At 63.4% G+C, this 114,416-nt stretch carries 108 protein-coding genes, 1 tRNA gene, 1 other RNA gene, 1 pseudogene and 1 riboswitch (1 of these 112 running past the window's edge); of the genes and pseudogenes, 56 read left to right on the top strand and 55 right to left on the bottom strand.

The annotated features are described in order from the left end of the window. The 3 genes from ABW22_RS10210 to argJ form a co-directional block, all read left to right on the top strand. A protein-coding gene (locus ABW22_RS10210) for a hypothetical protein (RefSeq protein ID WP_059755854.1) crosses the window boundary here: on the top strand, positions 1-246 show its 3' portion. Its footprint begins 93 nt before the window's first position; only the last 246 of its 339 coding nucleotides appear in the window; its start codon lies beyond the left edge, outside the window; its stop codon occupies positions 244-246. Between the two features lie 137 nt (positions 247-383). Then, a complete protein-coding gene (locus tag ABW22_RS10205; RefSeq protein ID WP_059755850.1) occupies positions 384-623 on the top strand; it encodes a hypothetical protein in 240 nt (79 codons plus the stop codon). A 65-nt stretch (positions 624-688) separates the two neighbouring features. Then, on the top strand, positions 689-1,930 hold the full coding sequence (gene argJ / locus ABW22_RS10200; protein ID WP_059755847.1) for a bifunctional glutamate N-acetyltransferase/amino-acid acetyltransferase ArgJ: 1,242 nt from the start codon (positions 689-691) through the stop codon (positions 1,928-1,930). Between the two features lies 1 nt (position 1,931). Here the strand turns inward: argJ and ABW22_RS10195 are convergent, their stop codons facing one another. Further along, positions 1,932-2,243, bottom strand: coding sequence for a hypothetical protein (locus ABW22_RS10195; RefSeq protein ID WP_237763302.1), 312 nt, complete (start codon positions 2,241-2,243; stop codon positions 1,932-1,934). Positions 2,244-2,389: 146 nt separating this feature from the next. Here ABW22_RS10195 and ABW22_RS10190 point away from each other — a divergent pair, with 146 nt between their 5' ends. The 4 genes from ABW22_RS10190 to phoU all read left to right on the top strand — a co-directional run bounded on the left by ABW22_RS10190 (position 2,390) and on the right by phoU (position 5,361). Further along, complete coding sequence (locus tag ABW22_RS10190; RefSeq protein ID WP_059755845.1) at positions 2,390-3,226, top strand: ATP-binding protein; 837 nt, start codon at positions 2,390-2,392, stop codon at positions 3,224-3,226. After that, positions 3,223-4,179, top strand: coding sequence for a Nudix family hydrolase (locus ABW22_RS10185; RefSeq protein ID WP_059755842.1), 957 nt, complete (start codon positions 3,223-3,225; stop codon positions 4,177-4,179). The genes ABW22_RS10190 and ABW22_RS10185 overlap by 4 nt, the downstream gene beginning before the upstream one ends. Beyond that, positions 4,176-4,589, top strand: coding sequence for a hypothetical protein (locus tag ABW22_RS10180; RefSeq protein ID WP_059755839.1), 414 nt, complete (start codon positions 4,176-4,178; stop codon positions 4,587-4,589). Before ABW22_RS10185 ends, ABW22_RS10180 begins: the two co-directional genes overlap by 4 nt. A 70-nt stretch (positions 4,590-4,659) precedes the next feature. Then, the gene (phoU, locus tag ABW22_RS10175; protein WP_059755836.1) at positions 4,660-5,361 is read left to right on the top strand and encodes a phosphate signaling complex protein PhoU; all 702 of its coding nucleotides are present in this window, start codon (positions 4,660-4,662) and stop codon (positions 5,359-5,361) included. A gap of 125 nt (positions 5,362-5,486) precedes the next feature. Here the strand turns inward: phoU and ABW22_RS10170 are convergent, their stop codons facing one another. From ABW22_RS10170 to def, 10 genes are all read right to left on the bottom strand, one after another. Continuing rightward, the gene (locus ABW22_RS10170; protein ID WP_059756144.1) at positions 5,487-5,762 is read right to left on the bottom strand and encodes an oxidative damage protection protein; all 276 of its coding nucleotides are present in this window, start codon (positions 5,760-5,762) and stop codon (positions 5,487-5,489) included. Positions 5,763-5,779: 17 nt separating this feature from the next. After that, complete coding sequence (locus ABW22_RS10165; RefSeq protein WP_237763301.1) at positions 5,780-6,133, bottom strand: tetratricopeptide repeat protein; 354 nt, start codon at positions 6,131-6,133, stop codon at positions 5,780-5,782. Further along, the gene (locus ABW22_RS10160) at positions 6,126-7,583 is read right to left on the bottom strand and encodes a TrkH family potassium uptake protein (RefSeq protein WP_059755831.1); all 1,458 of its coding nucleotides are present in this window, start codon (positions 7,581-7,583) and stop codon (positions 6,126-6,128) included. Before ABW22_RS10160 ends, ABW22_RS10165 begins: the two co-directional genes overlap by 8 nt. Next, a complete protein-coding gene (gene trkA / locus ABW22_RS10155; RefSeq protein ID WP_059755828.1) occupies positions 7,583-8,956 on the bottom strand; it encodes a Trk system potassium transporter TrkA in 1,374 nt (457 codons plus the stop codon). Before trkA ends, ABW22_RS10160 begins: the two co-directional genes overlap by 1 nt. A 15-nt stretch (positions 8,957-8,971) precedes the next feature. Further along, positions 8,972-10,246: a sigma-54-dependent transcriptional regulator gene (locus tag ABW22_RS10150; RefSeq protein ID WP_059755825.1), complete on the bottom strand. Its 1,275-nt coding sequence runs from the start codon at positions 10,244-10,246 to the stop codon at positions 8,972-8,974. Beyond that, the gene (locus tag ABW22_RS10145) at positions 10,243-12,375 is read right to left on the bottom strand and encodes a sensor histidine kinase (protein ID WP_059755821.1); all 2,133 of its coding nucleotides are present in this window, start codon (positions 12,373-12,375) and stop codon (positions 10,243-10,245) included. The genes ABW22_RS10150 and ABW22_RS10145 overlap by 4 nt, the downstream gene beginning before the upstream one ends. Further along, the gene (locus ABW22_RS10140) at positions 12,375-12,944 is read right to left on the bottom strand and encodes a DUF4390 domain-containing protein (protein ID WP_237763300.1); all 570 of its coding nucleotides are present in this window, start codon (positions 12,942-12,944) and stop codon (positions 12,375-12,377) included. Before ABW22_RS10140 ends, ABW22_RS10145 begins: the two co-directional genes overlap by 1 nt. 16 nt (positions 12,945-12,960) lie before the next feature. Beyond that, positions 12,961-14,217, bottom strand: a complete 1,257-nt coding sequence (rsmB, locus tag ABW22_RS10135; protein ID WP_059755801.1) for a 16S rRNA (cytosine(967)-C(5))-methyltransferase RsmB — start codon at positions 14,215-14,217, stop codon at positions 12,961-12,963. A gap of 118 nt (positions 14,218-14,335) precedes the next feature. Further along, positions 14,336-15,307, bottom strand: coding sequence for a methionyl-tRNA formyltransferase (gene fmt / locus ABW22_RS10130; RefSeq protein WP_059755799.1), 972 nt, complete (start codon positions 15,305-15,307; stop codon positions 14,336-14,338). A gap of 8 nt (positions 15,308-15,315) precedes the next feature. Then, positions 15,316-15,849 (bottom strand): peptide deformylase, encoded by a 534-nt coding sequence (gene def, locus ABW22_RS10125; RefSeq protein WP_059755796.1) that lies wholly within the window; start codon positions 15,847-15,849, stop codon positions 15,316-15,318. Between the two features lie 162 nt (positions 15,850-16,011). Here def and ABW22_RS10120 point away from each other — a divergent pair, with 162 nt between their 5' ends. Genes ABW22_RS10120 through ABW22_RS10100 form a run of 5 tightly spaced genes read left to right on the top strand, consistent with a single transcriptional unit; the run spans position 16,012 to position 21,821 of the window. Beyond that, positions 16,012-17,205: a LysM peptidoglycan-binding domain-containing protein gene (locus ABW22_RS10120; RefSeq protein ID WP_059756143.1), complete on the top strand. Its 1,194-nt coding sequence runs from the start codon at positions 16,012-16,014 to the stop codon at positions 17,203-17,205. Positions 17,206-17,235: 30 nt separating this feature from the next. Beyond that, positions 17,236-18,369: a DNA-processing protein DprA gene (gene dprA / locus ABW22_RS10115; RefSeq protein WP_059755794.1), complete on the top strand. Its 1,134-nt coding sequence runs from the start codon at positions 17,236-17,238 to the stop codon at positions 18,367-18,369. Between the two features lie 4 nt (positions 18,370-18,373). Continuing rightward, positions 18,374-18,820 (top strand): DUF494 family protein, encoded by a 447-nt coding sequence (locus ABW22_RS10110; RefSeq protein WP_059755790.1) that lies wholly within the window; start codon positions 18,374-18,376, stop codon positions 18,818-18,820. 20 nt (positions 18,821-18,840) lie between these two features. After that, positions 18,841-21,423: a type I DNA topoisomerase gene (topA, locus tag ABW22_RS10105; protein WP_059755786.1), complete on the top strand. Its 2,583-nt coding sequence runs from the start codon at positions 18,841-18,843 to the stop codon at positions 21,421-21,423. Then, positions 21,420-21,821 (top strand): hypothetical protein, encoded by a 402-nt coding sequence (locus ABW22_RS10100; protein ID WP_059755783.1) that lies wholly within the window; start codon positions 21,420-21,422, stop codon positions 21,819-21,821. Before topA ends, ABW22_RS10100 begins: the two co-directional genes overlap by 4 nt. A gap of 73 nt (positions 21,822-21,894) precedes the next feature. On the opposite strand, the gene gyrB is transcribed toward ABW22_RS10100, so the two are convergent. From gyrB to dnaA, 3 genes are all read right to left on the bottom strand, one after another. Continuing rightward, positions 21,895-24,354, bottom strand: a complete 2,460-nt coding sequence (gene gyrB / locus ABW22_RS10095) for a DNA topoisomerase (ATP-hydrolyzing) subunit B (protein ID WP_059755781.1) — start codon at positions 24,352-24,354, stop codon at positions 21,895-21,897. Between the two features lie 59 nt (positions 24,355-24,413). Then, a complete protein-coding gene (dnaN, locus tag ABW22_RS10090) occupies positions 24,414-25,520 on the bottom strand; it encodes a DNA polymerase III subunit beta (protein ID WP_059755778.1) in 1,107 nt (368 codons plus the stop codon). Positions 25,521-25,698: 178 nt separating this feature from the next. After that, positions 25,699-27,042, bottom strand: coding sequence for a chromosomal replication initiator protein DnaA (gene dnaA, locus ABW22_RS10085; RefSeq protein WP_059755776.1), 1,344 nt, complete (start codon positions 27,040-27,042; stop codon positions 25,699-25,701). Between the two features lie 226 nt (positions 27,043-27,268). Between dnaA and rpmH the strand changes: the two genes are divergently transcribed. The 6 genes from rpmH (at position 27,269) to ABW22_RS10055 (ending at position 34,626) form a co-directional block, all read left to right on the top strand. Then, complete coding sequence (gene rpmH / locus ABW22_RS10080; RefSeq protein WP_059755773.1) at positions 27,269-27,403, top strand: 50S ribosomal protein L34; 135 nt, start codon at positions 27,269-27,271, stop codon at positions 27,401-27,403. 29 nt (positions 27,404-27,432) lie between these two features. Then, a complete protein-coding gene (gene rnpA, locus ABW22_RS10075; RefSeq protein WP_059755770.1) occupies positions 27,433-27,819 on the top strand; it encodes a ribonuclease P protein component in 387 nt (128 codons plus the stop codon). 13 nt (positions 27,820-27,832) lie between these two features. Then, positions 27,833-29,473, top strand: a complete 1,641-nt coding sequence (gene yidC, locus ABW22_RS10070; RefSeq protein WP_059755768.1) for a membrane protein insertase YidC — start codon at positions 27,833-27,835, stop codon at positions 29,471-29,473. After that, a complete protein-coding gene (gene mnmE, locus ABW22_RS10065; protein ID WP_082708726.1) occupies positions 29,445-30,785 on the top strand; it encodes a tRNA uridine-5-carboxymethylaminomethyl(34) synthesis GTPase MnmE in 1,341 nt (446 codons plus the stop codon). Before yidC ends, mnmE begins: the two co-directional genes overlap by 29 nt. Positions 30,786-30,861: 76 nt before the next feature. Continuing rightward, entirely contained in the window at positions 30,862-32,628 is a 1,767-nt protein-coding gene (locus ABW22_RS10060; protein WP_059755765.1) for an ABC transporter ATP-binding protein, read from the top strand. 342 nt (positions 32,629-32,970) lie between these two features. Then, complete coding sequence (locus ABW22_RS10055; protein ID WP_059755763.1) at positions 32,971-34,626, top strand: DEAD/DEAH box helicase; 1,656 nt, start codon at positions 32,971-32,973, stop codon at positions 34,624-34,626. 131 nt (positions 34,627-34,757) lie between these two features. Here the strand turns inward: ABW22_RS10055 and ABW22_RS10050 are convergent, their stop codons facing one another. Further along, positions 34,758-35,687: a GGDEF domain-containing protein gene (locus tag ABW22_RS10050; RefSeq protein ID WP_237763299.1), complete on the bottom strand. Its 930-nt coding sequence runs from the start codon at positions 35,685-35,687 to the stop codon at positions 34,758-34,760. Between the two features lie 341 nt (positions 35,688-36,028). Between ABW22_RS10050 and ABW22_RS10045 the strand changes: the two genes are divergently transcribed. From ABW22_RS10045 to glmS, 19 genes are all read left to right on the top strand, one after another. Further along, positions 36,029-36,919: an IS1595-like element ISThde1 family transposase gene (locus ABW22_RS10045; protein WP_059755760.1), complete on the top strand. Its 891-nt coding sequence runs from the start codon at positions 36,029-36,031 to the stop codon at positions 36,917-36,919. Between the two features lie 84 nt (positions 36,920-37,003). Then, the gene (locus tag ABW22_RS10040; protein ID WP_059755757.1) at positions 37,004-38,899 is read left to right on the top strand and encodes an ATP-binding cassette domain-containing protein; all 1,896 of its coding nucleotides are present in this window, start codon (positions 37,004-37,006) and stop codon (positions 38,897-38,899) included. A 49-nt stretch (positions 38,900-38,948) separates the two neighbouring features. Continuing rightward, positions 38,949-40,874 carry a tRNA uridine-5-carboxymethylaminomethyl(34) synthesis enzyme MnmG gene (mnmG, locus tag ABW22_RS10035; protein WP_059755755.1) on the top strand — a complete coding sequence of 642 codons (1,926 nt, stop codon included), beginning with the start codon at positions 38,949-38,951 and terminating at the stop codon, positions 40,872-40,874. Continuing rightward, complete coding sequence (gene rsmG, locus ABW22_RS10030) at positions 40,871-41,494, top strand: 16S rRNA (guanine(527)-N(7))-methyltransferase RsmG (RefSeq protein WP_059755752.1); 624 nt, start codon at positions 40,871-40,873, stop codon at positions 41,492-41,494. Before mnmG ends, rsmG begins: the two co-directional genes overlap by 4 nt. Continuing rightward, positions 41,494-42,279 carry a ParA family protein gene (locus ABW22_RS10025; RefSeq protein ID WP_059755749.1) on the top strand — a complete coding sequence of 262 codons (786 nt, stop codon included), beginning with the start codon at positions 41,494-41,496 and terminating at the stop codon, positions 42,277-42,279. The genes rsmG and ABW22_RS10025 overlap by 1 nt, the downstream gene beginning before the upstream one ends. Continuing rightward, positions 42,279-43,130: a ParB/RepB/Spo0J family partition protein gene (locus ABW22_RS10020; protein WP_059755747.1), complete on the top strand. Its 852-nt coding sequence runs from the start codon at positions 42,279-42,281 to the stop codon at positions 43,128-43,130. The genes ABW22_RS10025 and ABW22_RS10020 overlap by 1 nt, the downstream gene beginning before the upstream one ends. Before the next feature lie 255 nt (positions 43,131-43,385). Continuing rightward, complete coding sequence (locus tag ABW22_RS10015) at positions 43,386-43,763, top strand: ATP synthase subunit I (protein ID WP_059755744.1); 378 nt, start codon at positions 43,386-43,388, stop codon at positions 43,761-43,763. A 95-nt stretch (positions 43,764-43,858) separates the two neighbouring features. Continuing rightward, the gene (gene atpB / locus ABW22_RS10010; RefSeq protein ID WP_059755742.1) at positions 43,859-44,701 is read left to right on the top strand and encodes a F0F1 ATP synthase subunit A; all 843 of its coding nucleotides are present in this window, start codon (positions 43,859-43,861) and stop codon (positions 44,699-44,701) included. Between the two features lie 60 nt (positions 44,702-44,761). After that, complete coding sequence (gene atpE / locus ABW22_RS10005) at positions 44,762-45,001, top strand: F0F1 ATP synthase subunit C (RefSeq protein ID WP_018509318.1); 240 nt, start codon at positions 44,762-44,764, stop codon at positions 44,999-45,001. Between the two features lie 56 nt (positions 45,002-45,057). Next, complete coding sequence (locus tag ABW22_RS10000; protein ID WP_059755739.1) at positions 45,058-45,528, top strand: F0F1 ATP synthase subunit B; 471 nt, start codon at positions 45,058-45,060, stop codon at positions 45,526-45,528. A gap of 3 nt (positions 45,529-45,531) precedes the next feature. Beyond that, entirely contained in the window at positions 45,532-46,068 is a 537-nt protein-coding gene (locus ABW22_RS09995; protein WP_059755735.1) for a F0F1 ATP synthase subunit delta, read from the top strand. A gap of 58 nt (positions 46,069-46,126) precedes the next feature. Next, on the top strand, positions 46,127-47,668 hold the full coding sequence (atpA, locus tag ABW22_RS09990) for a F0F1 ATP synthase subunit alpha (RefSeq protein WP_059755732.1): 1,542 nt from the start codon (positions 46,127-46,129) through the stop codon (positions 47,666-47,668). Positions 47,669-47,709: 41 nt separating this feature from the next. After that, positions 47,710-48,582 (top strand): F0F1 ATP synthase subunit gamma, encoded by an 873-nt coding sequence (gene atpG, locus ABW22_RS09985; protein WP_059755728.1) that lies wholly within the window; start codon positions 47,710-47,712, stop codon positions 48,580-48,582. Positions 48,583-48,640: 58 nt separating this feature from the next. Then, entirely contained in the window at positions 48,641-50,020 is a 1,380-nt protein-coding gene (atpD, locus tag ABW22_RS09980; protein ID WP_059755725.1) for a F0F1 ATP synthase subunit beta, read from the top strand. Between the two features lie 87 nt (positions 50,021-50,107). Next, positions 50,108-50,530, top strand: coding sequence for a F0F1 ATP synthase subunit epsilon (locus tag ABW22_RS09975; RefSeq protein ID WP_059755722.1), 423 nt, complete (start codon positions 50,108-50,110; stop codon positions 50,528-50,530). Positions 50,531-50,916: 386 nt separating this feature from the next. Next, complete coding sequence (locus ABW22_RS09970) at positions 50,917-51,582, top strand: OmpA family protein (RefSeq protein WP_059755719.1); 666 nt, start codon at positions 50,917-50,919, stop codon at positions 51,580-51,582. 299 nt (positions 51,583-51,881) lie between these two features. Continuing rightward, positions 51,882-52,538: an OmpA family protein gene (locus tag ABW22_RS09965; protein ID WP_059755716.1), complete on the top strand. Its 657-nt coding sequence runs from the start codon at positions 51,882-51,884 to the stop codon at positions 52,536-52,538. Between the two features lie 170 nt (positions 52,539-52,708). Then, positions 52,709-54,085 carry a bifunctional UDP-N-acetylglucosamine diphosphorylase/glucosamine-1-phosphate N-acetyltransferase GlmU gene (gene glmU, locus ABW22_RS09960; RefSeq protein WP_059755712.1) on the top strand — a complete coding sequence of 459 codons (1,377 nt, stop codon included), beginning with the start codon at positions 52,709-52,711 and terminating at the stop codon, positions 54,083-54,085. Positions 54,086-54,087: 2 nt separating this feature from the next. After that, positions 54,088-55,917 (top strand): glutamine--fructose-6-phosphate transaminase (isomerizing), encoded by a 1,830-nt coding sequence (glmS, locus tag ABW22_RS09955; RefSeq protein WP_059755709.1) that lies wholly within the window; start codon positions 54,088-54,090, stop codon positions 55,915-55,917. Positions 55,918-56,147: 230 nt separating this feature from the next. Here the strand turns inward: glmS and ABW22_RS09950 are convergent, their stop codons facing one another. From ABW22_RS09950 to ABW22_RS09910, 9 genes are all read right to left on the bottom strand, one after another. Continuing rightward, positions 56,148-56,780 carry a LuxR C-terminal-related transcriptional regulator gene (locus ABW22_RS09950; RefSeq protein ID WP_059755707.1) on the bottom strand — a complete coding sequence of 211 codons (633 nt, stop codon included), beginning with the start codon at positions 56,778-56,780 and terminating at the stop codon, positions 56,148-56,150. Between the two features lie 30 nt (positions 56,781-56,810). Next, positions 56,811-57,599, bottom strand: a complete 789-nt coding sequence (locus ABW22_RS09945) for an SDR family oxidoreductase (RefSeq protein ID WP_237763298.1) — start codon at positions 57,597-57,599, stop codon at positions 56,811-56,813. Between the two features lie 5 nt (positions 57,600-57,604). Further along, entirely contained in the window at positions 57,605-58,255 is a 651-nt protein-coding gene (locus ABW22_RS09940; RefSeq protein WP_059755704.1) for a thiol:disulfide interchange protein DsbA/DsbL, read from the bottom strand. Further along, the gene (locus tag ABW22_RS09935; protein WP_059755700.1) at positions 58,255-58,785 is read right to left on the bottom strand and encodes an SPOR domain-containing protein; all 531 of its coding nucleotides are present in this window, start codon (positions 58,783-58,785) and stop codon (positions 58,255-58,257) included. Before ABW22_RS09935 ends, ABW22_RS09940 begins: the two co-directional genes overlap by 1 nt. A gap of 2 nt (positions 58,786-58,787) precedes the next feature. Further along, the gene (argS, locus tag ABW22_RS09930) at positions 58,788-60,461 is read right to left on the bottom strand and encodes an arginine--tRNA ligase (RefSeq protein ID WP_059755698.1); all 1,674 of its coding nucleotides are present in this window, start codon (positions 60,459-60,461) and stop codon (positions 58,788-58,790) included. Positions 60,462-60,545: 84 nt separating this feature from the next. Continuing rightward, a complete protein-coding gene (locus tag ABW22_RS09925; RefSeq protein ID WP_059755695.1) occupies positions 60,546-62,705 on the bottom strand; it encodes a primosomal protein N' in 2,160 nt (719 codons plus the stop codon). Between the two features lie 336 nt (positions 62,706-63,041). After that, complete coding sequence (locus ABW22_RS09920) at positions 63,042-63,875, bottom strand: Tim44 domain-containing protein (protein ID WP_059755692.1); 834 nt, start codon at positions 63,873-63,875, stop codon at positions 63,042-63,044. A gap of 55 nt (positions 63,876-63,930) precedes the next feature. Beyond that, complete coding sequence (gene hemE, locus ABW22_RS09915; protein ID WP_059755689.1) at positions 63,931-64,998, bottom strand: uroporphyrinogen decarboxylase; 1,068 nt, start codon at positions 64,996-64,998, stop codon at positions 63,931-63,933. 69 nt (positions 64,999-65,067) lie between these two features. After that, positions 65,068-65,475, bottom strand: a complete 408-nt coding sequence (locus ABW22_RS09910) for a glycine zipper 2TM domain-containing protein (protein ID WP_237763297.1) — start codon at positions 65,473-65,475, stop codon at positions 65,068-65,070. A 266-nt stretch (positions 65,476-65,741) separates the two neighbouring features. Here ABW22_RS09910 and ABW22_RS18045 point away from each other — a divergent pair, with 266 nt between their 5' ends. Beyond that, the gene (locus tag ABW22_RS18045) at positions 65,742-66,020 is read left to right on the top strand and encodes a hypothetical protein (RefSeq protein ID WP_059755686.1); all 279 of its coding nucleotides are present in this window, start codon (positions 65,742-65,744) and stop codon (positions 66,018-66,020) included. A gap of 654 nt (positions 66,021-66,674) precedes the next feature. After that, positions 66,675-67,829 carry an OmpP1/FadL family transporter gene (locus ABW22_RS09900; RefSeq protein WP_059755683.1) on the top strand — a complete coding sequence of 385 codons (1,155 nt, stop codon included), beginning with the start codon at positions 66,675-66,677 and terminating at the stop codon, positions 67,827-67,829. A gap of 69 nt (positions 67,830-67,898) precedes the next feature. Here ABW22_RS09900 and ABW22_RS09895 read toward each other — a convergent pair whose 3' ends face one another. The 12 genes from ABW22_RS09895 to gltB form a co-directional block, all read right to left on the bottom strand. Then, on the bottom strand, positions 67,899-68,258 hold the full coding sequence (locus ABW22_RS09895) for a hypothetical protein (protein WP_059755680.1): 360 nt from the start codon (positions 68,256-68,258) through the stop codon (positions 67,899-67,901). A 72-nt stretch (positions 68,259-68,330) separates the two neighbouring features. Then, entirely contained in the window at positions 68,331-68,813 is a 483-nt protein-coding gene (locus ABW22_RS09890) for a BON domain-containing protein (protein ID WP_059756134.1), read from the bottom strand. Positions 68,814-68,864: 51 nt separating this feature from the next. Next, positions 68,865-69,161, bottom strand: a complete 297-nt coding sequence (locus ABW22_RS09885; protein WP_059755678.1) for a hypothetical protein — start codon at positions 69,159-69,161, stop codon at positions 68,865-68,867. Positions 69,162-69,214: 53 nt separating this feature from the next. Beyond that, positions 69,215-69,511: a hypothetical protein gene (locus ABW22_RS09880; RefSeq protein ID WP_059755675.1), complete on the bottom strand. Its 297-nt coding sequence runs from the start codon at positions 69,509-69,511 to the stop codon at positions 69,215-69,217. Between the two features lie 301 nt (positions 69,512-69,812). Then, positions 69,813-69,980, bottom strand: a complete 168-nt coding sequence (locus ABW22_RS16780) for a DUF1328 domain-containing protein (RefSeq protein ID WP_082708687.1) — start codon at positions 69,978-69,980, stop codon at positions 69,813-69,815. Positions 69,981-70,141: 161 nt separating this feature from the next. After that, a complete protein-coding gene (locus ABW22_RS09875) occupies positions 70,142-71,497 on the bottom strand; it encodes a sigma-54-dependent transcriptional regulator (protein WP_059755672.1) in 1,356 nt (451 codons plus the stop codon). After that, entirely contained in the window at positions 71,494-71,964 is a 471-nt protein-coding gene (locus ABW22_RS09870; RefSeq protein ID WP_059755668.1) for a hypothetical protein, read from the bottom strand. The genes ABW22_RS09875 and ABW22_RS09870 overlap by 4 nt, the downstream gene beginning before the upstream one ends. Then, entirely contained in the window at positions 71,961-73,400 is a 1,440-nt protein-coding gene (locus ABW22_RS09865; RefSeq protein ID WP_059755665.1) for a HAMP domain-containing sensor histidine kinase, read from the bottom strand. The genes ABW22_RS09870 and ABW22_RS09865 overlap by 4 nt, the downstream gene beginning before the upstream one ends. Before the next feature lie 78 nt (positions 73,401-73,478). Then, entirely contained in the window at positions 73,479-74,927 is a 1,449-nt protein-coding gene (locus ABW22_RS09860) for an FAD-dependent oxidoreductase (protein WP_059755661.1), read from the bottom strand. A gap of 109 nt (positions 74,928-75,036) precedes the next feature. Then, positions 75,037-75,237 carry a hypothetical protein gene (locus tag ABW22_RS09855; RefSeq protein ID WP_059755658.1) on the bottom strand — a complete coding sequence of 67 codons (201 nt, stop codon included), beginning with the start codon at positions 75,235-75,237 and terminating at the stop codon, positions 75,037-75,039. After that, a complete protein-coding gene (locus ABW22_RS09850) occupies positions 75,234-75,455 on the bottom strand; it encodes an addiction module protein (RefSeq protein WP_059755654.1) in 222 nt (73 codons plus the stop codon). The genes ABW22_RS09855 and ABW22_RS09850 overlap by 4 nt, the downstream gene beginning before the upstream one ends. Before the next feature lie 11 nt (positions 75,456-75,466). Continuing rightward, positions 75,467-79,951: a glutamate synthase large subunit gene (gene gltB / locus ABW22_RS09845; RefSeq protein WP_059755651.1), complete on the bottom strand. Its 4,485-nt coding sequence runs from the start codon at positions 79,949-79,951 to the stop codon at positions 75,467-75,469. A gap of 254 nt (positions 79,952-80,205) precedes the next feature. Between gltB and ABW22_RS09840 the strand changes: the two genes are divergently transcribed. Further along, positions 80,206-81,054, top strand: coding sequence for an endonuclease/exonuclease/phosphatase family protein (locus ABW22_RS09840; protein ID WP_059755649.1), 849 nt, complete (start codon positions 80,206-80,208; stop codon positions 81,052-81,054). Positions 81,055-81,196: 142 nt separating this feature from the next. On the opposite strand, the gene ABW22_RS09835 is transcribed toward ABW22_RS09840, so the two are convergent. From ABW22_RS09835 to lgt, 14 genes and pseudogenes are all read right to left on the bottom strand, one after another. Continuing rightward, complete coding sequence (locus tag ABW22_RS09835) at positions 81,197-83,557, bottom strand: TOTE conflict system archaeo-eukaryotic primase domain-containing protein (RefSeq protein ID WP_059755646.1); 2,361 nt, start codon at positions 83,555-83,557, stop codon at positions 81,197-81,199. Beyond that, on the bottom strand, positions 83,550-84,095 hold the full coding sequence (locus tag ABW22_RS09830; protein ID WP_059755642.1) for a hypothetical protein: 546 nt from the start codon (positions 84,093-84,095) through the stop codon (positions 83,550-83,552). Before ABW22_RS09830 ends, ABW22_RS09835 begins: the two co-directional genes overlap by 8 nt. Positions 84,096-84,103: 8 nt before the next feature. Beyond that, positions 84,104-85,024, bottom strand: a pseudogene (locus ABW22_RS09825) (virulence RhuM family protein). Between the two features lie 125 nt (positions 85,025-85,149). Continuing rightward, entirely contained in the window at positions 85,150-87,873 is a 2,724-nt protein-coding gene (locus tag ABW22_RS09820) for a DEAD/DEAH box helicase (protein ID WP_059755639.1), read from the bottom strand. After that, positions 87,870-88,166, bottom strand: a complete 297-nt coding sequence (locus ABW22_RS09815) for a type II toxin-antitoxin system RelE/ParE family toxin (protein ID WP_059755635.1) — start codon at positions 88,164-88,166, stop codon at positions 87,870-87,872. Before ABW22_RS09815 ends, ABW22_RS09820 begins: the two co-directional genes overlap by 4 nt. Then, a complete protein-coding gene (locus tag ABW22_RS09810) occupies positions 88,166-88,372 on the bottom strand; it encodes an addiction module protein (RefSeq protein WP_059755633.1) in 207 nt (68 codons plus the stop codon). Before ABW22_RS09810 ends, ABW22_RS09815 begins: the two co-directional genes overlap by 1 nt. 40 nt (positions 88,373-88,412) lie before the next feature. After that, the gene (locus tag ABW22_RS16775; RefSeq protein WP_269083911.1) at positions 88,413-89,198 is read right to left on the bottom strand and encodes a DNA methyltransferase; all 786 of its coding nucleotides are present in this window, start codon (positions 89,196-89,198) and stop codon (positions 88,413-88,415) included. 96 nt (positions 89,199-89,294) lie between these two features. Further along, positions 89,295-89,453, bottom strand: coding sequence for a hypothetical protein (locus ABW22_RS17295; RefSeq protein WP_157648596.1), 159 nt, complete (start codon positions 89,451-89,453; stop codon positions 89,295-89,297). After that, a complete protein-coding gene (locus ABW22_RS09800) occupies positions 89,440-90,681 on the bottom strand; it encodes an IS4 family transposase (RefSeq protein WP_082708681.1) in 1,242 nt (413 codons plus the stop codon). The genes ABW22_RS17295 and ABW22_RS09800 overlap by 14 nt, the downstream gene beginning before the upstream one ends. Before the next feature lie 262 nt (positions 90,682-90,943). After that, positions 90,944-91,474 carry a DNA methyltransferase gene (locus ABW22_RS09795; RefSeq protein WP_059755624.1) on the bottom strand — a complete coding sequence of 177 codons (531 nt, stop codon included), beginning with the start codon at positions 91,472-91,474 and terminating at the stop codon, positions 90,944-90,946. Between the two features lie 175 nt (positions 91,475-91,649). Next, complete coding sequence (locus tag ABW22_RS09790; protein WP_059755621.1) at positions 91,650-93,287, bottom strand: ATP-binding protein; 1,638 nt, start codon at positions 93,285-93,287, stop codon at positions 91,650-91,652. Positions 93,288-93,354: 67 nt separating this feature from the next. Further along, positions 93,355-93,430: transfer RNA gene (locus ABW22_RS09785), tRNA-Ala, on the bottom strand. 19 nt (positions 93,431-93,449) lie between these two features. After that, a complete protein-coding gene (locus ABW22_RS09780) occupies positions 93,450-93,854 on the bottom strand; it encodes a VanZ family protein (protein ID WP_059755618.1) in 405 nt (134 codons plus the stop codon). Then, positions 93,851-94,633 (bottom strand): prolipoprotein diacylglyceryl transferase, encoded by a 783-nt coding sequence (gene lgt, locus ABW22_RS09775; protein ID WP_059755615.1) that lies wholly within the window; start codon positions 94,631-94,633, stop codon positions 93,851-93,853. Before lgt ends, ABW22_RS09780 begins: the two co-directional genes overlap by 4 nt. 72 nt (positions 94,634-94,705) lie before the next feature. Here lgt and ilvD point away from each other — a divergent pair, with 72 nt between their 5' ends. After that, positions 94,706-97,483 carry a dihydroxy-acid dehydratase gene (gene ilvD, locus ABW22_RS09770; RefSeq protein ID WP_059756131.1) on the top strand — a complete coding sequence of 926 codons (2,778 nt, stop codon included), beginning with the start codon at positions 94,706-94,708 and terminating at the stop codon, positions 97,481-97,483. An 18-nt stretch (positions 97,484-97,501) separates the two neighbouring features. Then, positions 97,502-98,107 (top strand): ParA family protein, encoded by a 606-nt coding sequence (locus ABW22_RS09765; protein ID WP_059755612.1) that lies wholly within the window; start codon positions 97,502-97,504, stop codon positions 98,105-98,107. Between the two features lie 116 nt (positions 98,108-98,223). Here the strand turns inward: ABW22_RS09765 and ABW22_RS09760 are convergent, their stop codons facing one another. Then, positions 98,224-98,802 carry an ankyrin repeat domain-containing protein gene (locus ABW22_RS09760; protein ID WP_059755609.1) on the bottom strand — a complete coding sequence of 193 codons (579 nt, stop codon included), beginning with the start codon at positions 98,800-98,802 and terminating at the stop codon, positions 98,224-98,226. Positions 98,803-98,890: 88 nt separating this feature from the next. Here ABW22_RS09760 and ABW22_RS09755 point away from each other — a divergent pair, with 88 nt between their 5' ends. The 8 genes from ABW22_RS09755 (at position 98,891) to ABW22_RS09720 (ending at position 107,406) form a co-directional block, all read left to right on the top strand. Next, on the top strand, positions 98,891-100,906 hold the full coding sequence (locus ABW22_RS09755) for a thioredoxin domain-containing protein (protein WP_059755606.1): 2,016 nt from the start codon (positions 98,891-98,893) through the stop codon (positions 100,904-100,906). A 130-nt stretch (positions 100,907-101,036) separates the two neighbouring features. Continuing rightward, positions 101,037-101,786: a DUF2189 domain-containing protein gene (locus ABW22_RS09750; RefSeq protein WP_237763296.1), complete on the top strand. Its 750-nt coding sequence runs from the start codon at positions 101,037-101,039 to the stop codon at positions 101,784-101,786. A 135-nt stretch (positions 101,787-101,921) separates the two neighbouring features. Beyond that, a complete protein-coding gene (locus ABW22_RS09745; RefSeq protein ID WP_082708722.1) occupies positions 101,922-102,230 on the top strand; it encodes a c-type cytochrome in 309 nt (102 codons plus the stop codon). Positions 102,231-102,360: 130 nt separating this feature from the next. Then, positions 102,361-103,512: a branched-chain amino acid ABC transporter substrate-binding protein gene (locus ABW22_RS09740; protein WP_059755578.1), complete on the top strand. Its 1,152-nt coding sequence runs from the start codon at positions 102,361-102,363 to the stop codon at positions 103,510-103,512. A gap of 233 nt (positions 103,513-103,745) precedes the next feature. Further along, the gene (locus tag ABW22_RS09735; RefSeq protein ID WP_059755576.1) at positions 103,746-104,675 is read left to right on the top strand and encodes a branched-chain amino acid ABC transporter permease; all 930 of its coding nucleotides are present in this window, start codon (positions 103,746-103,748) and stop codon (positions 104,673-104,675) included. Continuing rightward, positions 104,659-105,717 carry an ABC transporter permease subunit gene (locus ABW22_RS09730; protein ID WP_059755574.1) on the top strand — a complete coding sequence of 353 codons (1,059 nt, stop codon included), beginning with the start codon at positions 104,659-104,661 and terminating at the stop codon, positions 105,715-105,717. The genes ABW22_RS09735 and ABW22_RS09730 overlap by 17 nt, the downstream gene beginning before the upstream one ends. Then, positions 105,714-106,532, top strand: coding sequence for an ABC transporter ATP-binding protein (locus ABW22_RS09725; protein ID WP_059755571.1), 819 nt, complete (start codon positions 105,714-105,716; stop codon positions 106,530-106,532). The genes ABW22_RS09730 and ABW22_RS09725 overlap by 4 nt, the downstream gene beginning before the upstream one ends. A gap of 160 nt (positions 106,533-106,692) precedes the next feature. Further along, positions 106,693-107,406, top strand: a complete 714-nt coding sequence (locus ABW22_RS09720; protein WP_059755567.1) for an ABC transporter ATP-binding protein — start codon at positions 106,693-106,695, stop codon at positions 107,404-107,406. On the opposite strand, the gene ABW22_RS09715 is transcribed toward ABW22_RS09720, so the two are convergent. The 4 genes from ABW22_RS09715 to ABW22_RS09700 all read right to left on the bottom strand — a co-directional run bounded on the left by ABW22_RS09715 (position 107,391) and on the right by ABW22_RS09700 (position 108,773). Beyond that, positions 107,391-107,999 carry a 5-formyltetrahydrofolate cyclo-ligase gene (locus tag ABW22_RS09715; protein WP_059755564.1) on the bottom strand — a complete coding sequence of 203 codons (609 nt, stop codon included), beginning with the start codon at positions 107,997-107,999 and terminating at the stop codon, positions 107,391-107,393. The genes ABW22_RS09720 and ABW22_RS09715 overlap by 16 nt on opposite strands. A 9-nt stretch (positions 108,000-108,008) precedes the next feature. Further along, positions 108,009-108,193: non-coding RNA, 6S RNA (gene ssrS / locus ABW22_RS09710), on the bottom strand. 8 nt (positions 108,194-108,201) lie between these two features. Continuing rightward, the gene (locus ABW22_RS09705) at positions 108,202-108,504 is read right to left on the bottom strand and encodes a cell division protein ZapA (RefSeq protein WP_059755562.1); all 303 of its coding nucleotides are present in this window, start codon (positions 108,502-108,504) and stop codon (positions 108,202-108,204) included. Further along, a complete protein-coding gene (locus ABW22_RS09700; protein ID WP_237763295.1) occupies positions 108,504-108,773 on the bottom strand; it encodes a hypothetical protein in 270 nt (89 codons plus the stop codon). The genes ABW22_RS09705 and ABW22_RS09700 overlap by 1 nt, the downstream gene beginning before the upstream one ends. A 2-nt stretch (positions 108,774-108,775) precedes the next feature. After that, positions 108,776-108,982: riboswitch (cobalamin riboswitch) on the top strand. A gap of 62 nt (positions 108,983-109,044) precedes the next feature. Between ABW22_RS09700 and btuB the strand changes: the two genes are divergently transcribed. The 6 genes from btuB to cobD form a co-directional block, all read left to right on the top strand. Then, the gene (gene btuB / locus ABW22_RS09695) at positions 109,045-110,862 is read left to right on the top strand and encodes a TonB-dependent vitamin B12 receptor (protein ID WP_059755558.1); all 1,818 of its coding nucleotides are present in this window, start codon (positions 109,045-109,047) and stop codon (positions 110,860-110,862) included. 40 nt (positions 110,863-110,902) lie between these two features. Beyond that, entirely contained in the window at positions 110,903-111,499 is a 597-nt protein-coding gene (locus ABW22_RS09690) for a hypothetical protein (RefSeq protein ID WP_059755555.1), read from the top strand. Beyond that, positions 111,489-112,097 carry a cob(I)yrinic acid a,c-diamide adenosyltransferase gene (gene cobO, locus ABW22_RS09685; protein WP_082708679.1) on the top strand — a complete coding sequence of 203 codons (609 nt, stop codon included), beginning with the start codon at positions 111,489-111,491 and terminating at the stop codon, positions 112,095-112,097. The genes ABW22_RS09690 and cobO overlap by 11 nt, the downstream gene beginning before the upstream one ends. A gap of 13 nt (positions 112,098-112,110) precedes the next feature. Beyond that, entirely contained in the window at positions 112,111-112,758 is a 648-nt protein-coding gene (bluB, locus tag ABW22_RS09680) for a 5,6-dimethylbenzimidazole synthase (protein WP_059755552.1), read from the top strand. Beyond that, positions 112,743-113,675 carry an adenosylcobinamide-phosphate synthase CbiB gene (gene cbiB, locus ABW22_RS09675; protein WP_202813935.1) on the top strand — a complete coding sequence of 311 codons (933 nt, stop codon included), beginning with the start codon at positions 112,743-112,745 and terminating at the stop codon, positions 113,673-113,675. The genes bluB and cbiB overlap by 16 nt, the downstream gene beginning before the upstream one ends. Then, the coding region (cobD, locus tag ABW22_RS09670; protein WP_059756122.1) for a threonine-phosphate decarboxylase CobD at positions 113,668-114,416 on the top strand (749 nt) is incomplete at its 3' end. The genes cbiB and cobD, both read left to right, overlap by 8 nt.

Raw genomic sequence — 114,416 nt, 5'->3', positions numbered from 1 at the left:
GCTGCTCGCGTTGAAGCGCTGAACGTGATGTACCCCGGCCGCAGCGCTTCCCAGCTGATGGCCGACCTGGTCCGTGCCGCCCTCGACGAACTGGAGGTGGCCATGCCCTATATCCCCGGCAATCGCGTCATTGCCGAAGACGACTACGGCGATCCCATCTACGAGGATCTCGGTCCCACGCCGCAGTTTTATTCGCTGTCGCACGAGATCCTGCGCAAGCTCGCTGCCGCGCCGGAAGGCAAATAGCTGTCGAATTACTTTACAGTGAGCGCGCGCAGCCGCCCAAGTGTCGGGCATAGCGCCTTGAATTCGCACCCGTTTATTGATCTGGCACAAGGCTTGCGTTGACCCAGGCTCAAACAACCTGAGTGTAGGGAAACGCCATGTACCTCGGCCCGGCTTTTCTTTTTGCGGCCTTTGCCAGCCTGTTTTACATTCCCGGCTTTCTCGACACGCCCTTAGGCATACTCACGCCGCGCCAACTCGTCTCGCAACTGCTGTTTTTTGTTTTCGCGCTGATTTCGCTGGCCTCGCTCGCGCGCTCCATCGAGCTTGATCCGGTGTGGCCGTGGCGACCCGAATTCCGCCGCGTGATGAACTGGTTATTGGGGCGCACGCAATAAGTCCGCGCCCGCTATTTACCGTCAAGCCGGCATAAAATGATGGTTTCCCGTTCTGCGAAACCGCCATGCCCGTCAAGCTCACCGCCCCCGACCCCGCGTCCCTGCTGCCCATTGCCGGCGTGCGCCTGGGCATCACTTCGGCCGGCATCAAGAAACCCGGGCGCCGCGATATCACGCTGATCGAGCTCGCAGCCGGGAGCCGCGTGGCCGGCGTGTTCACGCAAAACCGCTTCTGCGCCGCGCCGGTGACGGTCTGCAAACAGCATCTCGACCAGATGGTTCAGCGTGGCGGCGATATTCGCGCGCTGGTAATCAACACCGGCAACGCCAACGCCGGCACCGGCGAAGAAGGTTTGCGCCGCGCGCGCCAGACCTGCGAGGCGGTGGCGAGGCTGATGGGATGTGCGACCGAGGCCGTGCTACCGTTCTCCACCGGCGTGATACTGGAGCCGTTGCCGGTCGACAAAATCCTGCCTGTATTACCTGCAGCGCAGGCCGATCTCGCGCCCGATCACTGGTCGGACGCCGCGCACGCGATCATGACCACCGACATCGTCGCCAAGGGCGCCAGCCGCCAGGCGCAGGTGGGCGGCAGGACGGTGACGGTGACCGGCATCGCCAAAGGCTCCGGCATGATCCACCCCAACATGGCGACCATGCTGGGCTATGTGGCGACCGACGCGGCGATTGCGCCCGGCCTGATGCAGCAGCTGGTGAAGGACGTGGCCGACGTCTCGTTCAACTGCGTCACCGTCGACGGCGACACCTCCACCAATGACAGCTTCATCCTCGTCGCCACCGGCCAGGCCGGCAATAATGAAATCGACGACGACGCCAGCGCAGACTACGCCGCGCTGAAAGCCGCATTGAGCGAGGTGGCCATCGAGCTGGCGCAGGCGATGGCGCGCGACGGCGAGGGCGCGACCAAGTTCATCACCGTGGCGGTCGAAGGCGGCCGCGACCACGCCGAGTGCAAGCAGATCGCCTACGCCATCGCGCGTTCGCCGCTGGTCAAGACCGCATTTTTCGCCAGCGACCCCAACCTCGGCCGCATCCTCGCGGCGATCGGCTATGCGGGGGTGATGGACCTCGACGTCGACACCCTGCAGGTGTACCTGGGCGACGTGCTGGTGGCGGAAAAGGGCGGCCGCGCGGCGAGCTACAGCGAGGCGCAGGGTGCAGCGGTGATGCATGAAGCCGAGATCACCGTGCGCGTGGTGCTCAACCGCGGCCCAGTCAACGCCACGGTGTGGACCTGCGATTTCTCCTACGACTACGTCAAGATCAACGCCGAATACCGCACCTGAGCTACTGGCCCGGTGGCAGGTTTTTCGGCGTGAAGTCGAAATACGGCGTCGCCACCTTCTCGCCCGGCGGCACGTAGGCCAGCCAGGTTTTCTCGTCGATTTGCTGAAACAGCAGGCGCAGGTTGGCGGCGTAGGTCGTGCCCCACGGCCCCTGCCAGCCGATCGCGTCGCCGGTCAGCCACTCGGCTTCGGGCACCTGGCCGTCATTCTGCATGTGGCCCGCGGTATGGCAGTCATTGCAGCCGGCAATCTGGATCAGGTAGCGGCCGTGGCGGATATCCGTTCCGGCGAGCAGTGCGCCCACGAATTTCATGATTGCGTTCATATGCCCTCCTTGGTTTGTCGCCAGATGCCCCATGCGCCTGAATGACAAAAGAATAGGCAAATTTCGGGGCGCGTTGCCAAGCCCTGCCTGGCAGAAACCTGAATTTCTCTCAAGCCAGCGGCTAGAATCCGCACATGACCGATCTCGACTCCCTCCTGCCCCGCATCGAGCGCCTGCTTGACCGCCTCGAAGCGCCGCCCCCCGCCGTGCCGGACTGGAAGGCCGTGCGCGCGGCGCGCTGGTCGGCGCAGGCAGGCGGGCTGAAACCCATCCTGCATCCGCAGCGGGTGGCCTTGCGCGACCTGCTCGCCATCGACGAGCAAAAGCTGCGGGTGGACGCCAACACGCGCCAGTTCGTCGCCGGTCGCCCCGCCAACAACGTGCTGCTCACCGGCGCACGCGGCTGCGGCAAATCCTCGCTGGTGAAGGCGGTGCACGCGAAATACGCTGCGCGCGGGCTGCGCCTGATCGAGGTCGACAAGGCCGGATTGCCAAGTCTGCCGGACCTGTTTGACCTGCTGGCGGACGCCGACTACCGCTTCATCGTCTTCATCGACGACCTCAGCTTCGCCGAGCACGAAGCCGGCTACGCCAGCCTGAAAGCCGCGCTCGACGGCTCGCTGGCGGGGCCGGGCGACAACGTGCTGATCTACGCCACCAGCAACCGCCGCCACCTGATGCCGGAATACATGGCGGAAAACCTGGAGACGAAATACCTCGGCGGCGAGGTGCAACCGGGCGAGGCGGCCGAGGAAAAGGTCTCACTGTCCGACCGCTTCGGGCTGTGGGTGTCGTTCCATGGCATGGACCAGGACACCTATCTCGCCATCGCCCGGCACTGGGCCACGGCGCTGGACGCCCCCGCCGACGAGACCTTCGAGCGCGCCGCGCTGCAATGGTCGATGGGGCGCGGCGCGCGCAACGGCCGGGTAGCATGGCAGTTCGCGCGTGACTGGGCGGGCAAAAAATGAATCCGACACCCATCACCGAAGTCGCCGTCGCGGTGCTCACCCAACCCGATGGCCGCGTGCTGCTGGCACAGCGCCCGCCGGGCAAGGTCTACGCCGGCTACTGGGAATTTCCCGGCGGCAAGGTGGAGCCGGGCGAGGCGCTGGAAGCCGCGCTGGCGCGCGAACTGCACGAAGAGCTGGGCATCGTCGTCAGCCGCGTCTGCCGCTGGATCACGCGGGTATTCGAATACCCGCACGCCACGGTGCGGCTGAATTTCTTCCGCGTGTTCGAATGGCAGGGCGAGCCGCACCCGCATGAGGGCCAGGTGTTTTCCTGGCAGCTGCCCGACGCAGTGGAAGTGGCGCCGCTGCTGCCGGCCAATTTCCCCATTCTGAAGGCGCTGTCGCTGCCGCCGCTGCTGGGGATTTCGCACGCCGAGTCGCTCGGCGTGGACAGCTTCCTGGCGCGGCTGGATATAGCCCTGCACAACGGTCTGCGGCTGATCCAGCTGCGCGACAAGACGCTACCCGACGAGGCGCGCCTGCCGCTCGCACGCGAAACCGTGCGCCGCGCCCGCCCGCATGGCGCGCGCGTGCTGGTCAACGGCAGCGTGGAACTGGCGCGCGCGGCCGGTGCCGACGGCGTGCACCTGGACTCGGCCGCCGCCGCGCGGCTGACCCGCCGCCCTGATTGCGCCGAGCCCGATTCTTTTCTGGTTGGGGTGTCGTGCCACGACGACGCTGAACTGGCGCATGCCGCCGCCATCGGGGCCGACTTCGCGCTGCTGTCGCCGGTGTTGCCCACACTCACCCATCCAGGTGCCGCCACCCTGGGCTGGGACCGCTTTGCCGAACTCGCCGCGGCCAGCCCGATTCCGGTCTACGGCCTCGGCGGGCTGGGACGCGACGACGTGGCGCTGGCGCAGTCGCACGGCGCGCACGGGGTGGCGCTGTTGCGCGGGGCGTGGACATGAGGCGAATACTGGTACCGCTGTTGCTGGCGGTCGCGCTGGTGGCGATCGCGGTGGCCGGCTACTGGCTGAAGCGCCCGGCCGACGCGATGGCGGTGAATTGCGCCGACCCGCTGGCCGGCTGCACGTTCAGCCATCGCGGTGCGGCGGCAAGCGTGCGCTTTTCAGTGCGGCCGACGGCGCTGGAGGCGTTCGAACTGAACGTTCTCGCAGCAGGCGCGAACCGCATCAGCGCGAAATTCCAGATGGTCGGCATGGACATGGGCTTCAACCGCTACGACCTGCGGCCGACCGCGGACGGCGCATGGGCCGCGAAGGTGACCCTGCCGGTTTGCGTCAGCGGACGACGTGACTGGATCCTCTATCTCGAACTGGACGGGTCACGCTACGCGATTCCCTTCAGTACGCGGTGAAATGTGCCGTTCATGGAAACGTCACAATACGGGGCCTATAATTCGGAGCGAAATATTGAAAGGTTAAGAAATGCCTACTGAACACACCTATAAGCAATTTGACGCCGAACTGGAAGCTGTGCGCGCCAGCGTGCTGAAAATGGGTGGCCTGGTCGAGGAGCAGATTACCAACGCCCTCGAATCGCTCATCTCGGGCAACATGGAGCTGGCCGACCAGGTGGACGCCAACGACCACAGCGTCAATGCGCTGGAAGTGGCGATCGACGAGGACTGCACCCGCATCATCGCGCGCCGTCAGCCGACCGCGTCCGACCTGCGCATGGTGATGATGGTGGTGAAGACCATCACCGACCTCGAGCGCATCGGCGACGAAGCGGCCAAGATCGCGCGCATGGCCAAGCTGATTCACCAGTCCGAGCGCATCAGCATGCCGCGCTTCTCCGAAGTCAAATACATGGCGGACATGGTGCTCGACATGCTGCGCAAGGCGCTCGACGCCTTTGCCCGACTGGACGCCACCAAGGCAGTTGAAATCGCGCGCCAGGATCAGGATGTGGACGAAGAGTTCCGCCTCAACCTGCGCCACCTCATCACCTTCATGATGGAAGATCCGCGCACCATTTCGGTGTTCATCGACATCCTGTTCGTCACCAAGGCGATCGAGCGCATGGGCGACCACGCCAAGAACATGTCGGAATACGTGGTCTACATGGTGAAGGGCAAGGACGTGCGGCATACCTCGCTGGAAGAGATCGAAAGAGAAGTAATGTAAGGTTTAGCCTTACGCAGACAAAACGGGCTCCCGCGGGAGCCCGTTTTGTCTGCAGCACGCCGCCGGATTTACCCGCAAGGGGTAGGCCGTGGTTGTAAAGCCGCTGAAGCGTCAACAACCACGCACTACTTGGCGGGTGGCACGTAACCCGCTGCCGCATCGACATCGCCGCCGCCAAAGAAGTAGCGCTCCATCTGTTCCAGCAAGTAGCTGCGTGCCTGCGGGTCGGCCAGATTGAGGCGGTTTTCGTTGATCAACATGGTCTGGTGGCGCTGCCAGCCCGACCAGGCTTCCTTCGACACGCCCTCGAAAATTTTCTTGCCCAACTCGCCCGGCACCGGCTGGAAGGCCAGGCCTTCGGCCTCGCGTCCGAGCTTCACACAATTCACCATCCGCGTCATTTGCTGCTCCTGAAAATTCAATCGTCTGATTTTAACCCAAGCGGCTTATTGATTAGCGCGGCCTCGATCCGCCGCGCGAACACGCCCATTTCCTTGGCCGCCTGCTTGTCGCCGCGCGCCTCGGCCACCGCGATACCCTGCTGGTAGGCGGCCAGTGCTTCGCCCCAGGCTTCGCTGTCGGTGAGCGCGCGGCCCAGCAGTTTCCAGGCGGCGGAATATTTCGGGTCGTGCTCGACCGCACGGCGCAGGTGCTCGGCGGCTTTCGCGGCGTCGCCCTGCTTGAGGTATTCGTTGCCGAGCGAGAAGCGCAGCAAGGCGTTGTCGCGGCCGCTGGCGAGCATGGCAAGAAAGTTTTCCAGTGGCTCAGGCACGCCAGAAGGCCCGGGTAAAGACCACAAGAACGGTAAGCAACTCCAGCCGCCCCAGCAGCATGGCAATGGTGCAGATCCAGGTCTGAAAATCGCTGAGGCTCGCGTAGGTTGTAGCGGGCCCAACCTGATTCAGCCCGGGCCCGGTGTTGTTGATGGAGGCAACCACTGCGGAAAACGCCGTGATGAATTCCAGCCCGCTGGCAGTCATGACCAGGGTCATGACGATGATGGCGAACACATACAGAAAGGCAAAGGCCAGCACGGCATAGATGACATTGTTGGGCACCACCTGCCCGCCCAGTTTGACCGGCAGCCGCGCGGCCGGATGAATGAGGCGGGTCAATTCACGCCGTCCCTGTCTGAACAGAAGCTGGGCGCGCACCATTTTCATGCCGCCGCCGGTACTGCCCGAGCAGGAAGCAAAGCAGGACAGAAACAGCATCCACAGCGGCGCAAAGATCGGCCACTGGTTGTAATCGGTGTTGGCAAACCCGGTCGTCGTGGCGATCGAGACCGTGTTGAAAACCGCGAAGCGCAGCGCCTGAAAAAAATCGGGGTAGACCTGCATGGCGGTCAGATAAATCGCGATCATGAGGGCGCTGCCCAAGGTGACGGCCAGAAACCAGCGCACTTCCGGATCCAGCCGGTAGGCGGTCGCCGTGCGTTGCCGCCACGCCAGAAAATGCGTGGAGAAATTGATCCCGGCCACCAGCATGAACACCACCGTGACGGCTTCGATAACGGGCGAGTTCCAGTAACCGAAGCTCGCATCATGCGAGGAAAATCCGCCCAATCCCATCGTGGAGAAGGTATGCATGACGGCATCGAACGGCGTCATTCCGGCCAGCCAGTATGAGAGGCCGCACGCGATCGAGATACCGACATAGACCAGATACAGGCCCTTGGCGGTTTCGGTAATGCGCGGCGTGAGCTTGGTGTCTTTCATCGGCCCCGGGGTTTCAGCCTTGTAGATCTGCATCCCCCCGACGCCCAGCAGCGGCAGAATGGCGACCGCCAGCACGATCAGCCCCATGCCGCCCAGCCAAACCAGCAGACCGCGCCACAGATTGATGGGCATGGGCAGCGTGTCCAGACCGGACAGGATCGTCGACCCCGTCGTGGTAATGCCCGAAACCGTTTCGAAATACGCATCGGTAAACGAGAGATCCGGCATGTAGATCAGCAGGGGCAGAGTGGCAAAGGCCGGCAGGCTGGTCCACACCAGCAGCACCAGCAGGAATCCATCGCGGGTTTGCAATTCGCGCTGCGCTTTGCGGGTGAACAGCCAGGTGAGCGCGCCCCCTACAAACGTGATGACGATGGCTTCGCCAAAGGCGCGCTGCGTCCCGTCGTCGAGCACCCATGAAAGGGCCAGCGGCGGCAGAAAGGTGGCCGAGAACAGCATGACTACCTTGGACAACACATTAAGAACGGGGGCAATGCGGGACATCAGAAGAAAGCAAAACCGACCTGGAACAGCTTTTCGACCTTGGGAATGATGCGCTTGTTCAGCGCGAACAGGATGAGGTGGTCTTCTGCTTCAATCAGCGTGTCGTGGTGCGCGATCAGCACCTCTTCGCCGCGGATGATGGCAGCAATCGACGAACCTTCCGGCAGGGCCACATCGCCGATGCGCCGACCCACTACCTTGGAGGTCTTGAAATCGCCATGGACGACGATTTCCAGCACCTCGGCGGCACCGCGCCGCAGGCTGTGCACCGCCGCCATGTCGCCGCGGCGGATCTTCGACAGCAGCGGCCCCACCGTGGCCTGCGCCGGCGAGATGGCGATATCGATCTCGCCGCCCTGCACCAGATTGACGTAGGCCGCACGGTTGATCAGGGCAATCACCCGCTTCGCGCCCATGCGCTTGGCCAAGAGGGCGGACATGATGTTGTCCTCGTCGTCGTTGGTGAGCGCGCAGAACACATCCATCGACTCGACGTTTTCCTGTTCCAGCAGGTCCTCGTCGGTGGCGTCGCCGCACAGCACCAAAGTGCGATGCAGCTTTTCGGCCAACAGCGTGCAGGTGACCTTGTTGTGGTCGATCAGCTTGACTTCGTAATCGCGCTCCAGCCGCGCCGCCAGCCGCCGTCCGATGTTGCCGCCGCCGGCGATCATGACCCGCTTGACCGGGCGTTCCATGTGGCGCAGCTCGCGCATGACGGCGGCGATGTCCTGCTTGCGGGCGAGAAAAAACACCTCGTCGCCCGGCTCGATAACGGTGATTCCCGTTGGCACGATGCCGCGATCGCGCCGGTAGATCGCCGCCACCCGGGCATCGATATGCGGCATGTGGCGCTTGATGTCCTGCAGTTCGTGGCCGACCAGCGGCCCGCCGTGATAAGCGCGCACCGCCACCAGCCGCACACGGCCATCGGCGAAATCCAGCACCTGCAGGGCTTCGGGATGCTCGATCAGGCGGCGCAGGGTTTCGGTGACCTCCTGCTCGGGGCTGATGATGTGGTCGACGCCGAAATGCTCGGAAAGGAAGCCGCCTTCGGCCTCCAGAAAATCGGCCGAACGGATCCGCGCGATGCGGGTGGGAATGTTGAACAGGGTCGATGCAATACGGCAAGCCACCAGATTGGTTTCGTCGCTCTGGGTCACCGCCACCAGCATGTCGGCGTCTTCCGCCCCGGCCCTTTTCAGGATCGAGGGATGGGCGGCGTGGCCGCGCACTGTGCGCAGGTCGAAGCGATCCTGCAGCAGCGACAGCCGCTCGAGTTCCAGGTCGACCACGGTGATGTCGTTGTTTTCGGCAACCAGGCTTGCGGCAAGGTTGGCGCCGACCTGACCGGCGCCGAGGATGATGATTTTCATGTCAAGGCTTTGCGCTTACAGATCTTCGTCGAGGCGCCGCCCATGCCGGATATTCAGCTGTTTGAGCTTACGGTAGAGGTGGGTGCGTTCCAGCCCAGACTTGTCGGCGACCCGGGTCATGCTGCCGCCCTCCTGCTGGATCAGGTGTTCGAAATAGGTGCGCTCGAAAGCGTCGCGCGCCTCGCGCAGCGGAATGTCGAGGGGGATGCCGTGGGCCACGGCAGGCGTCGACTGCTTCATCGGGGCAAGCACGCGGTTGACGTCGGCGGCGTCGATTTCGCTCGCGAGCGCGGTGACCGCCAGCGTGCGCACCACGTTATGGAGCTGCGGCAGGTTGCCCGGCCAGTCAAAGTTGCGCAGCGGGTTCAAGGCCGGCGTGGTCAGGCGCCGCACCGGGCAAACGCCTTCCTCCACCAGCTGCGCCAGCATTAAATTGGCGATTTCGGGCACGTCCTCGCGATGCTCGCGCAACGACGGCACCTGGATGGACAGGCTGGACAGGCGGTAGTAAAGGCGGTTATCGAATTCGCCCGCTGCAACCATGGCGTCGAGACTGCGGCTGGCGGCGCACACCAGGCGCGCGCCGCCGCCCTCGATGCGGTCGAGCAGCAGTCCCAGGCCTTTCTGCTCCAGGCGCGCAAGTTCACAGGCATCGGGCAGAAAAAGCGTGCCGTTGCCGAGCGCTTCGACAAAGCTCAGCGGGTCGGACACCAGACGCGCGCGGTCCTTGATTTCGACCCACGGGCTGGCGGGCTGGTGCAGGAAACGGGCACAGATTTCAAAGCCGCTGCCGGTCCCGCCCTGCAACAGGACGGGCGCGGTATTGCCGGCGATCTGGGTGAGACGTTTTTTCAGCTCAAGGATCAGCGGGCTACGGCCAAGCGCAGACAAGTCCATGCTGGGCAAGCGCCGGGGCAGGGCCACGCCGCGCTTGATCGCCTTGCTGACGGTGTCGATCAGCTTGGCCAGCGAAACCGGCTTTTCCAGGAAGTCGGCGGCGCCGAGCCGGGTGGCTTCGACTGCAGTGTCGATGGTGCCGTGGCCGGACATCATCACCACCGGCATGGTGAGCTGGCCGCCGGCTGCCCATTCCTTGAGCAGCGTTACGCCATCGGTGTCGGGCATCCAGATGTCGAGCAGGACCAGGTCCGGGCGCCGCAGCGCACGAAAGGCGCGCGCCGCTTCGGCGTTTTCCGCCAAGTGCACGTCGTAGCCCTCGTCGGTGAGAATTTCCGACAACAACTCACGAATGCCCACTTCGTCATCGACGACGAGAATATGTCCGCTCACGGTTGCTCCCCGGTTGCGGCAAAAACAGGCAGCTCTATGCGGATAGCGGCACCGCCCGACTTGAGGTTTTCAATCTGGATTTTGCCGTGATGCTCTTCCACGATCTTTTTGACGATGGCCAAGCCCAGCCCCGTCCCCTTGGCCTTGGTGGTTGCGTAAGGCTCGAACAGCCGCGTCATCAGGTGCTCCGGAAACCCGGCTCCATTGTCGGTTACGGTCAAATAAACTGCATGGTTGTTGAGGTGTGTTCCGACCTCGACCTTCGGCTCGGGATGCCCGGCCAGCGCGTCCTGCGCATTTTGCAACAGATTATGAATCACCTGACGCAATAATGTGGAGTCGCCCGCGATGCGCGGCAGGTCGGCGTCAAGATGCAGCTGCAGGCCAAGCGCCCTGGTGTCGTACAGCGACAGCACTTCGCGCACCAGCGCATTCAGATCGATCGCCTCGAGCCGGGCGCGCGGCATCCGCGCATAGTTGGCGAAGGCGTCGACCATGCTGTTCATCGCGGCGACCTGGTTGACAATGGTTTGCGTGGCGCGCGCCAGGAATTCGGCGTCCGCTGCTTCCAGCCGGCCATCCAGCTTCTTCGCGATGCGCTCGGCCGACAGCTGGATCGGGGTCAGCGGATTCTTGATCTCGTGCGCCAGCCGGCGCGCCACCTCGCTCCAGGCGGCGTTGCGCTCGGCGTCGATCAGCTTGGTCACGTCGTCGAATACCAGCACATAGCCGCGCTCGACGCCCGGCGGCAGGCGGGTGCCGCGCAGCAGCAGCGACTGGTTGCCACCATGGCCCGCATAGTCGATCTGTTCCTGCCATTCGCCTTCGTGCTCGGCAAAGCGCGCGGCAACCGTGGTCCCGAACGCATGCAATGCCTCGCCCGGCTGACCCAGTTCGGCCAGCGGGTGCGCGTCGAGCGCGGCGGCAGCCACCCCGAGAATCTGCGCGGCCGCGCTGTTCATGGTGCGCACCTGCAGCGCATCGTCGAGCACCACCACGCCGGACGACAGGTTGGCCAGCACGCGCTCGAGAAAAGCCTTGGCCTGTTCGGTCTGCTGATGGTTCTGCGCCACCTGTTCGCGCGCGTCGGACAGCTGGCGGGTCATGCGGTTGAACGACTGGATCAGCACGCCCAGTTCGTCGCGGCTCTTTACCGACGGCATCTGCGAAAAATCGCCCTTGGCTACGGCACGGGTGCCGCGCGCCAGCGAGCGCAGCGGCGCGCCGAGGCGCTCCGACAGCAGGTAGGCGATGACCAGCGTCATCAGCAGCGCCAGCATCAGGGTCAGCGTGAGCGCCACGCCGTAGATGCGCTTCAATCCCTGCCGCGACACCGCGATCTGCTGGTATTCCTGGTATGCCAGCTGCACCGCCTGCGCGTCGCGCGCCAGGCTGGCGGGCACCGGCTGAACCAGCTGCAGCACGCGCGTTTCGCCGGCCAGCGCGCTGGTATACACCGGCACGATGACGCGCATGATGAGCCCGCGCTCGGCCACTTCCTCGATCCGGCTGTAGGGCTGCTGCTGGCGGGCCTGCCACAGCACGCTGCGCTCGGGCAGCACCGGCAGCAGGGTGCCGTGCTCGCCGCTGACGTGGGCAATGACGCCGCCGCGTTCGTCGAACAGGGTCATTTCCTGCACCGCGCTTTGCTCGCGCAGGGTCGAAAGGCTGGTGATGATGGAACCCAGGCCCTCGTCCGACAGGGACAGCGCCATGCGCTGCGCTTTTTTATCGAGCTCGCGCAGCAGGTCGTCGAGCGCGGCATGGCCGAGGTTGACGCCGGAGGTCAGCGCATTGTCGACCCGCACGTCGAACCAGGTTTCGATCGAACGGTTGAGAAAGAACACCGAGGCGCCATACACCACCAGGCCGGGCAACAGGGCGACGACGCCGAACATCAGCAGCAATTTGAGCGTGAGCTTGGCACCGAACACGCCACGGCGGATACGTTTTTGCAGCCACCACAGGCGCCAGCCCAGCAACACCAGCAGCGCCACGCCGAGCACGCCGCCGCCAACGAACAGGGTGGGCAGGCTGTCGGAGAAGGCGCTGCTGCCGCTACTGGCATTAAACAGCAGGAACAACAGCACGATGCCCATGATCAGGGCGGCGGCAATCAGACTGCGCATCAGGGCAAGGGCGGTGACGCGGGTAAAGCGGGCGCCTCAAACGACCAGCCGTACCAGGGGGTGACGAGCTCCCATTTGTCGCTGGTGACCGCGCCGATGGAGAGCGGCTTGGGCAATTGCGCGGTGTCGAGACGCAGGCGCAGGCGGGCGTCGTAGCGCTGCCCGGTTTTGAGCGCGCCGCGCTCCAGCACCTGCCAGTTCTCCACCCGTCCCAGCAAGGCCAGCGCCTCGTCGAGGGTAGCGGCGGTCTGCGTGGTGTAGCCCGATTCGACGACATAGCGGCGCAGCAGCAGGTGGTAATAAATCCGCATCTTGCGAACGGGCTCGGCGATGCCTTCGTCAAACCACCAGTTGCGCGGCCGGGTCAGCTCCAGTTTCAGCAGGAAGTGCAGGTTGATGCCGCGGATCAGCGCGTCTTCCAGGGTGGGGTTGAGCACGAGATCGACGTCCGCATCCAGCACATAGCCTTGCGGCGTGGGCTTGATGAGGGCCTGTTTGATCGTGCTCCTGTCGCTGGCCAGCGCGCTGCCCGCCACGACCAGCCAGCAGCCGAGCAACAGCGCGGCCAACCAGCGAATCGGCGGGTCAAATCTTGCGCAGCAGGGCGTAAAAAAAACCATCATGCTCGGCATCAGGCAGCAGCGACCCGTCGGACAAAGGTTCAGGAAGTGGACAGCGTTCGGCGTCACCCGCGTGGCGCGCCAGGAACGCACGCACCTGTCCGTCGTTTTCTTCATTGAAGAGGGAGCAGGTGGCGTAAAGCAATGTACCACCCGGGGCCAGCAGTCGCCAGAGCGCCTCCAGCATAACGGCCTGTTGCGCGGCAAATTGAGGGATATCGTCGGGGCGGCGCAGCCATTTGATGTCGGGGTTGCGGCGCACCACGCCGGAGGCGCTGCACGGCACATCGGCCAGGATGCGGTCGAACGGCTGGCCGTCCCACCAGGTCTCGGGTTGCGCGGCGTCGCCTTCGACCAGCGCAGCATTCAGCTGCAGCCGGTTGAGGTTTTCCTCCACCCGCGCCAGCCGCGCCACATCCACGTCGACCGCTGTCAAAATCACGTCAACACGCTCCAGGATATGGCCGGTCTTGCCGCCGGGCGCGGCACAGGCATCCAGCACCCGCTCGCCCGGCTGCGCGTCCAGCAGGCGTGCCGCCCATTGCGCGCCGGCGTCCTGCACCGACACGTCGCCCGCATCGAAGCCGGGAAGCGTGTGCACTGGCACCGCCTTGTCAAGGGTGACGGCATCCGGGCCGGTTTGCCGCGCTGGCAGCCCGGCCTCGGTCAGCCGCTGCAGGTAGCCCGCCACATCGCCGTGACGACAGTTGACGCGCAGGGTGAACGGCGGGTGCTGCTGGCTGGCCTCGAGAATGTCCTGCCAGTGTGCCGGGTGCTCGGCTTGCAGTTTGGCGATCCACCAGTCAGGGTGTGACCAGCGCGCGCGCGGCTGCTCATCTGCCAGCGTTTCCAGCTCGGCGCGGCGACGCTGAAAATTGCGCAGCACCGCGTTGGCCAGCCCGCGCCGCCAGCCCTCGCCCGCCGCGGTGACGGCGTTGTGCACCACCGCATGCGCCGGTGCCCGGGTGTAGGCCAGCTGATACAGCGCCACGCGCAGCAGCCAGCCGAGTTCGGGGTCGGTCAGCGGACGCTCCAGCAGCGCCGCCAGCCAGGCATCCAGACGGCCCAGCTGGCGCAGGCTGCCATACACGATGTCCTGCAGGGCGCCGCGTTCACCCGGCGTTTCCAGTTGCTGCAGGCGCCGCGGCAACACCTGGTGCAGCGCCGCGCCGGCGAGCACTTCTTCGAGCGCGCCGGCAGCCAGTTTTTGCAAATTACGCATAGTGGGACCTGCCCCGGTTAGTCGGTTGATTCATGGGATTCCAGCCGCAGCGATGAGCGGCGGATGATAACAGGGGCGACCGTCGACGCGCATCGGATGCGCGCGGCCCGACCCGGTCTCAAGCGCCGAAAGGGGTTCCGGCCGGCAACGGCCGGCCGGCGAGAAACGCCGCGGCGCTCATCCGTTTGCCGCCCGCCGGCTGGACCTCCTGCAAGGACAACGCGCCGTTGCCGCAGGCGACCACCAGCCGGTCTGCCTCCGCAAGTAAGACGGTGCCTGGTTCATACGATCTTTCACGGGCTGAAGCCCGTAGAAAGTCGGCGTCCTTTAGGGCACCCGCGCCTGCGACGGCTTGCGTCGACCAGATTTTCAGCGGCACGCCGTCCAGCAGCGTCCACGCGCCGGGTGCCGGATTGTAGGCGCGCACCGCGCGCGCCAAGGTGGCGGCGGGCTGGCGCCAGTCCAGCCTCGCCTCTTCCTTGCTGAGTTTGGCGGCATAGGTCGCCTCGCGGTCGTCCTGCGCCTGCGGCACCAGTGCGGGGTAATTCGCCAGCGCCACCACGATGGCCCTGGCGCCGGCTGCGGCGAGGGTGTCGTGCAGGCTGGCCGCGGTGTCGGTTTCGCGGATCGGCACCGCCGTTTGGGAGAGCATCGCCCCGGTGTCGAGCCCGGCGTCCATCTGCATGATGGTGATGCCGGTCTCCGTGTCGCCCGCCAGGATCGCGCGCTGGATTGGCGCCGCGCCGCGCCAGCGCGGCAGCAGCGAGGCGTGGATGTTGAGGCAGCCGAAGCGCGGCAGGTCCAGTACCGCCTGCGGCAGAATCAGGCCATAGGCCGCGACCACCATCACATCGGCATCCATCGCGCGCAGTTCTGCCGGGGCCTCGGGAGTTCTCAGGCTGGCAGGCTGATACAGCGGTAGCCCGCGCGCCTGCGCCGCCTGCTTGACCGCGCTGGGGGTGAGCTTCATGCCGCGCCCGGCGGGACGGTCGGGCTGGGTCAGCACGAGGACGATGTCGTGCCCGGCCTCCGCCAGGGCATCGAGGGCGGCGGCCGCGAACGGCGGCGTGCCGGCAAAGAGGATGCGCACAGGCCGGTTCAGAGCGACGCGCGCACCGGCGCGGCGTCAGGCCGGTGCTCGCGCGCCTGCTTGGCCAGTTTGGCCTTGATGCGGGTGCGCTTGAGGTTGGACAGATAGTCGACGAACACCTTGCCCATCAAATGATCCATTTCGTGCTGGATGCACACCGCCAGCACGCCCTCGGCCTCCAGTTCGAAGGGTTTGCCGTCGCGGTCGAGCGCACGCACGGTGACACGCTCGGCGCGCGTCACCCTGTCGAAAACGCCGGGCACCGACAGGCAGCCTTCCTCGCTTTCCTCGCGACCCGACTGGGCGACGATCTCGGGATTGATGAACACCCGCAGCGCATCGTGGGTTTCGGAAATGTCGATGACGATGACGCGCTCGTGGACGTTGACCTGGGTGGCCGCCAGGCCGATGCCGGGGGCGGCGTACATGGTTTCGGCCATGTTGTCGACCAGTTTGCGGATGCGCGCATCGACCGCGACGATTGGCTTGGCGACGGTGTGCAGGCGGGCATCCGGATAATGCAGAATATCGAGTCTGGCCATAAAAACACTTGAAGAATGAAGGGGCTGGGTGCACACTTTGATGCAAAATCTGCATCCTGATGCGCATCACCCTAAATATACGGCGACGGATAGCCGTTAGCTAAGCGCACAGTATATTTTCAATGCAAAAAATTAGACAAGTTCTAAGTGGAGGGTTCCCCCGTGCGTCAATTCGTTATTACTCTTGCCCTGTTGCTGTCGATGCCTGCGCTGGCCGACACGCTTAAACTGCAGGACAACGCCCCCGACAAATACGTCGTGGTCAAGGGCGACACCCTGTGGGACATCTCCGGGCGTTTTCTCAAGGATCCGTGGCGCTGGCCGCAAATCTGGAACCTGAACCGCGAGGAAATCAAGAATCCGCACTGGATCTACCCGGGTGATCTGATCGTGCTCGACCGCAGCGGCAAGGAACCGCGGCTGTCGCTGGTCAGGGGCGGCACAAACGGGATGCAGACGGTCAGGCTGTCGCCCGGCGTACGCGCAACCGACATCAGTGGTGATGCCATTCAGTCGATTCCGATCCGCGTGATCCATCCTTTCCTGTCACAGCCGCGCGTGGTTCCCCAGGGGGCGTTCGATGACGCGCCGTTCATTCTGGGCAGCAACACCGAGCGCGTGGTGCTGGCGGCGGGCGACGACGCCTTCGCCACCGGCGGCAAGGATGGGGTGACACGCTGGAATGTGCTGCGTCCCGGCAAGCCGCTCAAGGACCCGGAAACCGGCGAAGTGCTGGGCTACGAGGTCGAATACCTGGGCGATGCACGCACCCTGGTAGCCGGCGCACCGCAAAAAATCCGCATCACCCAGTCGGCGCAGGAAATCCTGCCCCGCGACAAGCTGGTGGAAGCCGATGACAGCACCACCTTCGAATACATTCCGCACGCACCCGAAGCCCAAATCAGCGGCCGCATCATCTCAGCTTACGGCGGCCTGTCGGACAGCGGCCGTTACCAGACCGTGGTGATCAACCGCGGCAGCCGCGACGGCCTGGAGCCCGGCCATGTGTTGACAGTGTTCCGCGAAGGCCTGGCGGTCACGCTCACCCGCGATGAAAAAGATCGCATGACCTGGGTCAACGAAAAAACCGCAGGCGTTCCAAACGGTGGCGCCTGGCTTTACAACGACGTGCGCTGCCTGAAGGAAAACAGCAAGGTCACCTACAACCAGACCGCCGATGTCCGCAGCGCCTTCCGCAGCACCTGTCTTGGCAACAGCAGCGACCGCGCCATCAAGCTGCCCGACGCCCGTAGCGGCCTGGTGATGGTCTACCGCGTATTCGACCGCGTGTCCTACGCGCTCATCATGCAGTCCAACGGGCCGGTCTACCTGCTCGACACGGTGAAAACCCCCTGAGCATGCACGCTCCTGAAAGACGCATCGAGCGTGCCTGACGCCTGGCTGCGCCTCGCCCTCGCCCCCGGGGTCGGCAACACCAGCCTGATCCGCCTGCTGACGGCCTTCGGTTCCCCGGAGGCCGTTTTGGCATCCGGCCGCAGCGCGCTGACGGCGCATCTTTCCCGCGCACAATGCGACGCGCTGCTGGCCGAATCCGACGCTGTGCAGCTAGACGCCGCCCACGCCTGGCTTGCCCAGCCCGGCAACAGCCTGATGACGCTGGCGGACGAGGACTACCCGAAAACCCTGCTGGAGATCGCCGATCCCCCTGCCATCCTGTATTGCAAGGGACGGCGCAGCCTGCTGAACCAGCCCTGCCTCGGCATCGTCGGCAGCCGCAATGCCACCCCGCAGGGCGTGCGCGATGCCGAGGCGTTTGCCCACGCGCTGTCCGACGCCGGACTCACCATCGTCAGCGGGCTTGCGCTCGGCATCGACGCGGCGGCGCATCGCGGCGGGCTGGCAGGCGCCGGCTCGAGCGTCGCCATCATCGGCACCGGGCTCGACCGCATTTATCCCGCGCGCAACAAGGCGCTGGCGCACCGGCTGGCCGAAAACGGCTTGATCGTGTCTGAATTCGCGCTCGGCACGCCGCCCCTGCCCGGGCACTTTCCGCGCCGCAACCGGTTGATCAGCGGCTTGAGCCGAGGCGTGCTGGTGGTGGAGGCCGCGCCCAACAGCGGCTCGCTGATCACCGCCCGGGTGGCGACCGAACAAGGGCGCGAGGTATTCGCCATTCCCGGCTCGATCCATTCGCCGCTGGCGCGCGGCTGTCATGCCCTGATCAAGCAGGGCGCCAAGCTGGTCGAATCCGCCGCCGACATTCTCGACGAACTGGCCTGGCAACAGCGGCTGGCGCCGCCGGTACTGCGCGAAGACCGCCCGCAGGGCGAGCACCCTGAAGGGCATGAATGTCTGGCGGCGGCGTACCCCTCGCGGGCACTGCCGGAAACCCTGTCCGACCCGGTATTGGACGCACTGGACGGTGCGCCGACCACGCCCGATACCTTGGCACAAAGAACCGGGTTGACGCTGGATGCGCTTTCAGCGAAGCTGTTGACGCTTGAACTGGATGGGCGAATTGCTTCCTTGCCCGGCGGGCGTTACCAAAAAATTCACTGACACTATGCTCGATATCCTGGTTTACCTCTACGAAAGCTTCCGCATGGTCGAGCTGGCGCCCGATCGCGACGCGCTCGAAAAGCGCCTGTTTGCCGCCGGCTTTGAAGAAGCCGACATCAATGCAGCGCTCGACTGGTACGCCAACCTCTCCGGCAGCGCCACCCACGAACGGCTGGCGCAGGCCTTCGACCGCCATTACGCGCCCGAAGAGCTGGAGCGCCTGAACGACGCCTGCCGCAACGAGCTGACCTATCTGGTCTGCGCGCAGGTGCTCGACCCCGAATCGCGCGAATGGGTGATTTCCGGCCTGATGGCGCTCGGCGGCGAGGACATCGAACCGGATCACGTACGCTGGATGACCCTGATCGTGCTATGGAGCCGCGGGCTGATCGAACATTTCACCCACCTCGAAGACATGCTGCTCAGCCATGAGCCAGGGCGTCTGCATTAAGGCGACACACTAAATTAACCATGTCCAAACTCGTCATTGTCGAATCGCCGTCAAAATCCAAAACGCTGAAAAAATACCTCGGCGACGATTACGACATCCTCGCCAGCTACGGCCACGTGCGCGACCTGGAGCCGAAAACCGGCGCGATCGATACCGAAAATTTCAGCATGAAATACCAGGTCATCGAGCGCAACGCCAAGCACGTCGAGGCCATCGTCAAGGCCGCCAAAAAGGCCGATGAAGTGTTGCTGGCAACCGACCCGGACCGCGAAGGCGAGGCGATTTCCTGGCATATCAGCGAAATCCTCAAGGAGCGCAAGGTCAAAACGCCGATGAAGCGGGTGGCCTTCTACGAGATCACCGAGTCGGCCGTCCAGGATGCGGTGCGCAACCCGCGCGAGATCGCGATCGACCTGGTCAACGCGCAACAGGCGCGGCGCGCGCTGGATTACCTGGTGGGCTTCAATCTGTCGCCGCTGTTGTGGCGCAAGATCAGCCCCGGCCTAAGCGCGGGCCGCGTGCAGTCGCCCGCGTTGCGGATGATCGTCGAGCGCGAGCTGGAAATCGAGGCCTTCGATCCGCGCGAATACTGGACGCTGCACCTCGACAGCCACAAGGGCGCGCAGCCGTTCACCGCCAAGCTCACCCACTTCAAGGGCGAAAAGCTCGACCAGTTCTCGGTCGAGCACGAAGCGCGCAGCAAGGAATGGCTGGCGATGCTGGAAGGCCGCGATGCGCGGGTCATGCGCATCGAGAAGAAGCGCCGCGCCCGCCATCCCGGCGCGCCGTTCACCACCTCGACCCTGCAGCAAGCCGGCGTGCGTCAGCTCGGCATGACCACTGACCGCGTCATGCGCACCGCGCAACAGCTGTACGAAGGCATCGATCTCGGCGAAGGCCCTGTCGGCCTCATCACCTACATGCGAACCGACTCGGTCAACCTGGCACAGGAAGCAATCACCGACATCCGCAAGTATGTGGGTGCCAACTTCGACAAGGATTTCCTACCGCCTGCCGCAATTGCCTACAAAGCCAAGACCAAGAACGCGCAGGAAGCGCACGAAGCCGTGCGGCCGACTGCGGTGGTCCGCACCCCCGAAGCGGTGAAACCGTTTCTGTCGCACGACCAGGCACGGCTGTATGAGCTGATCTGGAAGCGCACCGTTGCCTGCCAAATGACAGCAGCGCAGTTCGACACCGTCGCGGCCGACATCACGGTGGGCGAGGGCACCTTTCGCGCCACCGGGCAGACACTGGCTTTTGCCGGCTTTCTGGCGGTATACCAGGACGACGAGGACGAGGAAGGCGAGTCCAAATTGCCCGCGCTCGTCGAAGGTGAAACCCTGCCGGTCGACAAGCTCTACGGCGAGCAGCACTTCACCCAGCCGCCGCCGCGCTACACCGAAGCCAGTCTGGTGAAGGCGCTGGAGGAATACGGCATCGGCCGTCCGTCCACTTACGCCAGCATCATTTCCACCCTGCAGGACCGCGAGTACGTGGTGCTGGAGAAAAAGCGCTTCCTGCCGACCGACATCGGCCGCCTGGTCAACTGCTTCCTCACCCGGCATTTCGGCCACTACGTCGATTACGACTTCACCGCCAAGCTGGAGGACAAGCTCGACGACGTCTCCAACGGCAAGCGGGTATGGACGCGCCTGCTGGGCGAGTTCTGGAGCGCATTCGACGGCGACCTGAAAGCCAAACAGGACGTCGAGCGCGGTTGCCCGATTGCGGAAGCCTGCCCCAAGTGCAACAAGCCGCTGTTCATGCAGGCAAGCAAACGTGGCCTGTTCATCGGCTGCTCCGGTTATCCGGAATGCGATTACACGCGGCCGCTGCACGCGGCCACTGCCGAGGGCGACAACATCCTCGGCCAGGACCCGGCGACCGGCCTTGACGTCAAACTGCTGTCCGGGCGCTTCGGACCCTACGTGCAGATCGGCGAGATGCCGGAGGACAAGAAGGCGCCGAAGCCACGTCGTGCCTCGTGGCCGAAGGACATTCCGCTGGAAAACGCGACGCTCGAACTGGCGCTGAAGTTTTTGTCATTGCCGCGCGAAGTCGGTCACCACCCAACTACCGGGTTGCCGATCGTTGCCAACAATGGCCGCTTCGGCCCCTATCTGCTGCACGACGGCAAGTTCAAGTCGATCCCCAAGACCGACAGCGTGTACGAAATCGACCTGCCGCGCGCACTTGAAGTGCTGGCGATGGAACGCGAGCCGCGCGGCGGCGACTCGGCGGCATCGGTGCTGAAAAGCCTCGGTCCGCACCCCGACGATGGCAAGGACATCACCGTGCGCAGCGGCCGCTACGGCCCCTACGTGAAGCACGGCAGCACCAACGCCACCCTGCCCAAGGACATCACGCCAGAAGAGATCACGCTGGACGAGGCGCTCTCATTGATCGCCGCGCGCGCTGCCAAGGGCCCCGCCAAAAAGCCGGTGAAGAAGGCCGCAGCCAAACCCGCTGCGGCGAAGAAAGCAAAAGCCGGCGACGCTGCCGAAGCGAAAAAACCCACTGTTAAAAAGGCGGCGACCAAAAAGGCCACCGCCAAGCCCGCCACGACCAAAAAGCCAGCCAGCAAAAAAGCCGCTGCATGAGTTCGCTCCCCAGCTTGCTCGTGGTCAACGCCTTTATCGGCACGGCTGGCTACAAAAAACTGTATCAGGAACTGGGCTACGCGGTGGTCACCGAATGGTCAGAGCGCCGCGCCATCAGCCTGGTGCGGAAAAACCCGCCCGCGGTCATCGTCGCGGATTTTTACCATCAGTCCGATTTCCGTGACCGCCTGTCCAATCTCGAGTCGCTGCTGGCCGCGGTGCAAAGCGCACCAAATACCCGTATTCTGGTTTTTTATGAGACGGCTCATCAGGCGGTTCTGGACAAGGTCAGCGCCCGTCTGCGCGTCGACGCCGCCTTCACCCTGCCGGTTCAGGAAGACCGTTTACGCGCCACGCTGCAGACCTGGCTCAACAATCCATCGACTTCAATGTCATGACGAACGTGTGTTGCACCATGCAAAAAGCCCGGCATTGCCGGGCTTTTTGCATGGTGCAACACACTACTCAGATTTAAACATCCAGGTTGCGAACCCCGAGTGCATTGGTTTCAATGAAATTGCGGCGCGGTTCAACCTCATCCCCCATCAGGGTGGTGAAAATCTGGTCGGCTGAAATCACGTCATCGATCTGCACTTTCATCAGCCGGCGCACCTTGGGATCCATAGTGGTTTCCCACAACTGCGCGGGGTTCATCTCGCCCAGGCCCTTGTAGCGCTGGATGCTCATGCCGCGTTTGACTTCGGCCAGGAACCAGTCCATTGCCTCGCGGAAACTTTGCACCGGGGTTTCCTTTTCGCCGCGCTTGGCGCGTGCACCCAGGCCGATCAGTTCGCGCAGCAAATCGCCGACCTTGACGAGCTGGTTGTAATCGCCGGATTCGAGCATATCCGCTTCGAGGAAGTTGACATAGGTGTTGCCGTGGGAATGGCGGATGATGCGCAGGCGGTGACTGTCGGTTTCACTGATGAATTCGGCAGCGATCTCGTATTTCTGCGCGTCCAGCGCCGCGCCCAGGCTCGCCTCGCTCAGCATGGCGGCGCCACTATCGGCCAGGCTCATGCGCGGAATGCGCATCAGCGCCTGCAGCACGTCGTCTGGCAGCAAGCGTGCCAGGCGTTCGCATACGGCTTCGGCGAGGAAGTACTCACGCGCCAGCGTCTCCAACGCTTCCCCCATGATCGGCATGGCGCCGTCCATCGGGGTCAATTCGGCGTCCTTCATCGCCTCGGCCATCAGGTGTTCCTTGAATGCGTGTTCATCCTTGATGTAACGCTCGGCCCGCCCATGCTTGACCTTGTACAGCGGTGGCTGCGCGATGTAGATGTGGCCGCGCTCGACCAGCTCGGGCATCTGGCGGTAAAAGAAGGTCAGTAGCAGGGTGCGGATGTGTGCGCCGTCGACGTCGGCGTCGGTCATGATGATGATGCGGTGGTAGCGCAGTTTGTCAGGATTGTAATCGTCCTTGCCGATGCTGGTGCCCAGCGCGGTGATCAGGGTGGCGATCTCCTGGCTGCCAATGACCTTGTCGAACCGCGCGCGTTCGACGTTGAGGATCTTGCCCTTGAGTGGCAGGATCGCCTGAAACTTGCGGTCGCGTCCCTGTTTGGCAGAGCCACCGGCGGAATCGCCCTCGACCAGATAGATTTCGCACAGCGAGGGGTCTTTTTCCTGGCAGTCGGCCAGCTTGCCGGGCAGACCCAGACCATCCATGACCCCCTTGCGACGGGTGATTTCACGCGCCTTGCGCGCTGCATCGCGCGCACGCGCTGCATCGATGATCTTGCTGCACAGAAGCTTGGCATCACTGGGGTTTTCCAGCAGGAATTCGGCGAGCTTTTGGCCGACGATTTCCTGCACCACCGGCTGCACTTCGCTGGACACCAGCTTGTCCTTGGTCTGCGACGAGAATTTCGGGTCGGGAACCTTGACCGACAGCACGCAACTCAGGCCTTCGCGCATGTCATCGCCGGTGGTTTCGACCTTGGCTTTTTTCGCCAGTTCGTTTTCCTCGATGTATTTGTTCAGCACCCGCGTCATTGCCATGCGCAGGCCGGTCAGGTGGCTGCCGCCGTCACGCTGCGGAATGTTGTTGGTGAAGCACTGCACCGTTTCGGAATAGCTGTCGTTCCACTGCATGGCGACTTCGACGGTCATGCCGTCCTTTTCGCCAATCGCGCTGAAAATCTTGGGGTGCAACACCGATTTAACCCGGTTGATGTATTCGACGAAGCCCTTGACGCCGCCCGAATGCGCGAAGTTTTCGCTCTTGCCGTCGCGATGATCGATCAGCTCGATCTTCACCCCATTGTTAAGAAAGGACAATTCGCGGATGCGCTTGGCAAGGATGTCGTAGTGGAATTCGACGTTGTTGCCGAAGATTTCCTCGTCAGCCGAAAAGTGCACTTCGGTGCCACGATTCTGGGTGTCTCCGACGACCTTCATCGGAGAGACCTCAACCCCTTTCTGGATGTCGATTTCACGGTCAACGACCTTGCCGCGATTAAATTCCATGATGTATTTCTTGCCGTCACGGCGCACGACCAGCTTCAGCCATTTCGACAGGCCGTTGACACACGACACGCCGACGCCATGCAGGCCACCCGACACCTTGTAGCTGTTCTGGTTGAACTTGCCGCCCGCGTGCAGTACGGTCATGACGATTTCAGCTGCGCTGCGCTTCGGCTCGTGTTTGTCGTCGAACTTGATACCGACCGGGATGCCGCGCCCGTTGTCGGAAACCGAGATGGAGTTGTCGGGGTGGATGATGACCTTGATGTCGTCGCAATAGCCGGCCAGCGCCTCGTCGATGGCGTTGTCCATCACTTCGAACACCATGTGGTGCAGGCCGGTGCCGTCGGAGGTATCACCGATGTACATGCCGGGGCGCTTGCGCACCGCTTCCAGGCCTTCCAGCTGCTGGATGCTGTCTTCATCGTAACCGTCGTTGACGTTTTCGGGCTTGTCGCTCATGGTGTTCCTATCGGTTGTTGCTAAGGGTGAGGGGGGCGTCGGGCCTGGATGCGCCGCGCTTAAATTCTCATCGGCATCACGACGTACTTGAAGCCGGCTTCGCCTTCGCTGGTCAGCAGCATGCTGCTGTTGGCATCGCCCAGCGACAGGGTGATTTCCTCGCTATTGAGCGCACCCAGGCCATCGAGCAGATAGGTCACGTTGAAGCCGACGTCCAGCGGGTCCCCGTTGTAGCTGACTTCGATTTCATCGGCGGCCTCTTCCTGTTCGTTGTTGTTGCAGACAATGCCCAGCGTGTTCTCGCTCATCACCAGGCGCACGCCGCGAAACTTCTCGTTCGATAGAATCGCCGCACGCTGCAAGGCCTGTATCACGCTCTGACGGTTCGCCTTGAGGTGGCGCGGATGGCTGGCCGGGATGACGCGATGGTAATCGGGAAATTTGCCGTCCACCACCTTGGTGACCAGTTCGGTACCGGACAGGGTGATGGTGACCTGATTGGCGCCGATGCGCAGTTCGACCGGATCCTCCACATCGCTCAAAAGCTTGGAGAGTTCGACCACGGTCTTGCGCGGAATGATGACTTCGCGCGCCTCGGCTCCGGTTTCGAGCTGGGTTTCTGCATAGCTCAGACGGTGCCCATCGGTGGCCACCACGCGCAACTGCGTGCCATCCAGCACCAGCAACATACCGTTGAGATAATACCGGATGTCCTGGCTGGCCATGGCGAACTGCACCAGCTGCAGCAGGCGCTTCAGTGTTTTTTGCGGCAGGCGGATCGTCTCGCCCAGCCCCGCACCGGTTTCAACCCGCGGAAAATCAGCGGCCGGCAGGGTTTGCAGGGTGAAGCGCGATTTGCCCGCGCTCACCACCACCTGGCTGTCCTTGGTGTCGAGCTTGATCTTGGCGGTGTCCGGCAGCGCACGAACGATGTCGAACAGCTTGCGTGCCGCGATGGTGATGGCAAAGTCTTCGCCTGCTTCCGCACTGTCCAGCTGCGTGCTGACCTGCAACTCGAGGTCGGTCGCCAGCACTGTAAGCGTGCCGTTTTTTTTCTCCAACAGCAGGTTGGACAGGATAGGCAGGGTGTGACGTCGTTCGACCACCCCGACCACAGCCGAGAGGGAAGTCAGAAGTGCGTTGCGTTCGCTTTGTACTAATAGCATTTATATATACCTGAGAGTCATAATAAAGGCGGCTTAAAACTGGGGATAAGCTTTTTTACCTAATTAAAATAACCGCTTATGTTAATTTTTTGGTGTGGGTAACACCTTGGCTAAGTGGGAGAGGTGGGGATAGTTTTTCTCCATTCGCCGCACGGCCCGACTTATCCACATTTCATCCTCAGCCTGTCAGGCTTTGTAACAACACCAGATAATCACGTCCGATGTCGGCTTGCGTCTCGCGCAATTCGGCAACTTTGCGGCAGGCGTGAATGACCGTGGTGTGGTCGCGCCCGCCGAACGATTCGCCGATCTCGGGGAGGCTCTGGTTGGTCAGTTCCTTCGCCAGGGCCATCGCGATCTGACGGGGACGCGCCAGATTGCGCGTGCGCTTTTTGGAAAACATGTCGGCGACCTTGATCTTGTAAAAGTCGGCGACGGTTTTCTGGATGTTCTCGATCGACACGATACGCGAGGTCGATGCAATCAGATCGCGTAGCGCTTCCTTCACCAGTTCCAGGGTGATCGGTTTTTCATGGAAACGTGAAAATGCGATGACCCGTTTCAAGGCGCCTTCCAGCTCACGCACGTTGGAACGAACCTGTTTGGCGATGAAGAAGGCGACGTTCTCGTCGAGCTTGACGTTTTCGGCCTGTGCCTTGGCCAACAGGATGGCCACCCGCATTTCCAGTTCCGGCGGCTCGACAGCGACTGTCAGGCCCCAGGCAAAGCGCGATTTCAGCCGGTCGTCGAGCCCGCTGATTTCCTTGGGGAAAGTGTCGCAGGTGATGACGATCTGTTTCTTGTTTTCGATCAACGAGTTGAAAACGTAGAAAAATTCTTCCTGTGTGCGGTCTTTCTTGGCCAGGAACTGGATGTCGTCGATCAGCAACAGGTCCAGTGACATGTAGCGCCGCTTCAGGTCATCGAACTGCTTGTTCAGATAGGCCTTGACCACATCGTCCACATAATCGTTGGCGTGGATATAGCTGATGCGTGCGTTCGGGTTGGCCTGGCGCACCGTGTTGCCGATCGCCTGCAGCAGGTGGGTCTTGCCCAGGCCCACCCCGCCGTAGACGAACAGCGGGTTGTAGGCCACCCCGGGGTTGTTGGCGATCTGCAGGGCGGCAGCGCGCGCCAGCTGGTTGGCGCGGCCGGAGACGAAGTTGTCGAAATTAAACCCCGGATTGATGCGCAGGCCAATCTGGGCCGGTGCCATGGCAGCGGCCGGCGCAGGCGCTGCATATTGCACAGAGGCAGGGGCCGTGGGCGCGCGCGGGGTGCTGCTTTTTTTGCCCAACGCATAGGTGATGGCGACCGGATGTGCGTAAAACTCCTGCGCCCACCCCTCGATATGCTCGGCAAATTTTTCGCGCACCCAGTCCATCACGAAATGGTTGGGCGCCAGAATTCGCACGTCACCCCCCGCATCGTCAAAGACCAGGGGTTTGATCCATGTGCTAAATTGCTGCTGGGTCAGGTTGGCGCGGAAGCGCTCTTGGCAAAGGTCCCAGAAGGAATCCATAGTCGAGGGGTGGGGGGCGGTAAGCTGCATGGGATTCAAATACGAATCTTACTCTCCTTTGACCAGGTTATCCACAGGCCAGATGGACCGGGAACAGCAGGGCCTTCCTATATCAACTTGACATCCTCCCAGCCGGAAGGGTTTAATACGCGGTTTTTCAACAAATTTTTTTGTGTTCGGCCAACCTCCCGCAGGATCCGGTCGGCACCCGCCAGAAAGGATAGTCATGAAACGCACTTATCAACCCTCCACCGTCCGTCGCAAGCGCACCCACGGTTTCCGCGCCCGCATGAAAACCAAGGCAGGCCGCGCCATCATCAACGCACGCCGCGCCAAGGGCCGCGAGCGTCTGGCAGTCTGACCGACACGCACCCCGACACGCTTCGCGACGTGCGCCTGCGCGACGCGCGGCTAGTTGCCAAGGCTGATTTCGATCGGGTGTTTGCCGACAACCAGCGCGCCAGGACCGACTATGTGGTGGTAATGGCGCGGCCCAACCTGGTGGGTTATCCGCGCCTGGGAATGGTGATTGCCAAACGCCTGCTTGCGCGGGCGGTCGACCGCAACCGCGTCAAGCGCTGCGTGCGGGAAAGCTTCCGGCAGGTACTGCCGGAGCTCCCTGCATGTGATTTCGTCGTTCGCCTGATCGCCAAGCCGGTTCGCGGCGACGAGGCACGCGATTTGTCACGCACCTTTAAACGTGCCGGCAACCGTGCCATGGCAAAATGGCCAATGGCTCCGGTGAGCGAAATCGCGCCGGAATTCTCTTCCAACTAACGCGTCCCGTCTCATGGATAACCAGCGGCTGATCCTTTTTATCGTCTTTTCTTTTTCGCTGCTTTTGCTATGGGAAGCCTGGCAGGACAAAAGCGCGCCGGTGCCGACCGCGCCTTCTGTGATGGACGCGCCTGTTACGGGCGTACCGACGCCCAGCGAGGCCCTGAAAGCGACCGCGCCACCCGCAACCCCATCGAGCGGTTTTGGCAGGGGCCCGCGTGCCGTGGTGGAAACCGACGTGTTGCGCGCCACCATCGATGGCAACGGCGGCGACCTGCGCGAACTGCAATTGCTGTCGTATCGCGAAACGGAAGACAGGAATCAGGTTTTCACCTTGTTCGAGGACAGTCAGACGCAGCCTTATCTGGCGCAAAGCGGCCTGGTTGGGGAAGGCCTGCCGACGCACCGCAGCGTGTTTCAGCTCAACCCCGGCACCTATCGCCTGACCCGTGGTGCAGCGCAGCTGGAAGTGCCGCTGGTGTGGGTCGACCCTGCCACCGGCGTGCGCGTCGAAAAAACCTATATTTTCAAGCGCGGCAGCTATCAGATCACCGTCAGAACCCGCGTCATCAACGGTGGCACCGAGCCCATCGATCTGACCCCGTACTACCAGTTCACCCGCCACGGCGAAGCGCCGCGCGGTGAATCCTTCTTCCTCTACACTTTCACGGGCCCGGCGTTTTACACTGACGCCAAGAAATTCCAGAAGGTCAAGTTCAAGGACATTCAGGCTGGCAAGGCCGACTTCGAGAAAACCGCCGATAACGGCTGGGTCGGGATGGTGCAGCACCACTTCGTGTCGGCCTGGTTGCCCAAGGGCAGCGTCAAGCGCGAGTATTACACCCGCGCATTAGGCGACGGCCTGTATTCCGCCGGGATGATTGTGGCCGAAGGCACGCTCGAACCCGGCCAGCAAAAGACGTTCACGGTCCCGCTGTATGCCGGGCCGCAGACCCAGACCATGCTGGAAAAAACCGCGCCGGGGCTCGACCTGGTGCGCGACTACGGCTGGCTCACGCCGCTGGCTTATCCGATTTACTGGTCGCTGGAAAAAATCGAGCGCCTGGTCGGCAACTGGGGCTGGGCCATCATCATTTTGACCTTCCTCCTCAAGCTGGCGCTGTACCCGCTGTCGGCGGCGGGCTACAAGTCGATGGCTAAGATGAAGAAGCTGACCCCGCGCCTGCAGAAGCTGAAGGAAACTTACGGCGACGACCGTGCCAAACTGCACCAGTCGATGGCGGAGATGTACAAGACCGAGAAAATCAATCCGCTCGGCGGCTGCCTGCCCATCCTGATCCAGATTCCGGTGTTCATCGCGCTGTACTGGGTGTTGCTCGCGGCGGTCGAAATGCGCGGCGCGCCCTGGCTGGGCTGGATCACCGACCTGACCGCGCCTGATCCGTGGTACATCCTGCCAGTCGTCATGGGCATCACCTCGATCCTGCAGGTCAAGCTGAACCCGCAGCCGATGGATCCGATGCAAGCCAAGATCATGATGATCATGCCGGTGGCGTTTACCGTGATGTTCATTTTTTTCCCGGCTGGCCTGGTGTTGTACTGGGTCGTCAACAACATCCTGTCCATCGCGCAGCAGTGGATGATCAACAGGCAGGTTGTGGGCGGTGACAAACCTGCCTCCGCCAAGACCTGAGCTGATTGCCGCCATCGCCACCGCCCCCGGGCGCGGTGGGGTGGGGGTGGTTCGGGTGTCGGGCGCGGAAATCGCCCCGCTTGCCGCAGCGATTCTCGGACGCGTACCTGAGCCGCGCCGTGCCACATTTACCCGTTTTCTCGATGGCGATGGCGAGGTGCTCGACGAGGGCATCGCGCTCTACTTTGCCGCGCCGCATTCATTCACCGGCGAAAATGTGCTGGAGCTGCAGGGGCACGGCGGGCCGGTGGTGCTCAATCTGATCCTGCAGCGCTGTATCGAGCTTGGTGCACGGCTGGCCGAGCCGGGCGAGTTTTCCCGGCGCGCGTTTCTCAACGGCAAGCTCGATCTGGCGCAGGCCGAGGCGGTGGCCGATCTGATCGATGCGGCGTCCACCGAGGCCGCTCGCTCGGCGGTGCGCTCGCTCTCGGGTGCGTTCTCGGCGCGGATTGCCGAGCTGGTCGAGGCGGTGACCCGCTTGCGCATGCTGGTCGAAGCCACGCTGGATTTTCCCGAAGAAGAAATCGATTTTTTGCGCGACGCCGCCGCCTTTGGCCGGCTCGATGTCATCGATGCCCGCCTGCGGGCGGTGCGCTCCCAGGCCAGGCAGGGCGCGTTGCTGCGTGAAGGTCTGACGGTGGTGCTGATCGGCCAGCCGAACGTCGGTAAGTCGAGCCTGATGAACCAGCTGGCCGGATTCGAGGCGGCGATCGTCACCGAGATCGCCGGCACCACGCGCGACACCGTGCGCGAGGCGATCCAGATCGAGGGCGTGCCGCTGCACCTCATCGACACCGCCGGCCTGCGCGACACCGACGACCTGGTGGAACAGCTTGGCATCGCCCGCACCTGGGCGGCGGTGGAAAAGGCCGATGTGGCGTTGCTGCTGGTCGACGCTGCGCACGGCGTCGGCGAACGCGAGGCAGCGATCCTGCAACGCTTGTCTGGTGTGGCGCGGCTGACCCTCCACAACAAGATCGACGTCACCTTTGATGCGCCGCGCGCGATGGGCGACGAAATCTGGCTGTCCGCCAAGACTGGTGCCGGGGTCGAACTGCTGCGCGAAAAACTGCTTGAAGCGGCTGGCTGGCAGGCCGTCGGCGAGGGCGCCTTTATGGCGCGCGCGCGTCACCTCGACGCGCTCGAACGTGCCGCCCGCCACCTTGCCGTAGCGCGCGTATCGGCCGCGCAACTCGAGTTGCTTGCCGAGGAACTGCGGCTGGCGCAGGCGGCCCTGTCGGAAATCACCGGCGAATTCACCGCCGATGATCTGCTGGGCGAAATCTTCAGCAAGTTTTGCATCGGCAAGTAATCGACCGTCCAGACTTTTTCCCGAGCGCGTCAGCGCTTATGCTTGAAACGTGTTCCCTCCCTCAGGACTGTCAGTCATGCTGACCTGGCGTTGCATCGCCGACGAACTCAAGACCCATCGCGCGCGTCTGCTGCAGGCCAACCTGATTGCGTTGCTGGCCGTCACCGCTTCGGTGCCGGTGCCGCTCTTGCTGCCGCTGATGGTCGACGAGGTGCTGCTGCAGCATCCGGGAAAAATGGTCGCCGCCATTGGTGCGTGGTTTCCGGTCGCGTGGCACGGCCCGGTGCTGTTCATCGGCGCTGCGCTGCTGCTGACGGTGGTGCTGCGGCTGACGGCCATTTTGCTCAACGTGTGGCAGGGGCGGACGTTTTCGCTGCTGGCCAAGGAAGTGGTGTATCGGATCCGGGTGCGCATGCTGAACCGCCTGTCGCGCATCGCGCTGTCGCAGTTCGAGACGGTGGGTGCAGGGCGGGTGACTTCGCATTTCGTGACCGACCTCAATGCCATCGACAGCTTCCTCGGCGCCTCGGTTTCGGGCCTGGTGGTGTCGATGCTGACCTTGGTCGGCGTCGCCGCGGTGCTGTTCTGGATGCACTGGCAGCTGGCGCTTTTCATCCTGCTGCTGAACCCCATCGTGATCCTGTTTTCGACCAAGCTCGGTAAGCGGGTGAAGGACCTGAAAAAGTTCGAGAACCGCGCGTTCGAGGTGTTTCAGGACGCGCTCTCTGAAACGCTCGATGCCTTGACCCAGATCCGTGCGATGAACCGCGAGAAGCATTATCTGGCGCGGGTGACCGGGAAGGCCGCCGACATCCGCCAGCATGCGGCGGCGTTCGCCTGGAAGTCGGACGCGATGAGCCGGTTTTCCTTCTTCGTGTTTCTTGCGGGCTTTGACGCCTTCCGTGCCGGCGCGATGCTGATGGTGGTGTTTTCCGATCTCTCCATCGGCCAGATGCTGGCGGTATTCGGCTACCTCTGGTTCATGATGACGCCGGTGCAGGATCTGGTGAACATGCAGTATGCCTGGTACGCCGCCAACACCGCGCTGGGGCGCATCAACGCGTTGCTCGGCCTCGCCAGCGAGCCGCAGCATCCGGTGCTGCGCGACCCCTTTTCCGGCCAGACCACCGTCGGCATTGCGCTTGACCACGTGAGCTTTGCCTACGACGAGGGCGAGACGGTGCTCGACGACGTCAGCCTGACGGTGGCGACGGGCGAGAAGGTGGCGCTGGTGGGCGCCTCCGGTGGCGGCAAATCGACCCTGGTGCAGGCCTTGCTGGGGCTGTATCCGGTGAAGTCCGGGCAGATTTTCTATGGCGACGCGCCGGTGACCGAGATCGGCTGGGAAACGGTGCGCGAACACGTCGGCGTGGTGCTGCAGCACCCGGTGCTGTTCAACGACAGCGTGCGCGCCAACCTCACGCTGGGGCGCGAGGCCGACGATGCCGTGCTGTGGCAGGCGCTGGCAATCGCCCAGCTGAAGGATTTCATCGCCGCGCTGCCGCACGGGCTGGATACGGCAGTGGGGCGCCAGGGCGTGCGCATGTCGGGCGGCCAGCGGCAACGCCTGGCGATCGCGCGCATGATTGTCGCCAACCCCAAGATCGTCATCCTCGACGAGGCCACCTCGGCGCTCGACAGCGACACCGAACGGCGCCTGCATCAGGCGCTAAGCGGGTTTCTGGCCGGGCGCACCACGCTCATCATTGCTCACCGCCTGTCGGCGGTGAAACAGGCCGACCGCATTCTGGTGTTCGAGAACGGCCGGGTGGTGGAAGTGGGCGGTCACGATGAACTGATCAACCGCGGTGGCCTGTATCACAAGCTGTATCACCCCGCCTGAGATCATTTCAAACCAGGCCGCCCTAATTACAGCGTTTTCTGATATACTTTTTTGAGTTGTGCATACAGCAGTGGGCAGGTCAGGCTTTTGCCGCCGTGCCTCGGGACTGTTCTCACAGCCCCATCGTCTTCGACCTCTCTTTTGTGCTCCGGTTATTTTTGACAGCCGGCAGTGGCAAGTCTTGTGGTTGGCGCCGATGTGATCGACGCGACCCGTTGGGCGGTCAGGAATTAATACATTCCAAACGCCGCTTATATTCCGGTTCGTATTTTATGACCTGTTCGGTATTGAACCGGGCGCAGGTCTGCTTTGCGCGTTTGAGCGCACTAAAAAGGTATTGTCATGAGCTTTTCCGAACTTGGGCTTGATCCCCTTCTCCTTAAATCCGTGTTGGCTTCGGGCTACGAAAACGCCACGCCGGTGCAGCAGCAGGCGATCCCCGCTGCGCTGACCGGCCGCGATCTGCTGGTGTCGTCGCACACCGGCAGCGGCAAGACCGCAGCATTCATGCTGCCGTCGATCCAGCGTCTGCTGGTCGAGTCGACCAGCAAAAGCATGGGCCCGCGCGTACTGGTGCTGACGCCGACGCGCGAACTCGCGCAGCAGGTCGAAAAAGCGGCCATCACCTATGGCAGCGAAGTGCGCCGTTTCCGCACCGCCTGCCTGGTCGGCGGCTCGCCGTATGGCCTGCAGCTGAAGCGCCTGTCCCAGCCGGTGGACGTGGTGGTGGCGACCCCGGGTCGCCTGATCGACCATCTGGAGCGTGGCAAGATCGACTTCTCGCGCCTGGAAGTGCTGGTGCTCGACGAAGCCGACCGCATGCTCGACATGGGTTTTGTCGACGACATCAAGGCCATCGCCGCGCGTTGCCCGAAAGAGCGCCAGACGCTGCTGTTCTCGGCTACGCTCGATGGCGTGGTGGGCAACCTGGCGCGCGAACTGACCCGCGATGCACAGCGCATCGAGATCGCGGCAGAAGCCAAGCAGGAAGCCAAGATCGAGCAGCGGCTGTTGTTTGCCGACAACATGGACCATAAAAACCGCCTGCTCGACGCGCTGCTGCGCGGCGTGGAGATGACGCAGGCCATCGTGTTCGCCTCGACCAAGCGCAGCACCGAGGAAATTTCCGACCTGCTGGCCGAGAGTGGCTTTGCCTCCGACGCGTTGCATGGCGACATGCAGCAGGGTCAGCGCAACCGTGCACTGCAGCGCCTGCGAGAAGGCCGGACCCGCGTGCTGGTGGCCACCGACGTTGCCGCGCGAGGCCTTGACATAGCGGGCATTAGCCACGTCATCAACTTCGATCTGCCGCGGCAGGCCGAGGATTATGTTCACCGCATTGGCCGCACCGGCCGTGCCGGCCGCACCGGCATCGCAGTGAGCTTCGCCGGCATGCGCGAAGTCGGCCTGGTACGCAATATCGAGCGCTACACCGGCAGCCGTATCGAGGTCCACACCATGCCTGGGCTGGAACCCAGCCAGAAGCCGACTGCCGGTCGCCCTGCAGCAGCGGGACGTCCGCGCAGCAACGCGAGCCCGCGCGGCGGATTTGGCGACAAGCGCAGCGAACCACGCAGCTACGGCGACCGTCCGCCGCGCGGCGACAGCCGTGACAACCGCGACCGGGGCTACCGTGCCGATGCGCGCCCCAGCGGCGACCGCCCGGCCCGCAGCGATGCGCCGCCGCGCGGCAATCGTGCCGATGGCGCCCCGCACGGCCCGTTCGGCGGCGCCCCACGCGCCGCGTATGGCGACCGTCAGCCGCGCAACGAGGGGTATCGGGGTGCTGATGCACAGGCTGCGCCCAAAGCCGAAGTCAACGGCAACAGCGTCGAATACTGGGAAAAGCGCGAGCGCGAGGCCAAGGCCAAAGCGGCCGCCCCCCGCAGCTACGGTGACCGCGGCAACAGTGCGCGTCCCGGCCAGCCGCGCAGCGGCGGCAATGAAAACCGGGGCGGCGGCAATCGCGTCGGCGTGCGGGGACGTTTCAAGGACTGATCGCTCAAGCGGTTAGCGGCAGTAGAAAGGGGGTTTCACGTGAAACCCCCTTTTTTATTGCCCGTGTTCCTGCCGATGCTGGTTAGATCCCTGCGGCATCTCCGCAGCCAACCCTGAAGGCTGGCCGCCGGTTATTGGAAGGAGTCGGCTTGTGCCAGGCTGTTGACGTGGCAGACCTGGTTTCTGCCGTTGGCCTTGGCGGCATAGAGCGTGCGATCCGCCTGGGCGAGCAGTGTCTCCAGGATCAGGGACGTGTCGCGCTTATGCACTTGAGGTGTGCAGGTGGTGACGCCGATGCTGGCTGTGATGGTGCTTTTCGTGTTCTTGATGGCCGCAGTGGCCAGCCGCAGCCGCTCGGCCGCCGCGATGCTTTCGGCGTCGCTCGCGCCAAGGACGGCAACGACAAATTCCTCGTCGCCATAGCGCGCCACGATGTCGTTCCCCCGCGCGGTGGCCTTGAGGGCGGCAGCGACCATTTTCAGCACATGATCGCCTTCGGCGTGGCCGAAGCGGTCGTTCACCTCCTTGAAGTGATCCAGGTCGATCATCAACAGGGCGGCGCTTTCCTTTCTGCGGCGCGCGGTTCTGAGCATCTGCGCGGCGTGCTCGTGAAATGCGCGCCGGTTGAGCAGGCCGGTCAGACTGTCCCGGTTGGCAAGTTCCTTCAGTTCCGCGTGCAATTTCTGGAGTTCCGCGGTCTGTTGCCTGAGCTTGTCGGCCGCTGCCTTGCGTTCGGTGATGTCGCGCGCGACGCAGAGGGTAAAGTGGCGGCCGGCAATGAGCATCGGGCTCAGCATGATGTCGACCGGCAACTCGCTGCCGTCCTTGCGCCGGGCAAATAACTCGACGGCGGCGCCCATCGGCCGGCTGTGCGACTCGGCCATGAACCCGGCACGGTGGCCGACATGGCGTGCGGCGAAGCGGGACGGGACCAGCATTTCGACAGGCTGGTCGATCAACTCGCTGCGGTCGTAGCCAAACAGGGTCTCGGCCTGGGCGTTCGCCAGGGTGATGCGCCCCGCCTGATCGACCAGGAGCTGGGCGATCAGGCGGGGATTCAAAAATGCGTTGATAGACTTTCATCAGGAGCCGTACGCAAAAAATGCGTTTTAGTTTGAGTGATCGGCACTGCGTCGCGCTTCGTCAGGCGTAGGGAAGCCGCTTATGACGCGACACGACCACCACTACGGGGCGTCCCATTTTTGAGACAATGCCGGATTGACGGTACGCATGGCAGCAAGAATAGGTGGTGTCATTACGCGTGCAGCCACCCGCATCATTGCACCGGTCATTCGCTGCATCATGTCAAAATCCTGGAAGGAGCTTTAGCCTATATGCCTCTGGACCGTTTTCAGTTTTTCCTGCCTAACTCTTTATGATCAACGAGAGAAGGAGTTGAATCATGAAAGCGACGGAAACCAACCTGCTGGACTGGCAGAAACGGTACGGAACGGAAGAAGCCTGCGCGCAGGCACTGGCGCGGCAACGCTGGCCTGAAGGGTTCCGTTGCCCGCGCTGCGGGCATGATCATGGCTATGTCATCAGCACGCGCCATTCCTGCGAATGCTCCCAGTGCCATTACCAAGCCTCGCGCACGGCGGGGACGCTGTTTCACTCCACCAACCTGCCCCTGAGCAAGTGGTTCTGGGCGATCTACCTGGCGGCCTCGGACAAGGGCGGCATTTCTGCCGCGCGTCTTTCCAAACAGATTGGGGTTTCCTGGATCACGGCCAGCCGGATGCTGCGCAAGATCCGCATTGCCATGGGACACCGGGACAGCATTTATCGGCTGCACGATCTGATCGAGATTGACGATGCCTTGGTGGGCGGTCGTCGCAGCGGAAAGCGAGGCCGCGGCGCCGAGGGCAAACCCCCGGTACTGGTGGCGATTGAAAATCGGGACAAACGTGCCGGGTTTATCGCCATGCAGCAGGTCGCTGCCGTCACCCGTGAAACGGTAGCGCAGTTTGTTCAACGTCATCTCCCACCCGGTCAGCTAGTGCGTAGCGATGCGCTGTCTGCCCTGGTGGAAATCGGCAAGACTCAGCACCATGCCGCACGGGTGACGCCGCCCGACAAGGCGGGCGAATGGCTGCCTTGGGTGCATATTGCCATCGGCAACCTCAAGGCGTTTTTGCTGGGCACCTATCACGGCGTATCGTCCAAATATCTGCAAGAGTATCTCAATGAGTTCTGCTACCGGTTCAACCGGCGCGAGTGGGAAGCCGAATTGCCATTACGCCTGCTCAACGCCTGCCTGACGCACACTCAGGTCAAACTGAAAATGGTATAGAGGCATATAAAATATTGCCCGGGCCTCCCACGCTGCCCTCAATCGCGGATAATTCCGCCCCCTACCTTTAGATCCCCCTGATCCATGCCGCTGCTTACCTTTGACCGACTTGAACTCGCCTATGGCCACTGGCCGCTGCTCGACGGCGCTTCGCTGGTGGTCGATGCGGGCGAGCGCATCGGCCTGATCGGCCGCAACGGCACCGGCAAGTCCAGCCTGCTGAAAATCATCGCCGGAATCAACCCGCCGGATGCCGGGGATGTCTGGCGCAAACCGGCCTTGAAGCTTGCGTACGTGCCGCAGGAGCCGCAGTTTCAGCCCGGCCATACCGTATTCGAAGCTGTGGCCGAAGGCGTCGGCGAGGCGCAACGCCTGCTCGCCGATTACCACGCCGCCGCCCACCGTGTGGCCGAGGGGGATATGGACGCGTTTGAAGACCTTGAGCGGCTGTCGCATGAGCTCGAAATCCACGATGCCTGGCGGCTCAACAGCCGGGTGGAGGAAACCCTGCAGCGACTGGGGTTGGACGCCGAGCAAGCGGTCGATACCTTGTCCGGCGGCCTTAAAAAACGCGTTGCGCTGGCGCGTGCACTGGTGACCGACCCCGAATTGCTGTTGCTGGACGAGCCCACCAACCATCTCGATTTTTCAGCAATCGAGTGGCTGGAGGGCCTGCTCAAGGACTTCAAGGGTGCGCTGCTGTTCATTACCCACGACCGGCGCTTTCTGGACAACGTCGCCAACCGCATCGTCGAACTCGATCGCGGCCAGTTGCGTGAATACCAGGGCAACTTCACGGCCTATCAGGCCAAAAAAGCCGAACAGCTGGAAATCGAGGCGGTGCATAACCGCAAGTTCGACAAATTCTGGAAGCAGGAGGAGGTCTGGATCCGCAAGGGCGTGCAGGCCAGGCGCTGCCGCGACGAAGGCCGGGTGCGGCGACTCGAAGCTTTGCGCCTCACGCGCGAGGCACGCATGGGCCGCGCCGGGCAGGTCGGCTTCCAGATTGACGCGGGCGACCGTTCCGGCAAGGTGGTGGCCGAGCTCGAGCATGTCACCTACGGCTACGATGACCGGATATTGATCCGTGACTTTTCCGGTACGGTGCTGCGCGGCGACAAGCTGGGCCTGCTCGGCCCCAACGGCGCAGGCAAAACCACCCTGATTCGCCTGATTCTGGGCGACCTGAAGCCGCAGTCCGGCACGATCAAGCAAGGGACCAAGCTCGAAGTGGCCTACTTCGACCAGTTTCGCAACCAGTTGAACGATGACGCGACGCTGATCGACACGATTGCGCCCGGCTCCGATTTTGTCGAAATCGGCGGGCAGAAAAAGCACGTCATCAGCTATCTGGAAGACTTTCTGTTCCCCGCCGAGCGGGCGCGCGCCAAGGTGTCGGCGCTGTCCGGCGGCGAGCGCAACCGGCTGCTGCTGGCGCGCCTGTTCGCCCGCCCCGCCAACCTGCTGGTGCTGGACGAGCCGACCAACGACCTCGACATCGACACCCTGGAGTTGCTGGAGCAGTTGCTGCAGGAGTACAGCGGCACCGTGCTCATCGTCTCGCACGACCGCACCTTCCTCGACAACGTCGTCACCCAGTCCATCGTATTCGAGGGCGACGGCAAGCTGACCGAAATCGTCGGCGGCTATGCCGACTGGCAGGCGTGGAAAGCGCAGCAAACCAAGGCCGCCCAGCAATCCGCCGGCACCAGGACTTCACCGACAACCGCATCGGCCAAGCCTGCAGCCAAATCCAGTTTTAGCTACAAGGAGGCGCGCGAGTTGGAGGCTTTGCCCGTGCAGATTCAGGCGCTGGAAACCGAGCAGGGGGTGCTTGCGGCCAAGCTGGCCGACCCCGTGCTGTATCAAGACCAGCCGCAGGAAGCGACAGCGCTGCATGCCCGCTCCGAGGCCATCGAGGCCGAATTGCTCGACGCGCTGGCACGCTGGGAGGCGCTGGAGGCGAAACAGGCCGGCTAGCGAGGATGTTTCACGTGAAACGAAAGCCGGCAGCGGGTAAAATGCGCCCATGAATTTCCCTGAATCTTTTGATGTCATCGTCGTCGGCGGTGGCCACGCCGGCACCGAGGCCGCGCTGGCGGCCGCGCGCATGGGCGTGAAGACGTTGCTGCTGACGCACAACATCGAAACCCTGGGCGCGATGTCGTGCAACCCGTCGATCGGCGGCATCGGCAAGGGGCACCTGGTCAAGGAAGTCGACGCGCTGGGCGGCGCGATGGCGCTGGCTACCGACGAGTCGGGGATACAGTTCCGTACGCTCAACTCGTCCAAGGGTCCGGCGGTGCGCGCCACCCGGGCGCAGGCTGACAGGCTGCTGTACAAGGCGGCGATCCGGCAGCGGCTGGAAAACCAGCCCAATCTCACGCTGTTCCAGCAGGCGGTGGACGATCTGCTGCTCGACGGCGACCGCGTCGTCGGCGTGAAAACCCAGCTCGGCATCGTGTTCGGCGGCCGCACGGTGGTACTGACCGCCGGCACCTTCCTTGGCGGCCTGGTGCACGTCGGGCTGGAAAACTTCCAGGCCGGGCGTATGGGTGACCCGCCCTCGGTGTCGCTGGCCGCGCGCCTGCGCGAACTGAACCTGCCGGTCGGCCGCCTGAAAACCGGCACCCCGCCGCGTATCGACGGCCGCACCATCGATTTCAGCCAGACCCAGGCGCAGCCGGGCGACGACCCGGCGCCGGCGTTTTCCTTCATGGGCGACGCGGCGAGGCATCCCGCGCAGCGCCCATGCTGGATCACCCACACCACGGCGGAAACGCACGAAATCATCCGCGGCGGCCTTGACCGTTCGCCGATGTACACCGGCGTGATCGAAGGGGTGGGGCCGCGCTATTGCCCGTCGATCGAGGACAAGATCACCCGCTTCGCCGACAAGACCAGCCACCAGATATTCCTCGAACCCGAGGGACTGACCACCCACGAGATCTATCCCAACGGCATTTCGACCTCGCTGCCGTTCGACGTCCAGCTGGCGATCGTGCGTTCGATTCCCGGGCTGGAGCGGGCGCACATCCTGCGGCCTGGCTACGCCATCGAATACGACTATTACGACCCGCGCAACCTCAAGGCCTCGCTCGAGACCAAGTCGATCGCCGGCCTGTTTTTCGCCGGACAGATCAACGGCACCACCGGCTATGAAGAGGCCGCGGCGCAGGGCCTGCTGGCGGGCATCAATGCCGCTTTGCAGGCGCAGGAAAAAGACGCGTGGCGTCCCGGGCGGCATGAAGCCTATCTCGGGGTGCTGGTCGACGACCTCATCACGCGTGGGGTCTCCGAGCCCTACCGCATGTTCACCAGCCGTGCTGAATACCGCCTGCAGTTGCGCGAGGACAATGCCGACATGCGGCTGACCGAAATCGGGCGTGATCTCGGTCTGGTCGACAACGCACGCTGGGATGCCTTCAGCCGCAAGCGTGACGCGGTCGCGCGCGAGACCGAGCACCTCAAGGCAACCTGGGTCAACCCCGCCATCCTGCCGGCCGAGGACGCCACCCGGCTCATCGGCCAGCCGATCGACCATGAATACAGCCTGTTCGAGTTGCTGCGCCGGCCCGATCTGAGCTATGCGCAGGTGCTCGCGCTGCCCGGCGGCGGGGCTGGGGAGGCCGATCAGCGCGTGGCCGAGCAGGTCGAGATCGCCGCCAAATACCAGGGCTACATCGATCGCCAGAACGACGAGGTCGAAAAACAGCGCGGGCAGGAAGCCCTGCGGCTGCCGCCCGACCTCGACTACAGCCTGTTCACCGGCCTGTCGATGGAGGTGCGCCAGCGTCTGCAGAAGGCGCGTCCCGAAACGCTGGGGCAGGCTGCGCGGCTGCAAGGGATGACGCCGGCGGCAATTTCGGTGCTGCTGGTGTACGCCAAGCGCGGTTTCGCGCCAGATAAAACCCAGCGCGGCTTCAAGCCGGACGAACACAAGCAAAGCGCATGACGGTCGAACAACAGTTAACGGCGGGCATCGCCGCCTTGGGTCTCACCTTGCCCGAAGGCGCCAAGGCAAAGCTGCTGGCCTATCTGGCACTGCTGGGGAAGTGGAACCGCGTCCACAACCTGACCGCGGTGCGCGACGCTGAGCGCATGGTCAGCCACCATCTGCTGGACTCGTTGGCGGCGGTTCCCTTCTTTCAGGGTGAAACCGTGCTTGACGTCGGTAGTGGCGGCGGGTTGCCGGGTATCCCGCTGGCGATCGCGCGGCCCGACTTGCAGGTGACGCTGATCGACAGCGTCGCCAAGAAGACCGCTTTCTTGCTGCAGGCCAAGGCCGAACTGGTTCTGAGCAATCTGAATGTGATCACGGGCCGGGTGGAGGATTACCAGCCTAATGCACGTTTTGATGTCATCATCTCGCGCGCGTTTTCCGACCTCAAGGAATTCGTCACGCTGACCCGTCATCTCCTCAAACCCACTGGCCGCTGGCTGGCGATGAAAGGGTTGATGCCGCACGAAGAGATCGCATTATTGCCGGACTGGGTGAAAGTGAGCGCTAACCACGCGCTCGTGGTCCCCGGCCTGGAGGTGAGCCGCCACTTGATCGTTCTGGAGCCTGTTTAATGAGCCGAATCCTGGCAATTGCGAATCAGAAGGGTGGCGTCGGCAAGACGACGACGGCGGTCAACCTGGCCGCGAGCCTGGCCGAACTCGGCCAGCGCGTGCTGCTGGCCGACCTCGACCCGCAGGGCAACGCGACCATGGGCGCGGGCATCGAAAAGCGCAGCGCGCTGCCGACGGTGTACCAGATCCTGCTCAACCAGGTGAGCGTGCGCGACGCGCGGATGCGCTCCGAACCGGGACATTTCGACGTCATCCCGGCCAACCGCGAACTCGCCGGCGCGGAAATCGATCTGGTGAACCTGGAGCAGCGCGACCTGCGACTGAAGGCGGCGCTGGCGCAGGTCGCCGACGACTACGATTTCATCCTGATGGATTGCCCGCCGACGCTGAATCTGCTGACCGTCAACGCGTTTGCGGCGGCCGAGGCGGTGCTGATCCCGATGCAGTGCGAGTACTACGCGCTGGAAGGGCTGACCGATCTGGTCAACACGATCAAAAAGGTCAAGCAGCGGCTTAATCCCGGCATCCGCATCGAGGGCCTGCTGCGCGTGATGTTCGACCCGCGCAGCACGCTGGCGCAGCAGGTGTCGGATCAGATCAAGCAGCATTTCGGTGACAAGGTGTACGACACCGTGATCCCGCGCAACGTGCGGCTGGCCGAGGCGCCCAGCCACGGGCTGCCGGTGCTGGCCTACGACCGCCAGTGCAAGGGCGCGAAGGCGTATATGGAACTGGCCGAGGAAACGCTCAGGCGTGCCGGCATCACAGCAGGGGAAACAGCATAATGGCCAAACTCAAGGGACTCGGGCGCGGGCTCGACGCGCTGCTGGGCGGCGAAGACAGCGCGCCGCCGCCGCAGGGCGACCTGCGCATGATGCATGTGACGCAACTGGTGCCCGGCAAATACCAGCCGCGCACGCAGATGGACAGCGAATCGCTGCAGGAGCTGGCTGATTCGATCCGCGCACAGGGGCTGATGCAGCCGATTCTGGCGCGTGAAGTCGCGACCGGCTATGAAATCATCGCCGGCGAGCGGCGCTGGCGCGCGGCGCAACTGGCCGGCCTCGCCGAAATCCCCGTGCTGGTGCGCGAGGTTGCCGACGACGCGGTGGCGGCGATGACGCTGATCGAAAACATCCAGCGCGAGGATCTCAACGCCATTGACGAGGCGCACGGCATGCAGCGCCTGATACACGAATTCGGCATGACGCACGACGCGGTGGCGCAGGCGGTCGGCAAGTCGCGCGCGACGGTGTCCAACCTGCTGCGTTTGCTCAATCTGTCGCATCCGGTGCAGGACATGGTCACCGCAGGCCTCATCGAAATGGGCCACGCGCGCGCGCTGTTGCCTTTGCACGCAACCGCTCAGCGTGAGCTGGCGCACGAAATCGAAACCCGCGGCCTGTCGGTGCGCGAGGTCGAGCGCAGGGTGGCGCGGCTGAAAGACGCCGTTGCTGCACCGGCCAAACAGGCCGTCTCGCGTGATGTGATCCGTCTGGAAGAGGCGCTGTCCGATGCGCTGGGGATGACCGCCCACGTGCATGCCAACAGCAAGGGCAGCGGCAGGCTGACGCTGCAATTTGCCAGTGCGGACGAGCTGCAGGGCTTGCTGCAAAGGCTGGGAATCCAGCTGTAATGTGGTGCCGTTGTGGGCCGCCAATTGTTGGCTATAGAACATCATTAGGGCACTTCTATCAATTGTCATCGCGAGGAGCGTAGCGACGCGGCGATCCAGAAATGCCCGCTTAATCAATGCGCTGGATTGCCGCGCTTCGCTCGCAATGACAAAACGGGCATTTATAGAAGTCCCCATTACATTACATAGCGAAATTCATCATCAAGCTGTTTGATGATTGCATAGACCTCACTGATTCAGTATCATGCCCGGCTAATGTTCACCGGCATTCATACCGGCACCCGGCGGGTGGCGCTGGCGCAAGCGGGCCTCGCGCCGATCGCTGCCCTGATAGGGGGGGTGTTTGCCGGAATCGAGGCGGGATTCGCCATGTTGTATGGCGCACTGGTGGCGCTGGCGGTCAGCGTAGTGCTGGTCTGGCGCGAGCGGCAGTCGATGCGGCACCCTGAATGGGACCAGCACCGCTTGTTCAAGTTGTTCATCCGTGCCGGGGTTGAGCGGCTGGTGCTGCTGGTGGGTTTGTTGGTTGTGGGCCTCGGGGTGCTGAATCTGGCGCCCTTGCCATTGTTGCTGGGGCTGCTGCTGGCCCAGCTTGGCTGGCTGGCCGCAGCGACAAGCCGCAACAGTAAGTAAAAAGAATTGTTTGCCCACCGGGTTTTGTCAAGGTTGGTTTTGAATGGGGGCGCGCCGCGTGTCCATCCAAAACCCACTTATTGAATTTGATCACTATGGCTTCGGAATACCATTCCTCTGGCGAGTACATCAAGCACCACCTGCAAAACCTGACCTATGGCCAGCATGCCGATGGCACCTGGGGCATCGCTTCCGGCGCCGAAGAGGCCGCGGCCATGGGCTTCTGGGCAATCAACGTCGACAGCATGCTGTTCTCGATCGGTCTCGGCGTCCTGTTCCTGTTTTTCTTCCGCATGGCGGCCAAAAAGGCCACCGTCGGGGTGCCGACCGGCTTGCAGAATTTTGTCGAGTGGGTCATCGAGTTCATCAACAGCACGGTGCGCGGCTCCTTCTCGCACCAGAATGCGCTGGTCGCGCCGCTGGCGCTGACCGTGTTCCTGTGGGTGTTCCTGATGAACATGATGGACCTCATTCCGGTTGACTGGCTGCCCTATGCCGCGTCGATGGCGGGGGTGCCGTTCCTGAAAGTAGTGCCGACGACCGACCCCAACGTGACGTTCGGAATGTCGCTGTCGATCTTCTTCCTGGTGCTGTACTACAGCGTCAAGATGAAAGGCGCGGGCGGCTTCTTCTCCGAGCTGGCGTTCCAGCCTTTCCCAAAATTCCTGTTCCCGGTCAACCTGCTGCTCGAGGGCGTGGGCCTGATCGCCAAACCGATTTCGCTGGCACTGCGTCTGTTCGGCAACATGTACGCCGGCGAAATGATCTTCATCCTGATTGCGCTGATGTATGGCGGCGGGTGGATTCTGGCTGCGTTCGGCGGGGTGCTGCAGTGGGCGTGGGCGGTGTTCCACATCCTCATCATCACCCTGCAGGCCTTCATCTTCATGACCCTGACCATCGTTTATCTGGACATGGCTCACGCAGAGCATCATTGATTTCGGTTGTACTTAACCAGTTTCTGTTTCAACTTTAATTTTTACTTTTAGGAGCAACAAATGGAAATGACTCAAGCAGTGCTGTATATCGCTGGCGCCCTGATGATGGGTTTGGGTGCGCTCGGCGCGGCCGTGGGCATCGGCATCCTTGGTGGCCGCTTCCTTGAAGGCGCTGCCCGTCAGCCCGAACTGATCCCGATGCTGCGTACCCAGTTCTTCATCGTCATGGGTCTGGTTGACGCCGTGCCAATGATCGCCGTCGGTCTGGCCATGTACGTTCTGTTTGCCGTTGCCGGTTAATTCGCGGGTTGATACGGAACTTGTTTAACCCCCGTCTCATTAATTAAGGTGCGGATATGAATTTCAACGCAACTTTGATCGGCCAGTCCATCACGTTCATCCTCTTCGTGTGGTTCTGCATGAAGTTCGTGTGGCCGCCGATCATGAACGCGCTCGAAACGCGCAAGAAACAGATCGCCGACGGCCTGGCCGCGGGCGACCGCGGCAAGCACGAACTGGAGCTGGCTGCCAAAAAAGCCGCTGACAAGCTGCGCGACGCCAAGGCGCAAGCTGGCGAAGTGATTGCGCAGGCGGACAAGCGCGCGGCTCAGATCATCGAGGAAGCGAAAATCGCGGCCAAGGAAGAAGGCGAGCGTCAGCTTGCCGCAGCCCAGGCCAATATCGCACAGGAAACCAACCGTGCACGCGAAAGTCTGCGTGATCAGGTGGCTGCACTGGCCGTGGCCGGTGCGGAAAAAATCCTGCGCCGCGAAGTCAACGCGCAAACCCACGCTGACCTGCTGGGCCAGCTGAAAGCCGAGCTGTAAATCATGAGCGAACTGTCTACCCTGGCACGTCCCTACGCCGAAGCGGTATTCCGCCTGGCACAGGGCGAAAAAGACCTGGCGGGTTGGTCGTCACGCCTGCAATCGCTGGCGCTGATCGTGTCGGATGCCCAGGTGGCGCGTCTGATCGCCGACCCTGCGGTGTCGACCGGTCGTGTGGCCGGCCTGATCATCGAGGTGGCCGGTAGCGATCTCGGCGAACGCGGGGGCAACTTTGCCAAGGTGTTGGCCGAAAACGACCGCCTGTCGCTGCTGCCGGAAATCGGCGCGCAGTTCGAGACCCTGAAGGCAAACGCCGAAGGCACCCTCGAGGCCACCATCACCAGCGCGCAGGAATTGACGCAGGCGCAGCTCGACGATCTGGTGGCCGGCCTCAAGACCAAGTTCAACCGCGCAGTGAACGTGCAGGTGGCGGTCGATCCTGAACTGATCGGCGGCGCGGTGATTGCCATCGGCGACCAGGTGATAGACGGCTCGGTGAAGGGGCGGCTGCAGCGCATGTCCTTCGCTCTTCAGGCTTAAGGCGCGGCCAGGCTCATCCAACTCATCTTTATCGGAACCTCACGGTTCGGAGAACAAAATGCAATTGAATCCAAGCGAAATCAGCGAACTGATTAAAGCCAAGATCGAAAACTTCGGTGCCTCAAGCGAACTGCGCACCCAAGGCACGATCGTCTCCGTCACCGACGGCATCGTCCGCATTCATGGTTTGTCCGACGTGATGTCGGGTGAAATGATCGAAATGCCGGGCAACACCTTCGGCGTGGCGCTCAACCTCGAGCGCGACTCGGTCGGCGCGGTGATCCTGGGTGACTACGAACACATCACCGAAGGCGACGTCGCCAAGTGCACCGGGCGCATTCTCGAAGTGCCGGTCGGTCGCGGCCTGCTCGGCCGCGTGGTGAACTCGCTGGGTCAGCCGATCGACGGCAAGGGCCCCATCGCCGCCGACAAAACCATGCCGATCGAGCGCATCGCCCCCGGCGTGATCGAACGTAAATCGGTCGACCAGCCGGTGCAGACCGGCTTGAAGTCGATCGACGCCATGGTGCCGGTCGGCCGCGGCCAGCGCGAACTCATCATTGGCGACCGCCAGACCGGCAAGACTGCTGTCGCGATCGACGCCATCATCAACCAGAAGGGCACCGGCGTGACGTGTATCTACGTCGCCATCGGCCAGAAGGCGTCTTCGGTGGCCAACGTAGTGCGCAAGCTGGAAGAGCACGGCGCGATGGATCACACCATTGTCGTCGCCGCGACCGCAGCCGACGCGGCCGCCATGCAGTACATCGCGCCGTATGCCGGCTGCACCATGGGCGAGTACTTCCGCGACCTCGGCGAAGACGCGCTGATCGTGTACGACGATCTGACCAAGCAGGCCTGGGCCTACCGTCAGGTGTCGCTGCTGCTGCGCCGTCCGCCGGGCCGCGAAGCCTACCCCGGCGACGTCTTCTACCTGCACTCGCGTCTGCTCGAGCGTGCCGCGCGTGTCAACGCCGACTACGTCGAGAAGATCACCAACGGCGCCGTCAAGGGCAAGACCGGTTCGCTGACCGCGCTGCCGATCATCGAAACGCAGGCTGGCGACGTGTCCGCCTTCGTGCCGACCAACGTGATTTCGATTACCGACGGCCAGATCTTTCTGGAAACCGACCTCTTCAACGCCGGCATCCGCCCCGCGATCAACGCCGGCCTGTCGGTGTCCCGCGTCGGCGGCGCTGCGCAGACCAAGGTCATCAAGAAGCTCGGCGGCGGTATTCGTCTGGCGCTGGCGCAGTACCGCGAACTCGCGGCCTTCGCCCAGTTCGCATCCGATCTGGATGAAGCGACCCGCAAGCAGTTGGAGCGCGGCCGTCGCGTCACCGAACTGATGAAGCAGGCGCAGTACTCGCCGATGTCGGTTTCACAGATGGCACTGACCCTGTTCGCGGTCAACAAGGGCTACATGGACGACGTCGAGGTCAACAAGATTTTGGCATTTGAATCCGCGCTGATGGCGTTCGTGAAGTCCAAGTACGCCAGCATCATGGACACCATCGAAACCAGCGGCAATCTGGATGAAGCGACCGAGAAGGCACTCACCGCCGCGGTCGACGATTTCAAGAAAACCGGCGTCTATTGATAGACCGCGCTGATTAGCAGCCGCTGGTTTAAGGAGAAACAATGGCAGTCGGAAAAGAGATACGGACCAAGATCAAGAGCGTGGAAAACACGTGCAAGATCACCAAGGCCATGGAAATGGTCGCGGCGTCCAAGATGCGCCGCGCGCAGGAGCGCATGAAGGCCGCGCGCCCGTATGCCGAGAAAATTGCCCGCGTGGCAACGCATCTGGCGTACGCCCACACGGAATACAAGCATCCGTTCGTGATCGCGCGTGACAACGTCAAGCGCGTCGGCCTCATCCTCATCACCTCCGACAAGGGCCTGTGCGGCGGCCTCAACACCAATGCCCTTCGCGTGGTGGTGAGCCAGATGAAGCAATGGGAAGCGGCTGGCGTCGGCATCGACGTCACCGCGCTCGGCAACAAGGGGCTGGGTTTCATGCAGCGCCTCGGCGCCAACGTGGTGTCGCAACTCACCGGCCTGGGCGATGCCCCGCGCATGGACACGCTGATCGGCCCGGTCAAGGTGATGCTGGACGCCTATCTGGCAGGCAGGATCGACGCGCTCTACATCGTCTACAACCGTTTCGTCAACACGATGAAGCAGGAACCGACGCTGACCCAGCTGCTGCCGCTGGCGCAAATGGAAGATGCCGAGGAAGCCAGCCTGAAAACGCACTGGGACTATATCTACGAGCCCGATGCCAAGCCAGTCGTCGACGAGATGCTGATGCGCTACATCGAATCGCTGGTGTATCAGGGCGTGGCCGAGAACATCGCGTGCGAACAGTCGGCGCGGATGGTGGCGATGAAATCCGCTTCCGACAACGCCAAGGACGTGATCGGCGAGCTGAAGCTGGTCTACAACAAGACCCGGCAGGCTGCGATCACCAAGGAACTGTCGGAGATCGTCGCCGGTGCGGCTGCGGTTTGAACGTGCCCAATACACAGAATTACGCGAGCACAGAATTTAATCTTCTTAGGAAACAAGCATGAGCAACGGAAAAATTGTTCAGATCATCGGCGCCGTGGTGGACGTGGAATTTTCGCGTGATGCCTTGCCCAGGATCTTTGAAGCGCTGAAAATGCAGTCCCCCGAACTCACCCTCGAAGTCCAGCAGCAGCTGGGCGACGGCGTGGTGCGCACCATTGCGATGGGCTCCACCGACGGCCTGCGCCGCGGCATGGAGGTGCTCGCAACCGGCAACCCGATTATGGTTCCGGTCGGCCAGGCGACGCTCGGTCGCATCATGAACGTGCTCGGCGAACCGATCGACGAAGCCGGCCCGGTTACGACCGAAACGCACATGCCGATTCACCGCAAGGCCCCGGCGTATGCCGACCAGGCCGCCTCGGTGGAAATTCTCGAAACCGGCATCAAGGTGATCGACCTGATCATGCCGATCGCCAAGGGCGGCAAGGTCGGCCTGTTCGGCGGCGCCGGCGTGGGCAAGACCGTGACGCTGATGGAACTGATCCGCAACATCGCCGTCGCCCACTCGGGCTTCTCGGTGTTCGCCGGCGTCGGTGAGCGGACCCGCGAAGGCAACGACTTCTATCACGAAATGAAAGAAGGCGGCGTGCTGGATAAGGTCGCCCTGGTCTACGGCCAGATGAACGAGCCGCCGGGCAACCGTCTGCGCGTCGCGCTGACCGGCCTGACCATGGCCGAATACTTCCGCGACGAAGGTCGCGACGTGCTGCTGTTCGTCGACAACATCTACCGCTACACCCTGGCCGGCACCGAAGTGTCCGCGCTGTTGGGCCGGATGCCGTCCGCGGTGGGTTACCAGCCGACCCTGGCCGACGAAATGGGCCGCCTGCAGGAGCGCATCACTTCCACCCGCACCGGCTCGATCACCTCGTTCCAGGCCGTGTACGTGCCGGCGGATGACTTGACCGACCCGTCGCCCGCCACCACCTTCGCCCACCTCGACGCGACCCTGGTGCTCTCCCGCCAGATCGCCGAACTGGGCATCTATCCCGCGGTGGATCCGCTCGATTCGACTTCGCGTATTCTTGACCCGCAGGTCGTCGGCGAAGAACACTACGGCGTTGCCCGTTCGGTGCAGGCCATCCTGCAGCGCTACAAGGAACTGCGTGACATCATCGCGATTCTGGGCATGGACGAACTGTCGCCGGAAGATAAACTGGCCGTGGCCCGTGCGCGCAAGATCCAGCGCTTCCTGTCGCAGCCCTTCTTCGTCGCCGAAGTGTTCACCGGCGCACCGGGCAAGTACGTCACGCTCAAAGAGACTGTCGCCAGCTTCAAGGCGATTGTCGAAGGTGAATACGACCACCTTCCCGAACAGGCCTTCTATATGGTCGGCCCGATCGAAGAAGCGGTCGAAAAGGCGAAGACGATTCAGTAACTAGGAAGCCGAGAGCTGTGAGCGGTGAGCCGAAAGTGGCTGCTGCCCACACCGCTCTCGGCTCTCGGCTCTCAACTGGAATACACTATGGCCATGACCCTACACGTCGACATCGTTAGCGCAGAAAAATTACTTTACTCCGGCACTGCCGAAGTGGTGATTGCCCCCGGCATGCGTGGCGAACTCGGTATCTACCCGCGTCACACTCCGTTGTTGACCACGCTCAAAGCCGGCTCGGTGCGCATCAAAGTGCCGAACCAGGCTGAAGAAGAGCTGGTCTATGTCTCCGGCGGCATTCTCGAAGTGCAGCCGCACGTCGTTACCATCCTGTCCGACTCCGCCATTCGCGGCGCCGACCTCGACGAAGCCAAGGCCCTCGAAGCCAAGCGCGCCGCCGAAGAAGCGATGAAAGACAAGGCCGCCACCATCGACTACGCGCAAGCACAGGCCGAACTGGCCCAGGCGGTGGCTCAGCTGGCTGCGATCAAGAAGCTGCGCAAGCTGACCTGATACACGGCAGGCGCTAACAAAAAGGCAACCGAACGGTTGCCTTTTTTATTGGAAAAGGGGAATGCAGCATAGCCAAAATGCGCCTTATCGAGAAATGACGGGCGGCAGTGTGTACTTCAAGGACATGAGCCCAAGCCTGTGGCGATGGCTACATCATGATCGCGGGGGGCAAGCAATAGTTGACTAAACGGATACTTGGACTAGTTTTTAAGTAGTGGACGTTTAATAAATGAGATGGATAGCTAATTTTCGATTTCGGGTATGGCTACCGACGATTAGCCATACTGGATTTCCAATCCGGTTGATTGGATGAGGTTGACTGGGATCACGATGGTTTTTCACTGCACGCCAAATTTTTCTTGGTTCTTTGAAATAGGAGAATAAACATGCGTACCCCCCCCTTTCTTTTCAGCATCGTCGGGACGATCCTGCTTTCTGCCGGGGTTGTAACGGCACACGCGGCTGAAGCCCCTTTCTACAATCCGACCAATGCTGCCAGCCCGACTGGATTTACGATCGGTTATGAGCTTTTCAGGACGATCGGTTGTCCTGGCCGCGGTCTTTTTGATACGCCTTGCCCGGTACCGCCGCCGCCTGCACCGGTTGCGGCAGCGCCCGAACCCGAGCCTGCCGTTGCGCCGCTTGCACCCGCACCCGTTGCCGCAGCGCCTGAGCCTGCGCCGCTTGCTCCTGTGGCGGAACCCGTACCCGTCGCGACGCTCGTGCTGGAAGGCGTGAATTTTGATTTCGACAAGGCAGTCATCCGGCCGGGAGACTACGCCAAACTCGACCAGAACGTCACCACTTTGAAGACATGGGGCGATGTGGATGTGGAGGTTGCGGGCCACACGTGCAGCATTGGCACGGAAGCTTACAATCTGGGATTGTCGCAGCGCCGCGCCGAGGCTGTTCGTAACTATCTCATTAGCAAGGGCGTCTCGGCAGATCGTCTGACCGCCAAGGGTTACGGTGAATCCCGGCCGGCTGTCAGCAATGATACGCGCGAGGGCCGCGCTCAGAACCGGCGCGTCGAACTGGTACGGTACAAATAACTGCGGCGCCACTCAGGTTGAGTATGGGGACTTCGGTTCCCGTATTCATTTTTGCCGTGGCGTAGCGTAGAATGGCGCCGGCCTCGTTTTTCATGACACGCAAAACGCTCCCCGGCATGCGTTTTGCCTGTGTTCTTCGTCCGCGTTCGGAAAATGCAGTGTTATGTTCGCTAGCGCACAGAATCGGCGGGCGCTTTTGAGTATTATTAACGTATCGTTTTTTCCAAACATCCTGTAAGCACAATCCGTTTTCAGGATGCCCATCGAGTTTTGCTTGAATCTTTAATAGGAGCTTTAATATGCGCACAACCCCTTTTCTTTTCAGCATCCTTGGCGCAACCCTGATTTCTGCCGGGGCGATCAGCGCACACGCGGCTGAAGGTGTCTTTTACAACCCGTCCAACGCCGCCAGCCCGACCGGAAAAACGATCGGTCACGAGCTTTTCAGGACGATCGGTTGTCCTGGACGGGGCCTTCTTGATACGCCTTGTCCGGCACCTGCGCCCGAGAAGATTGCCGTTGCGCCTGAGCCTGAGCCTGCACCGGCTTATGTCGCGCCCGCACCCGCACCCGCACCCGCGCCGGCTGCTTATGTCGCGCCCCAACCTGAAGCGCCGCAAAAACTGGTGCTCGAAGGCGTGAATTTTGATTTCGACAAAGCCACTCTGCGCCAGGAAGATGTCTCTGAGCTCGACAAGAACGTCGAGGCGTTGAAGGCATGGGGCGATGTGAACATTGAAGTGGCGGGCCACACCGATAGCATGGGCAGTGACAAATACAACATGAATTTGTCCAGGCAGCGCGCAGAAGCTGTACGTAATTTCCTGATTAGCCGAGGTGTCGCTGCAGATCGTCTGACCGCCAAGGGCTACGGTGAATCTCAGCCGGTTGCGGATAACGCGACGGAAGAGGGTCGCTTCAAGAACCGTCGTGTCGAACTGGCCCCGCTGAAGTAATCGCGCGTTTCCATTCAAGCCAGTTACGGGGACTTCGGTCCCCGTAATTATTTGTTGCGGCACAGAAGCGTGTGAGCAGACGCGATATACAGTCGCGCTCAGGCTTTATACTTGGCGCGCGTTTTGCTCAACCATATTGCTGATGTGGTTCACCATCCAGACTGACACGTATGCATTCCATGCTTGAAATCCTGATACTTGCAGCGGGCAAGGGCACCCGCATGCGCTCCGACCTGCCCAAGGTGCTGCACAAACTGGCGGGCAAACCCCTGCTCGGGCATGTGGTGGACACGGCCCATGAGCTTGGTGCCGCGCAGGTCTGCGTGGTGTATGGATTTGGCGGTGACGCCGTGCCGCAGTCGATGGCTGACGACAAGCTGACGTTCGTGCTTCAGGCTGAACAGCACGGCACCGGTCATGCGGTCAAGCAGGCGTTGCCACAGCTTGCAAACGACAGCGTGACGCTGGTGCTGTACGGCGATGTGCCGCTGACCCACGTCTCGACCCTGCAGCCGCTGGTGGCGGCTGCGCAGGCCGGAAAGCTGGGGCTGCTGACAGTGAATCTGGCGCAGCCGGACGGCTATGGCCGCATCGTGCGCGAAGCTGGCAAGGTCACCCGCATCGTCGAGCACAAGGACGCGACGCCCGCCGAACGCGCGATCCGTGAAGTCAATACCGGCATTCTGGCGGTGGCGACCCGTCAACTTAAACGGTGGATAGACGAGCTGAAAAACGACAACGCGCAGGGCGAGTACTACCTTACCGACATCATTGCGCTGGCAGTGCGCGACGGGGTCGACGTGGACACTTACCAGCCGGCGTACGAGTGGGAAGTGCTGGGGGTCAACAGCAAATCGCAGCTGGCCCAACTCGAGCGCGTCCACCAGAGCGAGATCGCGCAGGCGCTGCTCGACGCCGGGGTGACCCTGATGGATCCGGCGCGGCTCGACGTGCGCGGCGTGCTGACGTGCGGGCGCGACGTCGTCATTGACGTCAATTGTGTATTCGAAGGCCGAGTGGAATTGGGCGACAACGTGCAAGTGGGCGCTAACTGCGTGCTGCGCAACGTGACGGTGGCGACGGGCACGCGCATCGACGCTTTTACCTTGATCGACGATGCGAAAATCGGTGAAGTCAACCGGCTGGGGCCGTTCTCGCGCATCCGACCGGGCACCACGCTGGCGCGCGGTGTGCACGTGGGCAACTTCGTCGAGATCAAGAACAGCCAGATCGACGACGGCTCCAAGATCAACCACCTGTCCTACGTCGGCGACACCACCATGGGCAAGCAGGTCAACATCGGCGCCGGCACCATCACCTGCAATTACGACGGCGCCAACAAGCACCGCACGGTGATCGAGGACGAGGTGTTCGTCGGTTCCGACACCCAGCTGGTGGCACCGGTCACCGTCGGTCGCGGCGCAACCCTGGGCGCCGGCACTACGCTGACGAAAGATGCGCCCGCCGGCGAGCTCACCCTGTCACGGGCGAAACAGCTCACCCTCAGCGGCTGGAAGCGGCCGATCAAACAGAAAAAGGAAGGCTAACTATGTGCGGCATTATCGGCGCGGTTGCGCAACGTAACGTCGTCCCCATCCTGCTCGAAGGCTTGCGGCGGCTGGAATATCGCGGCTACGACTCCGCCGGGCTGGTCACCATCGACGGCGGTCTCAAGCGGGTGCGTAGCGTCGGCCGCGTCGCCGGGCTGGCCGAGGCCTGTGCGGCGCAGCAGATTCACGGCAACCTAGGCATCGCGCATACGCGCTGGGCCACCCATGGCGCGCCGTCTGAAGCCAACGCGCACCCGCACGTCAGCGGCAGGCTGGCGGTGGTGCACAACGGCATCATCGAAAACCACGAGGCGCTGCGTACCCGGCTCAAGGCGGCCGGGTTCAACTTCACGTCGGAGACCGATACCGAAGTGATCGCCCACCTGGTCGAACTGTATTACCGCCAGTCGAAAGATTTGCTCGCCGCCACGCGCGCGGCGGTGGCCGAGCTCGAAGGTGCCTATGCCATTGGGGTGGTGAGCGAGGATTCACCGAATCAACTGATCTGCGCACGCAAGGGCAGTCCGCTTTTGATCGGTCTTGGCATCGAGGAAAACTTCATTGCCTCCGACGTCTCGGCCCTGCTGCCGGTGACCCAGCGTGTGATGTACCTGGAAGAGGGCGACGTTGCCGACATCGGCCTGCTGGCGGTGACGGTGTACGACGCTGCGGGCAATCAAGCCGACCGCAGCGTGCATATTTCCGAACTGTCGGCCGACATGGCCGAGCTCGGCAATTACCGCCACTTCATGCAGAAGGAAATCCACGAGCAGCCGCGCGCGCTGACCGATACGCTGCTGACTGCGGTGGCGCAGGAGCATGTTCAGCCGGAATGGTTCGGCTTCGATGCTGCCGAGGTGCTGGGCAAGGTGAACGCGGTGACTTTTCTTGCCTGCGGCACCAGCTTTCATGCGGCGAAAGTGGCCACGTACTGGCTGGAAGCGATCGCAGGCATTCCGGCGCGCGCCGAAATCGCCAGCGAATACCGCTACCGCACCTCGGTGCCCAACCCCGATGCGCTCATCGTCACCATCTCGCAATCGGGCGAGACCGCCGACACGCTGGCGGCGCTGAACCACGCCAAGGCGCTGGGCCAGGACAAGACGCTGACCATCTGCAACGTGCCGGAGTCGGCGCTCACCCGTGCGTCGCGCCTCAAATTCCTCACCCGCGCCGGCCCTGAAATCGGCGTCGCCTCGACCAAGGCCTTCACCACCCAGCTCGCCGGCCTGTTCCTGCTGACGCTGGTGCTGGCCAAATTGCGCGGGCGGCTCAGCGTGGAACAGGAAGCCGCATATCTGGCCGAGCTGCGCAGTCTGCCGAATAAAGTGCAGCAGGTGCTGGCGCTGGAGCCGCAGGTCGAAGCCTGGTCGCAGCGTTTCGCCAACAAGCATCACGCCCTGTTCCTCGGGCGCGGCGTGCATTACCCGATTGCGCTCGAAGGCGCGCTGAAGCTGAAGGAGATTTCCTACATCCACGCCGAGGCTTATCCGGCGGGCGAGCTCAAGCACGGCCCGCTGGCGCTGGTCGACGAGGACATGCCGGTGATTACCATCGCGCCCAACGACCAGCTGATCGAAAAACTGAAGTCGAATATGCAGGAAGTGCGCGCACGCGGCGGCGAGCTGTACGTGTTCGCTGACGGCGACGTGCACATCGAGGAATCGGCGTTCGTGCACGTCATCCGCCTGCCCGGCGGCAGCAACGGCGCGCTGTCACCGATCCTGCACACGGTGACGCTGCAGATGCTGTCGTATCACGCCGCCCTGCAAAAGGGCACCGACGTCGACAAGCCCCGCAACTTGGCGAAGAGCGTCACCGTGGAATAAGGCTTGCCTATCCGGTTTGTTGCCAAAGTGATTGAGCGTACCCAAGGCGGTATTGGCCTTCGTAGGGCGGAAAAGCGAAGCGTTATCCGCCGAATGTGGGTCGCTCATTCGGCGGATAACGCTGCGCTCATCCGCCCTATAGGGAATTGGTTTTGGCAACAAACCGGATAGGCAAGGAATAAGGCAATAATCCCCGCGGCGCAATGCCGCGTGGCTAGACTGGAAGGGGCTCAGTGCCGCTTGTGATCTTCCTTCAGTGCCAGGGTGGCGACCTGGACGCGGTTGCGCAAGCCGAGCTTTTCCATGATGTTGCGCAGGTGGTTGCGCACGGTGTTTTCCGACAGGGTCATCTGGTAGGCGATGGCCTTGTTGGACAGGCCTTCCTTCACATGGTTGACGATTTCCATTTCGCGCGCGGTCAATGCGGACAGTGCGCTGTTGTTGAGTTCGCCGCGCGCCATCTTCTGCATGATGTTGAGCGGAAAGCTGCTCTGGCCGTCGCATACGCTGCGGATGGCGGCCAGCACCTGGTCGGGCTCGCTGGACTTAATGACATAGCCGTCAACGCCGGACGAGATCGCCTCGGAGATTTCCTCGTCGGAGTCGGCAATGGTGAGCATGATGACCTTGATGCCGAGGTCGCGCAGGTCGGACACGAGGTCGAGGCCGTCGGCATCGGGCAGCGAGCGGTCGAGCAGCGCGGCATCGGCCGTGTTGCCCGCGGCCATCCAGGCGCGCAGCTCGGCGGCGTTGGCCAGTTGCGCGGTAAGCGTCAGATCCGGCTCCTGCTCGATGTAGCCCGCCACGCCCATGCGCAGCAGCGGATGATCGTCGATGAGGATGATGTTCAGGGGGGTTGGCATGGTTTCTCCGCTGTATTTGAGTAACGCTGATCAAGTAGGCAGACCGCGTGGCTTGCGGGGTGCCTTTTCGAATGCTGCATCATAAACCGGAATGGGCAGCCATTTCAGCAGCCGCGCGGCCCAGGCCATTTGCCAGGGGATGACGGTGTAGGCCTGGCGCCGCGAGATGCAGTTCGCCACTTTCGCCGCGGCCACCCGGGCACTCATTTTGAACGGCATGACGTAGGGGTTGACCTGCGTCATCGGCGTGTCGATGTAGCCGGGCGCCACCGTGACCACGGCGATGCGGCGCGCTTTCAGCTCCAGCCGCAAGGCTTCGAGATAGACGGTGGCGGCGGCTTTCGAGGCCGAGTAGGCGCTGCCGCCCGGCAGGCCGCGCACCCCGGCTACGCTGGAAATGCCGCACAGCACGCCGCCGTGAGTTTGCATGGGGGCGATGAAGGGCTGGAAGGTGTGCACCAGCCCCAGGACGTTGGCGTCCATTACCGCGCGAAACACCGCGGCGTCGCTCGCCTCCTCGGTCAGGGTGCCGATGCTGATGCCTGCCGCCGCGATGACGATGTCGGGCGGGCCGACCTCGTTCAAAAACGCCGTGGCCGCCGCTTGCATGGCGGCAGCGTCGCGCACGTCGGCCGGATACAGCCGCGCGTCCAGTCCGGCGCCCGCGTTCTGCAGACCGTCGAGCCGGCGGCCGGACAGCCCCAGTTGCGCGCCCTGCGCGCCGTAATGCCGCGCCAGCGCCGTGCCGAGACCGGAACTCGCGCCAGTGATGAAAACCCGTAGGGGTCTATTCAGAACCTTGGGCGGGACGGTCGGCAACAGATTTACTTCGCGGGCTTCTTGCTGCCGCGCTCGGCGCGTGCCTTGACGATCAGCTGGTCGAGCACTTCGAACAGGCGCGCCTGGCTGCCGGCCATCGACACCGAGGTGGTGTATTTGCCGTCGATGATGAAGGCGGGCACGCCGCTGATGGCGTAAGTGGTGGCCAGCTGCGCACCCTGGGTGGCTTTCGACTGGGTGGAGAAGGAGTTGTAGATGCCTTCGAATTTCTTGCGGTCGACGCCCTGCTTGGCGATCCAGCCGCCCAGCATCGCCGGGTCGTTGAGGTTGATGTTCTCCACGTGGTAGGCATCGAACACCTTGTGGTGCAGGCGGTCGAGCAGGTTCATCTGCTCCAGGGTGTAATAGAGCTTGGCGCCGGGCATCCAGTCGTCACGGAACACCGCCGGCACGCGCCGCACCTGGGCGTCCTTGGGCAGGGTCTTCACCCAGGCGTTGAGGCCGGGTTCGAGCTGAAAGCAGTGCGGGCAGCGATACCAGAAAAACTCCAGCACCTCGACCTTGTTGCCGGTGGCGACCGGCTGCGCATTCTTCAGGCGAGTGTATTCGTGTCCTTCGAAGGCTTCCGGGGCGGCAGCCAGGGCAGACAGGGAAAGGACGGTGGCGGCCAAAAAAGCCAAAGCGCGGGTGAACATCAAGGCGTCTCCTGTGGGTTGGGAATTTCTTTGACCAACGTGGCCGGGATATCGTTCTGCGTCAGCAGGCTGCGGGTGCGATTCACTTCATCCATGGCATTGAAGGGGCCGACGCGCACGCGATGGAACACGCCCTTGTCGGCGACCTCGCCGGTCTGGATGACGGCTTCGACGCCCAGCATCGCCAATTGCGCCTTCAGGTTGTCGGCATCGTCTGCATTCTGAAACGCGCCCGCCTGCAGGTAATAGCGCGGGGCGGCCGCGGTGGGCACGGCGGACGGCGGCAGCTCGCTTGGCGTGTCGCTCGGCAGGACCTTGTAAAAATCGAAGCTGGGCGCGGCCTCGGGCGTGGCGGGTACCGGCTGGCTGGGGACTGCCGGCGGGGTGGCGGAGGTGAACGGATTGCTGCCGGTGATCCAGAGCGCCACGCCCACGGCGAGCACCGCGCCGACGGTGAGGCCGATCAGGACGCCGGTGAAAATGGAATTGCCGCCCGAGCGGCGGGTGTTGCGGGATGCGGGTTGTGCCATCGTTACATTTTCTCCGGAGCGGATACGCCGAGCAAGGCGAGGCCGTTGACGATCGTGATGCGCGTGGCCTCGGCCAGTGCCAGTCGGGCGAGCTTGGTCGCCGTATCCTCGACGAGGAATTTCTCGGCGTTGTACCAGGCGTGGAAGTCGCCCGCCAGCATTTGCAGGTAATGCACCAGCAAGTGCGGCGCCAGGTCGCGCGCGGCGCCGGCGACGACCTCGGGGTATTCGGCCAGGCGCTGCATCAGCGTGAGCTCGTGCGGCGCGGCCAGCGGCGCGAGGTCGACAGCGTCCAGTGCGGCGGGCGTATCGCCCCATTCCTCGAACACCCGACAGATGCGCGCATGGGCGTACTGCACGTAGTACACCGGGTTGTCGGTGTTCTTGGCGACCGCCAGATCGACGTCGAAAGTGTATTCGGTGTCGGCCTTGCGGGAAAGCAGGAAGAAGCGCACCGCGTCCTTGCTGGTCCAGTCGATGAGGTCGCGCAGGGTGACATAGCTGCCGGCGCGCTTGGATATCTTGACCTCTTCGCCGCCGCGCATGACCCGGATCATGGTGTGCAGCAGGTAGTCGGGATAACCCTCGGGGATGCCGACGTTGGCGGCCTGCAGGCCTGCACGCACCCGCGCAATGGTGCCGTGGTGGTCGGTGCCCTGGATGTTGATCGCGCGCTCGTAGCCGCGTTCCCACTTGGCGATGTGATAGGCGACGTCGGGCACGAAATAGGTGTAGGTGCCGTCGGACTTCTTCATCACGCGGTCCTTATCGTCGCCGTAGTCGGTGGTCCTGAGCCACAGCGCGCCGTCCTGCTCGTAGGTCTTGCCGGCGTCGATGAGCTTTTGCACCGTCGCCGCGACGCGGCCGCTGGTGTACAGGCTCGACTCCAGATAGTAGTGGTCGAACTGCACCACGAAGGCCTTGAGGTCGAGGTCCTGCTCGCGGCGCAGGTAGGCGACGGCGAACTGGCGGATCGAATCGAGATCGTCGACGTCGCCGCTCGCGGTGTATTCGCGGTCGTCCGACTTCACGGTCTTTTTCGCCAGAAAATCCGCCGCGATGTCGGCGATGTAGTCGCCGTTGTAGGCGGTTTCCGGCCACTCGGCGTCGCCCGGCTTGAGGCCGCGTGCGCGCGCCTGAACGCTGTTGGCGAGCGTGGCGATCTGCACCCCGGCGTCGTTGTAGTAGAACTCGCGACACACCTCCCAGCCCTGCGCCGCGTACAGGTTGCAGATCGCGTCGCCGAGCGCCGCCTGGCGGCCGTGGCCGACGTGCAACGGACCGGTCGGGTTGGCCGAGACGAACTCGACCAGCACGCGGCGCCCCTTGCCGGCGTCGCCGCGGCCGAATTGCGCGCCTTCGGTGCGGACGCGCCGCACGATGCCGTGCCAGGCCGCGGGCGTGAGGTGGAAATTGATGAAGCCGGCGCCGGCGATTTCGGTCCTGGCGATCAGCGGGGACGCCGGCAGCTCGGTCAGGATCAACTGTGCCAGTTCGCGCGGGTTGCGCTTCAGCGGCCGCGCGAGCTGCATCGCGGCGTTGCTGGAAAAGTCGCCGTGGTCGGGATTCTTCGGACGTTCGATTTCGAGACTCACCGGCGCGTCGGGCGCCACCGTTTCGAGGGCGATGCCGATCAGCAGGGCGATCTGGTCTTTGAGCGGATGGGTGTCGGACATGGGATTACAAAGAGAACGCGGCAAGCGCGGGGCCTCAGTGTTCGAAAGGGTTAGCCGCGGATTATAAGCGCCGTGTGCGGTGCATCAAAACACCAGCGGATCAACGTCGAGCGACCAGCGCGCCACGCGCGGCCGGATGCCGTCGAGCTGCGGCCGCCAGTCGCGCACGAAAGCCTGCAGGGCCTGGCGCTGCGCCGACTGGATCAGCAGCTGCGCGCGTTCCAGGTTGGCCACGCGCGCCATCGGCGCCGGGGTGGCGGCGAACACGCTGACGTCGGCCGTGGCGGGTGCCAGCGCGGCGGCGCGCTGCAAAAAGGCCAGCGCCGCCGCCATCGTCGGCGCTTCGGCGCGCAGCAGCACCTGACGGGTGAACGGCGGCAGGTCGAGCTGTTTGCGCTCGGCCAGCAGCGCCCGCGCGTAACCGGAATAATCGTGGCGCTGCAGGTAGCGGAACAGCGGGTGGTCGGGGAAGGCGGTCTGGATCAGCACGCGACCGGGTTTGTCGGCGCGCCCGGCGCGTCCGGCCACTTGCATCAGTTGGGCGAACAGACGTTCGGTGGCGCGAAAATCCGGGCTGTAGAGCGCGCCGTCGGTGTCGAGGATCAGCGCCAGCGTCATGTTGGGGAAGTCGTGGCCCTTGGCCAGCATCTGAGTGCCGACCAGGAGGTCGATCTCGCCGCCGTGCACCGCTGCCCCGAGTTCGGCCCAGGCGCGCGGGCGCATGGTGTCGCGGTCGATGCGGCGGATGCGCGCGGCGGGCAGCAGCGCGGTGAGCGTTTCCTCGAGCCGCTGGGTGCCCTGGCCGAGCGGCTTGAGGTCGGGATTGCCGCAACCGGGACATTCGCTCGGGATGCGCGTCTCCAAACCGCAGTGGTGGCATTTCAGCCGGTGTGAAGTGCGGTGCAGCACCAGTCGCCCCGAGCAGTGCGGGCAGGGCGACACCCAGCCGCAGCTCGGGCAATACAGTGCCGGGGCGTAGCCGCGCCGGTTGAGGAAGACCAGGCTCTGCTCGCCGCGCGCCAGGGTATCGGTGAGCACCTGCAGGGCGGGGCGGGTGAGGCCGTTGTCGACCGGGATGTGTTTGAGGTCGACCAGTTCGATCGCCGGCAGCCGCGCCTGGCTGATGGCGCGCTGCTTCAGCTCGATCAACTGGTAGCGCCCGTTGATGGCCTGCGCATAGCTTTCCAGCGAGGGCGTGGCCGAACCGAGCACCACCGGCACGCCGCGCTGCTTGCCGCGCGCGATGGCGACGTCGCGCGCCGAATAGCGCAGGCTGTCCTGCTGCTTGAACGAGGCGTCGTGCTCCTCGTCCACCACGATCAGCCCCAGCCGCGACAGCGGTGCGAACACCGACAGCCGGGTGCCGAGCAGGACGTCGCAGTCGGGCGCTGCGAGCCAGTTCTCGGTGCGCGCCGATTCGGCCAGCCCGCTGTGCAGCGTGGCGAAGCGGCGCCCGGGAAAGCGGCGGCGGAAGTGCTGTTCCAGCTGCGGGGTCAGTGCAATCTCGGGAATCAGCACCAGCGCCTGCAGGCCGCGCGCGAGCACCGCGTCGATCAGGCGCAGATACAGTTCGGTCTTGCCGCTGCCGGTGACGCCGTGGACCAGATGGACGCCGAATTTCCCCAACGCAGGCAGCAGCGCATCGAGCGCGGCTTGCTGCCCGGCGGTGGCCGGGGGCGACTCGGCCGTCCGGGGCGCGACGGCTGATGGAGGGGGAACGCTTGTCCACGCCGCCCAGCCGGCCGCCACCAGCGCGGCGGCGTGGCGGCCTTGCTTTTGCGCCCGCAGGGTTTCGCGCGGCTGCGGCGCTGCCCGCAAGGCGTCGAGCAGGGCGCGCTGCGCGCGGGCGCGGGCGGCGGGTTCGGCTACCTGCCCGGCTTCGGTCAGCACCAGCCAGGGCGTATCCGCGACAAAGGGCGTGGCGTTCTTCAGGCGCGGCGGCAGCGTGGCGAGCAGGATCGCGCCTAGCGGATAGTGGTAATAGTCGGCGCAAAACTGCGCCAGGCGGAGGATGTCGGGCGACAGCGCGGGGCGGTCATCCAGCACGCGGATCACCTCGCGCAGCTTGTCTGCCCCGACCGTGCTGTCGGCCACCGGGCCGAGCGCGATGCCGACCTGGCGGGTGCGGCCGAACGGGACTTCGACCAGGCTGCCCGGCTGCACCGTGCCTGCGCTGTCCGGCAGGCGATAGTCGAACAACCGGTGCAGCGGCGTATCGAGCGCGACCTGGAGGATAGACGGCATGTTAGCGGCGTATCTTGAACGGGTGTCGGGAAAAATTCACTAAGTGGCTGTTTGCCAAGCCTTATTTTGTCTTGTCCACGCAAGCTGTGGATAATTGTGTGGGCGGTTTGTGTTGACTGCCGTCAAACGCCCGTATTCAGGCGGGCGGGCATCACAGGCTAAAAAGCAGGCAAACAAGAAAACTGTTGTTTTTCAATGACCTGTAAATTTGGCTTGGCTGTCAAGTAATTGAAACAAAAAAAGTTCTCTTGCGCCAGAATTGTGCATAAGTCAATGCTTCTTTAGTCGATTTTATCAGGCCTTGCGCACTTTCCAGTGCGCAAGGCCTTGTTATTTCTAGCTTTGTTGCTGCTGGATGCCGGCAATGACCCAGCCGCCCTGACCGCTGGCCGGTTTGGTGAGATGCCAGATTTCGTCGATCGGCAAGGCGTCCTGATCGGCGGCTTCGCGCACCTGGCCGGTGAAGCGCACGCTTGCGACGTGGCGGTTGCCCTCGTCGACCGCTTCCAGCACCTCGGCGTCGAGCATCATGACGTCGGTGGTCTGGGCGGCGTCGCCGCGTTCGGCCAGTTGCATGCTGATTTCGGCGAACACTTCGGGCGAGGTGAAGGCGCGCAGGTCGTCCAGGTTGGCGGCGTCAAATGCCGCCTGCAGGCGGATGAAGTTGAGCTTGGCTTCGCGCGCGAAGGCGTCGGCGTCGAAGCCGGGCGGGAACGTGCCGACCGCGGCGCTACCGCCGAATGCGGCGGGAGTTTGATCAAATGCGGCGGGTTCCTGCTGCGACATGCCGGCGTACTGCATCGCGGGTGCGGCGGGCGCATTGCGGCGCATGAAGAAGCGGAACAGCATGAAGACAGCCATCGCCAGCAGCGCCAGCATCAAGAAATTGGCCATTTCCTCGCCCAGCCCGAGATGGGAAAACAGCGCGGCCAGACCCAAACCCGCGGCGAGGCCGGCGATTGGCCCCATCCACGAGCGCTTCTGCGGGGCAGTGGTCGGCGCGGTGCCGGTCTGCTGGCGCTGCGGCGCCGGTGCGACATTCTGCTTGGCGGGCGCGGTGCGCTGCATGCCGAAGGATTTGCTGCCGCCCATGCGGCGGGCGTCGGCGTCCGGCATCATGAAAGCGAAGCTGAGGAAGACGGCAAACAGGCTGAGCAAAATAGGTTTCATGGTGTTTCCTGATGAATGAAGAACAAGCGTGGTCGTTGAGGTGCCGGGCAGAAAATCAGGCTGCGCGAATCGCGCGGCTGTGGCTGTGCACCGCTTCGACCAGCACGTTGACGTTGTCCGGGTTGGTGAATTGCGAAATGCCGTGGCCGAGGTTGAACACATGGCCGGGGTGGTTGCCGTAGCTGTCGATGACGCGGGCAGCTTCGGTACGGATGCTCTCCGGCGTGCCGTGCAGCGCGCAGGGGTCGAGGTTGCCCTGCAGTGCCACTTTATCGCCGACCCGGCGGCGTGCTTCGCCGATGTCGAGCGTCCAGTCCAGTCCCACCGCGTCGGCGCCGATGCCGGCCATGGCTTCCAGCCAGTTGCCGCCGCCCTTGGTGAAGATGATGCTGGGCACGCGGCGGCCTTCACGTTCCTTGATCAGGCCGGCGACGATGCGCTCCATGTAGTCGAGCGAGAATTCGCGGTAAGCGTGCGGGGTGAGGCTGCCGCCCCAGGAATCGAAAATCATCACCGCCTGCGCGCCGGCCTCGATCTGCGCGTTGAGGTAGTCGATCACCGCCCGGGTGTTCACTTCCAGGATGCGGTGCAGCAGGTCGGGGCGGCTGTACAGCATGGTCTTGATGTGGCGGTAGTCGTCCGAGCCGCCGCCTTCGACCATGTAGCAGGCCAGCGTGTAGGGGCTGCCGGAAAAGCCGATCAGCGGCACCGAGCCGTCGAGCGCGCGGCGGATGCTTTTCACCGCGTCCATCACATAGCCCAGCTTGTCGGTGGGGTCGGGTGCGGAGAGGTCGCGGATTTCCCATTCGTCGCGCAGGGGACGCTCGAAACGCGGACCTTCGCCCTGCGAGAAATACAGGCCCAGCCCCATCGCATCGGGCACGGTGAGGATGTCGGAAAACAGGATGGCGGCGTCGAGCGGATAGCGCGCCAGCGGCTGCAGTGTGACCTCAGTCGCCAGGTCCGGCGTCTTGCACAGGGTCAGGAAGTCGCCGGCGCGGGCGCGGGTGGCGTTGTATTCCGGTAGGTAGCGGCCGGCCTGGCGCATCAGCCACATCGGCGTGTATTCAGTGGGTTGGCGCTGCAGCGCACGCAGGAAAGTATCGTTCTTGAGGGCAGACATGGGGCAGGCCAAGACGCAAAACCGGCATTTTAGCAGGCTTGGCGCCCCTGGCCTTGGGGCAGCGGTGGATCAGATGCTGCGAAAGCGCCACTCGCCGCGCCCGGACGGGCAGGCCAGCACGTCGCGCAGCATGCGGCCGTCGACCACCAGCGTGGCGTTGCGGCAGCCATCGCGCGCATCGCCGCGCGGGGTGAACTGGTAGGCGTGGCCCGCGCTGCGCCATTCCACCGGCACGCCGGGGCGGCCGAGTTCCAGCGCGTGGCCCATGCAGGCGCGGTCGCGCTCGTCCATGCGGTCGCCGATGGCGTGTCCCAGCACCGCACCGAGCATGCCGCCGACCACCATGCCGACCACTCGATCGTCGCGGCCGGCAATCTGCCCGCCGATCACCGCGCCAGTGACGCCGCCGATCACCGCGCCGATCTCGTCGCGGTTGCAGTGGCCGGCCGAAATGCCGTAGTCGTCGACATAGGCCACCCCGCTTTTGCCCTGATAATGCCGGGCTTGGCTGGGTTTCTTGCGGTCATCGGCCGGATGCTTCTTGTAATAGCCGTGGGCGGGCGCGTGGGTCGGCGAATGTCGGGCCGGTGCCGGTCAATGCGGCTAGGGCCAACGTGAGGGGGAGCTTCATTGCATGCTCCTTGATATTGTCATCGGGATTGCGGTTTAACGACTCAGCACCGCCCAACTGTAGCGGCAGGCGCGCTATCCGCGCGCCGTGCCGGCTAGTTGAGCCTGGGTTTTTGGTCGTAAGCCTGGTGCGCCTGGCGGCCATGTTTTTCCGCCCGGATATTGCGATCTGCTATATCCAGCGCGCGATCGAGGCGCCTGAATTCGCGTGCGTCGATCCTGCCATCTGCGCGGAAATGCTGTTCCATGGCGCGAATGTTGTTTTGCTCCTGCATCAATTCGCGGAATTCGGCGCGGGTCAGTTGGCGTGCACGCGCGCCGACCTGGATCCGTTGCCTCTGCCGATCCTGGCTGCGTTGATCTGCTGGCTATACGCCCTGGTTTGCTGGTAAGCCTGCTTGTGCCCCTGGCCGCCACGGTCCCAAGCAGCCTGTGCGCCGGTTGCCGTCAGGCCCAGGATGCCCAGCGCCAGTACGCCGAAGGTTTTTTTCATCAGATTGCTTTTCATGGTGTCGCGCCTCTTCAGTTGTGGGGTGTCGCTGTCGTTTCGTTTGGCTATGTCACTGCTAGTTGTTGAAGTCATGTCTTGTCCCCTCTGATGAGGCCCCTGTTCTTCGGCCTCCTGCAGGGGTCTGCTGTTGTAGGAGCCCCCGCGAGGAGGAGGCCGTGGTTGTAAAAGCCGACGCGTCGGCAACAACCACGCACGCCCGTCCCGGGCCGATGCCGTGGCGGTTGCGACGGTGCGCAAATCGGGGCGAGGGCGCCCCGCCCACAGCGCTGGCCAATACCAACAAATAACGATGAAAGAGCCTTTCGTTTCCTCAGCGGACACCTGCACTGTAGGGGCGCCGTGTAAGCGGCATGTTTGGGGTGGGTAACAAGGTGTAACGCTATGTAACCGCGCCCGGGAGGTCGCGTTTGCGGCAAAACTTCCCCGTTGGCACCGAAGTTCACAAGGAAGGGATTCGAGTTTGGTGGCGTGATACGTTAATGAGTTAGAATTTTCGGTTTTTCTAATAATTAACCCGCATCCTCAGGAGGCCCTGATGCAAATGAACAAACTTTCGGCCACGCTTGCCGCGGTGGGACTGGCTGTGCCCAGCTTGGCCGTGGCCACCAACGGCATGGTCATGGAGGCTTACGGCCCGATCGCAGCGGGCATGGGCGGCGCGTCCATGGCCTATGACAACGGCAGCGCCGCGCTGGCCAACAACCCGGCCACGCTGGGCCTGATGGCGGAGGGCAGCCGGCTCGACGTGATGGTGGGTTTCGTCGGCCCGGATGTGGAAACGTCCATGGAAATGGGCAAGTCCCAGGCCGATGCCTTTTACATGCCTGCAATCGGCTATGTGAGGAAACAGGGCAAGCTGGCCTACGGTGTGGGCATCTACGGACAGGGCGGGATGGGCACTGAATACGCCAACGGCGACATGGCGCAGGTTGGCGTGGGCCGGGTGATCTTCCCGCTCGCCTACAGCGTCAACGAGCGTTTCAACATCGGCGGCAGCGTCGACATCGTGTGGGCGGGGATGGACCTGGTGGTGACGGGTTTCGGCATCGACTTCAAGGATGACAGCGGCTTCACCGGCGCAGCCAAGGGCTACAGCGTGGCGGCCAAGCTGGGCTTCACCTACAAGCCCAGCGATGCGCTCACGGTCGGCGGCGTTTACCAGACGGCCGGCAACCTGCCCGACCTCAAGGGCGACGGCTACAAGGTGGGAGGCTTCGACATGCCGCCTGTTCTCGGGCTAGGCCTGGCCTGGCAGGCGAACGACCGCCTGATGGTCGCGGCCGACGTCAAGGACGTGATGTGGGGCAGCAGCATGAACACCGTGACCATTTACCAGAATGGCACTGTCGTTGCGCCGTTCCAGCAGGACTGGGACGACCAGATCGTGCTGTCGCTGGGCCTGGCCTACCGGCTCAGCGACGCCTTCACCGGCCGCATTGGCTATAACCACGGCAAGAATCCGATCCCGGATCAAAACGTCAACTACCTGTGGCCGGCGATTATGGAAGACCACTACACGGTGGGCTTCGGCTACGCGTTCAGCAAGCAGTCAGCGCTTAATTTCGGCCTGAGCTATGCGCCGGAAGTATCAGTAACGGGAACGGGCCCCACACCGCCTAACGGTAATGGCGGGATGACCATCGAGCACAGCCAGGTCAACTGGCAGCTGATGTACAGCCATCAGTTCTGATCGGCTGATGGCATGAACGTGAAAGGCCGGGCGCATCATGCACCCGGCCTTTTTTATTGGCGCAGCTGATCACGGCTTTTGCGGGTCTTCGCCGGGTGGCTCGATCTTTTCGCCGGGTGGCTCGGGCGCTTCGTCCGCAGCCGGCCCGCCCGCCTCCGCCTCGGGCATGGGCTGGCTGGCGGCGTCGTCGTCATATAGCGGCTGATCATTCATTTTCTGCTCGATCTGCTCGCTCGCCTGCTCTGCTGAGTCCTGGTTGTCGCAGCCGTTCAGGACCAGCAGGCTGGTCAGTACGCCCAGCACGGCGTAGGAGGCTCGCCAGGGGTGGGTGCGTTTCGACTTGGCTGGAATTGATATGCCGCTTCCGGTCCCGCTCCATTCATAGAGCTGCATGTGTTCGTCATTGAGGTGTGGCATGGTCTTGTGCATGTAATTCTCCTGGGTGTCGGTCGCTCAGCCGGCTGCAGCGAATGCCGCCGTCGGCTGGGGGCCGTTTGTGAATCAACGTTTGATCAGCAGGTCGTTTCTGACGTGCTTCACGCCTTCAATATTGCGTGTGACGTTTTCTACCTCGGCAATCTGTGCCACGCTGTCGACCCAGCCCGACAATTGAACCGTGCTCTGGGTTGTTTCCACGTTCACGCTGAGGCCTTTTACGATGTCGTTTTTCAGCAGCATCGCTTTCACTTTCGTGGTGATCCATGCGTCTTCGATGTATTTGCCGGACAAAATACGCTCATTATGGACACTTGCATTGACAAGCTCGTCCGTGTCCAGCTGCAAGTCACGGTTGATGTCAGCATCGTGAAAAGCCTTTACGGGGCCGCCCTGAGCCTGAAATTCTTCCAGACTGATCTTGCCGTCGCCGTTGCTGTCGTAGGTCTTGAAACCCAGCATTGTCGGAACGGCCAGGGCGGACGCCGAGCCGGCGCCCAGCACACCGGCAAGCGCCAGCTTCAGCAAGCGGTGTTTGGGGTGTTTCATGTTGATCTCCCGTTCATGGTTCAACAACAAAATGAATGCTCAAGTAGTCAGTTAGGGTTTGGTGCTGGGCTTGCTTAGCTTGGAGAATTCATCGTTGCTCAGGCTCTTGTCCTGGTTGGCGTCGATTTCGGCGAAGAGCTGCCCACCTCCGCCCTGAGCCTTGAATTCCTCCAGGCTGATCTTGCCGTCGCCATTGCTGTCGAAGTTCATGAAGCTGGGCGCGCCCGCGGTGGGGGCGGCGCCCCCCGGCGCGGCCTCGGGCATGGGCTGGGCCAGGGCAGACGCCGAGGCGGCGCTCAGCAGACCGGCAAGCGTGAGGGTCAGAAAGTGGGGGTGAATGGATTTCATGTCTAGCTCCTATCAATGTAATGGTTCAACAAAATGAATGCTCAAGCAGTCAGTTAGGGTTTGGTGCTGGGCTTGCCGAGCTTGGAGAATTCATCCTTGCTCAGGTTCTTGTCCTGGTTGGCGTCGAGTTCGGTGAAGGTCTGCTCCTGGCCACCCTGAGCCTTGAATTCCTCCAGGCTGATCTTGCCGTCGCCATTGCTGTCGATGCTTTTGAAGCTGGGCGCACCCGCGGTGGGGGCGGCGCCCCCCGGCGCGGCCTCGGGCATGGGCTGGGCCAGGGCAGACGCCGAGGCGGCGCTCAGTAAACCGGCAAGCGTGAGGGTCAAAAAGTGGGGATGAATGGATTTCATGTTTAGCTCCTTAATGATTGAGTCAGTACGAATGCAGGTGCACTCAAGCTGGGTAAAGCGACGACCGTGCCAGCTCTGTTTTCAGCAATAAAAACATGTAGATGGGTGATTTGCGCGGCGTTGGGTGCGGGGTTGCACCCGCTTGGGCGGCCGATATGTCGCCTGTCGGCGACGGATCCAGAAGGGGTTTATCAAGCAGTTGTTTTTATTGCACTATTTTGTCGGCCATCTGCGACAAGCCGGGAAGACCGGCAATAAAAAAGGGGAGCAAGCCCCCCCCTCCTCCTGTGCAACAAGCCTTTTAAAGGGCGGGCGGGCGGCGGCCTGTGACCAGCAGCACCAGAAATACCACCAGACCGACGACGAATAGCACTTTGGCGATCCCGGCGGCGGTGCCGGCCAGCCCGGCAAAGCCGAAAATTCCGGCGATGATTGCGACAATCAGAAATGTAACGGCCCATCCAAACATGGTGTTCTCCTCTCGGGGTTGATCAACGCGCCAAAAGGCGGTATCTCCCATGAAGCAGAGGCCGTGCCAATCAAGAAAATGGTTTTGAATCAAACGGATAACATGGCGGCGCGGGAATCGGCCGCCCGCACGGCAGGGAAGGCGTCGCCGATGCCTGACACTCAACTGTCGTCGCGGTCCTTGAACAGCGCGGGGGTGAGACCATGGCGTTGCAGCAGTCGGTATACCTCGGTGCGGTTGCGTCCGGCCAGCCGCGCCACTTCGCTGACCTGGCCGCGGGTGAGCTTCAGCAGCGAAATCAGGTAATCGCGCTCGAATGTCGAGCGTGCCTCGGCCAGCGGCTGGATCTCGGCCGGCTTGTCACGCAGCGCGCGCGCCACCAGGCTCGCTGGAATGGTGGACGTGGTGCACAGCGCGACACATTGCTCCAGCACGTTGTGCAGCTGGCGGATGTTGCCCGGCCAGTCGGCCGCCGTCAGCATGTCGAGCGCGTCGGGCGCAAAGCCATGGATGCGGCGGCGGTATTTTTCCGTCAGCACGGTGAGGAAATGCCGGGCCAGTAGCGGAATGTCCTCGCGCCGCTCGCGTAGTGGCGGCAGCGTCAGAGTGACGACGTTGAGACGGTAATACAGGTCTTCGCGGAATTCGCCGCTGGCGATCGCCTCCTCCAGATTGCGGTGGGTGGCCGACAAAATGCGCACGTCGACGGGCCGCGTTTCGGTCGCGCCGACCGGCCGCACCTCGCCTTCCTGCAGCACGCGCAGCAGCTTGACCTGCAGCTGAGCGGGCATGTCGCCGATCTCGTCGAGGAGCACGGTGCCGCCCTCGGCGCTCTGGAACAGGCCCGCGTGGTCGCGCCCCGCGCCGGTGAAGGCGCCCTTCATATGGCCGAACAGCTCCGATTCGAGCAGTTCGGCCGGAATCGCGCCACAGTTGATCGCGACGAAGGGCCTGCCGTGACGCGGGCTGGCGCGATGAATGGCGCGTGCCAGCAGTTCCTTGCCGGTGCCCGACTCGCCCTGGATCAAGACCGACGCGTCGCTTTGCGCGGCCAGCCGGGCTTCGGCCAAGAGCGCGTCCATCGCCGGGCTGGCGGTGACGATCTCACTGCGCCAGCTGTCGCTGTCCTGACTGGCTTCGGGGCTGCTGCCCGTGAGGCGGGTGGCGCGCTTCAGCAGATCGATCAGCGTGGGCGCGTCATAGGGCTTGGTCAGGTAGCCGAACAGCCCCTGCTGGGTGGCGGCCACCGCGTCCGGAATGGTGCCGTGCGCAGTCAGCACGATCACCGGCAACGCCGGGTCGCGCGCATGAATGGCGCGAAACAGCGCCATGCCGTCCATGCCGGCCATCTGCATGTCGGTCAGCACAGCATCGGGCCGCGTCAGCGCCAGATGCGCCAGCGCGGCTTCGCCGCTGTCGACTGCTTCGACCCTGAAGCCATTGGCCTCCAGCCGCAGCGTGATCAGCTCGCGCAGCGCGTCGTCGTCGTCAACCACCAGAATGCACGGTTTTTTCATGGTGTCTTGTCCGGCGTGTTGCGCTGTTGCAGCGATTTTTCCAGCGCCTTGATCTGGTCGAGCTTCTCCTGCAATTCCTGCGCGCGCGCAGTCTGCTGCTTGAGTTCGAGACGCGCCTTGAGCGATTTTTTCATCAGTTCGGCCAACGGCTGGGCGCGGGCATCGAAGTCGGTGATTGCGCTCAGGCTTTTCAGGCCACGTTCAAGCGCTTCCACGCTGTCCTCGCGCTCCAGCAGGGCGGCCAACTGAAAACGCCGGGCGTCGTCGAGGCGGCGCTCGCCTTCCAGCCCGGCCAGTTCGCGGCGCCGCTGCTCGGGTGACAGCGCCGCCACCCGCGTCAACTCGCTCAACAGCGCTGACGCGCCCAGTCCGGTTTGCGGGGCGGTGAAAGTCGGGCGTTCGAGCGGGATGGTACAGGCGCCCAGCGTCAATAACAGCCCGGCAAGAAATACAGATTTAAATGTCATTGTGGCATCGGCCAGGTTAAACGAAAACAGGTCGACCACGGCGGGCAATCGACCACCTCGATGCTGCCGCCCGCAGCCAGCAGCGATTCGCGCACGATCGACAAGCCCAGCCCGCTGCCCTTGACCGTGCTGGCGGGCTGGCGCGCACCCTGGAAAAACGGCTCGAAGACGCGGCTGCGCTCGGCTTCAGGAATGCCTTCGCCCTGGTCGCACACCCACACCGCGACGGCGGCGTCGAGAGGCTCGCTCTTCACCAGGATGTGCCCCCCCTCGGGGCTGAATTTGATCGCATTGGACAGCAGGTTGTCCAGCACGGTTTCCAACTGGCTGCGGTCGCAGTGCACGGTGGGGGCGTTCAGCTGCGTCTCGACCTGGAAGCCGCGCGCGTCGAGCGCCAGCCGCTGCCGCGCCAGCGCGCCGGCGAGCACGTCGGCCAGCGCGTGCGGCGCGGCGGGCCGCAGGGTGGCATCGCGCATCATGCCGCTGTAGCGGATCAGGTCTTCGATGCGTTTTTGCAGGTCGCGGCTGGCGCTGTCCATGATGGCGACGATGCTGCGCTGGCGTGCGTTGAGGCTGCCCGCCAGTTCATCGCCCAGCAGCGCCACCCCTTCGCGCAGCGACGCCAGCGGGGTTTTCAGTTCGTGCGAGACGTGGCGCAAAAAGCGCAGTTTCTGTTCCTCCAGCGCCTGCAGGCGCTGGCGCAGCCAGTCGATTTCGCGCCCCAGCTCGACGATGTCCTGCGGTCCGCTGATCGCCTGCAGCGGGCGCAGGTCGGCCTGGCCGAGCTGCTGGATCGAGGCCTTGAGCTGCTTGATCGGGCGGTTGATCATCCAGGAAAACACCGCGGCCAAAAGCAGCGTCAGCGGAATCAGTGCGAGCGCCAGCACGATCAGCCGCTGGCGGGTGGCTTGCACGGTCGCTTCCAGCGCCTGCAATTCGCTTTGCACCGCAGCGTCGGCCTCGGCGAGCAGGCTGCGCGCGTCGCCATGCAGCGCGTCGAACACAGGGTCGAGCGCATTGAAGCGCGCGCTGTCGAGAAATGCGCCGGGTTGCAGCTGGCGGTACAGGGTGCGGCTGCGTGTCCCGAACGCGTCCAGCGTGGTGCGCGCCGGCGCGTCGACGAGTTCGCCGTCGAGTCGCGCCAACAGGGTTTGAAGTTCGTCGTAGCGGGTTCGCAGGGCGGGCGCGAATTCGGCGTCCTGCAGCAGATGGTACTGCCCGGCAGTGCGCTGCAACTGGCTCACCGACTCGGCGATCTGCCGCACGTCGCGCGTGATGGCGAGGCTGGTGCGAGTGAACTGGCGCTGGGTGTCGGCCACACCCTGCAGCACATGCACCGCGTTGATCAGGCCGCTGGCCAGCGGCACGATCAGCACACCCATGGCGACGATGACCAGAATGGTGAAGGAGCGGGGGTAGTAAGGGCCAGTAAGCATGGGGGTGGGTGGCAATGTCTCAGCGTACCTCGATAGGGCGGTCGCGATGGTGGAACTGCCACCGCGCCCGCCGCGGGATCACAGCAGATCGAGGTAGCCCAGGATGCCCTTGGCGGCCTCGCGGCCTTCCCATACCGCGGTCACCACCAGGTCCGAGCCGCGCACCATGTCGCCGCCGGCGAAGACCTTCGGGTTGGCGGTCTGGAACGCGTGTTGCTGACCCTTGGCGATCACGCGGCCACCCGGGTCGATCGCGATGCTGTGGTCGGCGAACCACGGCTGCGGATTGGGGCGGAAACCGAAGGCGACGATGACGCGGTCGGCCGGGATGATTTCTTCCGAGCCCGGCACCACCACCGGGGTGCGGCGGCCGCGCGCGTCGGGCGGGCCGAGCTCGGTGGTCACGAGCTTGACGCCTTCGACACGGCCGTTGCCGACGATTTCCACCGGCTGGCGGTTCCACAAAAACTGCACGCCTTCTTCCTTGGCGTTGCCGACTTCGCGCTTGGAGCCGGGCATGTTCTTCTCGTCGCGGCGGTAGGCGCAGGTGACGCTGGCCGCGCCCTGGCGGATGCTGGTGCGGTTGCAGTCCATCGCGGTGTCGCCGCCGCCCAGCACCACCACGCGCAGGCCTTTCGTATCCTGGTAGACCTCGTCCGGCTTGGCCAGGTCGAGGCATTTGCGCACGTTGGAAATCAAAAATGGCAGCGCTTCCAGCACGCCGGGCAGGTCTTCGCCGGGGAAGCCGCCCTTCATGTAGGTGTAGGTGCCCATGCCCATGAACACGGCGTCGTATTCGTCGAGCAGGCGCTGCATCGACACATCGCGGCCGATGTCAGTGTTGAGGCGAAACTCCACGCCCATCCCCTCGAACACTTCGCGGCGGCGCGTCATCACCGTTTTTTCCATCTTGAATTCGGGAATGCCGAAGGTGAGCAGGCCGCCGATCTCGTCGTAGCGGTCGAACACCACCGGCTTCACGCCGCTGCGCGCCAGCACGTCGGCGCAGCCGAGGCCGGCGGGGCCGGCGCCGATGACGGCGACCTTCTTGCCGGTCGCCACCACGTTCGACATGTCGGGACGCCAGCCGGCCTTGAAAGCTTCTTCGGAAATGTATTTCTCGATTTGGCCGATGGTCACCGCACCGAAACCACCCGCGTTCGGGCCGCCGCCCACGGCTTCGCCGAAGCCGTCGGTATTGAGGGTGCACGCGCCTTCGCACAGACGGTCCTGCGGGCACACGCGGCCGCACACTTCGGGCAGCGAATTGGTCTGGTGCGACAGTTCCGCCGCCTCGAACAGGCGACCTTCTTCCACCAGCTTGAGCCAGTTGGGAATGTAGTTGTGCACCGGGCACTTCCACTCGCAATACGGATTGCCGCAACCGAGGCAGCGTCCGGCCTGTTCCTGCGCGTGCGCCGCATCCATCGGTGCGTAGATTTCGTGGAAAGCGTGCTTGCGGAGGTCGGCGGGCGTTTTCTCGCCGTCGCGCCGCGGCTGCTTTAAAAACTGGAATACGTCAGCCATTCTAGGTCTCAACTCTCATCGTTCAATTGTGTGGCCAGTCCTGCGGGTCACGGTGCTGGTGCAGGCAGGCCAGGACAGTGATTTTTTCGTCGCGCATGTGATAGAAAAGTCAGTAAGGAAACCGTCGCAAACCAATTCTGCGCACGCCCGGCAGCGTTTCCGCAAACAGCAACGGGTTACGTTGCACGTAGCCGAGATTCAATTCGATCGCGCGAAAAAATTCCGCCGACAACCCCCGCGTCTGTTCTTTGTACCATGCCGTCGCGTCCCGAATTTCGCGTTGCGCCTTGGTGCTGACGACGAGCTTCACAGGGAACGTTCGATTTCCGCCCGGACTTCATCCCAGGGCTTGCCGTCGTCCGGATTGGCATCGCTTTCGCGCAGGCGGGCTTCGAGCAATTGTCGTTGCGCGTCGGAAAGGCGTTTCTGCGCCGCCTCCGCCGCAATCGCGTCCCACAGGTCTTCCACCAGTTGCAGTTTTTCGGCAAAAGGCCGCTTTTTCGCTTCTTCCAGCAGGTCGATATCCATGTGAGTTCCTTTCAAATCGTCGCGGCTTCGCGCGCTGTGCCGGGAATGTCCTCGACCAGATCTTCAATCGAAATCCGCTTCGGCTTGATCAGCCAGACGCGCGACAAGGTGGTGTCGAAATCGGCCAGCAGCGCTTTCGCGCGGGCGCTGCCGGTGAGCGCCAGATGGCGTTCGACCTGCGCCTTGAGGAAGACGCGGAACGGCTCGGTTTCGTCGCTGGTGATGCGGGTCAGCTCGACCATTTCCTTGTTGGTCTTCGACACGAAATCGCCGGCCTCGTCCACCACGAAAGCCATGCCGCCGCTCATGCCGGCGCCGAAGTTGAGCCCGGTGTCACCCAGCACGATGATGGTGCCGCCGGTCATGTATTCGCAGCCGTGGTCGCCGATGCCTTCCACCACCGCCAGCGCGCCGGAGTTGCGCACGCCGAAGCGCTCGCCGCCCATGCCCGCGGCGTAGAGCTCGCCGTCGGTGGCGCCGTACAGGCAGGTGTTGCCGATCAGCGTGTTGCGGTGCGCCTCATAAGTGGCGACGCGCGGCGGATAGATCACCAGCCGGCCGCCGCCCAGGCCCTTGCCGACGTAGTCGTTGGCGTCGCCTTCGAGCGAGATCGTCAGGCCGCGGTGGTTCCACACGCCGAGGCTCTGGCCGGCCGAGCCGGTGAGCTGGATGCGGATCGTGTCGTCCGGCAGGCCACGGCCGCCATGCGCCTTGGCGATTTCGCCCGACAGGCGTGCGCCGATCGAGCGGTTGACGTTGCGCACCGTGTAGGCGAGTTCAATCGGCGTGCCGGCCTTGATCGAGGCCAGCGCGTCAGCCACCATCTGCTCGGCCAGTTCGCCCTTGTCGAACGACGGGTTGCGTTCCTGCTGCGCGAAACGCGGCGCGTCGGCGGGGATGTCGCCCTGCGAGAGCAGCACGTCGAGCTTCAAACGGCCCTGGCGCGGCGTGTCGCCGGCCGACAGGTCGAGCAGGTCGGTGCGGCCGATCAGGTCGGTCAGCTTCCTGATGCCGAGGCTGGCCATCAGCTCGCGCGTTTCCTCGGCGACGAACTTGAAGTAGTTCACCACCATGTCGGGCAGGCCGATGAAGTGGTCGCGGCGCAGCGTTTCGTTCTGCGTGGCGACGCCGGTGGCGCAGTTGTTCAGGTGGCAGATGCGTAGGTACTTGCAGCCCAGCGCGACCATTGGACCGGTGCCGAAGCCGAAGGATTCCGCGCCGAGGATCGCAGCCTTGATGACGTCGAGGCCGGTTTTCAGGCCGCCGTCGGTCTGCACGCGAACCCTTCCTCTTAAACCGTTGGCGCGCAGCACCTGCTGCGCTTCGCTCAAACCGAGCTCCCACGGCGAACCGGCGTATTTCACGCTGGCGAGCGGGCTGGCACCGGTGCCGCCGTCGTAGCCGGAAATGGTGATGAGGTCGGCGTAGGCCTTGGCCACGCCTGCCGCGATGGTGCCGACGCCGGGTTCGGAGACCAGCTTCACCGACACCAGCGCATCGGGGTTGACCTGCTTCAAGTCGAAAATCAGCTGCGCCAGATCCTCGATCGAGTAGATGTCGTGGTGCGGCGGCGGCGAGATCAGCGGGGTGCCCGGCTTGCAGTGGCGCAGGCCGGCGATCATCACCGACACCTTGTCGCCCGGCAGCTGGCCGCCTTCGCCGGGCTTGGCGCCCTGCGCGATCTTGATCTGCAGCACCTCGGCGTTGACCAGATAGGTCGCCGTCACGCCGAAGCGGCCGGACGCGACCTGCTTGATCTTCGACGTCTTGGAGGTGCCGTAGCGCTTCGGGTCTTCGCCGCCTTCGCCCGAGTTGGAGCGGCCGCCGATGCGGTTCATCGCTTCGGCCAGCGCCTCGTGCGCCTCTGGCGACAAGGCGCCGAGCGACATGCCGGCGGAGTCGAAGCGCTTGAGGATGGTTTCCAGCGGCTCGACTTCGTCCAGCGGGATCGGTGCGATGCCGGTCTTCAGCTTCATCAGATCGCGCAGCATCGCCACCGGGCGGCTGTTGACGGTCTCGGAGTATTTCTTGAACTCGGCGTAGTCGCCTTCCTTCACTGCCTTCTGCAACTGTTGCACCACATCCGGGTTGTAGGCGTGGAACTCCTCGCCGAACATGAATTTCAGGAGGCCGCCGGCCGACAGCGGGCGCAGCGGGTTGAACGCCGTCTTGTGCAGCAGTTTCTGGTCGGATTCGAAGTCGTCGAAATTGGCGCCGGAAATGCGCGACACCGTGCCCTTGAGGCACAGCTCGACCACCTCCTCATGCAGGCCCACGCCCTCGAACAGCTGCGCGCCGCGATAGCTTGCCACCAGCGAAATGCCCATCTTCGAGAGGATCTTGTACAGACCCTTGTCCATGCCCTTGCGGAAATTGGACAGCGCTTTGTCGAGGCCGGGCTTGATCTCGCCGGTTTTGACGAATTCGCCGATCACCTGGTAGGCCAGATACGGATACACCGCGGTCGCGCCGTAGCCGATCAGGCAGGCGTAGTGGTGCGGGTCGCGCACGCTGCCGGTTTCCACCACGATGTTGGCGTTGCAGCGCAGGCCGGCGGCGATCAGCGCGTGGTGCACCGCGCCGGTGGCGAACAGCGCGTGGATCGGCAGGCGATCACGGGCGAGGTTGCGGTCCGACAGGACGAGGATCACCTTGCCTGACTTCACTGCGTCAATGGCACGTGCGTTGAGGTCGCGGATCGCGGCTTCCAGCGTGGTCGTCGCCGGGTCGTAGTGCAGGTCGAGCGCGGCCGAAGCGAACGCCGGATCGTTCAGGTTCATGAGCTTGTCGAAGGCTTCCTTCGACAGCAGCGGGGTGTGGACTTCCACCCGGTGCGCGTGCGCCGCGGTTTCCTCGAACAGGTTGCGCTCGGGGCCGAAGCTGGTGTTGAGCGACATCACGATCGCCTCGCGGATCGGGTCGATCGGCGGGTTGGTGACTTGCGCGAATTGCTGGCGCAGGTAGTCGAAGGGCGAGCGCACCTTCTGGCTCAAAACGGCCATCGGCGTGTCGTCGCCCATCGAGCCGATCGCTTCGCTTCCATCCTCGGCCAGCACGCGGATGATCTGGTCGCGCTCCTCGAAGCTGACGTTGAAGAGTTTCTGGTGGGTTAGCAGGCTGGCCGCGTCCATCACCGGCAGGTCGGCGTCCTGGTTGATGGAGAGTTCCAGCTTCACCGCACTGGCCTTCAGCCATTCACGGTAGGGCTGCGCGCCCTTCAGCTCATTGTCGATGTCTTCCGGCATCAGCAAGCGCCCGGTGTCGAGGTCGGCGGCAATCATCTGGCCGGGCTTGACGCGGCCCTTGCGTTCCACATTCGCCGGATCGATCTGCCACACGCCCACTTCGGAGGCGATGGTGAGGATGCGGTCCTTGGTCAGCACCCAGCGTGCGGGGCGCAGGCCGTTGCGGTCGAGCGTGCAGACGGCGTAGCGGCCGTCGGTCAGCACCACGCCGGCGGGGCCGTCCCACGGCTCCATGTGCATCGAGTTGTATTCGTAGAAGGCGCGGATGTCGGCGTCCATCGACTCGACGTTCTGCCACGCCGGCGGGATCACCAGGCGCAGCGCGCGGAACAGGCCCGCGCCGCCCATCACCAGGCCTTCGACCATGTTGTCGAGGCTCATCGAGTCCGACCCCTTGGTGCCGACGATGGGACGGACGTCGTCCATGTTCGGGATCAGCGGGGTGACGAATTTTTGCTCGCGCGCGCGGCTCCAGTTGCGGTTGCCCTGCACCGTGTTGATCTCGCCGTTGTGCGCCAGATAGCGGAACGGCTGCGCCAGCCGCCACTGCGGCCAGGTGTTGGTCGAGAAGCGCTGGTGGAACACCGCCAGGCTGGACGCGAAGCGTGCGTCGTCGAGGTCGGGGTAGAACACCGGCAGGTTGTCCGGCATCACCAGGCCCTTGTAACTGATCACGCGGCACGACAGCGTTGGCAGGTAGAACACCGGGTCGCTCGGCTCCAGCGCCTTTTCGGCCTGGCGGCGCGCGACGTAGAGCTTGCGCTCGAAATCGTCCTCGGAGATCCCGACCGGCGCGTTGACGAACACCTGCTCGATATGCGGCAAGGAGGCCAGCGCCGACTCGCCGCAGACGGAAGAATTGGTCGGCACCAGGCGGAAGCCGGCGACGGTCAAGCCCTGGGCTTCCAGCGAAGTTTTCAGCGTGGTGCGCGCATGCGCCTGCGGCGCGGCGTCGCGCGACAAAAACAGCAGCCCAGCGGCATACAGCCCGCCGAGCGTGAAGCCGGCCTCGCGCGCCACTGCACGCAGGAACGCATCCGGTTTCTTGAACAACAGGCCGCAGCCATCGCCCGACAAGCCGTCGGCCGCGATCGCGCCGCGGTGCGTCATGCACGCCAGCGAGCCGATCGCGTTCTGCACTAGCGTGTGGCTGGGCTGATTGTCGATCTGCGCAATCAGGCCGAAGCCGCAGCTATCCTGTTCGAAATCGGGCGAATACAGTGTCCCGTCCAGCCAGCGTTGTCGTTCCATGGTTCCGTATGCTCAGGCAACAGCGGCCTGCCCACAGGCAAGCCGCAAAAATTTAAGCGAAAAGTGTGGCATTTTAATCCCTGAGGCCGCGTGCGGCAATGATTGCCGCGCCAAGGCCTTGGCGGCGCTAGGGTTTCCGCACAGGCCGGAACTGAAGGTGGGAGTGGGATTGCCCGTGGAAATTCCTGGGATTCCGAAATGAATGCCCGACTTGCCTATCCTGTGAAGAGGGCACAAGCCGAAAGAAACGGACCATGAAGCTATTAAGCTGGAACATCCAATGGGGGTGCGGCCTGGACGGCCGGGTCGACCTCGCGCGCACCCTTGGGGCCATCCATCAGCTGGGCGATTTCGACGTCATCTGCCTGCAGGAAGTCGCGATCAACTTCCCCGGCCTGCCCGGCAGCCGCGGCGAGAATCAGGTCGCCGAACTGTCCGCCGGCCTGCCCGGCTACACCGTCATCTACGGCGCGGCGACCGATGTGCCCGACGGCCGCGGCGGCCGCAGCCGGTTCGGCAACGCCATCTTCTCCCGCCTGCCCGTCGGCCAGGTGTGGCGGCATCTCCTGCCGTGGCCGGCCGAGCCCGGCATACCCAGCATGCAGCGGGTGCTGGTGGAAGCCGTGGTGACTGCAGACGTCGGCCCGCTGCGCGTGCTGACCACCCACCTCGAGTACTACTCGCAACGCCAGCGCCAGGTCCAGATCGACGCCATCCGCCGCCTGCATGCCGAGGCCTGCGCCATGTCGGCGCGTTCGCCGCTGGCTGAAGAAGCGGGTGGTGCCTTCGAGGTGTTTCCCCGGCCTGCCGAGGCGCTGCTGTGCGGCGACATGAACTTCCCGGCCTCGGCGCCCGAGCGATCGCAAATCCTCGTGCCGTTTGCGGGTGGGGAACCGGGTTTTCGCGATGCCTGGTCGGTGCTGCACCCCGGCGAAACGCACGCCCCTACCGTCGGCATCCACCGGGTCGATTTCGTCAAGCAGCCCGAATGCTTCGATTTTGTCTTCGTGACCGAGGGGCTTTCAAGCCGCCTCAAGGCGCATGGCATCGATGCCGCGACCGAGGCGTCCGACCATCAGCCAGTGTGGGTCGAGTTGGCCTGAGCCTGGAAAAGAAAAAGCGCTTCCGATGATTTGGAAGCGCTTTTTTGGATGTCATGGTGGAGGGTGGCTGACCAAGCGATCTGTGGACTCCCAAGATTGCAGGCAATAGCGCGGGATTGCGAGGAACGGTGCGGACTTCACGTCAATTTGCACCCGTTTCTTCCGCCATCCGATAGCCCATCGCCCGGTAGCCGCGCTGGCGTTTTTCCCACATCCGCAGCAGCGCCGGGTGACCGGTGTCGACGAAGTCGATAATGCGCACATCGGTCTTGGTGGCGTGTTCGCGGTGCAGTCGGCCCGCGTATTGCTGCAACGTCCCCTTCCACGAAACCGGCATTGCCAGCACCAAAGTGTCGAGGGGTGGATGGTCGAATCCTTCACCGACCAGCTTGCCTGTCGCCAGCAGAACGCGCGGTGCATCGGGTGGAAGCGCATTGAGTTCCGCGATCAGTGTGGCGCGCTGCTTCTTGGCTATCCGTCCGTGCAGGACAAACAACGATGGAACCTTGCCGTCCAAGGCGGTTTGGATGGCATCGAGATGTTCGGTGCGCTCGGTCAGCACCAGCACTTTCCGGCCCTGGCCGTAGGCGTTTTCGACCTCGGCAGCAATCGCGTCCGTTCGGGCTTGGTCAATGGCAAGGTGCCGGAATACATCCTGAATCCCCGCTTCCTGCGGCAAATCAATCCGCGAATGCAATGTGCACGGCGTGACAGCCAAGTCGTACGGCGCACTCGTGGGCTTGACGGCGGTGTGGCGAGTTGGCCCGCACTGCATGAAAATGATCGGCTGCTGGCCATCGCGGCGAATCGGTGTTGCAGTCAGGCCGAGCACATATTTGGCTTTTGCCCGCTTCAGAATCGCGTCGAACGACGCCGCGCCGACGTGATGGCATTCGTCCACAATCACGTGACCGTAATTTTCGACCAGCGAATTAACTTCTCCCTGACGCGACAGCGATTGCATCACCGCGATGTCGATTTTGCCTGTCTGCCTGGCCTTGCCGCCACCGATGGTGCCGACCACACCTTTGCCAACGCCCAAGAATGATTGCAAGCGCTCCTGCCATTGCTTGAGCAGTTCGGTTCGATGCACCAGAACCAGCGTGTTCACGCCACGGCGCGCAATCATCGCAGCAGCCGTGACCGTTTTGCCAAAGGCAGTCGGCGCGCACAGAACCCCTGCGTCGTGATGCAGCATGGCGGCCACGGCGAATTCTTGATCCAGCCGTAAAGTACCGGCAAACGCGACGTCCAGCGGCGACCCCGCGTATCGCTCGTCGACCAGCTCGCAGCCAATAGCGTTGTCACGAAGCAACTCCAGCGCGGAATCCAGGCAACCACGCGGAAGCGCGATGTGATTGGGGTAGTTCTCGGCACAGCCAATTACGCGCGGTTCATCCCACACCGAGAAACGCATCGCCTGCTTTTTGTAAAACTCCGGATTCTGGAAGGCCGCCAAACGAATCAGTCGGTTGGCCAGTGGCTGCGGGAGTTGCGCCTTCTCGAAATAGATTAGGTTGGCTAGCGTCACCGTGAGTGACTTCGGCATCGGTCCGACCATATGCTTGGTGACGGATGCAGATCGCTTCCAAGGCTCCTTTTGGTCTTCCTCGTCGATGAACGTTACATCGAGTGGGTGCGCGTTTCCCGTCGCTCTCAGAATGGTGGGCTCGATATCGTGTGCAGGCATCGGCAGGATGGTGGCCAGAAAGGCCCACTGATCCCGGTAAGGACGCAAATCACCGTCCACGAACACACTGCATCCGTTCTCACGCGGATGCTTCTGCAGCGGCAGCGCGATCAGATTGCCGAAACCGCCTTTTGGCATCGAATCCTGGTTGGGGAACAAGCGGTCGTAGGATTCGAGCTTGAGTTGGCGAGTGCGGGTGCAGGTGTGGCTGATGATGGCCGTGCCGAGTCGGCGCGCATCTCGAGCCGATACGCTGCCGGTGAAGAAAATCCAGGTATGCGCACCGTTACCGGAGCGCGATATCTCAAGGGCGACCGGCACACCCAGTTCGTGACACGACTGATAAAACGCCTTGGCATCCTCTCGCCATTCCGCCTCATCGAAATCAGCCGCGAGAAAATGGCAATGGTCGTCAGCCAGCAGCGGATAGACACCAATGGTGCGTTTACCGGTAAGGTGCTCGTAGATGACCGTATCCGACAATGGGATCAGCAAACGGTTATTGCATTCCCCACATTTGATGCGCGGCTTCTCGCAAACACCGGCAAGCCACTCATTGCCACAGGCCGGCGCGTAGCCGGTCCTGCCAGTGGTCTTGCTTTCCCAGCGGATCGGGTAGATGTCCGTGCGCCCGCGGAACAGCCCACGAAACAGCGCCACTTTTTCGGCGGCGGAAAGCCTTGAGGATTCCTGCTTGGCAACAGGTGCCACAGGCTCAGGCGGCAAGCGCCATTCGATGCCGTGAGATTTCAGTAGGGCAATCAGGCGGGCGTTTTCGGCTTGCAGCGCAGCCAACTGATTGCGTTCAATCATCGGCCCCGTACTCGGCAAGCAGGTCGCCCATGTCATCGCTCACGCCATATCCAAAGTTTCGACAGATTCGATATACGACACGAAGCCTTTCCCACAACGGCAGGCGCTGCCCCTCGCCTAAATTGGAAATGGTTTTCAAGGCCTGCTCAAACATTCGCACCAGCGCATCGAAGTAGCCCTCATCCTGCAGGCCGACATCATTGCTGAACCCCGCGGCACGTTCGCAATAGAACACCATCAGTTCGGCCAGACCCTCCGGTTGGCCGATGGCTTTCTTGTAATCGGCGATAGGCTTTTTTGCCTTGGCGACAGAGGTGTCCTGATTCTTGAACACATCGGGCCACAGCCAACGGTCGATGATGGTTTTGTACGGTTTGAGCACGTCGTCGCCCAGACTGAGACGGGCGTGCAGAAAGGTTTGGTTATCCTTGTTGGCCGCGTACAGGTCTTGCAGCAGCCCAAGCAATCCAGCGCGGTCGAAATCGGTCAGTCTGGTTTTGACGTCACTCCACGAGGCGGATTTTTTCTTGGTGGCCATTCCTTGCCTTACTCCCCATCGCCGCCGGGCTTGTGTTCAGCCCCGATTTGCTTGATCACCCTGTCGAAATCACTCTCAAATAGCCGATCCTGCACGATGCGATATTTCTCGAACTCACTTTCAGCGTGGGCTTTCGCAATTTCAGCTGATACCTTGCCGCCATCGCGCAAAATCTCGCGGTCGGTAAATTCCAAAAAGGCATCCAGCCGTTGCGCCCAGTCCTCCATGGTCATGGGGATTTTTCGCCGGGCACGCTCTTCGGCCAGGTCGAGGTAGGCGTTGACAATGCGGCCGAGGGATTCCAACTCGTCGTGATTGAGGTAGTTCTTGGCGACGACCACATCGGTCTTGAGGATTTTCCCGTCCGGGGCATGTTCCCAAGAGGTCAGACCCATGCGCTCCTTGCCGCTGTCGGCACGCTGTACGATGAGCTCGGCAGCGGTGTGACCGTGAATGGCGAAATGCAGCTTGTTCTGCACCCTGGCGAAGAACGCCCGGGTCGTAGGGGCATCCGAGTTGTAATCGACCGCCGTGGCATAGATGTCGGTAACCTTCTGGTAGAACTTGCGTTAGCTGAGGCGAATCTCGCGGATTTCTGCGAGCAAGCGCTCGAAATAATCTTCCCTGAGAAAAGTGCCGTTCTCCATGCGCTTTTTATCAAGGACGTAGCCCTTGATAGCGAACTCGCGCAGTACCCGTGTCGCCCATTGCCGGAACTGGGTAGCGCGCAGGGAGTTGACCCGGTAGCCCACTGAGATGATGGCATCGAGGTTGTAAAAGTCGATGTTGCGTCCGACTTCCCGATTGCCTTCGGTTTGAACTATCCGGAATTTCTGGATAGTTGCCTCGTGCTGGACTTCGCCGACTTCATAGATATTTTTCAGGTGTTCGCTGACGGTGCGGACGTCCACGGCAAAGAGTTCGGCCATCAGCTTCTGCGTCAGCCAGACGGTTTCGTCCTCGTAGCGGGCTTCAATACTCTGCTCACCTGCCTGACCGGTAAAGATCAGGAACTCGGCCGTGCTGTTGCGAATCAGTTTTTTTTCGCCATCGCTCACGCCAGATGCTCCTCAATCCAGTCCCAGCGCTTGTCCTTGACCATCACGAATCGGCAGCGCCCCTCGGAAAGATTGGCCCACAGCCCACCAATCAATCGGTCATCCTCGGCCGATAACCAGCGGTCGGCACCCTTGTATTCGACAGCGAGGATCGGTCCGGGCATGTCGTCTTTTCTGGGAAGCTGGCACAGAAAGTCCGGGTAGAACCGCCCGTCCGCCTTTTGCAGGAAGAACGAACTTCCTTCGCGCCGAACCAGGTTACGCACCCAGAACTGGAGTCGTCCTTTCTGCGCCTGCGTATCCAGCCAGCAGGCGCATTCGAATTCTTCCTTGCTGTCGAAATCGCCTATCCGCCCGTAGAAGTGCTTGCGGAAATCGAAGTAGCCAAACTCCGATGTTCCTGGAACGTAGTCGCGGCTGGGCGCATAGGCCTGCGGTTGGAAGTCGAAGGCATATATGTCGCTGACTGCCACGCGCGAAGCCGCATCGTCACCGAACAGGGTTTGTTGAAAGGCTTTGCCCACTGCCAGCTTGCGCATGTCGCGGATGCGTGCCTCGATCAGATTGCGGATCAGGAATTTTTGCAGATTGGCGCGGGCCAGCGTGAAATCCTCCCGGCGCAGCAGTTCGGCCAGCCAGGCGGCCACGAAGGCCTGCTTGCTGGCATAGGTGAGCGAGGGCTCGGGCAGGTTGCGGCACAGCCAGGTGGCCAGGCGTACCGCATCCCAGTTTTCGGGTTGGTACACCAGCCCCAGGTCACGTTGCAATTCTGGCAGGAAACGTGAAACGACCTTGCCGCTGGCGTCGTCCACGTCGATTTCGCCGCCCTCCGAAACCTTGAGGCCGGCCCCCATCGCCGCCAGGTCGTCGGCGGTCGGGACAGCATCGAAAGGCGAGAGATCCCACGGGTAATCCAGCACCTCCGGGTCATCGAATAGCTGCAACTGCTCCAATCCATCTTGGCCTTGAACGCGCAGCGCGAGTTGCGGAATGCGAAAGCGCTCGCCCAACTCGGCGGGTGTCTGGAAAAACTCGATGGCCGTGGTGCGACTGACTTCGGCCGCCTCAGCAATCGCCGCAACTGCGGCTTCGGACTTCACCGTAGCCTGGAGTGTTTCCGTTTCTTCTTCGGTCAGCGGCGCGCTGATGGTCAGGGTGTTGAGCTTCGGCTCCCAGTGCAATTTGTCCTTGATGACTTTTGGCAGTGCCTTGAAATCGGGCTTTTCGCTCAAGGACACAGGCACAGGCTGGAACACCACATGGCCATTATTCAAATCAAACCGTGCCTGCTCGGCACGGGCGGCGATCACAAACTCGGTCACCTCGCGCCGTTCGAATCCGGCACCGGCCACCAGCCGGTCGCGTAGCGCGCTCGCCGTTTCCGCGAAGTTGCGCGACACCACGAAGGCATAGGACTGATTGAGGGGCTGGTTTACCCGATGGCTGGCGCCCGGCTGCCGCAGCACCCGCCCGAGCAATTGTTCCACCGACGTGGCCGAATGCAGCGAGGCCATGCTGACCAGAATATAGGCAAAGGGGCAATCCCAGCCCTCGGCCAGTGCCTTCTGGGTGATGACAAACTTCACTGGGCAAGCCGGGTCGGCAATGCCCAGCTTGTAATCGGCCTCGATCTTTTCCAGCCCCTTTTCCTCGCCCGTGGCGACGATGATCTCCCCGGCCGGAATGTGATGGTTGGTGATGAGTTCAATACGCACCCGCTCGAAGTCCAGGGTCTCGACGCCAGCCCGGCGCGGCTCGGCTTGAATCAATACAATCGGCCGCAGGTAGGCCGCGCCCGCACGGCGCTCTTCGTCGGCCAGCTTGTGCAGGGCATCGCGGCGCCCGATAGCATCCGCCAGACACTGCTGCCAGTTCGGTTCGGTTTCCAGCACCACCGGCAGCTTGATCATCTCCTCTGCCTTCAATTCGGCGGCCGACACGCTGTGCAGCACGTTCGACGGGGTGCGCTCCAGATCGGGTGTGGCGGTCAACTCCATCACCCCGCTGGGGCGGAAGCGCGCGAGCATGTCGAACGCCAGTTCGGTACGGCTGTTGTGCGCCTCGTCGACGACCACAAACGGCCGGCGCAGGCGCAGCACATTGGCCAGCGAATACGGCGTGGTCTGTTCGGCGCCCTGGCCATCTTTCAGCAACTCGTCGCGCTGGGCCGGCGCGAGGTTGTCGAAGTGGCGCATCAGCGCGCCGCTCGACTGGTACACCTTGCGGCATTCCTCGTCTTCCACCTGAAACGCCTGCCGCGTGGCCACGATGACCGTGGTCGAGGTATCCAGCGTGGCGCGGGTCACGCTCTTCGCCTCGTCCAGATCCATCACCGTGATTGGCCCGGCTTCGCGCAAGGCCGTGTGGTAGGGATGCTGGCGATTCCGCAAGGCGCGCAGCGTCTGTTCGCGAATCGGCTTCGAGGGCACCAGCCACAGGATGACGCTATGCTCGCCGCGCAGCAGATGCGTGTTGACCAGCGCCACGCTCTTTGCCGCCAGCCAGGTCTTGCCGCCGCCGGTGGGCACGCGCAGGCAGAAATACGGCATATCGGTCGGAAAGCCCGACAGCGGGTTGTAGGCCAGGCCGCGCCCCCACAGGCGTTCGGTGGTGGCGGTGTAGGCAATCGAGGGCGACGGCAGTTCGTGGCAGGCCTGGAAATACGCCTCGACGCTTTCGAGCACCTGCGACTGGTAGGTTTTGGGCTGAAACGCGGTCATGCAACGATCCTGTCAACCCAGTATTCGGGGTCGCGATGCTGATGGGCAACGGCCAATACGACGATGCGCTCCTCGCGTATCGCATACAACATCTTGTACGGGAATCGGTTGAACAGGAACCGCCTGACCGGTTCGATTTCAACCTGCCAGGCGAGAGGCTGCTCTCGAATACGCTTGGCGGACAACGATGCCTCGCGCAGAAACTCGTCGCCCAAGCCGCGTTGTTGCCGTTCGTAATAGCGCCTGGCTTCGTCTATCTCGGCTTGGGCGAGTCTGGCGAAAATGAGCTCCATCACAAATCCCGAAATACCTCTTCCATGGAAACGCATTCCAGGCGGCCTTCGTCATAGGCCTTCAAGCGTCGCAATGCCTCTTGTTGCCAAACTGTATCGATTTCCGGGTCTGGCTTGTCCAGGCTTTGATGCAGGAGTTCGAGAAGCAAATAGCGCTCGGCGGCCTTCAGCCTGAGTGCCTGTTCGATGACTTCGGTCGTGCTCATGATAAGGACCCCGCTTTCCGTTCGAAAAACCATCGCCACTTTACACCTCCAGCGCGTAAGGCGTTTGCTTGAAGGTGATGCCCTCGCGCGCGGCGCGCGCGCCCATGCGGTTGGCGGCGGCGTAGATCACCTTGGGGCCAGCAAATACCGGCAGCACGTCGAACACCGGGCCGGTGAGCACGTTGCCGCCGCTCACGGACTTGTCCTTGAGGATGCCGTTGTAGAGCAGATAGACCGCGCGGCCCTCGTGCACGCCTAGCAGTGGCGAGTCGGCGCGGCCGGTGTACCCCGTCCCGGTTTCGGCAAACCAGACGAACTCGGCCAGTTGGGAAAAGCGCACGTCGGGGCGAATCTGGCCTTCGGCGGTGAACAGCGGCTCAGGAGACAGGCGGCAGAACTGGAAGCCGCCGCCCAATGCTTCGATGACATTGCCTTTGGAGTTGGTGTAGCCGGTGGCGACGCGTTTGACCCGCTCTGCGGTGACGGTGCGGGCGATGTTGTCGTCCATTTCCACGAGGATGAAGCGGCGGTTGCCACCGTCCTTGGTATTAGTTGCAAGCACGGCGTGGCCGGTAGTTCCAGACCCTGCAAATGAGTCAAGGACCAAGCATCCCGGGGGGGCGCAATAGCCAATGACCCGCTGAATGAGAGCAGTCGGTTTTGGAAATGCGAACACTCTCTCATCCAGAATCTCGTCCAGCTCCCTTGCTCCCGATTGTGTTTTGAACTCTGGCCAAAAAGTTGATGCCGGCATTCGCTCCTGGGTTTCGGATAGAAAGCGTTTTTTTCTCGGCCAACCCGTTTGGGGGTTGGGTGGCCACCAAATCCTGTCTTCCTTGAGTAGCGCCTCATAGCCGACCCTGTTAGTGATCCATCCCTTGGCGGGATCTGGTTTCCAAACATGTTCTGTCCCAAATGCTGTTCACTTAACAATCACCGGTGTCCAATCCTGACGGATATTCATAATTTCATCGCCCTTGCGCGGCGGATGTTGCTTGGTTCGTCGCTTGACCACGCGAGGATTTGATCGTCCTTTTGGACTGGTCAGCCTGCCGCTGGCTGCGGCTTTAATCAACGCCAACCACCACTTCTGGAAGCCCTCTGGGGGGAACGGCGCCGCTGTCTGGAAGTTTGCGGCGGATCAATGACAGGCTGTGTTTGAAGCTGAGCGTATCAGGCGTTCGCTGGCGTGAGAGCGCTGCCTCCAGCATCAGTTTGCGCACCACATGGTGGGCTAACAACAACCCCCAGAACTCCTGGCGCACCAACTCTGGCGTTTTGCTACGCAGCACAATGTCTGCGCCTTTGAGCGTGGTCTTGATTTCGGCAAATGCGGTCTCGATGCTCCATCGCTCATGGTAGAGCGCGGCCAGCTCATCGGCCGGATAGCGTTCGACATCCAGCAAGGTGGTTATCAGCCGATACACTGGCTCGGCGTCGCTCACGCCGGGCAAGTGATAATCAATGACGCGTACAGTCATCGCGGGTGCGGTTGGGTCGCGCATCTTCTTGAGGGTTGCCGGTGCCGGGCTGATTTGACTCAAATACGAACCATCCCTGAACCGCTCAAGTACGGGCAGCTTTCTATTCTTGATGATGCGCCAGAGTAATTGTGCGCCGGTTTGACTGGCCGCCTGCCACAGCGGGTATCCTGAGAAGCCGCGATCCGCCAGACACAACATGCCCGGTTTGAGGTTCTGTAGCGCAAGGTGCGCCAAGCTCACTTCCGAATCTTTGTAGCCGCCCAGCGCCACGCCGAAGAGGGCGTGGGTGCCGTTCTCCAGCAGTCCCACACAGCGAATTTGCGGGTAGCCCGTTTGCCCTTGCCCGCTGCCAGGCACGCCGAATGCTTCCCGGTTGCCGACCTCATCGGCCACTTCCAGCGTCGTGCCATCGATGCTCACGATCCTCAAGCCGCGATAAAAAGCGCACGCCGACTGAGGTTGCGCCAAAGGGGTCAAAGCCTGCTCGGCAAGATAATGCATGACGTCGGCACCCAAGCGGGTACGGGCTGCGCTGATAGCCGATTTGCCGACTTCGCGGCGGATGGCCGCATCACCCAGGTAATCCATGCCTTCGGTGACGACGCGCAGGACTTCTTCGGTGTTCACGCCACGATAGAGGGAGAGCGCCATGACGTAATAAGCGACGGCATGTGCGGGTAGGTCTCGTTGCCGCTTGCTGTGGCGATTGTGTGTGGTGAGCGCTTCATCAACCAGTGAGGGCGGAACCAGACGGGCGAGAAGTCCCACGCTCAAATAGTCGGAAACACGAACCTGTCCTGTCAGTGCTGCAGCTTTCCCCGCCATGATTCGCCCTCGGTATGATCTGCGTACCGGGGTAGTGTAATGAGATTCATGCTAAGTGAACAGCATTGGTTCTGTCCCAGGCTGCTGCATACTGTAATCATGCAGGTTAGGGCGCTCGCTTGCCGTCGCCTTGCCCTTCAATGGGTCAGTTACGTATGGACCCCGCAAATCATTGTCAGGGTTCTTAAAATCTGACCGATCAATGATCCTTCCTTCAATTGCAGCCTGCTCAGACTTGCCATAAACAAATATGTGTTCGTGATCAGGTGAAAGCCTCGTCTTGATTCTGTTGTCGGTGTTTCTTGTATTCCAAACAATCGTTGCGATGCGGTTTTTGAATCCAAAAAACCTCATCCAGAAGCAGTCGCAAGTGGCCAGCCTCTACATCATCGAGGGATATCAATATCACTCCGTCATCGCGCAAAAACTGTCTCAGCAGCACCAGCCGCGGATACATCATGCACAGCCAGCGGTCGTGGCGGTCCAGGGTCTCGCCTTCCTTGCCCACCACTTCGCCCAGCCAGCGGCGGATTTCCGGGCTGTTTACGTTGTCGTTGTAGGCCCAGCCTTCGTTTCCGGTGTTGTATGGCGGGTCGATGTAGATGCACTTCACCTGGCCGGCGTAGCGCGGCAGCAGCGCCTTCAGCGCATGCAGGTTGTCGCCCTGCACGATCAGGTTTCCCGTGTCGGCATCGCCGCAGGACAGTTCGGGCACCGGCTCCAGCAGGCGGAACGGCACATCCTTGTGGTGTTTGACGACGGCATCTTTGCCGATCCAGTTTAGTGTCGGCATGGGTCAGTTGCTAAAGGGGGTCACATACATGTTCTTCTCTGCGCGCTTTGGCTCAGGCCGGCTGTTTGAGCCAAAGCGGAATCCCAAGTGAGTCAATGGGTTACGACGACTTTTGGGGTGCTTTTCGCCGGTGGTTTGGCTCAAATGGGCCAGATAGGGCGTGGTTTGAGCCAAGTCAGCCGGCGACTGTGTAGCGTGTGCCACTGCGTATTCCCTCCGAAAGCAGTTTGCCGGACGCGACCAGTTCTTCGACGGTTCGCCGGATGCGCGAGCGCGGTATTTCCAGGCCAATTCGCTTATGAATGTCGCCCATCTTGGTTTTGGGGTAGCGTGCCACGTCCTCCAGGATGAGTGCAGCAAGCCGGTGTGACTCGATCCGTTTGAGGGTGGTCGTTGCCGAGAAATCGAGGCTGTCCAGCAGGCTCGGCTCGATAAAGTAGCGTGTTGCCTGAGTTCGGCCTGCGCTTTTGACGATGCTCCAATCGAGGAGGCGCGACAGCCAGGGCTGCAAGGCTTCTGCCGAGGGCAGCTCAAGCAAGGCGGCCAACTCGCGCGCGGTCAGTGCGTCATGTTGTGCCAGCAGGCCCAAAGCGATGCGCTCGCGTTGTGTGAGCTGGTAGGTCTGATCGGCCTTGGCGATGAAGTCGATCACCTCGGGCTTGAGGATGCGCCGGCGTACCGTGACTTGGACGCGGTCGTGTTCCTCGACCAGTTCGGGAGCCGGGCGCCCCTGCGAAAGCAGCACTTCGTAAATTTTGTCGAAGCCGCTGCCCTCGCGCTCCATCAGTTTGAGATCGTGGAACAGGCGGGCCAGGTGTTCGTTGCGCCGAACGGTGGTGTGGAGAATGTTGGCCGGTGTTACGCCCAGCGGCAGCAAACCAGGGTTAACCACCTCCAGGCGATCCGGATGCAGGTTCAGAAAAATGTCGCCCCGTTGCGTGTAGGGGCGATGCACCAGTGCATTGACGAGCAGTTCGCGCACGACGATCTCGTCGTAGGCGGGCACGTTCTGGCGGTAAAGGCCATCCGGCAGTTCGTAACGCTCACGGAAATCCGGTACTTCCCGCCATATCGCTTCGATGAGCTCCATCGGGTTCAGGCTGAAGTCGTCCCATGTGAGCTTGTTGACCTTTTGACCAAGTTCGTCGTACTTGATGAACTGAATGACTGGTGCAGTGCCCAGGTTGGCGCGGTCTTCGCGTTTGCCGATGCACAGCACACCAAGATGAGTGAGCCAGTCGTCTTGTGCGAGCAGGTAATGGTCGAGCAGTTCGTGCTCGGATTTTTCCTTGACTGAGTCCTTGACACGGTCGGAGGCACGAATGGCAGCCACTAGAGCAGTCAGCTTCAGCTCATCAAGCCGGGTTCGTGGAACATGCAGTGAGGTTTGGGTTTCCCATGGCAGGGCTGAACGTTCGGAGGCAAGCCGCATGACATCGTCACCGACAACTGGCTTGCTTACGTCGGAGATACGCAAAAAATAGCGGCCATCCGTGGTGGAGGCGACTGACATTGCGCGAGGGATGCCCAATTCGAGGAGCTCGCCGCCGTTGTCGGCACGACGAATGTCGGGCAGGACAGTGACGTTTACGGTGCGTTCGCTGATTTTGCGCCGCAGGGTGTCGGCTAATACGGGATCGATACGCTGGTCAGGTACAGGGGTGTCGGCATCATCTTCAATGCCAATGAGCAAGCGCCCACCCTGGGCATTGGCAAAGGCGACGCAGTCTTTGGCGAGTGCATCCCAGTCGGGATTTCGGCCGGCGATGGCGCGCAGGGATTTTTTATCGACCAGTTGCCCTTCTTGGCTCATGCCGCGTATAGGCCTCTGTCCAGTGTGAAGGTGCGTCGGGCTCGGCCCAACATCGTTTTTGTGTATGTGGTGGAGAGGAGGAGGATCGAACTCCCGACCTCCGCATTGCGAACGCGGCGCTCTCCCAGCTGAGCTACCTCCCCGACGTGGCGAATTATAGCTTTAGCGATGCGGCGCGGGAAGTACCGCGCGGCGAGCGGCGAGGTGTTGGGGAAGATTGGGCAGGAAACGTGCGACGAGCCAGCCGAGCAGGACGCCACTGCTGTTGGCCAGCGCGTCGAGCAGGTCGGGCTGGCGGTCGGGGGTGAGGCCTTGCAGCCCTTCGATGGCGATGCCGAACAGCACCACCGCAACGGCGAGTTTCCAGCGTTGCCGGGTAACGAGCTGCGCCCACCAGAACATCAATAGCGCATAGCCGAACAGATGCACGAGCTTGTCGGCGTGACCGCTGTCGTCGCCCAGCGCGGGTGGCATCAGCGAGACCACCAGGGTGATGGCGATGCCGAGCCAGCCGGCCATGCGCCACAGGCGCGCCCAGTCAATCTGGCGCCAGGCCCGGTCGATCATGCCTGGCGCTGTGCCCAGCGAACCATCAGCACGCCGGCAACGACCATCGGCAGCGACAGCCATTGCCCCATGGAGAGGCCCAGGCCCAGCAGGCCGAGGAAGCTGTCGGGTTCGCGGGCGAATTCGGCGAGGAAGCGGAAAGCCCCGTAGCCGATGAGGAACACGCCGGAGACGGCGCCGACCGGGCGCGGCTTGTGCGCAAACCACCACAGGATGGCAAACAGTAGCACGCCTTCGCCGGCAAACTGGTACAGCTGCGAGGGGTGGCGCGCAATGCCGTCGCCCGCCTGCGGGAACACCATGCCCCACGGCAGGTCGGTGGCGCGGCCCCACAACTCGCCGTTGATGAAGTTGCCGAGCCGCCCGGCGGCCAGCCCTAGCGGTACCAGCGGGGCGATGAAGTCGGTGACCGCCAGCCAGCGCAGCTTGTGGCGGTGCGCGAACAGCGCCATCGCGATGATGACGCCGAGAAAGCCGCCGTGGAAGCTCATGCCGCCTTCCCACAGCTTGAAGATGTCGAGCGGATGGGCCAGGTATTCCATCGGCTTGTAGAACAGCACGTAGCCGAGCCGCCCGCCGAGAATGGTGCCGAGCACGCCGTAGAACAGCACGTCGTCGAGCATGTTCACGGTCCAGCCGGACCACGGACGATGCGCGATGCACCAGCGCCCGAGCAGGATGACCTGCACGAAGGCGATGAGGTACATGAGGCCGTACCAGTGGATGGCGACGGGACCAAGCTGGAGGGCGACGGGGTCGAATTGCGGATGTATGAGCATGGGGTCAGGATTCAGGGAAGTCAAAGCGCAGGTAAAATGGCTGACTGATTATAGATTGCCTGAGTGACCATCATGCCTGACTACCGTTCCTGGACTACCACCCGCGGCCGCAACATGGCGGGAGCGCGTGCGCTGTGGCGCGCCACCGGCATGAAGGATGGCGACTTCAACAAGCCGATCATCGCGATTGCCAACTCGTTCACCCAGTTCGTTCCGGGCCACGTGCACCTGAAGGACATGGGCCAGCTGGTCGCGCGCGAGATCGAGGCGGCGGGCGGCGTGGCGAAGGAATTCAACACCATCGCGGTCGACGACGGCATCGCGATGGGCCACGGCGGCATGCTGTATTCGCTGCCGAGCCGCGACCTCATCGCCGACTCGGTCGAGTATATGGTCAACGCGCACTGCGCCGACGCGCTGGTGTGCATTTCCAACTGCGACAAGATCACGCCGGGGATGGTGAACGCCGCGCTGCGCCTCAACATCCCGACGGTGTTCGTCTCCGGCGGGCCGATGGAAGCGGGCAAGGTGGTGTGGGAATCCAAGGTCATCAAGCTCGATCTGGTCGACGCCATGGTGTCGGCGGCCGATGCGAGCTTCAGCGACGAAAAGGTCGACCAGCTGGAACGCTCGGCCTGCCCGACCTGCGGTTCGTGCTCCGGCATGTTCACCGCCAACTCGATGAACTGCCTGACCGAGGCGCTGGGGCTCTCCTTGCCCGGCAATGGCTCGATGCTGGCGACCCACGCCGACCGCAAAAACCTGTTCCTCGCCGCTGGCCGCCTGATCGTCAGGAACGCGCGGCGCTACTACGACGACGGCGACACCCGCGTGCTGCCGCGCGCGATCGCCAGCTTCGACGCCTTCGAGAACGCCATCGCGCTCGACATCGCCATGGGTGGCTCGACCAACACCGTGCTGCATCTGCTGGCCGCCGCGCACGAGGCCGGGGTCGATTTCACGATGAAGGACATCGATCGCATGAGCCGCCGCGTGCCGCACCTGTCGAAAGTCGCGCCGTCGATCCAGACCTATCATATGGAAGACGTGCACCGCGCCGGCGGCGTGATGGCGATTCTGGGCGAGCTCGAACGCGGCGGCCTGATCCACCGCGACCTGCCGACCGTGCTGTGCAAAACGCTGGGCGAACAGATCGACCTCTACGACATCCGCCGCACCACCGACAAGGACGTCAAGGACTACTTCCGCGCCGCGCCCGGCGGCGTGCCGACGCAGACCGCGTTCTCGCAGGATCGGCGTTTCGCCAAGCTCGACGACGACCGCGTGAACGGCTGCATCCACGACATCGAGCACGCCTATTCGAAGGACGGCGGGCTGGCCGTGCTGGTCGGCAACCTCGCCGAGGACGGCTGCATCGTCAAGACTGCCGGCGTCGACGAGCACATCCTCAAATTCTCCGGCCCGGCGCGCGTGTTCGAATCGCAGGATGCCGCGGTCGAAGCCATTCTCGGCGACAAGATCGTCGCCGGCGACGTCGTCGTGATTCGCTACGAAGGCCCGCGCGGCGGCCCCGGCATGCAGGAAATGCTCTATCCGACCAGCTACATCAAGTCCAAGGGCCTGGGCAAAGCCTGCGCGCTGGTGACCGATGGCCGCTTCTCCGGCGGCACCTCGGGTTTGAGCATCGGCCACGCCTCGCCGGAAGCGGCCGAAGGTGGCAACATCGGCCTGGTCGAAGAAGGCGACACGATCGAAATCGACATTCCCAAGCGCAGCATCAACGTCGCGCTGGACGACGCCGAACTCGCGCGCCGCCGCGCCGCGATGGACGCGAAAGGCGCGCAGGCATGGAAGCCGGTCAACCGCGTGCGCGAGGTGTCGGCCGCGCTGCGCGCCTATGCCGCGATGACGACGTCTGCCGCCTTCGGCGCGGTGCGCGATGTGTCGCAGGTCGAGCATCCGACCGCGGCGCAGGCGCACGCCGACCCGCTGGCGCGCTTCGCCATCCCCGGCCAGCTGGTTTTCCGCACCGGCGCCGGCGGCCTGACCTACGCCGACATCGACAACCACGGCGGCCGCGCGACGATCTGTCTGCAGGGTGCGCACGTGGTGAGCTTCCGGCCCAAATCGCAGCAGGAGCCGGTGGTGTGGGTGTCCGACGCCGCCGCCTTCGCGCCGGGCAAATCCATCCGCGGCGGCGCGCCGGTGTGCTGGCCGTGGTTCGGCGCGCACGCCACGGAAGCGAGCTACCCCGCGCACGGTTTCGCGCGCACCGTGGACTGGGAAGTCACTGGCACGCGCCGTCGCAACGACGCCAAGACCGAGATCACCCTGCAACTGGTCGACACCCCGCAGACCCGCGCGCAATGGCCGCATCCCACCCGGCTGACGCTGACCGTGGTGGTGGGCGACAAGCTGGAGATGCGGCTGGCCACCACCAATCTGGGCGATGCGCTGGTGCAGATCGGCGAGGCGCTGCACACCTATCTGCACATCAGCGACCTGGCCACAGTAAAAGTGACGGGCCTCGAAGGCTGCGGCTACCACGACAAGGTCGGCCCCCCGGCGCGCAGGAAGCAGCATGGCGCGATCACCTTCTCGGGCGAGGTTGACCGCGTCTACGTCGATACAACTGCCGACTGTGTGATCGAGGACGCCGGCCTCAATCGCCGCATCCGCATCGCCAAGAGCGGTTCGCTGTCCACCGTGGTGTGGACGCCGTGGACCGAGAAGGCCGAGAAAATGGGCGACATGGGCACAGGCAAGTCCGGTGCCGGCTGGCGCGAAATGGTCTGCGTCGAATCCGTCAACGCGATGGACAACGTCGTCACCGTGGCGCCGGGCGAGACGCACACGCTGGCGGTGACGTATGGCGTGGAAGCGCTGTAGTCGAAAGGGAGAACAACCATGCGCGTGATTCTGGTGGCCAATCCCAAGGGTGGCAGCGGCAAGACCACGCTGTCGATCAACCTGGCCGGCTATCTGGCGTCAACGGGCGAGCGCGTGGCGATGCTGGACCTGGACCGGCAGAAATCCGCCACCCACTGGCTGGCGATGCGCGACATGGTGCTGCCGGACATCGAGCTGCTGCGTGAAGGGCAGAAGGACGACAGCGACTGGCTGGTGATCGACTCACCCGCCGGGTTGCACGGCAAGAACCTCGAACGCGCGCTGAAGCTCGCACACAAGGTGGTGGTGCCGATCGCCCCCTCGCTGTTCGACATCCGCGCCAGCCAGGATTTTCTGGCCGCGCTGCATGCCGAGAAAGCGGTGCGCAAGAGCCATGCCTTTGTCGGCGTGGTCGGCATGCGCGTCGATCCGCGCACCCGCGCCGGGGTGACCCTGGAGCAGTTCATGGAACAGCAGGATCTGCCGGTGCTGGCCTATCTGCGCAACACCCAGCATTACGTCAACGCCGCGTTCGAGGGCAAAAGCCTGTTTGATTTGCCGCCCCATATCGCCGAGCGCGACGTGGAACAGTGGCAGGAATTGATCGACTGGCTGGAACGCTGACCCCCGCTGTAGGAGGGTCGCCCTCGGCCCGATGCCGTGGAGCTTGCATCGGTGCGCAAATCGGCCCGGGGGCGGGCCTCCTACATTCCGGTTATCGAGGCAACGTTTGGTGTTGCCTAGTGCGTGGTCGGCTTCATCAGATTGACCACCTGCGGCTTGACCATGCTCTTGGTCGACGAGCATGAGCCGTCTTCCTGCACGCCCAACTGGCGCTCGGCTTCGTTCAGCAGGTTGATCACGTCGACATAGAACTTGTCGTTCGCCATCATGCGCGCGGTGCGGCCGCCTTCGTTGGCGGCGAGCACGTCGGCGCCGTTGTTGATCAGCCATTCCACCACCGGGGCGTCGCCGCCGCCGGCCGCCAGCATCAGCGGCGTGATGCCGAAGAAAATGCGCTCGTCGAGGGTGGCGCCTGCCTCGTGCAGCACCTCGATGACCTCGACATAGCCGCGCTCGGTGTCGCCGTTGTAGGCGGCCTTGGCGAGTGCGGTCCAGCCCTGCGGCGATTTGGCGTTGACGTCGGCGCCGGCCGCGATCAGCAGCTGCACCGCCGCGACATGGCCGTTGCGGGCGGCATGCATCAGCGCGGTTTCGCCGGCTTCGTCGGCGGCGGCGTGATCGGCACCGGCTTCAAGCAGCGTCTTGATTTGATCGGCATCGCCCGACTGGGCGGCAGCGAATAATTCCTGGGACATGGTGCGCTCCTGCAGTTGTATGAGAGTGCGGCAAGCGTACAATTGTTGACTGATTTAATCAACTATTAGCCGCCGCGTGCTACCCATCATGCCGAATCGTCTATCCGCCGAACCCAGCCCCTATCTGCTGCAGCACGCCGACAACCCGGTCGACTGGTACCCGTGGGGCGAAGAAGCCCTGGAAAAAGCGCGCCGCGAGGCCAAGCCGATCCTGCTGTCGATCGGCTATTCGGCCTGCCACTGGTGCCACGTGATGGCGCACGACTGCTTCGAGGATGCCGAGGTGGCGGCGGTGATGAACCGGCTGTTCGTCAACATCAAGGTCGACCGCGAGGAGCGCCCCGACCTCGACCAGATCTACCAGTCCGCGCACCAGCTGTTGACCCAGCGCGGCGGCGGCTGGCCGTTGACGGTGTTCCTGACGCCGGATCAGACGCCGTTCTTCGCTGGCACCTATTTCCCGAAGACGCCGCGCTACCAGCTGCCGGGCTTCATCGACCTGATGGAGAACATCGGCCGCGCCTGGCACGAACGGCGCGGCGAGGTGCTGGCGCAGAACGAGGCGGTGCGCACCGCGCTGGCGCAGCAGCAGCCCGCGCCGGGCGTGCAGCAAGCCTTGAGCGACGCGCCGCTGGCGCAAGCGGTGCGCGATCTGGCGGAGGCTTTCGACCCGGTGTGGGGCGGCTTTTCGCGCGCGCCCAAGTTTCCGCGTCCGGGCGAACTGTTTTTCCTGTTGCGCCAGGCCCAGGGCGGCAATGCGCAGGCGCGCGACATGGCGCTGGTCTCCCTGCGCAGGATGGCGTCCGGCGGGGTTGTCGATCAGTTGGGCGGCGGCTTCTGCCGCTACTCGGTCGACGAGCAGTGGGCGATTCCACACTTCGAAAAAATGCTTTACGACAACGGCCCGTTGCTGCATCTGTATGCCGACGCCTGGGCACTGACCGGCGAGCCGCTGTTTGCGGACACCGCCGAAGGCATCGTCGAGTGGCTGCTGCGTGAGATGCGCGCGCCCGAGGGCGGCTTCTATTCGGCGCTCGACGCCGACAGCGAGGGCCACGAGGGCAAGTTCTACGTGTGGACACCGGACCAGGTGCGCGCGCAGCTCCCCGCCGAGGAATACGCGGTGGCCGTGCCGGTGTATGGCTTCGACCTGCCGCCGAATTTCGAGAACGCGAGTTGGAATCCCATCCTCGCGCGCCCACTGAATGAGGTTGCGGCCGAGTTGGGACTGTCCGCGGACGCGGCGGCTGCACGGCTTGCGAATGCGCGCGCCAAACTGTTCGCCGCGCGTGAAACCCGCGTGCGGCCGGGGCGCGACGACAAGCAGCTCACCAGCTGGAACGCGCTGATGATCGGCGGGCTGGCGCACGCCGGGCGGGTGATGAACCGCCCCGACGGGGTGGATGCCGCCTACGCCGCGATCGATTTTCTGCATCAAAACCTCTGGCGCGACGGCCGCCTGCTCGCCAGCTTCAAGCACGGCGAAGCGCGCCTCAACGCCTATCTTGACGACTATGCCTTCCTGCTCGATGCCTTGCTGGAGACGATGCAGGCCGGCTACCGCGAGGCCGACATGGGGTGGGCGTGCGAACTCGCCGACGCGCTGCTGGCGCATTTCGAGGACCGGGAGCAGGGCGGCTTCTTCTTCACCAGCCACGACCACGAAGCCCTCATCACCCGCCCCAAGCCCGGCTACGACAACGCCACGCCATCCGGCAACGGCGTGGCGGCATACGCCCTGCAGCGGCTGGGTCACCTGCTGGGCGAGACGCGTTACCTCGACGCCAGCGCGCGCTGTCTGCGCCTGTTCCAGGGCCAACTGACCCAGCAGCCGATCGCCTACCCCACGCTGCTTGCCGTGCTCGACGAGACGCTGCTGCCGCCGCGGGTGATCCTGCTGCGCGGCCCGGCGGCGGCGCTGCGCGAGTGGGCGGCGGCGCTCAACCCGAAGCTCGGCGCGCGCGACGTGCTGCTGGTGTTGCCCAATGGATTGGGCCTGCCGGCCGCGTTGGCGAAGCCGGAATCGGACCAGCCGGCTGCCTGGATCTGCAGCGGCACAGCGTGCCAGCCGCCCGTAACCGAACTGACCGCCGTGCTGGGGTAAGGGGCCTATCAGCATTTGCTATTTGGAACCCGCGGCGGCACCTGCTATCAAACAAGCAGTCGGTTTGTCATCGGGAGCCATCATGAGCACGCACACTGAACCCGCCGTTTTCCATCCACGGACAGCCCAAATGAATCTGCCGGGCATCCGCAAGGTGACATTCGCTCAGCCGCTTCACTGGTTGCGAGCCGGCGCGCAGGATCTGGCCCGTGCCTGGCCGCTGAGCCTGTTCTATGGCGTCATCTTTGCGCTCCTCGGCTATGGCCTGGTGCATGGCGCGTGGGGCAAGCCCCATCTGGCGATGGCGCTGACCTCCGGCTTCCTGTTCGTCGCGCCGCTGCTGGCCACGGTGTTTTATTTTCTGAGCCACCGGCTGGAACACCATCACAAGCTGCCCAATCTGTTTGTCCCCCTGCTGTCATGGCGCGCCAACCCTGCCTCGCTGGGGCTGTTCGCCCTGATGCTGGTGTTCGTCCTGATCTCATGGGAGCGCATTTCGGCGATTCTGGTCGGCCTGTTTCTCGGCGGATCGGGCATTGGCGGCCTCTCTGATCTGCTGACGCTGAATGCGGTGCAGCAACATACCAATTTTGTGTTGGCCTACCTGGCCTTCGGCGGCGTGCTGGCGCTGATGATGTTCAGCCTCTCGGTGGTGTCGCTGCCGATGCTGCTGCACCGCAAGGTCGACTTCGCCACCGCGCTGGTCACCAGCTTCATGGCAACGCGGCTTAATTTCCCGGTGATGCTGCTGTGGGGCGCGTTGATCGCCGTCTTGATCGCGGTCGGGGTGGCGACCAACTTCATTGCCATGGCGGTGATTTTCCCCTGGCTGGGGCACGCCAGCTGGCATGCCTACCGCGGACTGGTCGAGCGCGAATAGGTTCGAACAACAAAGTGCTACGAGGATTGGTAGCAAAAAACCAATTACTTATATTGCGCGTGAAGGGTTTTCCCTGAATACTGCTGGCATGTAGAAGTGCCTTGTCAACCCGACCCCTCCACGGAGAATGTAATGATGAAACTGATGATGACAGCAGCATCTGCTGCGTTGCTGCTGATGTCCGGCGCGGCTTCCGCCGACCAGGCGCTGGCCCAGAAGAACGCCTGCATGTCCTGCCACGGCATCGACAAGAAAATCGTTGGCCCGGCCTTCAAGGAAGTGGCCGCTAAATACGCCGGCGATAAAAGCGCGCATAACATGCTGGTGGCCAAGGTGAAGACCGGCGGCAAGGGCGTGTGGGGCCCCATTCCCATGCCGCCGAACCCGCAGGTCAAGGCGGAAGATGCCAGCAAGATCATCGACTGGGTGCTGAGCCTGAAATAATTCGCCACTGCGTCAAACACAAGGCCGGCGTTTGCGTCGGCCTTGTGTTTTCTGGCTTCCAGGAAAGCCGGCCACGGCAAGCTTTATGGTATAAATCCCGCGTTTCAGTTTGATTACGGGGAAGACCGAGATGACGGGGCACACGCTAGGCTGGGTGGCAGTAGCAGTAGCGGCGCTGGTTGCGGGATGCGGCGACAAGCCGCAGCAGAATGGCGACCAGGTGGTGTTGATCGGCCAGGCATCCCCGCTCACCGGTCCGCAGGCGCATCTGGGCAAGGACAACGAAAACGGTGCGCGCCTGGCACTCGATGAAATCAACGCTGCCGGGCTCACGCTGGGCGGCAAGAAAGTCGTGCTCGAATTAAAGAGCGAAGACGACGCGGCCGACCCCAAAACCGCCACCACGGTGGCAACCAAGCTGGTGGATGAAGGGGTGGCGGGCGTTATCGGCCATCTCAATTCGGGCGCCACGATCCCGGCCTCCAAGATCTATTCCGACAACGGCATTCCGCAGATTTCACCCTCGGCCACCGCAGTGGCCTATACGGCATCCGGCTTCAAGACGGCGTATCGCGTGATGACCAACGACGCGCAACAGGGTACCGTGCTGGGAACTTACGCAGTGACCCAGTTGGGCGCGAAGAAAATCGCCATCATCGACGATCGCACTGCCTACGGGCAGGGACTGGCCGACGAAGTGGAGAAGGCGGCCAAGGCCGCGGGCGGCGAAGTGGTGGCGCGCGAATACACATCGGACCGCTCGACCGACTTCATGGCGATTCTCACTTCCATCAAGGGCAAGGCGCCCGACCTCGTGTTCTTCGGCGGGATGGATCCGCAGGCCGCGCCCATGATCAGGCAGATGAAACAGCTCGGGATGCAGGCGAAGTTTCTGGGCGGCGACGGCGCGCAGACGCCCAAGCTGATCGAACTGGCCGGCGCCGACGCCGAGGGCGCGCTGGCGTCCAACCCCGGCCTGCCGCTCGACGCGATGCCGGGCGGTAACGCGTTCAAGGCCAAGTTCGAAGCCAAATACGGCAAGATCCAGAACTATTCCCCCTATGCCTACGATGCCATGCATGTGCTGATCGACGCGATGAAACGCGCCGATTCCAGCGACCCCGCCAAGTATCTGGCCGAGTTGCCCAGGACCGATTATCAGGGGGTGACCGGGCGGATCCGTTTCGACGTCAAGGGCGACATTACCGGCGGCGCGGTCACGCTGTATCAGGTGAAAGACGGCAAATGGCAGACGCTCGAAACCGTGCAGAGCGGCAACTAAGCTGAGCTGAATTCAACCGGGCTGGGCGCGCCGCGCACGAGCCCGGATATTTCATAAATTAACGCGTGCCCTCGCTGGTCTTTTCTTTCGTATGGAAATTTTGCTCAGTCGGGCGTATGAATAACTACGCCGCTCCTTCACAAAATCCCCCTACAAAACAAAATCCTGCGCGATTATGGGCGTAGCTCGGTATCCTTTAGGGCATCACGCGAATTCATGAAACATCCGGGCTAATGGACATCTTCCTGCAACAACTCATCAACGGCCTGGTGCTCGGCAGCGTCTACGCGCTGGTGGCGCTGGGCTACACCATGGTGTACGGCATCCTCGAACTCATCAATTTCGCCCATGGCGAAATCACCATGATGGGGGCGATGGTGGCGCTGGCGGTGATCGGCGCGCTGGCGCTGGCGGCGCCCGGCCTGCCGGGCGTGTTGGTGCTCGGGGCAGGGCTGGTGGTGGCGATTCCGGTGTGCATGGCGCTGGGCCTGCTGATCGAGCGCGTCGCCTATCGGCCCCTGCGGCATGCACCGCGTCTGGCGCCGCTCATCACGGCGATCGGCGTGTCGATCATCCTGCAGAACATCGCCATGCTGATCTGGGGCAAGCAGTACATTCCCTTTCCCGCCGTGCTGCCGCAGGGGCGGCATGAAGTGCTCGGCGCGCATATCACCGATGTGCAGATCGCCATCCTGCTGCTGACCATGAGCATCATGCTGATGCTGATCCTGGTGGTGCAGAAAACCCGGCTCGGCCGTGCCATGCGCGCCACCGCGCAATCGCGGCAGGTGGCGAGCCTGATGGGGGTGGACGTGAACCGGGTGATTGCGTCCACCTTCGTGATCGGCTCGGCGCTGGCGGCGGTGGCCGGCGTCATGGTCAGCGCGTATTACGGCCTGGCGCACTACTACATGGGCTTTTTGCTTGGCCTCAAGGCCTTCTCGGCGGCGGTGCTGGGCGGCATCGGCAATCTGGGCGGAGCGATGCTGGGTGGCCTGCTGCTGGGACTGATCGAATCGTTCGGCGCGGGGTATATCGGCGACCTCACCGGCGGTTTCCTCGGCAGCCATTACCAGGACGTGTTCGCGTTTTTCGTGCTGATCGCGGTGCTGGTGTTCCGCCCGTCCGGCCTGCTGGGAGCGCGCGTTGTCGAGCGTGCTTAAGTCGCGCTGGCTCGCTTTTTCGCTACTGGCGCTGGGGCTGGCGCTGCTGCCGTTTCTGGTGGACGCGGGGCTGGGGCGCTCGTGGGTGCGGCTGCTCGATCTGGCGCTGCTGTATGTGATGCTGGCGCTGGGGCTGAATATCGTCGTCGGCTACGCCGGCCTGCTCGATCTGGGTTACGTCGCGTTTTATGCCCTGGGGGCGTATGTCTACGCTTGGCTTGCCAGCCCGCATTTCGGCCTGCACCTGCCGTTCTGGGCGATCCTGCCGCTGGGCGCGGCGCTGGCCGGGCTGTTCGGGGTATTGCTGGGCGCGCCCACCCTGCGGCTGCGCGGCGATTACCTCGCCATCGTCACCCTGGGCTTCGGCGAAATCATCCGCATTTTCCTCAATAACCTAAATGCGCCGGTCAACCTCACCAACGGCCCGCAGGGCATCAACCTGATCGACCCGGTGCGCCTGGGCAGCTTTAGCCTGAGCCAGCCGCATACCCTCTTCGGTTTCACCTTCACCGGCGTCCATCTCACCTATTACCTGTTTTTGCTGCTGACGCTGGCGGTGATTTTCATTTCGATGCGGCTGGAAAATTCGCGCATCGGGCGTGCCTGGGTGGCGATCCGCGAGGACGAGATCGCCGCCGCCGCGACCGGCATCAACACGCGCAATCTCAAGCTGCTGGCGTTCGCCATGGGCGCCACCTTCGGCGGGTTGGCGGGCGGCCTGTTCGCCAGCTTTCAGGGCTTCATCAGCCCCGAATCGTTCAACCTGATGGAGTCGATCATGATTCTGTGCATGATCGTGCTCGGCGGCATGGGGCATATCCCCGGCGTGATTTTCGGCGCACTGCTGCTGACGCTGCTGCCCGAGGCGCTGCGCTACACCGGCGACTGGCAGCGCAACCTGTTCGGCCAGATCTACGTCGACCCGGCGGATTTGCGCATGCTGCTGTTCGGCGTGGCGCTGGTTGCGGTCATGCTGTATCGCCCCGCCGGGCTGATTCCCTCGGCGCGCCGCCGCCAGGAATTCGCCGACGCCAAGGGATGAGCGCACCAAAGGTAGGCAATCTCCTATCGAGCAAGCTCGATGCAGAGTTGACACCGCTGCTGACCGTTACCGCCGTGAGCAAGGCGTTTGGCGGCTTGCAGGCGCTATCCGACATTTCGCTGCAGGTTCACGCGGGCGAAATTTTCGGCCTCATCGGCCCCAACGGCGCGGGCAAAACGACGCTGTTCAACGCGCTCACCGGCCTGTACTCGATCGACCGCGGCGAGATCCGCCTCAACGACGCCCGCCTAGACGGGCGGCCGCCGCACCAGGTGTTGCACGCGGGGCTGGCGCGCACCTTCCAGAACATCCGCCTGTTTGCCGAGATGACCGCGCTCGAAAACGTGCTGGTCGGGCGCCACGCGCGCACCACCAGCGGCGTCGTCGGCGCGGTGCTGCGCCTGCCCGGCACGCGCCGCGAAGAAGCCGATTCGCGCGAGCGCGCAGCTGCCCTGCTGCGCCGCGTGGGCATCGCACAGCACGCCGACCGTCTTGCCAAGAACCTGCCCTACGGCGACCAGCGGCGGCTCGAAATTGCCCGCGCGCTGGCGACCGAACCGAGCCTGCTGGCGCTCGACGAACCTGCCGCCGGGATGAACAAGGCCGAACGTGCGGCGCTGCGCGAACTGCTGCTGCAGCTGCAGGCTGACGGCCTGACGCTGCTGCTGATCGAACACGACGTGAAACTGGTGATGGGGCTGTGCACCCGGCTGGCGGTGCTCGACTACGGCGTGAAAATCGCCGAGGGCACCCCCGATGTGGTCAGCCGCGACCCCAAGGTGATTGCCGCTTATCTGGGGGACGAGGCGATATGACCCTAAGTAAAAAAACTTCACCACAGAGGCACGGAGATATGTTCCGCAGGAACGGTATCCCTTGGGACACAGAGGAAAAGCTAGGCGTTGAAGCGCTACGACACGGGAATTTGAGGGGTTCTCAGTGCCTCTGTGTCTCTGTGGTGAAAGGTTTGACGCGATGAACCCGCTGCTATCAGTCAGCCAGTTGTCGGTGGCATATGGCGGGATCCAGGCGGTGCGCGATCTCAGCCTGGAGGTTGCGCCGGGCGAAATGGTCTGCCTCATCGGCGCCAACGGCGCGGGCAAGACCACCACCCTCAAAGCCATCAGCGGCCTCATCGCGCCGCATTCCGGCAGCGTGCATTTCGACGGCCAGCCGCTCACCCGGCTGCCTGCGCACCAAGTCGCGCGGCGCGGACTCGCCCTGGTGCCCGAAGGCCGCGGCGTGTTCCCTCGCATGTCGGTTGCCGAAAACCTGATGATGGGCGCTTACAGCCGGCGCGATCGCGCGGCGATCGCCCGCGATCTCGATCAGGTGCATACGCTGCTGCCCCGTTTGACCGAGCGTCGCACGCAGCTTGCCGGGCTGTTGTCCGGCGGCGAACAGCAGATGCTGGCCTTGGGGCGCGCGATGATGGCGCGCCCGCGCCTGCTGTTGCTGGACGAGCCGAGCATGGGGCTGGCACCTTTGATGGTACGGGCGGTGTTCGACATCATCCGCCAGATTGCGGCTGGCGGCGTGGCGGTGCTGTTGATCGAGCAGAATGCCCATCTGGCGTTGAAAACCTGCGCGCGCGGCTACGTGCTGGAAAACGGGGTCATCACGCTGAGTGGAAACGCTGCCGATCTCGCAGCCAATCCCGCCGTGCGTCAAGCCTATCTGGGCGAATAAACGCCAGGGTGGCTTGAGTTGAAGCGGTACAGCTGGCGCTCGGTCAGCACCGCATCGAGCGGCATGTCCCAGGGCTCGTGCGGCAACGCATCCACCCGCTGGCATTCGTAGGCGATCCCAACCAGGCGCGGCTTGCGCCACAGGCGCCGGTGCCGCATGAAGGCCAGCGTTGCGTCGTAAAAGCCGCCGCCCATCCCCAGCCGGTTGCCCTCGAGATCGAACCCCACCAGCGGCATCAGCAGCAGGTCGAGTTGGCGCGCGCGCAGGGGTTTCGCATCGATGGGTTCGGGGATGCCAAAGCGGTTAGGCTTCATGCGTGTGTTGCGGCCCACCCGCCCGAACCGCATTACCCGGCCACGCCGCGGCAGCATCGGCAGGAAACACTCACGGTGCATCCATAGGGCTTGGTTGAGCAGGGGGTGGGCGTCGAATTCGCCGCCTTGCGGCAGATAAAAGCCGATGCGTTGCGAACGCAGCAACAGGCCGTGGCGCAGCGCCAGCCGCAGGGAGGCGCGCGCAGCCTTGTGGCGATCAGCGGGTTTGAGCGCGTTGCGCGCAGCCTTGAGCTGGCGCCTGAGATTGAATTTGGTCATGAAGGGGTAGTGCTCCCCGCCTGTGCCGTGACTGGCCGCAGACTCTTGAACCTGGGTCCAAGACGGCCGCGCTCAAAGACGCTTTGGGCACATGAAACGTGTCACGCGCACACCCGCATCGGAATAGATCGCAGCCTTGCACGTATGCATTGGTTCAGAGAAATAGCAACCAGCCTCGAACACCGCAGGGAGCAACGCCAGTTTAGAAGAGTTTGTCCTGATCTTCCAGTACTGTATCGAGCAGGGCGTTGCAGTGCGTCAGCCGGGCGCGTGTTTCCTCGGTCCGGCCGCCGCCGCCCTGGGTCAGCAGTTCGTGCGCCAGGTTGAGCCCCGCCATGATGGCGATGCGCTCGGCGCCGATCACCTTGCTGCTTTCGCGAATTTCGCGCATTTTTTCGTCCAGATAATCGGCCGCCGCAATCAGCGCCGATTCCTCCTCGCGCGAACACGCCACCTTGTAGGCGCGGCCCAGAATGTGGATTTCGATGGAGCGCGGGCCCGCCATCAGACGTCCTCCGGCAGGGTGTCGAGCAGCGTTTGCAGCCGCGTCTTGGCGGCATCCAGCCGGGTCGTCAGCTGCTTGTTGTCACGCTGCGCGGTCAGCAGCTGCTGGCGCAGGGCGATGTTGTCCTGCCGCAGCGTGTGGCACAGCTCGGCCACCTGGCGGATCTTGGTTTCGAGGGTATCGAGTTCAGCTTGCATGGCGGGACTATAGGGGGCGATGTGCGGGCGGTCAATCGGTCGGCGAAAGGCGCGCGCAGGCGGCGCTTGCATGGTTATAATGCGCGGCTTCAGGTGCCGACGCGGCTTTCCGCCGCTGAGGATAAACGGGAAACAGGTGCGCGGCGATTCGCTGCCATGCCTGTGCTGCCCCCGCAACGGTAAGCGCTAAACGGTCCATCACACCGCCACTGGGTTCGCCCGGGAAGGCGATGGTCTTACAAGCGCGAGCCCGGATACCGGCCTGAGCCCTGACGCGACGAATTCGCGCAGCGGATCGTGCAACGCGCCTGCGGGGAAGCGGGCGCCAAAACCGGACCACATCATGCGTCAAACTACTCTCGCGCTCGCCCTGGGCGTTGCTTTCATCCCATTCGCCTACGCGGAAACCCTGCCGGAATTCGTCGGCGAAACCATCGTGGTGACACCTACCCGCACGGCGCAAACCGTGGATGACAGCCTCGCCTCGGTGAGCGTCATTACCCGCAGCGACATCGAGCGCCTGCAGGCGCGTTCGCTGGCCGATGTGCTGCAGGGGATGGTCGGCGTTACGCTGGCCAACAATGGCGGGGAGGGCAAGGGCACGTCGATATTCTTGCGCGGCGCCAACAGCGATCATGTGCTGGTGCTGATCGACGGTGTGAAGATTGGCTCAGCCACCACAGGCACCGCGGCGTTTCAGGATTTTCCGATGCATCTGATCGAGCGCATCGAAGTGGTACGCGGGCCGGTTTCCAGTTTGTACGGCTCGGAAGCCATTGGCGGGGTGATCCAGATTTTTACCCGTAAAGGTGGCGGCGCGCTCACCCCGCGTGCGAGCTTGACCGTGGGCAGCAACAACACGCGCGGCGCCACGGCGGGACTTTCTGGCGGTGGCGAGCAGGGCTGGTTCAACGCTGGGGTGGCGCATACCCGCACCGACGGGTTCAATGCCTGCAAGGGCTTGCCCGGCGTGGCCTGTTTTACTAACGAGCCTGATAACGACGGTTATCGCAATACAGCGTTTACCCTACGCGGCGGCTACCGTTTTGCGCCGGGCAGCGAACTCGATCTGCACGCGTTGCGGGCGCAGGGCGACAACGAGTTCGACGGTACTTTCCAGAATCAGTCGGAATTCGTGCAACAGGTCATCGGCGCGGGCATCACGCACCGCTTCAATGAGGCTTGGCGAGTCAAGCTCAGCGCCGGGCAGGGGCGCGACGAATCCGACAACTTCAAGAACGGCGTGTACAGCAGCACTTTCAATACACGCCGCAACAGCGCTTCGATGCAAAACGATTTCAGCTTGGGGAGGGATCATCTGCTGACGCTGGGGCTGGATCGCCAAGAAGACCATGTCCGCAGCAATGCTGCCTATGCCGTTACCCGGCGCGACACCACCGGCGTTTTTGCCGAATATCAGGGCCAATGGGACAAGCACCGCGTGCAACTTGCCCTGCGCGGCGACGATAACAGTCAGTTCGGCCGTCACACCACCGGCAATGTTGCGTGGGGTTATCCGGTGATGACAAACCTCGATCTGCGCTTGGCCTATGGCACCGCGTTCAAGGCACCGACCTTCAACCAGCTGTATTACCCCGGTTTTGGCAACCCCAATTTGCGCTCCGAAACCTCGCGCAATATAGAGCTGGGCCTAGGCGGTCGGTTATCGGGCGGACGCTGGTCGGCTACCCTGTTCGACAACCGCATCAGCGATCTCATCGCAGGGTTTCCGCCAGCCAACATCAACCGTGCTGAGATCCGGGGCCTTGAATTGGCTGCCAACCGTCGTTTCGGTGCGTGGGATGCCGCGGTCAACCTGACGCTGCAAGACCCGGAAAACGCATCGTCGGGTGCGAACCAGGGCAAGGTGCTGCCGCGCCGCGCGCAGGAAAGCCTGCGCATCGACATCGACCGCCGTCTTGGCGTCTGGCGTCTGGGCGCTACGTTGCGCGGCGAGGGCGAGCGTTTCGACAACGAGAGCAATACCCGCCGTATGGCAGGCTATGCACTGCTCGACCTGCGCGCCGAATACCGCTTGGCAGCTGCCTGGTCGCTCGGCGCCCGGCTGGAAAACCTGTTCGACGTGGATTACGAAACCGCTTTTGGCTATAACCAGCCGGGGCGCGGCGCGTATCTGACCGTGCGCTATCAGCCCAAATAAACCGTGCCGCCCGTGGGCGGCCTTAATCTGGAAACCTCGTATGTTTACCCTGACTTCGCGCCAACAATACGGCATCGTTGCCGTGCTCGCCCTGATGATGCTGCTCACCCGCAGCCACCACTGGGCCAGCATCCATTCCCTGCCCGACGCCTCGTGGGCGATCTTTTTCCTGCTCGGCGTGTACGTGCGGGCGCTGTGGGTGGTGCCCGCGCTGATCGCCGCCAGCGTGGCCATCGACTACGTCGCCATCACCTGGGGCGGGGTGTCGGATTTCTGCGTGTCGCCGGCCTACTGGCTGCTGATTCCGGCCTATCTGGTGCTGTTTGCCGGGGGGCGTTTCTACGCCCGCGGGCACCGGCTGTCCCTGCTTGGCCTGTTCAGGCTGGTCGGTGTTGCGCTGGTGGCCGTGGCGGTGGCCCAGTTGCTTACCACCGGCGGATTTTATTTCTACTCGGGACGCTTTGCCGAGCCGACGCTGGCCGGTCTCGTCCTGCGTCTTGAGAAATATTTCCCGCCCATGCTGGGCACGTTTGCGCTGTACCTGGGCCTGGCGGCAACCGTGCACGTGGCGCTGGCGGCGGCTTTCCGGCGCGATGGCGATCCGCGCACGCTGATGGGAACGCGTCGTGAGCGCTGATCCGGCGAAAAACGCGCGCCATGCGGCGCGCATGGCGCGCAAAAAGGCCGTCATCGACGCGGCGATCGCATCGGCCACCATCGAGCGCGGCCTGCTCATCGTCATCACCGGCAACGGCAAAGGCAAATCCACCTCGGCCTTCGGCACCCTGGCGCGCTCGCTCGGTTACGGCATGAAAGCGGGTGTCTGCCAGTTCATCAAGAGCCGCACCGATACCGGCGAAGAGGCGTTCTTCGGCAAGCAGCACGGGGTGGAATGGCATGTGCTGGGCGACGGCTTCACCTGGGATACGCAAAACCGCGAGCAGGACATCGCCACCGCGCAGCGCGGCTGGGCGGTGGCCAGGCGGATGCTGGGCGATGCGTCGTATCAGCTGGTGATTCTGGACGAACTGACCTATCTGCTGAGCTACGGCTATCTCGACGCCGACGAGGTGCTGGATGCGCTGGCGAACCGCCCGCCGATGCAGCACGTCATCGTCACCGGGCGCGGCGCGTCCGACGCGCTGATCGAGCTGGCCGACACGGTGTCGGTCATCGCCGACGAAAAGCACGCCTATCGCGCCGGCGTCAAGGCGCAGCGTGGCATCGACCTGTGAACCGCCACGCCCGATGAGCCCCCACGCCTTCAGCCCGGCCGAACGCGACGCGGTCTATCGCGCCATCCGCGAGCGGCGCGACATGCGCCACTTTCGCCCCGGCCCGGTCGCGCCCGAGGTGCGGCAGCGGCTGCTGGCGGCGGCGCACAGCGCGCCCAGCGTCGGCCTGATGCAGCCGTGGCGCTTCATCCGTATCACCCAAACTGATTTGCGCCAGCGCCTGCACGCCCTGGTCGAGGCCGAGCGCATCCGCACCGCCGAGGCGCTGGGCGAGCGCGGCGATGCGTTCATGCGGCTCAAGGTCGAGGGCATCCTGGACTGCGGCGAACTCTGGGTGGCGGCGCTGATGGACGCGCGCGAGCCCTATATCCTGGGACGGCGCACCCTGCCCGAGATGGACCTCGCCTCGGTCGCCTGCGCGATCCAGAATCTATGGCTGGCGGCGCGCGCCGAGGGGCTGGGGCTGGGCTGGGTGTCGCTGTTCGATCCGCAGGCGGTCGCGCAGTTGCTGGGCATCCCGCCCGGCGGGCAGCCGGTGGCGATCCTCTGCCTGGGGCAGGTCGATGCGTTTTACGACGTGCCGATGCTGGAAAGCGAAGGCTGGGAGCGTCGCCGCGCCATTGCCGACTGCCTGTTCGAGAACCATTGGGGACAAACCTGAGCGCGCTTCTGGTTGCAGCGGCGCTGCTTCTCGACGCCCTCCTCGGCGAACCGCGCCGGTTTCACCCGCTGGCGGGATTCGGGCGGCTGGCGGTCTGGCTGGAAGCGCGGTTTAACCTCGATGGGCGCGGGCATCGATTGCACGGTGCGGCGGCGCTGGCGCTGCTGGTGGTGCCGGGGGTCGCGTTCGCCGGCTGGCTGCAGCAGCAGCCGGTGGTGGGCGCGGCGTTCAGCGCGTTGGTGCTGTATGCCGCGATCGGCCTGAACAGCCTGCATCGGCATGCCGAGCCGGTGGCGGCCGCGCTGGCGCGCGGCGACCTGGACGCCGCGCGCGCGGGCGTCTCGATGATGGTGAGCCGCGACACCGCCGCGCTCGATGCCGAAGGGGTGTCGCGCGCGACCGTCGAATCGGTGCTGGAAAACGGCAACGATGCCGTGTTCGGCGCGCTGTTCTGGTTCCTCGTCGCCGGCGCCGCGGGCGCGCTGGGCTATCGGCTGGTCAACACGCTGGATGCCATGTGGGGCTACAAAACGCCGCGGTATCTAAGCTTCGGCTGGGCGGCGGCGCGGCTCGACGACGGCCTCAATTTTGCGCCGGCGCGGCTGACCGCGCTGAGCTATGCGCTGTTGGGACGCACCCGCCTCGCGCTGGCGTGCTGGCGCACCCAGGCGCCGGCATGGGACAGCCCCAACGCCGGCCCGGTGATGGCCGCGGGCGCGGGCGCATTGGAGGTGCGCCTGGGCGGCGCGGCGGTCTATCACGGGCAGAGCGAATCCCGTCCCGCGCTGGGGCAGGGTGCGGCGCCAGAGGGCGGCGACATCGCGCGCGCCCTCAAGCTGGTGCGTCATGGCGCCTTGCTGTGGCTGGCGGTATTCGCCGCGGCCGCGCTGCTTGTGTGGGGCGTCAACCATGCTTGAACACGGCGGCAGATTGCTGGCTGCGGCCGAGCGCTACGGCATCGAGCCGGCCGACTGGCTCGATCTGTCCACCGGCATCAATCCCGCCGGCTGGCCGGTGCCGCCCATCCCGGCAGCCGTCTGGCAACGCCTGCCCGAAGCCGAGGACGGTCTGGTGTCGGCCGCCGCCGCGTATTACGGCAGCGCGTGCGTATTGCCGGTGGCCGGTTCACAGGCCGCGATCCAGGCGCTGCCGTGGCTGCGCGCCGCCTACCGGGTCGGCGTACCGCATCCGGCCTATGCCGAACACGCCCACGCCTGGCGTGCCGCCGGACACACGGTGACGGCCTGGCAGCCGGAGCAGGGGGTGGGCGCGCTCGACGTGCTGGTGCTGGTGCATCCCAACAATCCCGGCGGACAGACCTATCACCGTGCCGATCTCCTGGCCTGGCACGCCGAACTGGCGGCGCGCGGCGGCTGGCTGCTGGTGGACGAGGCCTTCATCGACGCCACGCCCGAGGCGAGTCTGTCCGCCGACTGTCCGCGCGAAGGGCTGATCGTACTGCGTGGACTGGGCAAGTTTTTCGGCCTGGCGGGCGCGCGCGTCGGTTTCGTGCTGGCCGAGCCGGCCCTGCTCGACGCGCTGGAGGCCCGGCTGGGGCCGTGGGCGGTGAGCGCGCCGTCGCGCTGGGTGGCGCGCGCCGCGCTGGCCGACACCGCCTGGCAGCAGGCCGCGCGTGCGGCTCTGCTGGCGGCGGGGGC

Source organism: Thiobacillus denitrificans (genome assembly GCF_001530125.1).
GTDB lineage: Bacteria > Pseudomonadota > Gammaproteobacteria > Burkholderiales > Thiobacillaceae > Thiobacillus > Thiobacillus denitrificans_C.
This window is presented reverse-complemented; position numbering and strand designations above follow the sequence as displayed.

Coding starts and splice junctions, on each gene's coding strand:
- atpB (WP_059755742.1), top strand. CDS start 43,859: ATGGCTTCGGAATACCATTCCTCTGGCGAGTACATCAAGCACCACCTG.
- ABW22_RS09840 (WP_059755649.1), top strand. CDS start 80,206: ATGAAGCTATTAAGCTGGAACATCCAATGGGGGTGCGGCCTGGACGGC.
- ABW22_RS09750 (WP_237763296.1), top strand. CDS start 101,037: ATGAATCTGCCGGGCATCCGCAAGGTGACATTCGCTCAGCCGCTTCAC.
- ABW22_RS09760 (WP_059755609.1), bottom strand. CDS start 98,802: ATGTCCCAGGAATTATTCGCTGCCGCCCAGTCGGGCGATGCCGATCAA.
- ABW22_RS10170 (WP_059756144.1), bottom strand. CDS start 5,762: ATGACGCGGATGGTGAATTGTGTGAAGCTCGGACGCGAGGCCGAAGGC.
- atpA (WP_059755732.1), top strand. CDS start 46,127: ATGCAATTGAATCCAAGCGAAATCAGCGAACTGATTAAAGCCAAGATC.
- dnaA (WP_059755776.1), bottom strand. CDS start 27,042: ATGGATTCCTTCTGGGACCTTTGCCAAGAGCGCTTCCGCGCCAACCTG.
- ABW22_RS09810 (WP_059755633.1), bottom strand. CDS start 88,372: ATGAGCACGACCGAAGTCATCGAACAGGCACTCAGGCTGAAGGCCGCC.
- rpmH (WP_059755773.1), top strand. CDS start 27,269: ATGAAACGCACTTATCAACCCTCCACCGTCCGTCGCAAGCGCACCCAC.
- ABW22_RS10060 (WP_059755765.1), top strand. CDS start 30,862: ATGCTGACCTGGCGTTGCATCGCCGACGAACTCAAGACCCATCGCGCG.
- ABW22_RS10185 (WP_059755842.1), top strand. CDS start 3,223: ATGAATCCGACACCCATCACCGAAGTCGCCGTCGCGGTGCTCACCCAA.
- phoU (WP_059755836.1), top strand. CDS start 4,660: ATGCCTACTGAACACACCTATAAGCAATTTGACGCCGAACTGGAAGCT.
- ABW22_RS09875 (WP_059755672.1), bottom strand. CDS start 71,497: ATGAAAAAACCGTGCATTCTGGTGGTTGACGACGACGACGCGCTGCGC.
- ABW22_RS09870 (WP_059755668.1), bottom strand. CDS start 71,964: ATGACATTTAAATCTGTATTTCTTGCCGGGCTGTTATTGACGCTGGGC.
- ABW22_RS09885 (WP_059755678.1), bottom strand. CDS start 69,161: ATGAAATCCATTCACCCCCACTTTCTGACCCTCACGCTTGCCGGTCTG.
- topA (WP_059755786.1), top strand. CDS start 18,841: ATGTCCAAACTCGTCATTGTCGAATCGCCGTCAAAATCCAAAACGCTG.
- ilvD (WP_059756131.1), top strand. CDS start 94,706: ATGCCTGACTACCGTTCCTGGACTACCACCCGCGGCCGCAACATGGCG.
- gyrB (WP_059755781.1), bottom strand. CDS start 24,354: ATGAGCGACAAGCCCGAAAACGTCAACGACGGTTACGATGAAGACAGC.
- ABW22_RS10205 (WP_059755850.1), top strand. CDS start 384: ATGTACCTCGGCCCGGCTTTTCTTTTTGCGGCCTTTGCCAGCCTGTTT.
- ABW22_RS09740 (WP_059755578.1), top strand. CDS start 102,361: ATGACGGGGCACACGCTAGGCTGGGTGGCAGTAGCAGTAGCGGCGCTG.
- ABW22_RS09725 (WP_059755571.1), top strand. CDS start 105,714: ATGAGCGCACCAAAGGTAGGCAATCTCCTATCGAGCAAGCTCGATGCA.
- ABW22_RS09965 (WP_059755716.1), top strand. CDS start 51,882: ATGCGCACAACCCCTTTTCTTTTCAGCATCCTTGGCGCAACCCTGATT.
- ABW22_RS09700 (WP_237763295.1), bottom strand. CDS start 108,773: ATGCAAGCGCCGCCTGCGCGCGCCTTTCGCCGACCGATTGACCGCCCG.
- ABW22_RS09865 (WP_059755665.1), bottom strand. CDS start 73,400: ATGCTTACTGGCCCTTACTACCCCCGCTCCTTCACCATTCTGGTCATC.
- ABW22_RS09920 (WP_059755692.1), bottom strand. CDS start 63,875: ATGAAACCTATTTTGCTCAGCCTGTTTGCCGTCTTCCTCAGCTTCGCT.
- bluB (WP_059755552.1), top strand. CDS start 112,111: ATGAGCCCCCACGCCTTCAGCCCGGCCGAACGCGACGCGGTCTATCGC.
- ABW22_RS10045 (WP_059755760.1), top strand. CDS start 36,029: ATGAAAGCGACGGAAACCAACCTGCTGGACTGGCAGAAACGGTACGGA.
- trkA (WP_059755828.1), bottom strand. CDS start 8,956: ATGAAAATCATCATCCTCGGCGCCGGTCAGGTCGGCGCCAACCTTGCC.
- ABW22_RS10195 (WP_237763302.1), bottom strand. CDS start 2,243: ATGAAATTCGTGGGCGCACTGCTCGCCGGAACGGATATCCGCCACGGC.
- ABW22_RS10110 (WP_059755790.1), top strand. CDS start 18,374: ATGCTCGATATCCTGGTTTACCTCTACGAAAGCTTCCGCATGGTCGAG.
- ABW22_RS09820 (WP_059755639.1), bottom strand. CDS start 87,873: ATGACCGCGTTTCAGCCCAAAACCTACCAGTCGCAGGTGCTCGAAAGC.
- ABW22_RS09925 (WP_059755695.1), bottom strand. CDS start 62,705: ATGCCGTCTATCCTCCAGGTCGCGCTCGATACGCCGCTGCACCGGTTG.
- ABW22_RS09940 (WP_059755704.1), bottom strand. CDS start 58,255: ATGTTCACCCGCGCTTTGGCTTTTTTGGCCGCCACCGTCCTTTCCCTG.
- ABW22_RS10180 (WP_059755839.1), top strand. CDS start 4,176: ATGAGGCGAATACTGGTACCGCTGTTGCTGGCGGTCGCGCTGGTGGCG.
- ABW22_RS10160 (WP_059755831.1), bottom strand. CDS start 7,583: ATGTCCCGCATTGCCCCCGTTCTTAATGTGTTGTCCAAGGTAGTCATG.
- ABW22_RS09735 (WP_059755576.1), top strand. CDS start 103,746: ATGGACATCTTCCTGCAACAACTCATCAACGGCCTGGTGCTCGGCAGC.
- btuB (WP_059755558.1), top strand. CDS start 109,045: ATGCGTCAAACTACTCTCGCGCTCGCCCTGGGCGTTGCTTTCATCCCA.
- ABW22_RS10100 (WP_059755783.1), top strand. CDS start 21,420: ATGAGTTCGCTCCCCAGCTTGCTCGTGGTCAACGCCTTTATCGGCACG.
- ABW22_RS09835 (WP_059755646.1), bottom strand. CDS start 83,557: ATGATTGAACGCAATCAGTTGGCTGCGCTGCAAGCCGAAAACGCCCGC.
- ABW22_RS10055 (WP_059755763.1), top strand. CDS start 32,971: ATGAGCTTTTCCGAACTTGGGCTTGATCCCCTTCTCCTTAAATCCGTG.
- ABW22_RS10020 (WP_059755747.1), top strand. CDS start 42,279: ATGGCCAAACTCAAGGGACTCGGGCGCGGGCTCGACGCGCTGCTGGGC.
- ABW22_RS10015 (WP_059755744.1), top strand. CDS start 43,386: ATGTTCACCGGCATTCATACCGGCACCCGGCGGGTGGCGCTGGCGCAA.
- ABW22_RS09780 (WP_059755618.1), bottom strand. CDS start 93,854: ATGATCGACCGGGCCTGGCGCCAGATTGACTGGGCGCGCCTGTGGCGC.
- ABW22_RS09895 (WP_059755680.1), bottom strand. CDS start 68,258: ATGCACAAGACCATGCCACACCTCAATGACGAACACATGCAGCTCTAT.
- atpE (WP_018509318.1), top strand. CDS start 44,762: ATGGAAATGACTCAAGCAGTGCTGTATATCGCTGGCGCCCTGATGATG.
- ABW22_RS09690 (WP_059755555.1), top strand. CDS start 110,903: ATGTTTACCCTGACTTCGCGCCAACAATACGGCATCGTTGCCGTGCTC.
- def (WP_059755796.1), bottom strand. CDS start 15,849: ATGGCCAGACTCGATATTCTGCATTATCCGGATGCCCGCCTGCACACC.
- ABW22_RS10000 (WP_059755739.1), top strand. CDS start 45,058: ATGAATTTCAACGCAACTTTGATCGGCCAGTCCATCACGTTCATCCTC.
- ABW22_RS09970 (WP_059755719.1), top strand. CDS start 50,917: ATGCGTACCCCCCCCTTTCTTTTCAGCATCGTCGGGACGATCCTGCTT.
- ABW22_RS09850 (WP_059755654.1), bottom strand. CDS start 75,455: ATGGATATCGACCTGCTGGAAGAAGCGAAAAAGCGGCCTTTTGCCGAA.
- ABW22_RS09830 (WP_059755642.1), bottom strand. CDS start 84,095: ATGGCCACCAAGAAAAAATCCGCCTCGTGGAGTGACGTCAAAACCAGA.
- ABW22_RS16780 (WP_082708687.1), bottom strand. CDS start 69,980: ATGTTTGGATGGGCCGTTACATTTCTGATTGTCGCAATCATCGCCGGA.
- ABW22_RS09890 (WP_059756134.1), bottom strand. CDS start 68,813: ATGAAACACCCCAAACACCGCTTGCTGAAGCTGGCGCTTGCCGGTGTG.
- rsmB (WP_059755801.1), bottom strand. CDS start 14,217: ATGCGTAATTTGCAAAAACTGGCTGCCGGCGCGCTCGAAGAAGTGCTC.
- ABW22_RS10025 (WP_059755749.1), top strand. CDS start 41,494: ATGAGCCGAATCCTGGCAATTGCGAATCAGAAGGGTGGCGTCGGCAAG.
- ABW22_RS09790 (WP_059755621.1), bottom strand. CDS start 93,287: ATGAGCCAAGAAGGGCAACTGGTCGATAAAAAATCCCTGCGCGCCATC.
- ABW22_RS09705 (WP_059755562.1), bottom strand. CDS start 108,504: ATGGCGGGCCCGCGCTCCATCGAAATCCACATTCTGGGCCGCGCCTAC.
- ABW22_RS09800 (WP_082708681.1), bottom strand. CDS start 90,681: ATGGCGGGGAAAGCTGCAGCACTGACAGGACAGGTTCGTGTTTCCGAC.
- ABW22_RS09975 (WP_059755722.1), top strand. CDS start 50,108: ATGGCCATGACCCTACACGTCGACATCGTTAGCGCAGAAAAATTACTT.
- ABW22_RS09935 (WP_059755700.1), bottom strand. CDS start 58,785: ATGGCACAACCCGCATCCCGCAACACCCGCCGCTCGGGCGGCAATTCC.
- ABW22_RS10145 (WP_059755821.1), bottom strand. CDS start 12,375: ATGCGCAGTCTGATTGCCGCCGCCCTGATCATGGGCATCGTGCTGTTG.
- atpG (WP_059755728.1), top strand. CDS start 47,710: ATGGCAGTCGGAAAAGAGATACGGACCAAGATCAAGAGCGTGGAAAAC.
- ABW22_RS09755 (WP_059755606.1), top strand. CDS start 98,891: ATGCCGAATCGTCTATCCGCCGAACCCAGCCCCTATCTGCTGCAGCAC.
- atpD (WP_059755725.1), top strand. CDS start 48,641: ATGAGCAACGGAAAAATTGTTCAGATCATCGGCGCCGTGGTGGACGTG.
- ABW22_RS09860 (WP_059755661.1), bottom strand. CDS start 74,927: ATGGCTGACGTATTCCAGTTTTTAAAGCAGCCGCGGCGCGACGGCGAG.
- ABW22_RS09900 (WP_059755683.1), top strand. CDS start 66,675: ATGCAAATGAACAAACTTTCGGCCACGCTTGCCGCGGTGGGACTGGCT.
- ABW22_RS09995 (WP_059755735.1), top strand. CDS start 45,532: ATGAGCGAACTGTCTACCCTGGCACGTCCCTACGCCGAAGCGGTATTC.
- ABW22_RS09815 (WP_059755635.1), bottom strand. CDS start 88,166: ATGGAGCTCATTTTCGCCAGACTCGCCCAAGCCGAGATAGACGAAGCC.
- ABW22_RS09715 (WP_059755564.1), bottom strand. CDS start 107,999: ATGACCAAATTCAATCTCAGGCGCCAGCTCAAGGCTGCGCGCAACGCG.
- ABW22_RS09720 (WP_059755567.1), top strand. CDS start 106,693: ATGAACCCGCTGCTATCAGTCAGCCAGTTGTCGGTGGCATATGGCGGG.
- mnmG (WP_059755755.1), top strand. CDS start 38,949: ATGAATTTCCCTGAATCTTTTGATGTCATCGTCGTCGGCGGTGGCCAC.
- dnaN (WP_059755778.1), bottom strand. CDS start 25,520: ATGCTATTAGTACAAAGCGAACGCAACGCACTTCTGACTTCCCTCTCG.
- hemE (WP_059755689.1), bottom strand. CDS start 64,998: ATGTCTGCCCTCAAGAACGATACTTTCCTGCGTGCGCTGCAGCGCCAA.
- argJ (WP_059755847.1), top strand. CDS start 689: ATGCCCGTCAAGCTCACCGCCCCCGACCCCGCGTCCCTGCTGCCCATT.
- glmU (WP_059755712.1), top strand. CDS start 52,709: ATGCATTCCATGCTTGAAATCCTGATACTTGCAGCGGGCAAGGGCACC.
- glmS (WP_059755709.1), top strand. CDS start 54,088: ATGTGCGGCATTATCGGCGCGGTTGCGCAACGTAACGTCGTCCCCATC.
- ABW22_RS10040 (WP_059755757.1), top strand. CDS start 37,004: ATGCCGCTGCTTACCTTTGACCGACTTGAACTCGCCTATGGCCACTGG.
- ABW22_RS09765 (WP_059755612.1), top strand. CDS start 97,502: ATGCGCGTGATTCTGGTGGCCAATCCCAAGGGTGGCAGCGGCAAGACC.
- ABW22_RS09950 (WP_059755707.1), bottom strand. CDS start 56,780: ATGCCAACCCCCCTGAACATCATCCTCATCGACGATCATCCGCTGCTG.
- ABW22_RS09745 (WP_082708722.1), top strand. CDS start 101,922: ATGAAACTGATGATGACAGCAGCATCTGCTGCGTTGCTGCTGATGTCC.
- argS (WP_059755698.1), bottom strand. CDS start 60,461: ATGTCCGACACCCATCCGCTCAAAGACCAGATCGCCCTGCTGATCGGC.
- ABW22_RS10190 (WP_059755845.1), top strand. CDS start 2,390: ATGACCGATCTCGACTCCCTCCTGCCCCGCATCGAGCGCCTGCTTGAC.
- rsmG (WP_059755752.1), top strand. CDS start 40,871: ATGACGGTCGAACAACAGTTAACGGCGGGCATCGCCGCCTTGGGTCTC.
- lgt (WP_059755615.1), bottom strand. CDS start 94,633: ATGCTCATACATCCGCAATTCGACCCCGTCGCCCTCCAGCTTGGTCCC.
- yidC (WP_059755768.1), top strand. CDS start 27,833: ATGGATAACCAGCGGCTGATCCTTTTTATCGTCTTTTCTTTTTCGCTG.
- ABW22_RS09880 (WP_059755675.1), bottom strand. CDS start 69,511: ATGAAATCCATTCATCCCCACTTTTTGACCCTCACGCTTGCCGGTTTA.
- gltB (WP_059755651.1), bottom strand. CDS start 79,951: ATGGAACGACAACGCTGGCTGGACGGGACACTGTATTCGCCCGATTTC.
- ABW22_RS09795 (WP_059755624.1), bottom strand. CDS start 91,474: ATGCCGACACTAAACTGGATCGGCAAAGATGCCGTCGTCAAACACCAC.